This window comes from Nonomuraea sp. NPDC049684, assembly GCF_044465345.1.
Taxonomy (GTDB): Bacteria; Actinomycetota; Actinomycetes; order Streptosporangiales; family Streptosporangiaceae; genus Nonomuraea.
On sequence record NZ_JBITLO010000020.1, the window covers coordinates 57,441 to 168,933 of the forward strand.

The following is a 111,493-nucleotide window of genomic DNA, read 5'->3' on the forward strand; positions in this document are numbered from 1 at the left end:
ACTTCATGCGGGACCATCTATACATTCTCCGCATCGAACGCACCAGGCCCCCCGGTAAGCGCAGGGCGCCGTGCGACGTCAACCGAGGAGATCCCATGGGGAGCAGATTCCACCGGCGCGGGCTCCGCGGCACCGGCGCCCTGGCGGGCGTGCTGGCCCTCGGGCTGGCGCTGACCGCGTGCAGCGGGTCCGCCGGCGGCGCGCAGAAGGGCGCCCAGAGCGGGGGCCAGAGCAAGGACGGCGTGACCGTCGCCCTCAGGACCCCGAACTGGATCCTGCCGATCTCGGCACCCGGCTTCACCCAGGGCGAGAACGTCATCTTCGGCTCCGCCCAGTACCGTCACCTGTACGAGTACCTGCTGGACGGCTCGGCGAAGTACAACATCGACCCCGGGCGCTCGATGGCCGAACCGCCCGAGGTGAGCGACGGCGGCAAGACGCTGACGATCACGCTGAAGGACAACACGTGGTCCGACGGCAAGCCCGTCACCACCCGTGACATCCAGTTCTGGTGGAACCTCGTCACCGCGAACAAGGACAAGTGGGCGTCCTACCGGGAGGGCGGCTTCCCGGACAACATCGCCGAGTTCAAGGTGAAGGACGACAAGACCTTCTCCCTGACGACCACGAAGACGTACAACACCGGGTGGTTCGTCGGCAACCAGCTCAACCGCATCGTGCCGCTGCCCCAGCACGTCTGGGACAAGGACTCGGCCACCGGCAAGGTGGGCGACCTCGACACCACCCCCGAGGGCGCCAGGAAGGTCTTCGACTTCCTCACCGCCGCGTCGAAGGACCCCAAGACGTACGCGACCAACGAGCTGTGGCAGGTCAACAGCGGCCCGTGGAAGCTGGAGAAGTACGTGCCGAACGGCGAGGTCGTCCTCACCGCCCGCGCGAACTACTCAGGCAGCGACAAGCCGAAGCTCAAGTCGGTCACGCTGCGCCCCTTCACCAGCGACGACGCCGAGTTCAACGTGCTGCGCGCCGGCCAGATCGACTACGGCTACGTGCCGCCGGCCAACCTGTCGCAGCAGAAGTACCTGGAGTCGAAGGGCTACCAGATCGCCCCCTGGTACGGCTGGTCCATCACCTACCTCCAGCTCAACTTCAACAACCCCGACTCGGGCCCCCTGTTCAAGCAGCTCTACCTGCGCCAGGCCCTGCAGTCGCTCATCGACCAGCCGACCATCAGCAAGGCCATCTGGTCCGGCATGGCGGCCCCGACCTGCGGCCCCGTCCCGGCCAAGCCCGGCACGAACGGCTCCAGCGAAGGCTGCGCCTACCCCTTCGACCCGGCCAAGGCCAAGCAGCTCCTGGAGAGCCACGGCTGGCAGGTGACCCCCGACGGGCAGACGACCTGCCAGAAGCCGGGCACCGGGGCCGACCAGTGCGGCGAGGGCGTCAAGTCCGGCGCGAAGCTGGCCTTCACCGTCACCAGCCAGACCGGCTTCGCCGCGACGACCAAGATGTTCGCCGAGATCAAGTCGCAGATGTCCAAGCTGGGCATCCAGCTCACCATCAAGGAAGTGCCGGACTCGGTCGCGGTCACCCCGGCGTGCAAGCCGTCGGACTCCAACTGCTCGTGGGACATGTCGTTCTTCGGCTCGCAGGGCAGCTGGTACTACCCGGCCTTCCCCAGCGGCGAGCGGCTGTTCGCCACCGACGCCCCGGTCAACCTGGGCAGCTACAGCGACCCCGAGGCCGACAAGCTCATCGAGGCCACCCAGTTCGCCGACGACGAGGCGACGCTCAAGGCGTACAACGACCGGCTGGCCCAGGACCTGCCGGTGCTGTGGATGCCGAACCCCGTCTACCAGATCTCTGCGTACCGCGCCGGGCTCCAGGGCGTCACGCAGGACCCGATGAACAACATGTTCTTCCAGGACTGGTCCTGGAAGAGCTGAGACCGTCCCCGACTCCGGCGGCCCGTGCGGGGGTCGCCGGGGTCCCTGGAACAAGGAGGGGCCCCGCGTGGCCCGGTATCTGATCACCCGCTTGGGCCAGGCCCTGATCATCGTCGTGCTGGTCACGATGATCACGTTCGTCATCCTGCATCTCCTGCCGGGCGGCGCGGCGCGGGCCACCCTGGGCAAGGACGCGACGCTGGCCCAGCTCGCGGCGTTCGACCACGAAATGGGCTACGACCGCCCCTGGATCCAGCAGTACGTCATGTACATCGGCCGCCTCCTGCGCGGCGACCTCGGCTACTCCTTCCAGCTCAACCAGTCGGTGGCCGAGGCCATCGGCCAGCGGCTGCCCAAGACCATGGTGTTGTCGTTGTTCTCGACGATGCTGGCCGTCGTCGTCGCCATCCCGCTCGGCGTCGTCCAGGCGATGCGGCGCAACCGGTGGCCCGACTACACGATCACCACCCTGTCGCTGCTGGCCTACGCCACGCCGATCTTCTTCATGGGTCTCATGATGATCATTCTCTTCTCGCAGGTCTGGCCGATCCTGCCGCCGGAGGCCTCGCAGGGGTTCACCCTCGGCGAGGTGCTGGCCGACCCGGCCGGGCTCGTCCTGCCCACCGTCACGCTCGCCGTCGTGACCGTCGCCGTCTACTCGCGGTACGTGCGCTCCTCGATGGTCGACAACCTCAACGAGAACTACGTGCGCACCGCCCGCAGCAAGGGCCTGTCGGAGGCGCGCGTCGTCGCCCGGCACACGCTGCGCAACGGCCTGTTCCCGGTCATCACCCTGCTCGGGATGTACCTGCCCGCGCTGTTCAGCGGCGCGCTGGTCGTCGAGGCCCTGTTCAACTACCCCGGCATGGGCCAGCTGTTCTGGCAGGCGGCGCTGAAGCGGGACTTCCCGATCCTGTTCGGCGTCACGCTGATCATCGCGATCGCGACCGTGCTCGGCGCCCTGCTCGCCGACCTGCTGTACGCCGCCGTCGATCCGCGCGTCCGGCTCAGGACGGCGGCCCGCTCATGACCGCGCCCGCCGCGGCGACCGGCACGCCGGTCCCCGCCGAACAAGAGGCGCCCGTACGCGGCCAGTGGCGTCAGGCGCTGACCGTGTTCGCCGAGAACCGCCTCGCCCTGCTGGGCCTGATCATCTTCATCGTGCTGGGCGGCCTGTGCTTCCTCGGCCCGCTGTTCTACCGGACCGACCAGGTGCACACCGACCTCGCCTCGGTCTACCTGCCCCCCGGCACCCCGGGCCACCCGCTGGGCACCGACGGCGTCGGCTACGACCAGCTCGGCCGCCTGCTGCTCGGCGGGCAGACGTCCATCGTGGTCGGGCTGGCCGCCGGCGTGCTGGCCACGGTCGTGGGCACGATCTGGGGCGCCATCGCCGGCTTCACCAGCGGCTGGGTGGACGCCGCCATGATGCGGGTGGTCGACGCGATGATGTCGATCCCCTCGCTGTTCCTGTTCATGCTGATGGCGACCATCGTCACGCCGACCGTGCCGATGCTCATCCTCATCATCGGCGCCTTCGCCTGGCTGGGCCCGGCCCGGCTGGTCCGCGGCGAGGCGCTGACCCTGCGCTCGCGCGAGTACGTCCAGGCCATGCGGTCGATGGGCGGCACCGGCGGCCGGGCCGTACGGCGGCACATCATCCCCAACGCCATCGGCACCGTGATCGTCAACGCCACCTTCCAGGTCGCCGACGCCATCCTGTACGTCGCGTACCTGTCCTTCCTCGGCCTCGGCGTGCCGCCACCCGCGGCGAACTGGGGCGGGATGCTCTCCGACGGCCTGGCCAACACCTACAGCGGCTACTGGTGGCTGCTGTACCCGCCCGGGATCGCCATCATCCTCATCGTCCTCGCCTTCAACTTCATCGGCGACGGGCTGAGGGACGTCTTCGAGGTCCGCCTCCGGCGGCGCTAGGAGGAACGGAACATGAGCCCTTTGCTGCGCCTGCGCGACGTCAGCACCGACATCCCGCTGCGTCAGGGCGTCGTGCACGCCCTCGACCACGTCAACCTGGAGGTGCGGCAGGGCGAGACGCTCGGCATCGTCGGCGAGTCGGGCAGCGGCAAGACCATGACCGCCCTGTCGATCATGGGCCTGCTGCCGTCCGGCGGCCGCGTCGTCGGCGGCGAGATCCTGTTCGAGGGCCGCGACCTGCTGTCCCTGCCGCCCGCCGAGATGCGCAGGATCCGCGGCGTCGAGATGGGCATGGTGTTCCAGGACCCGCTCACCTCGCTCAACCCCACCATGCGCATCGGCGCCCAGGTCGCCGAGCCGCTCCGGGTCCACCAGGGCGTCGGCAAGGCCGAGGCGCGCGAGCGGGCCGTGGAGATCCTGCGCCGGGTCGGCATGCCGCGTCCCGACAAGATCGCCGATGCCTACCCCCACCAGCTCTCCGGCGGCATGCGCCAGCGCGTGGTCATCGCCATGGCCCTGGTCTGCTCGCCCCGGCTGCTCATCGCCGACGAGCCGACCACCGCCCTCGACGTCACCACCCAGCGCCAGATCCTGGAACTCATCGACGACCTGCGCGAGGAGTTCCAGATGGCGGTCGTCCTGGTCACCCACGACCTGGGCGTGATCGCCAGCCGCGCCGACCGGGTCGCCGTCATGTACGCCGGCCGCGTGGTGGAGTCCGCGACCACCGCCGAGCTGTTCCGGCAGCCGCGCCACCGCTACACCGAGGCCCTCATGGAGTCGCTGCCCGGCGCGGCCGAGCACGACGACGGCGCGCTCTACAGCATCCCCGGCCTGCCGCCGGACCTGTCCCGGCCGATGACCGGCTGCCGGTTCGCGCCCCGCTGCCGCTTCGCGACCGAGGAGTGCCGCACCACCGACGTGACCCTGACCGGCGGCGAGCACCAGCACGCCTGCCTGCACCCGGTGCTCCAGCCGCGGGCGCGCGCCGAGGCCGCCGGGCCGCGCCCCGACCGGGCCCGGCCGCAGGCCGAGGCCGGGCCGATCCTGTCCATCCGCGACCTGGTCAAGAACTACGACGGCACGGGCTCCCTGGGCCGTAAGGCGCCGCAGGTCAGCGCCGTGGCGGGGGTCGGCTTCGACGTGCGCCCCGGCGAGACGTTCGGGCTCGTGGGCGAGTCGGGCTGCGGCAAGTCGACCGTGGGCCGGCTGATCGTCGGCCTGGAGGAGCCCACCTCCGGCCAGATCGTGGTGGACGGCGCCGACATCGCCACGCTCGACCGGCGCGCCCGCCGCGCCATGCACCGGCGGGTCCAGCTCATGTTCCAGGACAGCTACGCGGCGATGAACCCGCGCATGCGCATCGACTCCATCCTGGCCGAACCCCTGGAGATCCAGCAGGCCGGCGACCGGGCCGGCCGCCGCTCCCGCATCGGCACCCTGCTGGACCAGGTGGGCCTGCCGCGACGGGTGCTCGACCGGTACCCGCACGAGTTCTCCGGCGGCCAGCTCCAGCGCATCGGGCTGGCCAGGTCGCTGGCCCTGGAGCCGCGGCTGATCGTGTGCGACGAGCCGGTGAGCGCGCTCGACGTCTCCATCCAGGCCCAGGTGCTCAACCTCATGCGCGACCTCCAGCGCGAGCTGGGCCTGTCGTACGTGTTCATCAGCCACGACCTGTCCGTCGTGGACTACATGTCGGACCGGATCGGCGTCATGTACCTGGGCAAGCTCGTCGAGGTCGGGCCGGCCCGCGACGTCGTCAGGAAGGCCCGGCACCCGTACACGCAGGCGCTGATCGAGGCCGTGCCCTCGGCCGAGCCGGGCGTGGCGCCGCGCACCAGCGTCGCCATCAAGGGCGAGCTGCCCAGCGCGCAGAACCCGCCCTCGGGGTGCCGGTTCAGGACGCGCTGCCCGCTCGCCCAGGAGATCTGCGAGACCGAGCCGCCGCTGGCCGGCGGCGAGCACCGGGTGGCCTGCCACTTCCCGCTGCGCGCGGCGGAGTGAGGCGGGCCGGCCGTCGATCGTCAGCGGAGGGGATGGGCGCCCGGGTGCTCGTCCCACCACTGGCGGAAGGTGGGGTTGTCGTCGATGTGGTCCTCGAAGGCGGCGGCGAGCCCGCGGTAGATGGCCGCCGCCGCGTCCGCGCCGATCAGGTCCCTGCGCCAGGCCATGACCAGGTGCCCGACCTGCGGCTCGCCCGCCAGCGGCCGTACGGCGGTGCCCTCCGGCACCGGCCAGGTCGGGTCCACCAGGCGCACGCCCAGCCCGGCGGCGACCAGCGGGCGGCCGGCGCCGCTGGGGGCGTCGTAGCGCACGTCCGGCTCGAAGCCGGCGGCCCGGCAGGAGGCGCGCAGGGCGGCCAGCGAGCCGTCGTCGGCGCCGGGCGGGCTGATCCAGCGCTCGTTCCTGAGGTCGGACAGGTGCACCTCGGGCTGCTCGGCCAGCGGGTGCCCGGCGGACATGGCCACGAAGATGGGATACCTGGGCACCAGCGTGCGGGTGACCACCGGCGGCGTGAGGGTGACGTCGAACCCCTCGATCATGCCCATGAGCGCGGCGTCGAGCTGGCCGTGGGTGAGCGCGTCGGCGAGCTGCACGCTGGACGGCTCGATGCGCAGGGAGATCGACCGGCCGGGTAACGCCTCGCCGACCCGGTCCACCACGCTGGCCACGCACGCCAGGTGGCTGCACCCGAGCCGCAGCCCGGTGACGGCCGGGTTCGCGTCGTGCAGGTCGCCGAACAGCGAGTCGATCTCCGACAGGACGATCCGGGCGCGGGCGATGACCTGACGTCCGAGCTGGGTGGGCTCGACGCCGTTCCGGCTGCGGGTGAACAGCTCGCCGCCCACCATCTCCTCGATCCTGCGGAGCTGGGTGGTGATCGCCGGTTGGGACAGCCCGAGGCGGGCGGCGGCTTTGGTCACGCTGCCGGCCTCGGCGATCGTACAGACCATTCGGAGATGCCGGAGATCCAGGTCCATAGCTCAGGATTATGTGACATGTGATGGCTCTTGGCGACGCCTTCGGAACGCCCATAGGCAACACTTATGCGGCGTCGTATGACCACGCCCTCCGGACGGCCCGCACACTCGTACCCGACCTCGCATCCATGCGGATACCCCCCGGAGGTTCTTGTGCGCAAGGTCCTGCACGGCTGGCGGATGATCGTCCCCCTGGCCGCATTAGCCCTACTCACGCCGTTCGCCGCGACACCGGCGAGCGCGGCGGCCGAACCGCCCCCGGCCGCCCGCCTCGCGGTCCCGGCCGACGACGCCCCGCACGTCGCCAAGTCCCGGCTCGACACCCGTGACCGGGCGCCCCGGCCCGCGGCCAAGGACGCCCTGCGCCGCGACTACGACGAACCCGCCACCCAGCCGGAGCACGCCAGGCCGTCGGCGCGCAAGAGCGTCGCCGCGGCCGCCGCCTGCAACGTCTCCGACTTCACCAGCCGCACCGGCAGCGCCCTGGTCCAGCAGATCAAGTCCAGCGCCACCGACTGCGTCAACACCCTGTTCAACCTGAGCGGCACGGACGCCTACAACGCCTTCCGCGAGGCGCAGATGACGACCGTCGCCTACGCCCTGCGCGACAACTCGGCGAACTACCCGGGCGACAACAGCACCGGCACCGCCCAGCTCGTCCTCTACCTGCGGGCCGGCTACTACGTCCACTGGTACAACTCCGGCGACGTCGGCTCGTACGGCCAGGCCCTCACCACCGCGATCCGCTCCGGCCTGGACGCCTTCTTCGCCAGCTCCCGGTCCTCGACCGTCAGCGACGCCAACGGCGAGGTGCTGGCCGAGGCCGTCACCCTCATCGACAGCGCCGAGCAGAACGACCGCTACCTGTACGTCGTCAAGCGCCTGCTCGACGGCTACAACAGCTCCTACGACGCGTCGTGGTGGATGCTCAACGCGGTCAACAACGTCTACACCGTGCTGTTCCGCGGCCACCAGGTGCCCGCGTTCGTCACCGCCGTGCAGGCCGACCGCAGCGTCCTGGACTCGCTGAACTCCTTCGCCGCCAACCACCTGAACCTGCTCGGCACCGACCGCGCCTACCTCGCCTCCAACGCCGGGCGCGAGCTGGGCCGCTTCCTGCAGCACACGACGTTGCAGGCGGTCGTCCGGCCGCTGGCCAAGAACCTGCTCGGCCGCAGCTCCATGACCGGCGCCACCGCGCCGCTGTGGGTGGGCGTGGCCGAGATGACCGACTCCTACGACAAGGCCAACTGCTCCTACTACGGCACCTGCGACCTGGCGAACCGCCTGACGGCCGCCGTGCTGCCGATCACCCACACCTGCAGCGCCAGCATCAGGATCCGGGCCCAGGAGGTCACCTCCAGCCAGCTCGCCGCCACCTGCGCCAGCCTGGCCAACCAGGACGCCTTCTTCCACAACCTGGTCAAGGACAACGGCCCGGTCGCCGGCGACAACAACACCACGCTGGAGGTGGTGGTCTTCGACTCCAGCACCGACTACCAGACCTACGCCGGCGCGATGTTCGGCATCGACACCAACAACGGCGGCATGTACCTGGAGGGCGACCCCGCCGCCGCGGGCAACCAGCCCAGGTTCATCGCCTACGAGGCCGAGTGGCTGCGCCCCGACTTCCAGATCTGGAACCTCAACCACGAGTACACCCACTACCTCGACGGCCGGTTCGACATGTACGGCGACTTCAACGCCGGGGTGAGCACGCCGACCATCTGGTGGATCGAGGGCTTCGCCGAGTACGTCTCCTACTCCTACCGCAAGGTCGTCTACGACGCGGCGATCACCGAGGCGGGCAAGCGCACGTACGCGCTGAGCACGCTGTGGAACACCACCTACGACCATGACACCACCCGCATCTACCGGTGGGGCTACCTGGCCGTCCGCTACATGTTCGACAAGCACCCGGCCGACATCGCGACGCTGCTCGGCTCGTACCGGACCGGCGCGTGGAGCACCGCCAGGTCGTTCCTCACCGGCACGATCGGCAGCCGCTACGACTCCGACTGGAACACCTGGCTCGCCGCCTGCGCGGCCGGGGCGTGCTCCGGGGGCGGCACCGGCAACCAGGCGCCCACCGCGAACTTCACCTCCACGGCCAGCGGGCTGACGGCCGCCTTCACCGACACCTCCACCGACTCCGACGGCACCATCGCCGCCCGCCGCTGGGACTTCGGCGACGGCGCCACCTCCACCGCGGCCAACCCGTCGCACGCCTACGCGGCGCAGGGCACGTACACCGTCACGCTGACCGTCACCGACAACGGCGGCGCCACCGCGACGACGTCGAAGCAGGTCACGGTGTCGACCGGCGGCGGCTCGACGCCTGAGTGCACCGCCTCCGACACCCGCACGCTCGACAGGAACTGCAAGCGCAGCAACCTGTCGGCCACCCAGGGCAACTACGCCTACCTCTACATCTACCTGCCCCCGGGCACGGCCAGGCTGACCATCACCGCCTCCGGCGGCACCGGGAACGCCGACCTCTACTACAACGCCGCCACCTGGGCCACCACCTCGGCCTACACCCAGCGCTCCACCGCGTCGGGCAACGCCGAGACCCTGGTGATCAACAACCCGCCCGCCGGTTACAACTACATCAGCCTCCACGCCGCGCAGACCTTCTCGGGCGCGAGCGTCAAGACCGAGTACTAGACCGCCCGGGCGCCGGGGCCGGCGAACCCTCTCCCACCGGTCCCGGCCCGGGCCCTCTCACCTCACTGGAGTGATCCGTGACTCTCCGTAACGTGCTGACCGCGGGGCTCCTGCTCGGCGTGGCGGCCTGCGGCGGCGGCGGCAAGGCCGCCGCGCCCGCGGCGGCCGGGGGCGGGACCCTGACGATCCTGTCCAACCAGGACTTCTCCCACCTGGACCCGGCCCGCAACTGGACGATGCCCCAGATGGACTTCGGCATCCGGCTGCTCTACCGCACCCTCACCACCTTCAAGGCGGGCAGCCACGAGATCGTCCCGGATCTGGCCACCGACCTGGGCACCGCCTCCGAGGGCGGCAAGGTGTGGACCTTCACCCTCAAGGACGGCGTCAAGTACGAGGACGGCACCCCCGTCACCGCGAAGGACATCAAGTACAACGTGGAGCGTTCCTTCGCCCCCGAGCTGCCCGGCGGCCCCAACTACGCCCAGCTCTACCTGGCCGGCGCCGACGGCTACAAGGGCCCGCTGAAGGGCAGGCACCTGGACTCGATCGAGACCCCCGACGACCGGACCATCGTCTTCCGCCTCAAGCGGCCGGTCGCCGAGTTCTCCTCCACGGTGACGCTGCCGACGTTCGCGCCGGTGCCGGCCGCCAAGGAGGCCGGCGCGCAGTACGACAACCGGCCCTTCTCCTCCGGGCCGTACAAGATCGAGCGCTACGACCGGGGCAAGGAGATGGTCCTGGTGCGCAACCCGCACTGGTCGGCGGCCACCGACCCGGTGCGCAAGGCCGCGCCCGACCGCATCGTGGTCAAGCAGGGCCTGCGGCAGGGCGTGATCGACGACCGGCTCATCGAGAGCAGGGGCGAGGACGCCACCTCGATCGCCTACACCGACGTCAGCGCCGCCAGCCTGGCCAAGATCCTGCCCCGGCCGGACGTGAAGTCCCGGCTGGTCAACGCCATGTCCGGGTGCACCGACATGATCGGCTTCAACACCTCCAAGCCGCCCTTCGACGACCCGAAGGCCCGGCAGGCGGTGCACTTCGCCCTGGACAAGCAGGCGCTCCAGACCGCCGCCGGCGGCCCGGCCATGACCTCGATCGCCACCGCCTACCTGCCGCCGGCCCTGTCGGGCGGCACGCCGCAGGACGTGTTCCACCTCCCGCCGACCGGGGACGTCGAGAAGGCCAAGGCCCTGCTGGGCGGCAGGACGCTGAACGTCCGGATGACGATCTCGACCGGCGACAAGGCGCTCGGCGAGGCCGTGCAGGCGTCGCTGAAGCGGGCGGGCGTCGAGGTCGTGCTCACGCCCGTCGATCCGTCGGTCTACTACGACACCGTCGGCGACACCGCCAAGACGCCCGACCTGTTCACCTACGGCTGGTGCCCCGACTACCCGTCCGGGGCGACGTTCCTGCCGCTGCTGTTCGACGGGCGCACGATCGTCGAGAAGGGCAACTCCGGCAACGTCTGGCAGTTCCGCGACGAGGCGGTGCAGAAGCGCATCGACGAGATCCAGGCCATGAGCGACCCGAAGGCCGCCGAAGCCGCCTGGGTCGAGCTCGACCGGCAGGTCATGCAGTCCTCGCCGGCGGTGCCGTACGCGTGGGACCGCAAGCCGATCCTGGTCGGCAAGGACGTCTCCGGCGCGGTTGGCCATCCCGTCTGGTCCGGGCAGCTCGACTTCGCCGTCCTGGGGGTGAGGCAGAAGTGAGGAACGGCTACCCCGGATACCGGCGGAGCCGGACATGACGGCGACGGTCGTCGCGGCGAGCCCGCCCGCCCGGCTGGTCAGGAAGCGCCTGCTGGGCGGCGCCGCCACCCGCTTCGCGCTGGCCGTGGTGACGGTCCTGGTGCTGGTCGCGCTCGCCGCGCCGCTGCTCACCAAGCTGAACGGCTGGCCGCCGGACGCCTTCGACCCATCCGCGATCGACCAGGAGCTGGCCGGCGTGCCCAAGGGGGCGCTGGGCGGCGTCAGCGGCGAGCACTGGCTCGGCGTCGAGCCCGTCAACGGCCGCGACGTGTTCAGCCGCATCGTCTACGGCGCCCGCGTCTCGCTCATGGTCTCCACCCTGGCCACGCTGGTGTCGGTGCTGCTCGGCACCGTGCTCGGGCTGCTGGCCGGCTACCTCGGCGGCTGGGCGGACGCGGTGATCAGCCGGACCATGGACCTGCTCATGTCGTTCCCGAGCCTGATCTTCATGATCGCCCTCATCTCGGTCATGCCCGACGGCGACCGGATGGTCCTGCTGGTGTGTGTGATGGGCGGGTTCGGCTGGCCGTACATCGGGCGGATCGTGCGGGGGCAGGCGATCTCCGTCAAGCACCGCGAGTACGTGGACGCCGCCCGGGTCGGCGGCGCGCTGAACGGCGTCATCGTCTTCCGCGAGATCATGCCCAACATCACCGCGCCGATCCTCGTGTACGCGACGCTCGCGGTGCCCGCCAACATCGGCACCGAGGCGGCGCTGTCCTTCCTCGGCGTCGGGGTGCGCCCGCCGACCGCGTCCTGGGGGCAGATGATCCAGGAGGCGATGCTCTGGTACGAGGTCGACCCGATGTACCTGCTCGTCCCCGGCACCTGCCTGTTCCTGACCGTGCTCGCCTTCACCCTCCTCGGTGACGCCCTGCGCGACGCCATCGACCCCAAGGGGGCGGCACAGTGACGTCGTACCTGGCCAGACGGGCCCTGGCGGTGGCCGGCGTGCTGCTGGTGATCTGCGCGGTGACCTTCGTGATCTTCTACGTGCTGCCGTCCGACCCGGCGGTCCAGGCGTGCGGCAAGACCTGCACGCCCGAGCGGGTCGCCGAGGTGCGCGCGCAGATGGGGCTGGACCGGCCGTTGTGGGAGCAGTTCGGCGGCTACGTCGCGGGCATCGTCGCCGGGCGTCCCGGCTGCCACGTGCCCTGCCTCGGGTTCTCCTACCAGAACGCCCTGCCGGTGTGGGACCTGCTGATCGACCGGCTCGGCGCCAGCGCGTCCCTGGCGGTCGGCGCGGCCCTGCTGTGGCTGGCCGTGGGCGTCACGGTCGGGGTGGTCTCGGCGCTGCGCCGGGGGAGCGCCCTGGACCGGACGCTGATGATCGCCACGCTGACCAGCGCGTCCCTGCCGGTCTACTTCGTGGCGATGGTGCTGCTCCTGCTGGCGGTACGGGTGACCGGGCTGCTGCCGTACCCGGCGTACGTGCCGCTCACCGACGACCCCGCCGCCTGGGCCGGCAACCTGATCCTGCCCTGGGTCACGCTGGCCGCCCTCTACGCCGCCATGTACGCCCGGCTCACCCGGGCGCAGATGATCGAGACGATGGCCGAGCCGTACATCAGGACGGCCCGCGCCAAGGGCCTGCACGAGCGGACGGTCGTCGCCAAGCACGGCATGCGCGCGGCCATGACCCCGGTCGTCACCGTCTTCGGCATGGACCTGGGCGGCCTGCTGGCCGGCGCGATGATCACCGAGACCGTGTACGGCCTGCCCGGCGTCGGCCGGCTCGCCTACGACGGCATCGTCAAGTCCGACCAGCCCGTGATCCTCGGCACGACGCTGCTCGCGGCCTTCTTCATCGTGCTGGCCAACCTGCTCGTGGACCTGGTCTACGCGGTCATCGACCCCAGGGTGAGGTACTCGTGATCCTTTCCGTGCGCGACCTGTCGGTGAGCTTCGGCGACGTCCGGATCGTGGACGGCGTGTCGTTCGGCGTCGAGCGGGGGCGGACCCTCGGCGTCGTCGGCGAGTCGGGGTCCGGCAAGTCCGTGACCGCGCTGTCGCTGCTGGGGCTGCACCGCCGGGCGACCGTCGCCGGGTCGATCGAGCTCGACGGGGAGGAGCTCGTCGGGGCCCCGGCCGAACGGCTGCGCCGGCTGCGCGGCAGCGCGGTGTCGATGATCTTCCAGGATCCGCTGTCGTCGCTGCATCCCTTCTTCACCGTGGGGGAGCAGATCGCCGAGGCGTACCGGCTGCACCGCGGGGCCGGCCGGCGGGCGGCCCGGGAGCGGGCGGTCGAGATGCTGGCCGAGGTGGGCATCCCGGAGCCGCGGCGGCGCGCCGGGGAGCATCCGCACCGCTTCTCGGGCGGCATGCGGCAGCGGGCCATGATCGCCATGGCGCTGGCCTGCGAGCCGGGCGTGCTGATCGCCGACGAGCCGACGACGGCGCTCGACGTGACCGTCCAGGCGCAGATCCTCGACCTGATCGCGCGCATCCAGCGGGAGCGGGGGCTCGCGGTCGTCCTGATCACCCACGACCTGGGCGTGGTGGCGCGCATGGCCGACGACGTCCTGGTCATGTACGGCGGCCGGACCGTGGAGCACGCGCCCGCCAGGGAGATCTTCAAACGGCCGCTGCACCCGTACACGCGGGCCCTGCTGGACTCGGTGCCGGGCGCGGCGCCGCCGGACCTGGCGGACATGACGGCGGCGCCCGGCCGGGCGCGGCTGCGGGCGATCGCGGGGGCGCCGCCCTCGCTGCTCGCGCCACCGCCCGGCTGCCGGTTCCACCCGCGCTGCCCGGCCGCCCTGGACGTCTGCGCGACCGCGCGCCCGCCGCTCACCGGCGACCCCCACCGGGTCGCCTGCCACCTGGAAGGAGCCGACCACTGATGCTCTCCGTGCGCGACCTGCGGATGACCTTCTCCGGACGCCGCGGGCAACGGGTCCGGGCGGTGGACGGCGTGAGCTTCGACGTGCCGGAGGGCCAGGCGCTCGGCCTGGTCGGCGAGTCGGGCTGCGGCAAGTCCACCACCGGGCGCATGATCGTGCGGCTGCTGGAGCCCACCGGCGGGACCATCACCTTCGACGGCCACGACATCACCCATCTGGGCCCCCGGGCCCTGCTGCCGATGCGCGGCCGGCTCCAGATGATCTTCCAGGACCCGTACGCGTCGCTCAACCCGCGCCACACCGTCCGGCAGATCGTCGCCGGGCCGCGCCGGACGGTGGACCGGGACGGCGTCGTCGAGCTGCTCCGGCTCGTCGGCCTGGACGCCGAGCACGCCGACCGCTACCCCCACGAGTTCTCCGGCGGCCAGGCGCAGCGGATCGGCATCGCCCGCGCGCTCGCCTCCCGGCCGCGTCTGGTGGTCTGCGACGAGCCGGTCTCGGCCCTGGACGTGTCCATCCAGGCCCAGATCGTCAACCTGCTCGCCGACCTGCGGGCCGACCTCGGGCTCGGCTACCTGTTCATCGCCCACGACCTGTCGGTGGTGCGGCACATGTGCGAGACGGTCGCCGTCATGTACCTGGGCCGGATCGTGGAGACCGGCTCGTCGGACACCGTCTACGCCGATCCCGCCCACCCCTACACGCGCACGCTCCTGTCGGCCGTGCCGGTGCCCGATCCGGAGGTGGAGGCCGCGCGGGAGCGCATCGTCCTGCAGGGCGACCCGCCCAGCCCGCTCGCGCCGCCGCCCGGCTGCACCTTCCATCCCCGCTGCCCGAAGGCGCAGCCGTTGTGCCGGACCGAGCCGCCCGTGCTCACGACGGTCAGGGGGCGGCAGGTGAGCTGCCACTTCCCGGAGGAGTGAGCAGGCTCGCGTAGAGATCCCGGAAGGCGGCGACGGCCAGAGCGGTCGTCGCCGCCAGTACTTTCCTCTCATCGTGAACCGCCGGAGCGGAGGGACGCGACAGAGAGGCATGACACCGATGAACGGGCTCCCGTGAGCGAGCACGAGACGTGGCAGGACGCCCGGCTGCTGGCCGCCGTGGCCGACGGCGACCGGCGTGCGCTGGAAGTCCTCTATGCCCGGCACGCGCCCTGGCTGCTCCTCCGGCTCACCCGCCGCTGCGCCGACCCGGCCGTGGTGGACGAGGCGGTCCAGGACACCTTCGTCGCGGTCTGGCGTACCGCGCGCAAATGGAACGGTCGGGGCGAGGTCGCGGCCTGGATCTGGGGGATCGGCGTGCGCCGCCTGCTCGACCAGCTGCGCCGCCGCCCCGCGGCGGCGCTGCCCGCCCACGAGCAGGTCATGGTCTCCGCCGAGGAGCAGGTGCTGCTCGGCATCGAGTACGGCGAGCTCGGCCGGGCGCTCAACCAGCTCTCCCCGGAGCTGCGCGCCGTGGTCCAGGCGACCGTCCTGGACGGCCTGACCACCCGCGAGGCCGGGCGCCTGCTCGGCATCCCGGCCGGGACGGTCAAGACCCGGATGATGCGCGCCCGCGCGCTGCTGAGGGAGGAACTGGCGTGAGCGCCTGGCACATGGACGACGGCATGGCCGCGGCGTACGCGGCGGGCGAGCTGGCCGCGACGCCCGCCGCCTCCGTCGAGGCCCACCTGCTGGCCTGCGAGCAGTGCCGGCTCCTGCTGGCCCCGCGGGTGCCGCGGGCCCGCCTGGACCGGGTCTGGGACGACATCGCCGACGCCGTGGACGCGCCCGCGCCCCGCCCGGTCGAACGGCTGCTGCGGGCCGCCGGGATGCGCGAGCACACCGCCCGCCTGCTGGGCGCCACGACCTCGCTGCGGCTGCCGTGGCTGGCCGCGAGCGCCGTGGCGCTGTTCTTCGCCGCGCTGGCCTCGGGGGAGACGACCCGGTGGGGGCTGCTGACGTTCCTCACGCTGGCGCCCGTCGTGCCGGTGGCCGGGGTCGCCGTGGCCTTCGGGCGGGACGGCGATCCGGCGTACGAGATCGGGCTGGCCGCGCCGTACTCGACGTTCCGGCTGATGCTGATGCGGGCCGCCGCCGTGGTGGCGACGTCGTCGGCGCTGGCGCTGGCGGCCGGGCTGACCCTGCCGGGCGGCGGCTGGGCGACGGCCGCGTGGCTGCTGCCCTCGCTCGCCCTGACCTCGCTGACCCTGGCGCTGTCCAGCCGGTACGACCCGCGCCGCTGCGCCGTCGCGGTGACCGTGCCCTGGGTGGCCGCGGTCGTCGCCACGAACGTGCGCGAGCCGGACCTGGCCATGTTCGGGGCCGCCGGGCAGGCCGGCTACCTGGCCGTCATCGTGCTGTCCGTCGTGCTGCTCGCCGTCCGCCGCAGGGAGTTCTCATGATCGAGGCAGTCGGCCTGGTGAAGACCTACGGCCGCCACCGGGCCCTGGACGGGCTCACCCTCAGCGCGGGCAAGGGCGTCACCGGCCTGCTCGGCCCGAACGGCGCGGGCAAGAGCACCCTCGTACGGGTCATGGCGACCGTCCTCGCGCCGGACGGCGGCGAGCTGCGGCTGCTCGGCCGCGACCCGGGCACGGGCCGGCTGGAGATCCGGCGGCGGCTCGGCTACCTGCCGCAGGAACTGGGCTTCCAGCGCGGACTCACCGCCTTCGAGTTCGTCGACTACGTGGCGGTGCTGAAGGAGATGACACACCGCCGGTCCAGGCACGACGAGGTGCGCCGGGTGATCGAGGAGGTCGGGCTCACGTCCGTGAGCGGCAGGCGCGTCCGTACGCTGTCGGGCGGCATGCGGCGGCGGCTCGGCATCGCGCAGGCCCTGCTCGGCGAGCCCGAGCTGATCCTCCTGGACGAGCCCGCCGCCGGCCTCGACCCGGAGCAGCGGCTGCTGTTCGGCGAGCTGGTCGCCCGGCTCGGCCAGGACCGCGCGGTCGTGCTGTCCACCCACCAGACGGAGGACGTCGCCGCCCTCTGCGACCGGGTGGTCGTGCTCAAGGGCGGCCGGTGCGCGTTCACCGGCACCCCCGCCGAGCTGCGGGCGCTGGCCGAGGGGCAGGTCTGGGTGTCGGCGGAGAAGGTCGGCGGCCGCACGCGGCGGACCGGCGACGGCCTGTACCGCGGCCTCGGCCCCGCCCCCGGGGACGCCCGCCCCGCCGACCCCACCCTGGAGGACGGCTACCTGCTGCTCCTCACCGGCGCGACCACGGAGACGACGGCATGACCCGCCACGTGAGCCCGGTCGCACCGGGCGGATCCGACGAGCTGGAGAACGGCGGGGGCGCCGCGCACCTGCTGCCCTCGCTCGCGCTGGCCGAGACCCGGCGGCTGATGCTGCACCCGCTCGCGATCACGGGCCTTGCCCTGTACCTGGTCGGCCTGGCCACCACGGAATGGGCGCCCCGGCCCGCCTACAGCGCGCTCACCAACGAACTCGTCCTCCCGCTGGGTGTGCCGGTGTTCTTCGCCGCGACGCTCACGGCCTCGGCGACCAGACGCGCGGGCACCGACGAGCTGCTGGCCGCCACCCCCGCCGGACGCGACCTGCGCACCGCGGCCTCCTGCCTGGCCGCGCTGGGGCCGTTCCTGCTGGCCTGCGCGATGCAGGCCGTCCTGGCGACGGTCTGCGCGGTCGCCGGCGTCGAGCTGGAGCGCTTCCCGAGCCCGTACGAGATCGCGGCCGGGCCGCTGTGCGTGCTCGGGGCCGGCACGCTGGGGGTCGCGGTGGCCCGGTGGCTGCCGTGGCCGGGGGCGTCCGTCCTGGTGATGCTGGCGCTGGTCGCCGTCAACGGGGTGGTGGAGCCGCTGCACTCGACGCTGACCATGCTGGGCTTCTACGTCGAGTTCGCGCGGTGGGGGCCGCCGCCGTACCTGGAGGCCGTGGGGTTCGTGTCCGGTTCGCCCGACTGGCACGCCCTCTACCTGCTGGCGCTGAGCCTGGGGGCCGGGGCGCTGGCGATGACCCGCGACTCCGCCCGGCGCGGGCTCTGGCTCGGCGTCGGGGCCGTCCTGCTCGCGACCGCGGCCGTCGCCGCCACCCGGCAACTCCCATGACCCTCGTGCGGGCGCCCGGCGCGCGGGGCCGGCCGCGTGCGCTGCTCGTGCGGGTGTCTGGTGTGCGGGGCCGGGCGCGTGCGCTGCTCGTGCGGGTGTCTGGTGTGCGGGGCCGGGCGCGTGCGCTGCTCGTGCGGGTGTCCGGTGTGCGGGGCCGGGTGTTCGCGTTGCTGGTCCGGGTGCCCGGGGTGCGTGGCTGGGCGGGGGCGTCGCTGGTCCGGCGGCTGCGGCGGGCCGTCGCCTCCACCGGGCCGCAGGCCGCGCTGGCCGCCGTGGTCGAGCTGGTACAGGACGGGCTGCCGGCCGCCGGGGTCGCCGTGGAGCTGCCCGGCGTCCGGATCGCGGCGGGCGAGCCAGGACCGGTGGCCTGCGACGTGCCGCTCGTATGGCACGGCCGGGCGGTGGGCCGCCTGCTGATCACCCCGTCCGCCGACCCGCGGGCGGTCGCCGCGATCACCCCGTACGTCGCCGGCGCCGCCCACAGCATGGCCGTCACCGCGGACCTGCGCCGGGCCGGGGAACGCGTGCTCGCCATCCGCGAGGAGGAACGTCGCCGCCTCCACCACGACCTGCGCGAAGGGCTCGGCCGGGCCCTGCGCGACCTGGCCGGGACGGTCGACGCCGCCGCCACCGGCCACCGCACCGACCCGGCGGCGGCCGACCGGCTCCTGCACGACCTGAGCGCCGCCATGAACACGATCAGCCAGGAGATCAGAGCCCTCCTCCAGGACCCGGGCCCGCGCCCCTGGGTGCCGTCGCCGCGGCCGGTGACCGTGGCCCGCGCGCCGAGCGCCGTACCGAGACGGCCAGGGCCCACCCGTCGCTGACCGCGATCAGCACGATCACCAGGTAGCGTCGGCCGCCCGCTCATGCCCGCCCGACCGGCCGGCCGGCGGTCATCGCTTCGGGGTCACCCGTACGACGGCGCGGCCGCGGTCGAAGGAGAGGAAGCGCAGGACGACGTCGTTCAGGGTGAGCGTGGTGACGCCCCGGATGTAGCCCGAGCAGCCCCCGCCCTCGTCGAACTTGCAGGTGGACGCGCCGCCCTGCTCGCCCTGGGAGCTCATGTCCCCGCCCCCGGTGAAGTCCGCCTCCCACGTGACCTTGTCGCCCTGGACGCTCCCGACGGCGAACCGCGAGACCCCGTGACGCTGCCCGAACTTCAGGACGTCGCCGGCCCGGAGGGTGACCTCGCACCGGGCGTCCGCGCACCCGCCGACCTCCCGCCCGCCATCGCCCGCGGCGGCACCGGGAGACGACCCGTCCGGCGCGGACCCGTCCGGCGCGGATTCGGACGCGGCGGATCCGGGCGGCGCGGACGCGGACGGCGACGTGCGCCCGGTCGTCCCGACGGGACCGGCGCATCCGGTCAGCGAGCAAGCCAGCAGGAGTACAAGCCACTTGACCATGGCAAACACCCTAGGCTCCGGGACGGACCTGGCCCCGGAGCCTCGCCCGGCGCGCCGCCGCACGACCTCAACGAGTGACGCGCAGGGCCCACTCGACCGAGTCCGGGGCCTGGACCCGTACCGTCATGGTCTTCCTGCGGCCCAGGTCGAGGCGGTTCATGACGGGGCTGATCAGGTCGTCGAGGCAGGTGAAGGGCATGTCGACGCCCGGCTCCAGGATGATCTCGGCCTTGCCCGCGCCCCGGCAGCGGAACAGCACCCACAGCTCGTCCCTGCCGGGCGGCACGTCCCCCACGACCATGCTGCCCTTCCTCGGCCCCGCCTTGAGCACGGTCGTGGTGCCGGCCTCCACCCCCGGCAGGCGCACGGCCTCGCGACGGGGTGAGGGCGTGCTCGACGGGGTGGTGTCCGGCCGCACCGCCGCAGGACCGGCCGGCGGCGCGGCCGTGCAGGCCGTCGCCAGCCACAGCAGGCAGCAGGAACCGACGAGAGAAGCCGTTTTGCGGACCGTCATGCCGAGCTCCCTCTTGTCTGGCGCACCGGCCGGCGCACGCGCGGGCCGGTCGCGGATGGAACTGGGGCGGAACGAGATGGAACGCCCTGATTTACGTGAGGCATTCGTCGAAGTACTCGATACCCGCCGGCCGCACCGGCCACGTCACCGGGCGGCGCCGTTCTCCGGTGTCGCCGCTGGCGTTGCTCATCGCCGGTCAGGGGTTCTCCGGCTTCGGCGACCAGTTCTTCGTCGTCGCCCTTCCCGGGATCGTGCTGCTGCGGCACGGCACCGCGACCCTCGGCACGGTGCTGACGGTCTACGGGGTCTTCCGGCTGGCCGGGCTCGTGCTCGGCGGCCCGCTCGCGGACCGCTGGACGCCCAGGCCGGTCATGCTGGCGGCCGACGTCGTGCGGGCCCCGGCCGCCGGGCTGCTGTGCGCCCTGGCCTGGGACGGCGCGGACCGGCTCTGGGCGCTGGCGGCGGCCACGGCGGTGCTCGGCCTGGCCGGGGGCGCCTTCCTGCCGGCGAACTTCGCCGTCATCCCCGACGTCGTCGAGGAGTCGCGGGTCCAGAGCGCCAACAGCCGCAACTACGCGACCGCGCAGGCCGTCGCGCTGACCGGGCCGGTGGTCGCGGGCGTGTTCGTCGCCCGTCTGGGCCCGGGGCCGGCGCTCGCCGTGGACGCGGTCTCGTTCGTCGTGTCGGTGGCCACCTTGTGGTTCGTCCGGCCGCGCCCTGACCGGGTGCGTCCGGAGCGGGGCCGCGGCGGGCCCGGCATGTGGGCCGTCGTGCGCGGGTTCCCGCTGTTCAGGGTCATCCTGACGCTGGCCGCCGTCGGCAATCTCGGGTTCGCCGGGATCCTGGAGGTCGGGCTGCCGGCGCTGCTGCACGAGAGCGCGCCGGCCACGTTCTCCACCGCGTACGGGATCGTGCTGGGCGCCTTCGGCCTCGGCGCGCTCGCGGGCAGCGTCGCGGCGGGCCTGCTGCGCGCCCCGCGCAACCCGGTACGGGCGGCGGTCCTGCTGATGCTCCCGCAGGCCGCGCTGCTCGGCGCGGTCGGCCTGGTCGAGGGCCGGGTCTGGCCCGCGGCGCTCTTCCTCGGCGCGGGCGCGGCGAACGCGGCGGGCAACGTGCTGCTGATCACCGTCGTGCACACCACGCTGCCCGCGGAGGTCCGCGGGCGCGTGTCCGGGGCGCTGCTGGTGGCCTCGTTCGGGCTCTTCCCCGTGGGCGCGCTGCTCGCGGGACTCCTGGCTTCCGCGGCCGGTCCGAGGACGGTGTTCCTCTTCGGCGCCGCCCTCGTGGCCGCGGCAGGTGTGGCCGGTCTCGTCTCCGGGCCGGTCCGGGCATTCGCGAGAGGGGGTGAATCGCATGACGTACGAGATGAACGACCTGGGCACTGAGGCGCCGGTCGAGGTGAGCTGGATCATTTTCTGATCCCGGCGACAGGCCGCGGCAAGCGGCAGTCAGCACGAGGGCATCCGGGGGGAACGGCCGGCCCCCGGATGCCCGTCCGGCCGTTTCCGGCCCCACAGCGCAGAAGGACGAAGGAAGATGCCCGTTTCGCTCGACAGACTCATCCGCGTCAAACCCATCTACCCGGTGTACCGCCTGGACGGCGCCCGCTTCCGGATCGGCGCCCAGGCGGGCGTCACCGTCGACTTCACCGACCCGTACGGACAACTCTGGACCCTCGTCGAAGCGCTCGACGGCACCCGGACGCTCGGCGAGGTCGCCGCGGCGGTGGGCCGGGCGCACCCCGGCATCGGCGTCGAGGACGTGCTCGACGCGGTACGCGACCTGGACGGCCGCGGCTTCCTGGAGGACGCCCGCCCCAGCCCGTACGACGGCGGCGACGCCCGCCGCTACCAGGGCAACGTCAACTACTTCAGCCACTACGCCGGCCTGTCCGCCGCCCGCGAGCAGCCGCAGGACCGGCTGCGCGGCGCCCACTGCGTGCTGCTCGGCCTGGGCGGCGGCGGCTCGTACATCCTGCCCATGCTGCTGGCGGCCGGGTTCGGCCGGATCACGGCCGTCGACTACGACCGGGTCGAGCTGAGCAACCTGAACCGGCAGTTCCTCTACCGGGAGAGCGATCTCGGCGCGTACAAGACCGCGGTGGCCGCGCGGATGGCCAAGGAGGTGAACCCCGACGTCGAGTTCGCCGCCGTGCAGCGCAGGATCGGGTCGGCCGCCGACGTCGCCCGGCTCGTCCGGGGCGCCGACGTCGCGATCTGCGCGATCGACGAGCCGCCGTTCGTGGCGCAGCGCCGGGTGAACGCGGGCTGCGTGCAGGAGGGGGTGCCGTACGTGTGCGGCGGCTCGTTCGTCACCCGCGGCCGGCTGTTCTCGGTGCGTCCGCACGAGACGGGCTGCATGGACTGCCTGCACCTGTACTACTCGCGCGCCGACCCCAGCTACCTCGCCCAGCTCGCCGGGGCGCTGCGGGCCGAGCACGGCCGGGTGACCCTCGCCTTCGCCCCGCACATCGCGCTGGTCGCGTCGCTGATCACCGGCGAGGCGATCCGGCTGGTCACCGGCCACGCCGAGCCGATCGCCCTGGGCCGCCAGCTCGACGTGCACTTCGAGACCGGCGAGCTGGAGGTCATGTCCCAGTGGCCGCGCGACCCGGACGGCTGCCCGGTCTGCGGCGACGGCGCCGACGCGGCCTCGTTCGCGGTGTGGGCGGAGGCGGAGAGCGGCTCGCCTATGCTTCGATAGATGGACGTCATCCATCCCCCCAAACTCAAAGCGGGCGACGTCGTCCGCGTGATCGCGCCGGCCTGCTCGCGCGCGATGGTCATGGAGCACGACCACACCGCGATCATCGACGCCCGCTTCGCCGAGCTCGGCCTGACCCTCACCTACGGCCGCCACGTCGACGAGCAGGACGCCTTCAACTCCAGCAGCGTCGCCTCCCGCGTCGCCGACCTGCACGACGCCTTCGCCGACCCGTCGGTGGCGGCGATCCTGACGGTCATCGGCGGCTACAACAGCAACGAGCTCCTGCCGCACCTCGACTGGGAGCTGATCCGGGCCAACCCCAAGATCCTGTGCGGCTACTCCGACATCACCGCCCTGCAGAACGCCGTCCTGGCCCGCGCCGGGCTGGTCACGTACTCGGGGCCCCACTGGTCGACGTTCGGGATGCGCGACCACTTCGAGCAGACCCTGGAGTGGTTCGCCGCCGTCCTGTTCGGTGACGCGCCGGTCGAGCTGGAGGCGTCGAAGTTCTGGACCGACGACCCGTGGTTCCTCGACCAGGACGGGCGCGAGCCGATGCCCAACGAGGGCTGGTGGCCGCTGCGGCCCGGCGCCGCCGAGGGCCGCGTCGTCGGCGGCAACCTCTGCACCCTGAACCTGCTGCAGGGCACGCCGTACATGCCGTCGCTCGACGGCGCGCTGCTGATCGTCGAGGACGACCTGGAGTCGCATCCGGCGATCTTCGCCCGCAACCTCACCTCGCTGCTCCAGGTCCCGGGCGCCGAGACCGTCCGCGGCCTGGTGATCGGGCGGTTCCAGCAGGCCAGCCGGATGACCCGGGCCCTGCTCGAGCAGATCGTCGAGACGCAGCCGGGGTTGCGGGACGTCCCCGTCCTGGCCAACGTCGACGTCGGCCACACCAACCCGCTGGCCACCTTCCCGGTCGGCGGCCGGGCCCGCCTGACGGTCGGCCCCGAACCGTCGCTGACCCTCACCAGCCACTGACCTCGACCGGCCACTGACCCTCGACCGGGCGGTGACCCTCGACCGGGCGGTGACCCTCGACCGGGCGGTGACCCGCCGCCGCTAGGACGCGGCGGCGGGCTCGCGGCGCGGGGCCGTGGCCTCGGCCAGGGCCTTGCGCTCGGCCTCGACCAGGGTGCGGCAGTGCGCCGCCTCGGCCTCCACCCGGGCCTCGTCCCAGCCGAGCAGCCCCGCCATCAGCCGGGCCACCACCGGGGCCGCGTCGAGCGCGGCGGGGATCGCCTCGATGAGCATCCTGGTCCGGCGCGACAGGACGTCCTCGGCGTGCAGCGCGCCCTCGTGCGTGACGGCGTACACCACCTCGGCCCTGATCCACGGGCAGCCCTCCACCAGCGGCTCGCCGAGCGAGCGGTCGTCGTCGACCAGGGCGAGCACCTCCATCGCGAGCGCGCCGTAGCGCTGGACGAGGTGCTCCACGACATCGGCGTCCACGTCATGGTCCTCGGCCAGCCGCCGTACGGACGCGCGCACCGCCGGCAGCCCGTCCGCGCCGATCAGCGGCAGCCGGTCGGTCACCGACCCCGGCACGTCGAAGCCCTCCAGCGCCGCGTCCACGACGTCCTTGGCCATGACCCGGTACGTGGTGAACTTGCCCCCGGCGATCGTGGCCAGGCCCGGCGCCGGCACGTCCACGACGTGCTCGCGGGACAGCTTCGTGGTCGCCGAGCTCTCGTCGGCCGCCACCAGCGGGCGCAGGCCGACGTAGACGCCCACCACGTCGTCGCGGGTCAGCGGCCGGGCCAGCACGGCGTTGGCGTGGTCGAGGATGTAGTCGATGTCCTCGCCGGTGGCGGCCGGCTCCTCGCGGTCGCCGTCGTACTCGGTGTCGGTGGTGCCGACGATCCAGCGCCGCCGGGTCCACGGGATGATGAACAGCACGCTCTTCTCGGTCGGGATGATCATGCCGGTGGACGAGGCGATGGCCTCGCCCGGCACCATGACGTGCACGCCCTTCGACATCCTGACCTTGAAACCGGCCGGCGCCGAGCCGGGCAGCCCGTTGATCGGGTCGGTCCACACGCCCGCGCACACCACCACGGCGTCGGCCCTGACGTCCAGGTCGCGGCCGGTCTCCTCGTCGTGCACGCGGGCCCCGACGACGCGCTCGCTGACCTGGTCGCGCAGCATCTCGACGACCCGCGTCCGGGTGGCGACCACGGCGCCGTGCGCGGCGGCCGTCCTGGCCAGGGTGAGGGTGAAGCGCGCGTCGTCCACCTGGGCGTCGAAGTAGATCATGCTGCCCGACACCGCGTCCGCGCGCAGGCCGGGCGCCATCCGGCGCGACTCCTTGACCGACAGGTACCGGTGCCGGGGCATCGGCCGGCGCATGCCCTCCAGCGTGTCGTACAGGGTCAGCCCGGCCCCCACGTACGGCCGCTCGATGATCCCGTGCTGCAGCGGGTACAGGAACGTGACCGGCTTGACCAGGTGCGGGGCCAGCCGCGAGACCAGCAGGTCGCGCTCCTTCAGCGCCTCGCGGACCAGCTTGAAGTCGAACTGCTCCAGGTAGCGCAGGCCGCCGTGGATGAGCTTGCTCGACCTGCTCGACGTGCCGGCGGCCAGGTCGCGGCTCTCCACCAGCGCGACCCGCAGCCCGCGGGAGGCGGCGTCCAGCGCGGCGCCCGCGCCGGTCACGCCGCCGCCGATCACCAGCACGTCGAAGGACTGCTCCGCCAGCCGGTCGATGGCTGCCTGACGGTTCCTGGCGTCCATCGCCCCGGTCATGTTCATTGATCCCCCGAACAACACCTTGTGCTCATATGCTCACGATCCGTATACCTTTCCCCGATCGGGGAATGGCACACAACGCCGACACCACGAAAGCGGGGGCAGCGGTGGTCGAACGTGTCAAACGACTGGAACTGGCCGGTGAGCTCATCGCCGAGTTCGCCGGCACGATGGTGCTCATCCTGTTCGGGGTGGGCGTCGTCGCCCAGGTGGTCGCGGCCGGCATCGGCAATCACGACAGCATCGCCTGGGCGTGGGGGATCGGCGTCGCGCTCGGCGTCTACGTCGCAGGCCGCGTCACCGGCGCCCATCTCAACCCGGCCGTCACGCTCGCGTTCGCGGCCTTCCGCGGGTTCCCGTGGGCCAAGGTGCTGCCGTACTCGCTGGCGCAGACCGCAGGGGCGTTCGCCGGGGCGCTGCTGGTGCGCTGGAACTACACCGAGGTGCTGAACAAGGTGGACCCCGGGCACACGCTGAAGACCCAGACCGTCTTCTCCACCCTGCCCGGCAACGGCTCGCTCCCGGTCGGCGCCTGGGGCGGGTTCCGCGACCAGGTCATCGGCACCGCCATCCTGATGTTCGTCCTGTACGCCCTGTCCGACTCGCACAACCTCGCGCCCGGCGCCAACCTCGGCCCGGTGGTCATCGGCCTGCTCATCGTCGGCATCGGCATGGCGTGGGGCGCCGACGCCGGCTACGCGATCAACCCGGCGCGCGACTTCGGGCCGCGCCTGGCCAGCTTCCTCACCGGCTACTCCGGCGCCTGGCGCGACCAGTACGGCGACCTGTACTTCTGGGTGCCCATCGTCGGCCCCCTGCTCGGCGGCCTGGCCGGCGCGGGGCTCTACCAGCTCATGATCGCCCGGTTCCTCCCCGAGCCCGAGCCCGACATCGAGGACGCGGGCCGCGTCTGACCCGAACGGAGGAGAACGACCATGCCCGATTTCGTGGGGGCCGTCGACCAGGGCACCACCAGCACCAGGTTCATGATCTTCAATCACAGCGGCCTGGAGGTGTGCAAGTTCCAGCTCGAACACGAGCAGATCCTCCCCAGGGCGGGCTGGGTGGAGCACAACCCGATCGAGATCTCGACCAGGACCTCCGCGGTGATCGAGACCGCCCTCCAGCGCACCGGGCTGCACGACACCGACCTGGCCGCCGTGGGCATCACCAACCAGCGCGAGACCACGGTCGTGTGGAACCCGCGCACCGGACGCCCGTACTGCAACGCCATCGTGTGGCAGGACACCCGCAGCGCCAGGATCGCCGCGCAGCTCGAACGGGACGGCCGCGGCGAGGTCATCCGCAGGAAGACGGGCCTGCGGCCGGACGCCTACTTCTCCGGCGGCAAGATCCAGTGGATCCTGGAGAACGTCGAGGGCGTGCGCCAGGCGGCCGGGCGGGGCGAGGCGGTCTTCGGCAACACCGACACCTGGACCCTGTGGAACCTGACCGGCGGCTCCCGCGGCGGCGTGCACGTCACCGACGTGACCAACGCCAGCCGCACCATGCTGATGGACCTGGAGACGCTGGAGTGGGACGACGAGCTGCTGTCCTTCTTCGGCATCCCGCGCGAGATGCTGCCGGAGATCCGCCCGTCCTCCGAGCCCGCATCCTACGGCACGACCAGCCGGTACGGCGCGTTCGGCGGCGAGGTGCCGATCACCGGCATCCTCGGCGACCAGCAGGCGGCCACCGTCGGCCAGGTGTGCTTCGCGCCGGGCGAGGCCAAGAACACCTACGGCACCGGCAACTTCATGCTCCTCAACACCGGCACCGACCTCGTACGCTCCGATCGCGGCCTGCTCACCACCGTCGCCTACAAGTTCGCCGGCCGGCCGGCCGTGTTCGCGCTGGAGGGCTCGATCGCCGTGACCGGGTCGGCCGTGCAGTGGCTGCGCGACCAGTTGCACATCATCCGCTCCTCCGCGCAGAGCGAGGACCTGGCCCGGCAGGTGGACGACAACGGCGGGATCTACTTCGTCCCGGCGTTCTCGGGGTTGTTCGCGCCGTACTGGCGGCCCGACGCGCGCGGCGCGATCGTCGGCCTGTCCCGCTACAACAGGGACGCCCACCTGGCGCGCGCCACGCTGGAGGCCATCTGCTACCAGAGCCGGGACGTCGTGGAGGCCATGCAGCAGGACTCCGGCGTGGTGCTGGACGTGCTCAAGGTCGACGGCGGCGTCACCGCGAACAATCTGTGCATGCAGCTCCAGTCCGACATCCTGGGCGTGCCGGTCAGCCGTCCCGTGGTGGCCGAGACGACCGCGCTGGGCGCCGCGTACGCCGCCGGGCTGGCCGTCGGCTACTGGAAGGACACCGACGAGCTGCGCGCCAACTGGGCCGAGGACCGGCGCTGGAACCCGGAGTGGAGCGACGAGCAGCGCGAGAAGGGGTACGAGGGCTGGAAACGCGCGGTGAGCCGCACCCTCGACTGGGAGTCCTGACCGCCCCCGAAGGCGCGTGACGCCCTTACCGTGCGCTTACCGGGGCCGCGCCCAGAATGGGGTCTCCAGCGGAAGGAGACAGCGTGCGATTACCGTCCCATGCCGGCCGGACCCCTGGTGGCCACGCTCCGCCCGGCAGGGCCGCGGCGCTGTTCGGAAAGCTGGGCATCCGCGCCCGCCTGACGTTCACCTACGGATCCATGCTGTTCGTCGGCGGGACGCTCCTCCTCACCGTCGCCTACCTGCTGCTGCGCGCGGTGCTCGACGGCGTGGAGTTCTCGCTGGACGTGCCGCCGGGCACCCCCGACGAGCTGGTGACGGTCTGGCGGCACCAGATCGAGATCCAGGCCGTCAAGCTGGACGAGCAGATCCTGCGCCGCATGGTCCAGCAGTCCGTGCTGATCCTGCTGGGCGTCGGCCTGTTCGCGCTCGTCTTCGGCTACCTGGTCGCCGACCGGGCGTTGCGGCCCGTCGCCAAGATGACCGCGACGGCCCGCAAACTGTCCGAGAGCACGCTGGCCCACCAGCGCATCGACCTCCAGGGCCCGGACGACGAGCTCAAGGAGCTGGCCGACACGTTCGACTCGATGCTGACCCGGCTCAACAGCGCCTTCAACTCCCAGCGCCGCTTCGTCGCCAACGCCTCACACCAGCTCCGCACGCCCCTGACCATCAACCGCACGGTCCTGGAGATCGCGCTCTCCGACCCGGCGGCCTCGCCCGACCTCAAGGCCCTCGCCCGCACCCTGCTGGAGGTCAACGCGCGCAACGAGAAGCTCATCGAAGGGCTGCTGCTCCTGGCCAGGAGCGAACGGGAGCTCGCCCGCAGGAAGCCGGTGGACATCGACGACGTGGCGCTGACGGCGGTGGAACAGCTCACGCCCGTCGCCGACCAGCGCGGCGTGACCGTCGTCTCCCGCCTCGGCGGCACCACCATGGCGGGCGACCCCGTCCTGCTGGAACACGCCGTGGGGAACCTGGTGGACAACGCCATCAAGTACAACCTCCCGCAGGACGGGCAGGTCTGGATCAGCACGGAGGAGACGCTGAGCGGCGAGGTCGTCGTCAGGGTGGCCAACACCGGGCAACCCGTGCCGGCGTACGAGGTGGGCAGCCTGTTCGAGCCGTTCCGGCGGCTCAACGCCGATCGGGTGGACTCGGCGAACGGCTCGGGGCTCGGGCTGTCGATCGTCCGCGCGGTCGTCCAGGCCCACGGCGGCGAGGTGACCGCGACCCCGCGCGAGGGCGGCGGCCTGACCGTGACGATCAGCCTTCCGGCCGCTGAGGCGGCCCCGCCCGGCCCCCGATCCGGGCGCGGGCCGCCCCGCGGGCGGGTCGATCACATGCCGGACGGCGGGTACGCCTCCGGGTGCTCCTTCGGGTCGGGCATCTGGTCCCAGGACGGGTCGTCGATCACCTTGCAGGGCTTGGCCGGCCCGTCGACCAGGAAGCCGCTGAACTGCCACAGCACCCTGGGCTTCTCGGGGCCGGAGGTCTGGTCGGCGTTCTCGGTGAACTCCAGAACGGCGGTCTGCCCCGCCTTGATCCGCTTGGGGTCGATCCGCACCCGGCCGTCGCCCATCCGGAACGTCTTCGCGTTGGGGCTGTTGTCGAACGCGTCCTTGATCTTCTTGCGGACCGCGGGGTCCTTGCTCTGGAGCTCTTCCTTGGTGAAGGACGGGCCGGCGTCGGCGGGGGCGCGGTCGGGGGCGCAGCGGGTGCCGGGCTTGAGGTAGGAGACGTCGGCGGGCACGCCGAGCGCCGCCAGGTCCTTCTCCACCTGGGCGGGGTCGCGGAACTCGTTGATCTGCAACGTGATCGTGCCGTCGGTGTTCTTGGTGAGCGCGTAGGCGGGGGCGTCCGAGCCGTTGAGGAACGGCGTCACGACCGCCGCGGCGGCCGCGACGGCGGCCACCGCCGCGCCGGTGAGCAGGCGCCCCCTGGTGCGCCGGCGCCGTACCCCGTTGCGGGCCTCGATCTCGGCTTTCAGTTCCATCAGTACGTGCTCCTTGAAGTTCATCGGATTCCTTCCATGACGAAGGGAGCCATCTCCGGCACGTCCATGAGCGCGTGGCGGGCGCGGTGCAACCTGGCCCGGGCGGCTCCCTGCCGGATGCCCAGGGCGGCGGCGGCCTCGCTGATCGTGAGCTGGTCGATGACGACCAGTTCGAGCATCGCGCGGTCACCGTCGGGCAGTCCGGCCATGGCCTGGAAGGCCCGTCTGGCCAGGTTCTCGGCGTCTATCCGCGCCACGAGCTCGGCCACGTCGTCGGAGTCGAGATGCCGTCGGCCGCCGACGCGATCGGCCAGCCTCAACTCCTTGTACGCCCGCCGCCGCTCGGCCGAGAGCGTGTTGCGCGCGACGCCGTACAGCCAGGCGATCTCACTGCCGCGGCCGGGCCGGTAGGTGTGGGCGGAGTCGAGCACCGCCATGAACACCTCCGCCACCAGGTCGGCGGCCGTGTGGGGATCATCGACCCGGCGGGCGAGGAACGAGGTGACCGCATCGACGTGGCGCCGGTAGAAGGCCTCGAAAGCGTCCGGATCTGTAGCGATATCCGGCTGTTTGCGACGCACCGGCCGTGCTCCCTTCGTCGATTACACCCCTTCTTGGTCAGTAGCCGAGAAAACGTTATGAGAGCCAACAGAACAGACGTCTCGCCCCGGCTCTGACGACGCCGGGCGCGGGCTTGCTACGTTGCCCGGCATGGGCCACGGAACGAGATCACTGAGCCGCGCGGACGTCACCACGGCGCTGGTCACCACCCTCGACGCCGCCCCCGCCTGGCTCCCGGGGAGCGACCAGTACTTCGTCAGGTTCGCGGTGAACGGGGTGGAGGTGGAGCTCAGCACCGTCGAGCGGCAGGCCGGCTCGGACGCCCTGGAATGCGTCGGCGAGGGGCCGTGGCGGCATCACGTCCTGGTCGCGTGCGGTCCGCACCAGGTGCCGGCGGTACGGCTGGAGATCCGGCTGGCCACCGAGCTCCTGCGCGAGCGCGCCGACCGGTACGGGCCGCTCGTCGGCCATCTGCGCACCCACGGCTTCGACCCCGCCCTGCTGCGCCGCGCGATGGACGCCGCCGGCGTCCCGGACGCGCGGCGGCGTCAGATCCTGGAGGGCCTCCGGGCTCAGGACCGCGAGAACTTCTTGAACAGGAAGAAATAGAGCTTGATGTACTGCCCGACGAGGATGCCGTTGATGATGGTGCCCTCGCGGATGAACTGCGGGCCGCCCAGGAAGATCAGCCCGATCGCCGCGGAGACCACCAGCAGCGTGCAGTCGAAGCCGGTCTTGAGGTTGCCCCACTTGAAGCCGGTGCGCTTGAAGACCGTGTTGACGAACATGTCGACCGGCATGAGCACCAGATTGGCGCGGATCATCAGGAACAGGCCGAACGCCAGCGTCGCGTCCGCGACCACCAGGAGCACGAACTTGGCGGCGTACGCGTCCAGCGCGATCCAGCTCGTCAGCATCAGGTTCAGATCGAGGAACGTGGCCAGCACCAGGGCCGGGATCAACGACAGGAAGTTCCTGAGCTTGAAGTCCTTCGGCAGGACGAGATAGGTCAGCAGCAGCATCAGCAGCTCAAGAGCGAAGTTGAACGTCCCCTGGCTGATCGAGGGAAAGACCAGGGTCATCGTCCGGGTGAGGCTGCTCTGCGGCGAGATGCCGATCCCCGCCCTGATGGCCAGGCTGACCCCCAGGGTCAGCAGGTAAATGCCGGCGCCGTAGGTGATCCAACGCCGCACCAGACTTCCGGTGTCGACGACTCCGGCCTCTTTTTCATGCTGTAGCACAGTTGCCTCCTTGACTGTTGGCTGTTCCGGCCGGAGCCTGCCGGACGACGTGGTGCCCGCTTCTCAGAGCACGGCTCAGACCATGAACCCGAAGCGGTCGAGTGAGATGAACAGGGTCAGGAGCTTGTTGACGACCGGCTCGCCCTCGTTGTGGTTGCCCAGCTTCTCCAGGGCGGCGTCGATCGACCGGGTCGCCTCCACCAGCTCGGCCAGGCTCATGTCGGCCATCACGCCGTAGATGTCGAGCGGCAGCGCGGCCCGCACCTGCCCGTCCTCGGTCACGAGGCAGCCGCCGACGAAGGCGTCGAGCTGCCGGAGGTTGTCGCACATCTCGGCGCTGTCGCTGCCGACCACCACGAAGTAGGCGAACGGCGCGGGCCAGAACGTCGACACGGCGCCCCGGTCGATCGAGACCCCCTTGAACAGCCCGTTGACGACGTGCCGGGTGCCGTCCGCGTAACGCTGGACGACGGAGATGCGGTTCAGCCTGACACCGTCCACCTCGGGCACGACGGCGCCGTCCGCGTACGGCACCCAGACCTCCTGGGAGAACTTCAGGTGGCCGCGTCCGTAGACGTCGAAGAGCAGGACCTTCGCCCTGGTCCCGTCCTCGGAGAGCTCGATGGGCGTGAGGTCGAGCTGGTCGGGGGCCAGGTCGGCGAGGCCGGGCCGGGGCTCCTGCACCATGACCGAATAGTCCAGATCGACCGGCTTGAGGAGCTTGCGGTCCTTGGCGACCAGCTCGCCGCCCTTGAACACGTACAGCGGGTTGATCTTCGACAGGCTGTCGGTCAGCACGATGTCGGCGAAGCGGCCCGGGGCGAGGGAGCCGAAGTCGTGATCCATGCAGAAGGAGCGCGCCGAGTACAGCGTGCCCATCTTGATCGCCTGGATCGGGTTGAGGCCCATCTCGACGGCCAGGGAGATCACCCAGTCGATGTGCCCCTTGGTCAGCACCCGGTCGACCGAGATGTTGTCGGCGCACATCTGGAAGTTCTCGGCCGGCCAGCGGCGCCTGACGATGGCCCGCAGCATGGTCCTGATCACCTCGGGGCTGCCGACGCCGAACTTGATCTGGGTCTGGAAGCCGTACCGGATGCTCTTCTCGATGTCGTCCTCGTTCCAGACATCGTGGTTGTTGTGCGCGCCGATCGCGGGCATGTAGTTCAGCAGCATGTCGGGCAGCGCCGTCACGCCCCAGTGGCTGTTGACGAAGCCGCCGTTGGCGCGGCCCAGTGCCGACTTGCGGAAGTCGTCCTCGTTGCCCGTCATGTAGGACAGGTGGGCGAGCTCGCCCAGCCCGATCACCGGGTCCATCTTCAGCATGGCGTCGGTGACCTCGACCGACGTCTTCTTGCCCGGCGCGAAGGCGTAGATCCGGTAGGGCAGCTTCTCGTAGTCCTTGAACAGCGCCGCGGCGGCCTCGACGGCCTCGTCCCCGGCCGCGCTGGCGAAGTCCAGGGTCTCGGCGAAGATGGTGGTCGTGCCGCTCGGGACGATCGCCTCCCCGAACGCCGCCGGATGGGCCAGCTGGGCGTCGAAGTGCAGGTGCGCGTCGATCAGCCCCGGGATCGCGTACAGGCCCTGGCCGTCGAACACCTCGCGGACCCGCACGATCGACTCGTCCGGGTTCAGCGCGATGATCCGCTCGTCGTAGACGAGGATCGAACCCTGGAAGACGCTCTCGCTGTGCACATCCAGCACGCTGAGGTTGCGCAGCAGCAGGTCCGCCTCCCTCTCCCCGCTCAGGATGTCGAAGACCGCCCGCACGTGGTCGTAGTGGACCGAGACCCGGTCCGTCCCACCGGCCTGGCCCGTCTTCTCCTGCTGGAGCATGATTTTTCCTCGCTTCATTGCTCGGCTGTTGGATTCCGCTCGCGGAACGAGACCCGAGGACGCGGCTCCGGGATGCCGGCGGCCGGTCGCGGAGTTTCATCAGAGGGCCGCCGTGGCCGTGTCGCTCGTACGCGCTGTGGCTATGAAATGGCACAGCACCGTTGCTGACAAGCAGCCGTTTTCGCACGGACTGTACTCTTTTCGCGCACGGTCCAGCCCAGGGAGGCCCCATGCTCCACTCACGCGTGCTGCACTACATCGACGAGGTCGCGCGGTACGGCTCCATCCGGGCCGCCGGGGCGCGGCTCCACGTCGCCCCGTCGGCCATCAACCGGCAGATCCTGATGCTTGAGGAGGAGCTCGGCGAGCCCCTGTTCGAACGCCTGCCGCGCGGCATGCGGCCCACCCCGGCGGGCGAGGTCCTCCTCGCCCACGTGCGCAGGACCCTCCAGGAGTACCGCGAGGCCGTGACGGAGATCCGCGACCTGCAGTCACTGCCGAGCGGCGAGGTGGTGATCGCCACGATGACCGGCCTGGCCAGCAGCATCGTCTCCACCGCCACCGTGAACTTCCACGCCCGCCACCCCGAGGTGCGCATCTCCATCCGCGCCCTGTCCACCCACGAGATCCTCCGCGCGGTGGCCGACAGCGAGGCCGACCTGGGCCTCGGATTCAACGTCCCGTCTTCGCCGCAGCTCGAACTGTGCTGGCAGATGGACACCCGGCTCGGCGCGGTCATCGCCCCCGCACACCCGCTGGCCCGCCTGGAGTCCATCCCCCTGGCCCAGTGCGCGGCCTACCCGCTCATCTTCGCCGACCGCTCGATGGTGATCCACGGCATCATCGCCGACACCTTCGCCGAGGCCGGCCTGAAGGTCGAGCCCGCCTTCCACACCAATTCGATCGAGACGATGAAACGGCTGGCCGCCGCCGGTGAGGCCATCGCCTTCCTGAGCAGGTTCGACATGGCCGAGGACCACCACAACGGAACCCTCGCCTTCCGGCCGGTCCGCGACCGCGCCTTCAGCAACAACATCCTCTCGCTCGTCCGCCGCGAGAAACACGGCCCCGGCCCCGCCGCCCTCCTTTTCGCCGAGGAAATCATCCAAACCCTGGAATCCGTGGCCCAACCCTCCGACGAACTCGTCAGGGACGTTCGGCGGGCGTGAACTCGTCCATGAAGCGGCCGAATTCGAGGTCGTAATACGCCCGGGCGATGGGCTCCTTTGTCTTCACGTCGGCCCGGCGGAGGTGCACGGTCCCGAAGGCGTTCAGCCGGCCCACGAGACTGCGGTACTCGCCGGCCATCAACCCGTCGATTCCGCGAAAAGGGTCAGCGTACGATCACGCCGGGATGTGCGGCCTCGAAGGCGGCGAGGCCGGCGGCGGTGAGCCGGAGGTGCAGGCCGCCGGCGACGTCCACCGTCAGGGGCTTGTCCTTGCCGTAGAACACCAGCGAGACATCCAGCTCCAGGTAGGTGTTGTCGTGCGTCTCCTCCATGAAGTTGCGCTCGACGATGTTGGCGTTCCGCGACGCGGCCTCGTCCGCCGTCTTCACGCTGCCGCCGACGCCGCCGAAGCCGAGACCACCGTCCTGCGCCCCGGCGGACCCGCCTGCCCGCGCCGCCACGCCCCGGCCCTGCTCCTGGCCGTGCCCGACCGTGCTCATGGTCTGGGCGTAGACACGCTGCTTGACCAGCGCGGTGGTGATCTCGCGGGCTCCGGTGACGTCGATGCCCACCCTGCCGATCCCCGGGATCTCGTACTCGTGCGCGAGCAACTGCTCCAGGTGGGCGCGCATGGTCCGTTCCTTGGTGGCCTCGGCGAGTGACATGCCGGCCGGGCGGGAGAGCTCGAACCCGTCGGGCCGGTCGGCCAGGGACGGGACCTCGCCCCGCAGCCTCGGCGGCACCGCGCTCACCGGCGCCCATTCCTCGACCAGCGAGGCGGCCGGGAACGCGACCTGGCTGACGTCCCCCCTGGGCACGCCGTCGCCCAGGGTGGCGGACATCCGGTTGGGTCCCGCCGCGTCCGTCCAGCGCGGATCCGCCGCGACGACCGGCGTACGCCCCGCGACCGGCGTGCCCTGCGGCACCTCGGTGGTGAGATGGCCCGGCACCAGGACGCCGACCTCGCCGTCCACGACCGCCCGGGACGTCGAGGTGACCCCGGCGTGCCGGTCGAACAGCCTCCCGGCGCCGTCGTGCCCGGTCACCTCGCCCACCTTGAGCAGCACGTTGCGGGCCACGTTCTGCACGGGCTCCAGGAGCGGGCGGACCGGGACGTGTTCGAGCGTGATCTCGTACCGGACCGGATGCCTGAACTCCTGCGGGGCCTCGCGCGTCTGGTAGCGGTTGATCTCCTTCGCGATCGTCCCCTGCCCGTCCACGGTGTGGGAGTCGCGGGAGTTGGCGAACCCCACCTCGCCTCCCCGGAGCTCGCCGTCGGAGGACTCCATGTAACGTCCTATCGCCTCCGCGCCACGGTCCGTCCCCGACTCGCGCACGCTCAGGTCGCCGCTCAGGCGCTCGTTGCGCAGCATGAGGCCGGCGTCCGGACGCTCGCCGACGTGCACGCCCTCGCCGACCTCGGCCGTGACCCGGATGCCCACGCGTTCGGTGACCCGGCCGTTCTCGTCCGTGACGAACAACCAGGAGGACACGCCGTTCCCGCGAAGCTCGCCCAGTTTGGTGCCGAGCGCGCCCTGGCCGTAGTTGCCGCGCAGGTGCTCGGCCACCGGGTGGTTTGTGAGCTCCTGGCCGGGCGGGAGGAGGCCGTCGCGGCGCAGCAGCTCCACGATCTGCGGCAGCACGCCGTCCGCGTCGAGGTGCTGGACGTAGGCGGTGTTCAACGCCGCCTCGGGCGCCGCGTAGGCCCGCGTCGTGTCCCCGGCCGGCCTGGGCTCCACGGTCTCCGGGCCGTCGAGCCCGTGCCGGCGGGCCACCTCGTCGGGCAGCACGAGGTCCATGATGTCCTCCACCCGGACGTACGTGGTCGGGCCCTGCTCGACCGTTCCTTCGCTGGTCCGGCTGGGGGTGACCTCCAGGACCAGGTCCGCGCGGTACCAGTGGGAGGTGCTGCCGTCGGAGTAAGTGACCCGGGCCACGTCGCTGCTGCCCAGGTAGGAGCTCTCCACGGCACTGCGCTTGGCGGCGCCGTGCACCCCCGCTCGCGCCACGACCTTGCGCTCGGTGCCGCCGGCTTCCCCGGCTCCGTGCGCGGCCCCCGCGGTCTCGCCGTCGCTCAGGGTGACGCGCAGGCCGGTCCTGGCGTGGCCGCCGACCGAACGCCTGCCGCGTTCGCCGTCCAGCGCCCTGGAGTTGCTGCTGGTGTAGCTCTCGTGCTCCACGCCGGTCTCCGACTTGACGTGCCGCACCCCGGCCACATGGGCCTTGACGTGCACGTCGTGCCGCGAGCCCGCACGGTCCGACACGGTGTAGTGCAGGCCGTCGGGATGAGACGTGATCATGGTCTCCAGGTTGATCACGTCCGTGGCGGTCTCGAACACCGGCGGCACGTCCAGCCGCTCCGCGGCCGCAGGCAGTCCCGCCCACCGGTTGTAGGCCCCGGCCAGCGTCGCGGGAAGGTCGGGCATGGCCCCCATCCGGACGATGGCCGACAACTCGTCCGCGCCGGGCCGCCACAGGTCGGCGGGCCGCTCGGCCGACGACTCGACCCGTCCCAGATGGGCGACGTCCTGCGCGAGCACCGGCCGCTGCGGCAGGTGGACGTCCGGCACCAGGACCTCCGCCCTGCTGCCGTGCACCTCCCACGAGCTGTTCATCGTCTCCGTGCCGTCCCGCGAGATCCTCATCCTGACGTCGAAGGACAGATCCCGCGTGATCGTGAAGCCGCCGCTGGTCTCCGTGCGGTCGTACCTCGTGTGACCCGAGGAGAAGCCGGTGCTCTCCGACTTCGTGCCGCTCCCGCTCAGTGACAGGTTCACGGGGTCGATCTTCAGCCGTTCCGTCACGTCGAGGCGCGCGACACCACGCACCTCCGCACGGCCCGTGCGGGAGCTCTCCCGCTGGCTGGTGTCGGTGCGCGAGGTGATCCGGCGTTCGTTGACCGTCAGGTCGGACGCGCCGACCTCGTGCCGCCGGCCCAGCGTGCCCTCGGCCAGGATCTCGAAGGTGTAGCCGCCGATCGTCTTGTCGTACCTGATGCCGTGCAGGGCGTGCGTCAGGTCGGCCTCCAGCGCCACGCCGCCGAAGCGGCTCTCGACGTCCCGCATGACCTGCCGCCGGATCTCCGGCGGGAGGTCGGGCAGCGCCTGGTCGACCGCCTGGCGGATCTGCGCGCTGAGCAGCGTCTCGTCATGGACCCGGACGCCGCTGCCGAGCCCCGTGCCCCGGCCGGCCGCCAGCGTCTCCGGCTCCAGGACGTGCGGGTCGTAGCCGCGGTTCGGATGCTCGCCCCTGGCCGGGTACTCGCCGACCGGTTCGGTCAGCGCGAACTCCGTCCGCACGTCGTCGATCTCCCGGTGGAGATCGGCGAGCTTGCGCTGGATGTCGTTGAACTCGCCCAGCGGGCGCAGATCGTGCCCGAAGACGTCCTGCTCCATCCGGGACGCGTCGCGGGTCGGGACGATCAGCTCGGCGTTCACCTCCACCTCGAAGGCGCCGAGCCTCTCGGTCTCGACCTGCAGCCGCATCCGGGCGTCGTACATGGTGACGTCACCGAGCCGGGTCAGGACGGTGTGGTTGCCGTGCGCCCGGTTGGTGGAGGTGACGTGGTCCGTCCCGTAGCCGACCCCGCCGACGGCCCGCGCGACGACCTCCGCGCGGTCTCCCAGCGGCAGCCCGATCTTGCCGCCCGCGTGGACGCCGACGCTCGCGCCCTGCCGGTGCGACGTGCCCTCGCTCTCGCGCCGGCCCATGTCGTCCCGGAACATCGTCTCGACCGGCGCGCGCCCGCTTCCGTCGATGGGCTCGACCCGCGTGATCTCGCCGCTGATCCGGACGGAGTCCTCCTCCGACCGCAGCAGCGAGGTCTTGTACCGGATCGCCTCGGAGGAGACCCCGCTCGACAGCATCGACTGGCTGCGGTTCTTCATCCCCTGCTCACTGAGCAGGCTGGAGGTGAGATGGTCGGTGATCTTGACCACCTCGCCCGCGGGCAGCCCCGCCGCCAGCCCCCGGCGCTGCACCTCCAGCACGAGAGGCGTGACGTCCAGCCCGGTGATCGCGATCCCGTGGTCACGGAACTTGTGCCCCGCTCCGTCCGGCACCTCGTGGCGGGGGAGCGGCGAGGGGTGGTCGGTGCTCAGCAGCGGCCCTTCCCGGGTGAACTGCTTCGGGAACGGGATGGTCAACGAGAGGTCGGGCACCGCCGCGGTCTGTGTGACCCTCTCGCCGTTGCGGTAGACGTCGAGGGCGATGTCCGTGGCGAAGTAGTCATGGGCGGGGGAGATGGCCTTGTGCCCGCTGATGACCTCCACGCCGTTCGTGTGGGTCGTCCGGGCCGTGCTGGTGACGCCCGAACGGGGCAGGGCGTTCGCCTCGGCCTCGTCCGGCGAGTGGTAGAGCCCCTTCATCAGCCCCGCGGTCCGATCCAGCGAGGAGCCCCGCGAGGACTTGCCCTCCACACCGTCCCCGCCGAAGGCGACCGGCTTCTCCGGGGCCAGAGCCGGCTGCTCCACGTGCGTGAACTCGCTCGGCCGGAGCTTGAGGTAGATCACCTTGTCGCCGACGCCGAGCGTCACGCCCCTCTGGAGGTGGTTGGTCCAGACCTCGCGGTCGCTGCTGGCCAGCGCCTCGGTCAGCCAGAGGCGGATCACGGCTCGTTCCCGCGGGACGATCCCCGTGATCCCGGCGGCCATGGCGTGCGCCGCCGCCCTCGGGTCCACCGGCACCCTGACGTCGTGCACGGCCGTCTCGCCCAGGGCCCCCATCTCGACGACGCGCGGCGGATGGATCTCCGGCTTCGGCAGCCCCGCGTCGGCGGACGCGAGCTGGGACGTCAGCCCTTGAAGCGCCTCGGCCGGCATGTCGGGGCTGTGCCAGCCGGGCGACTCGATGGTCCGCTGGTTGTGGTTCACCGCCGCCAGAAGCGTGTCGGCGCCGCTCTTGGGCCCGTGCCCGGCCCCACCGTCCGGTCCGGACGGCGCACCTCCGTCCGGCCCGGAAAGCGGATGCCCGGACGAAGAGGACGAGTGAGGCGCGGACGGGCCGTCGGCGCCGTGCGGCAGGGGCGAGGCCAGGTGCTGCCCGTCCGCGCCGAGCGCGCTGGACGTGATGCCCTTGGCCAGCAGGTCCCAGCTGAAGTTGCCCTGGGCCAGCATGGAGCCGGCCGTCGTGATCCCGCCGGTCACGGCGAACTGCGCGGCCTGGCCGTACAGCGACGAGTGCGCCGCCGCCAGCAGCTTCTCGGCCGTGGACATCTCGGCCCTGGTCAGACCGGCCCGCAGCGTCGGGGTGGCCAGGCGGCTCAGCCCGCCCGAGGCCAGCCCCATGAGCCCGCCCATGGCGCCGCCGCTCACCGCCGAGATCACGAGCTGCCGGACATCGATGTCGTCCCTGCGGCCCTGCAGCATCTGGGTGCCCTGGATGCCCAGGTCCATGCCGGCCACGATCCCGGCGAACAGCAGGATGTTGCGCCGGCACTGCCGGGCGATCTGCCCGACCGTCAGCCGGGCGAGCTGCAGCCGCGGTGGAACGAGCGCCAGACTCGCCCCGCCGGTGGCCAGGGCCGCGGCCAGCAGATACCCCAGTTGCACGATCAGCAGCCAGACGGTGACCTCGATCATGTACTTGGCGTACTGGATCTGCACGCCCACGCCGTTGAGCGCCACCGCGGCGTCCACGAGCCGCTTGACCGCGAGGGCGACCTGACCGCCCGCCACCTTGTCGACGTGGGCGGCGAAGGCGAGATGAGCCTCCCCGTCCCAGTCCTTGCCGATCCTGCGGGCGCTGCCCGGCAGGTCGGCGCGCGTGCCCTCGACGATCCGGTGCGCGGCGATCACGCACGCGTCGGCCAGCCGGAAGCAGCCGGTCTCGTCACCTTCCGGCCAGTCCATGCCGACCACCCAGCCGACGTACGGCTTGGCGAAGTCGGGCACCAGGAACCCGTCGAACCCCATGGACGATCAGTTCCGCGTGACGGCGGGAGTGGGCTCGGCCGCCTTGTAGTTACGGGCGCTCGCGTTCAGCCCCGAGGCGACGTTCTCCAGCTCGTCGATGAACGCCGTCAGGGCGTCGAAGATGCCGCGTTCCATCTCGGGCAGCTTCTTGGCCAGCTCCGCGCCGTACTCGTCGTCGCCGAGGGTGTTCCGGTCCCGGTTGAAGGCCGCGCGGAGGTCGGCGCGCACCTGCTCCACGTTCCCCGCGATCAGCTCGTACGTCCTGGCCTCCCGGTACAGCGCCTCCCGCTGCACGTAATAGCCGCTGTAGCCGCTGTGGTCGCTCACGGGGCCGGCTCCACGGGGCCGGGGAAGAACGCGTCGAGCGTGGCCCGCTCCCCGAAGACGTCCTCGTAGGGCAGGTTGTCCGGCATGAGGGGGTCGAGCAGCTGCCTGCTCTGCTCGGAGACCGCGGCGGTGGCCGCGTTGGCCTGCTGCATGATGGCGTCGGCCAGTTGGGTGGGGGACAGGTTGCGATAGGCCCTGGGGTTCAGCTCGATGCCGCGCAACTGGCCGTGGCGGCCGACGGTCACGGTCACCATCCCGTCCGCCGACCGTGCCGTGTGCTCCAGGGCGGAGAGCTCTCCGAACGCTTCGCGTACGCGGGCCACCTGCTGGTTGATCTCGCCCGCGAGCGCACTGACCTCCGCCTCGAACGCGTCCGCCACAGAAGCACCTTTCGCCCGCCTATTACCGCAACGCATCATACGACACCCTTTTTTACAGGATTGGGGGTGTCCGCATCGTTTACCTTCCGTTAACAAAAGTGTCACGAGGTGTCTGAGTAACGTCCGCCGTAGCGCACAAAGACCAGCCAATCCCCCAGGAGCCCGACGCAACCGGCCCCCGCCCCAGCCCCATGCCCCACACCCCACCCGCGCCGACGTGCCACCATCCCATCCGCCAGCGCTCCTCCCCGCCACCCACCACCCCGGCTGCTCCCACGACCGAGCCATTTCGAGACAGCGACAAACGCATAAATGCAGCAGCCGAGAAATAGGACCCCGGCGGCCCGACCCCCAAGAGTCAGTGCTGCGAATATGGGTCTCCGGCGAGTGCGCCCAATGCCTATGGCGTCAACCTCAAGGCGTCTCGTCGTCGTGCCTCGGATAGATCCGCACACAGCGGCCATCGGTGTTGTCGATGACAATTCTTCCGGCGAGAGATCGCTTCAGTCTGAACGTCACGGGATGCGAGTAGCCGATCAGGTTGGAGTACACGGGCTCCTCCCAGGGCCATGGCCGGGGGCAGTCCTTCTCCACCAGGATTCCGATCACCACTTGTGCGGAGGATTCGTCCAGCTCGGTGTCCGTCACTCTCTCGCAGAGTTGAGGGGACCCCTCGGGGGCCCCGAACGTCAAATCGACCGTCAAAGTACGCTCGTCCGCCGACAGGTACGCGATGCCGATCTCATGCCAGGAAGAGGTCGCGCAGCCGGACAGGGTTAACGCCGCGCACACCAGAATGAGGAAAGCCTTGCCAAGATGCATGGGCGCACCCTAGTTGATCATCCGTGACCCCACCACGCATGGCGGATCGTAGGACTGCATCTGGGTGGTCGATCGCCCCAGCCCCCTTCGTCGGCCGGTCAACGGCAGGCGGTTGTGAGGGCGGCATGTGGGCGACACCATGTGGCCCGCTTCATGCGGCAGGAAAGTCCCACTGTTGCCGTGCTTACCTTTCCGATATTTTCAATATTCACCACGAAACCATGGAGTCAAAGACGTATGAACGGTCTTGCGAGAGCTTGTGCAGTCTTCACGGCAGGCGTTGTCCTGGCCTCCTCGTTGGCCGGCTGTGGAGCAATGTGCGAGGCGCAAGCAAAGCAGGACATCGACGAACTCAAGCAGATCGTACTGGAGCTTCTCCCACCGACTGTCGCAGAAACTGTCATGGAAGACGATGACTGCGATTCCGCAAGTGGCGGTTTCCTTACCTTCAGAGCGGATCGCACGATGACTAGCGAGCAGATATTCGAGAAGTTTCTCACCAAAGGGTGGAGCCGAATCGATGATCCACAGGATGGGTGCTTCCGTTGCGTCGACGGGCTCGACGGCGTAAGCACCGAGTGGGATGGCGACGACGTCTATCTGAAGATCAGCAACTCGGAAGATGGCTCCATGGATATCTTGGCGGCGTTCGCATGATGCGCGGCTCGAGTGGCGCTCACTCTCGGTCTTCGGCAATGGAAAGCCCATGGCCTGCGCTGGAAGACGCGGACCTCAAACAAGGGGACATCCATGTCTCCCCGCCAGCAGGCGGGCATCCCGGGGAAGCCCAGCCCGTCCGCGCACACCCACGACAGGCCGGCGGCACAGGCGGGCAGTACCGCCCCCCGGTGGGCGCCCACAGTCTGCCGGGCGTCGCCGCAGCGACGTCCTTGTGTGCCCGGCCGCCTCTCCCTCAAAGGGACGTGACACACCTGCACCCTCGTCACCACCGAGGCCGGCCACCGCGTCCACAGCACTCGCCCGGCCGAGTTCCATTCCGCGATCGAGGAATTCCTCCGCGCCTGAGCCGGCCGGACAACGCCTGGCATGCTGCACTGGATCACACGGCCGAAGGCGACCGGACGCCGCGTCAAATGGCGCACCAGCACGCCGAAGAGCAACCAGCGGCGTGTCTGCGCCGCACAGAACAACGTCGAGAAGTACGGGTCAGACAGGGGGTGGAGTGGTAGGGCGCCCGGGGCTCGAACCCGGAACCTACGGATTAAAAGTCCGCAGCTCTGCCAATTGAGCTAACGCCCCTCGCACGAGCAAGGGTACAGAGATTACCGCCCCGCCCGCGACGCCTCCATCACCGATATGCGGGCAGCCCCGTCAGGGCCTCCCCCAGCACCAGTGTGTGAATCTCCTGGGTCCCCTCGTACGTCAGCACAGACTCCAGATTGTTCATGTGCCTGATCACAGGGTACTCCAGGGTGATCCCGTTTCCCCCCAGGACGGAACGGGCCTGCCGGGCGATGTCCAGGGCGGCCCGTACGTTGGCCAGCTTGCCGAAGCTGATCTGCCTGGGCTCCAGCCGTCCCTCGTCCTTCAGGGCGCCCAGGTGCAGGGCCGTGAGCTGGGCCTGGGCGGCGCCGACGTACATCCAGGCCAGTTTCTCCTGGGTGAGCTGGAACGCGCCGATCGGCTTGTCGAACTGGACGCGGGTCTTCGCGTAGTCGACCGCCGACTCCAGGCAGGCGCGGGCGGCCCCGACGACCCCCCACAGGATGCCGAAGCGGGCCTCGGACAGGCACGACAGCGGCCCCTTGAGGCCGGTGACGCCGGGAAGCACGGCGGAGGCGGGCAGGCGGACGTCGTCGAAGTACAGGGACGAGGTGACCGAGGCCCTCAGGGACAGCTTCTTGTGGATCTCAGGGGCGGAGAAGCCGGGGGTGGAGGTGGGGACGACGAAGCCGCGGACGCCCTCGTCCGTCTGCGCCCACACCACGGCGACGTCGGCGATCGAGCCGTTGGTGATCCACATCTTGGAGCCGTTGAGCACCCAGTCGGAGCCGTCCCGCTTGGCGTACGTGCGCATGTTGGCGGGGTCGGACCCGTGGTCCGGCTCGGTCAGGCCGAAGCAGCCGATCGCCGTGCCGGCCGCCATGCGCGGGAGCCATTCCTCCTTCTGCTCGTCGGAGCCGTACCGCCAGATGGGGAACATGGCCAGCGAGCCCTGCACCGACACGAACGAGCGCAGGCCCGAGTCGCCCGCCTCCAGCTCGCGGCAGGCCACGCCGTAGGAGGTCGCGTCGGTGCCGGCGCACCCGTACCCCTCCAGGTGCATCCCGAGCAGGCCGAGCGAGCCGAGCTCCGGCGCGAGCTCGCGCGCCGGGAAGACGGCCTCCTCGAACCAGTCGCCGACGTGCGGAAGGACGCGGTCGGAGACGAAGGACCTGACCGTGTCGCGGATCAGCCGCTGGTCGCCGTTGAGGCGGTCGTCGAGGCGCAGCAGATCGTCCATGGCGGGTCCTCTCCTCGCGTAAGGGGTTACCAGGGTTCTACCAGGGACAATCCTGATGTGCTAACACCGGCCCCAGGGGCAGTCTTGAGACATGAACGAATACAGCGAGCACAACGTCAAGAAGCTTCGTCGCACCAACAAGGGCCGGGTCGTCGCGGGCGTCTGCTCGGGCATCGGTGAGTACGTCGGCATCGACGCGAACCTGATCAGGGTCGCCCTCGCCATCGCCACCCTGTTCGGCGGGGTCGGCGTCGGCGTGTACGCGATCGGCTGGCTCCTGCTGCCGGACGAGGAGCGGGACACCTCGATCGTCCAGGACCTGATCAGCAAGCAGCAGCAGCGCAACGCCACCGACTGGACCGGCGAGCACAAGCCGCAGCAGTGATCAGGCCGGCGCCTGGGCGGGCAGCTCCTGGGCATCACGGTCGTCCCGGGACTCGGTCCACATCAGGGCGAGCACGGCCGCCGCGATCACTCCGGTGATGCCGGAGAGCGCGACCACCAGCTCAGGACCGAGTCTCTCCGCCGCGAACCCGCCGACCAGGATCCCGATCCCCTGCACGGCCATCAACCCCGACTGCACCAGCCCGAACGCCTGGCCGCGCCGCTCCGGCGGCACGTTCTGGACGAACGCCGCGTTCGCCGCGAGCTGGTACGCCCCGCCGATCCCCGACAGAACCCACGCGGCCAGCACCACCGCGAGCGGCGGCCGGAGCGCCGTCACGGCCAGGGGCGCGCAGCTCAGCATGGCCATCCACCCCATCAGCCGCAGCCGCCGCGCCGGGGTCACGAACCTGCTGAACAGGAACGCGCCCACCACCGTGCCCGTCGGCATCGCGGCCATCAGCAGACCGGTGATCACGGGCACCGGCAGCGACCCCGTGGCGAGTTCGGCGGCATAGGGCACGGCGATGCCCTCAGGAAGGATGTAGAAGCCGCACAACCACGCGAACAGGACAAGCGTTCGCAACCTGCGCGAGCCGAAGACGAGCTGCGCACCCGCCCTGGTCATCGCCCACATCGACGGCTTCGCCCCGTCCTGGCCGGCGGCCGGCCGCGGACGCACCCCGGAGACCAGGATCAGGGCCGAGGCGAGGAACGTGGCCGCGTCGAGCGCGAGCGCCCGGTAGGGGCCCAGGGTGGCGATCATCGCTCCGCCCGCGGCGAAACCCAGCATCTGCACGGCCTGGTTCGTCATGTTCTGCAACGCCGAGCCGACGACGTACCGGTCGCCTTCGAGCACCTCGGGCAGCAGCGCCGCGCGCGCCGCCGAGAACGGGGCGCTGAGCAGCACCACGAAGAACACCAGCACGCACAACGCCCAGAACGGCATGAACGGCAGCGCCATCACGCCGACCAGCACCGCCCGGACGACGTCGCACGTCATCATGACGCCCCGGCGCGCGAACCGGTCGGCCAGCCCCGCCAGCAGCGGCCCGCCGACGATCGACGGAAGGTACGTCAGTGCGTAGACGGCCGCGGTGGCCAGGGGCGACCCGGTGCGGGAGTAGACGAGGACGGCGAGCGCCACCTGGGCGAGCTGGTCACCGAGGAGGGAAAGGCCCTGGCCGTACCAGAGTGCCCGGAACTCCCGGATGGCGATGACCTCGCCGTAGGTGGCCTGGTCTGTCTCGGCACGGCGATGCCGTCCCGGCGGCCTACCTGACTGCATGGCCCCCATTGGACTCCGCTGTGCCTGACTCACCGTGTTCGCTATGTGACCTAAGGTGCCCGATCATGAGGCAAGGCGCAACCCAAAGAAGTCAACGAGCTGCAAAGGGTCACCAGCCCAGTTCGTGAAGTCTGTCATCACTGATCCCGAAATGGTGTCCCACCTCATGGACAACGGTGATGCGCACCTCGTTAACGACTTCATCTTCTGTCTTGCATATCTGACATATGGGATTGCGGTAGATCTCGATCCGGTCGGGCAGGACACCTGAGTACCAGTCGCCGCGCTCCGTGAGGGGGACACCGGTGTACAGGCCGAGCAGGTGGGGCTCTGGCGGATCATCGACGACCGTGACGACGACGTTGCTCATGACGCGGGTGAGCTGGGCGGGGATCGTGTCCAAAGCCTCGGCCACGAGTTCCTCGAACTTCTCCCGCGAAACCTCGATCACGCATGCCATTCTGCCCCGTCAGTCAGGTATGCAAGAAACTGTATGAAGTTCGTTGACAGGTCGAAAGCAGTCATTCGGTCACGTGCAACGAGGGCCGTGGCGGTGCTTCTGGTGGCCGCCGCCGGCGCCTGGCTGGGCATCTTCCTGAGCGGCACCGTGCACGCCCAGGTCGGCCCGGTCGAGACGGGCATGTCGCTCAGGCCCGCCTGGAACGGCGAGACCGTCGTCGACGCCAGCCCTCTCGGCACGCTGACCTTCCGAACCCACGACGCCCCGCTCAGGCTCCGCATCACCCTGGAGAACATCGACCAGGAGCGCGCCAAGGCGCTCATCGAGGACCCCAAGCTGGCCGACCGCCTGCCGGGCCTCATCGAGAGCGACCTCCTGGACGGCGTGCGCGCCCTGGCGATCCGCAGCATGCTCTGTGCCGGGGCGGGGGCCCTGATCGCCGTCCTGATGGTCTACAGGCGCCCCAGGACGGCTCTGGTGGGGCTTCTGGCGGCCTCTGTGGGCCTGGCGGCCACCGGGGCGCTGGCCGCCCTCACGTTCCGTCCCAGCTCGCTCGTGGAGCCGCGCTACTCGGGTCTGGTCGCCGCGGCGCCGTCGCTGGTGGGCAGCGCGGAGTCGATCGTGACGAAGTTCGAGTCGTACCGGTCGCAGCTCACCAAGCTCGTCACGAACGTCTCCAAGCTGTACGACACCGTCTCGACCCTGCCGCTGTACGACGCCGACCCCAATTCCATCCGGGTCCTGCACGTCTCGGACATCCACATCAACCCCATCGCCTGGAACGTCATCCGCTCGCTCAAGGACCAGTTCGCCGTCGACATGATCATCGACACCGGCGACATCTCGGACCACGGGACCAAACCGGAGAACAAGTTCGTCGACGAGATCAGCCGCCTCGGCGTGCCGTACGTGTACGTACGGGGCAACCACGACTCGATGATCACCCAGAGGGCGGTCGAGAGGCAGAAGAACGCCGTGGTCCTGGACGACCGGGTGGAGAAGGTCGCCGGCCTGCGCATCTACGGCCTGGGCGACCCCCGGTTCACCCCCGACAAGTCGGTGGCCGTCGACTCCGACCCGGACGCGCTCGACCAGTTCGCCCGCTCACACCTGTCCAAGGTGGACAAGGCGGACCTGGTGGCCGTCCACGACCCCGTCGTCGGCCGCGGCTTCAGCGGGGCCGCGCCCATGATCCTGGCCGGTCACACGCATGACCGTTCGACGTCCATGCTGCCGTCCGGCACCCGCATGCTCGTCCAGGGCTCGACCGGCGGCGCCGGCCTGCGGGCGCTCGAACACGCCCAGCCCACGCCCGTACAGGCCTCGGTCCTGTACTTCGACCGGGAGACGCGCCGCCTGCGTGCCTGGGACGACATCACGCTGGGCGGCCTGGGGGAGCAGTCGGTGTACATCCAGCGTCACGTGGAGGCCGACCCACAACGTATGATTTCTCCGGAGCCAACGAACGCCCCGTCTCCAACGGGAACGATCACTGGCACCGCGTCACCGACCGCCGGTCAGCCACTTTGGCATCAAGGGCAATCGTCCCCTATGCTTCAGAGGTCTCCGACGGAAGGCGACAGGGAATCCTGAGCCCCCATCGTCTAGCGGCCTAGGACACCGCCCTTTCAAGGCGGCGGCACGGGTTCGAATCCCGTTGGGGGCACTTGCGAGTGTTTGGCGCACCGCGAACCGGCTGGTCGAAAGGCCACCGGAGAGCTGGTAAGCTAAGCAAGCGCAAACAGAAAGAAACGCAAGAAACGCAAGGTCCTGTAGAGCAGTTTGGAGTGCTCGCCACCCTGTCAAGGTGGAGGTCGCGGGTTCAAGTCCCGTCAGGACCGCTCTGGGTCAGGTAGCTCAGTTGGTACGAGCGTCCGCCTGAAAAGCGGAAGGTCGGCAGTTCGACCCTGCCCCTGACCACCAGCCTTTGAATAGCAAGGAAGCCTCGAACGGATTATCGTTCGAGGCTTTTTTGATGTCCGCTGACAGCAACGTCGCCTCCCGGTTTCGGACGGAAGGCCAGGTAGCGGTTGGCCGAATACGGCAACGGGCTGCCTGTGGGGGATCGAATACTGCTCGGGCTTTCCCGCCCAACCTCTCCCCGCGGGCAAGGTCGATCTCGGCAGGCGGCCGCCGCGGAAAGTGAGCACGTACGACTTCGTGTGGGAGGGGGGCGGCGATCCACACGCCGCCGGCCCCGTCCGCGCCGACGGCAGGCAGCCAGGTCTTGTACAACGGCAGGTTCAGCCACCTCCACGCGGTGCCGTCCCAGCGCACGATCATGCCGCGGTTGGGCAGCTCGCAGGACTTGGACCGCTCGAAGGCGGCCTGTGTCATCAGCCAAATGTCGTCGTGGGCGCGGGCCGCCATGCCGTGGAGGCCGCAGGTGGGGAAGGAGGGCAGCCCGGCGCGGGAGGGAGGGGAGCGGTGACCCATGCGGAGCCGTGTTCGTAGAGGGGCTTCGTCGGTGTGTGTGTCAGGGGTGGAAGAGGGTGTTGAGGTCGGTGAAGTCCAGGGAGTTGGCCAGGGTTTCGTAGGTGCCGGTGGTGAGGAGTTCTTCGGCGGCTCTGCGGGCGGCGGTGTAGGCGGTCTGGGCCAGGGCGGTGCCCACGCTGATCCGGCGTACGCCTGCCTGGGTGAGCTCGGCGATCGTGGGTCCGCCGGCGACGGCCATCGCGTTGACCGGGAGCGGGGACTCGGCGCAGAGGGTGGCCAGCGCGTCGAGGTCGAGGAGGCCGGGGACGAAGATGCCGTCGGCGCCGGCCTCGGCGTACGCCGCCGTGCGCTTGAGGACTTCGTCCAGGCGGTCGGCGGAAGGGCCGATGGCGAAGAGGAAGACGTCGGTGCGGGCGTTGACGAAGAGTTCGGGGAGGCCCGCTGCGGACGCCGCTTCCCGGGCGGCGTGCAGCCTGGCGATCTGGTCGGCGAGGTCGAACAGCGGGCCGCCGACGGCCTGGGAGTCCTCCAGGTTGACGCCCACCGCGCCGACTCCGGCCACGGCTCGGATGGTGTGCGCGACGTCCTCGGGGGCGGGGCCGTAGCCGCCTTCGATGTCGACCGTCACGGGGAGGTCCACGGTGTTCACGATGCGCCGGGCGGCGTGCAGCATCTCGTCGCGGGTGAGGTGCTGGCCGTCGCCGTGGCCGAGGGACCAGGAGACGCCGCCGCTGGTCGTGGCGATGGCTGTGGCGCCGGCTGCGGCGATCACGGCGGCGCTGGCGGCGTCCCAGGCGTTGGGGAGGATCAGTACGGAGTCGGCGTTGAGCTTTCTGAACAGATCAGCCTTTTTCGTCGTCGTCGCATCGGTGGAGGGGAAGTTATCCACAGACATGTGGGTGACCGCCTTCGGGGTGTTCGGAATCCGGCACCATGGCTCGGTGGGCGCCTGGTCCGGGATGTTGCCGGGCCGCGAGGTAGGCGTCCATTGATTAAGCTCTGACCGAATCGTGGACCCGCGGGAGGCGGCATGAAGGCGCGGCTGGCCTTTTCGGTGAACGATCTGGCCGAGACCCGGTTCGCCGTCTCGGCCATGTGGGAGGTCGTCACGAGTTGCCGGGCGCTGGCCGGGGCCACGGTGCCCGATCCGCATCGCGGGTGGGCCGGGCAGGTGCGTCCCCGGCTCGCGGCGGCGGGGCTCGATCGTGGCTGGCTGGCCGACATGGTGGCGCCCGTCGGCCATTTCCCGGACTTCCTCAATCCGACGACGGCGTCCCATGAACTGCCCGACGAGCTGGCGGCCATCGAGGCCACCGACCCCGAGCAGGTGCGGCGCGACCTCGACCTGTTGTCCGCCGAGCGGGACGGCCGGCTGCCGCCCCGGTTACGGAACCTGCACCGCAAGCCCCGGGCGTACCTGCCCAAGGTCGTCGCGGAGATCGAGACGTACTGGGAGCTCGCGATCGCGCCCTACTGGGCGCGCATCCGGTCGGTGCTGGACGCGGACGTCTTCCACCGGGGGCGGCAGGTGGCCGAGCACGGCACGGCGCGCACGCTCGACCAGCTCCACCACACCGTGCGCTGGGAGAGTGGCGGCCTCCAACTGGCGCAGCGGCACTGTGCGATCACCAGGATCGAGACCGGCGCGGGGCTGCTTCTCGTGCCGTCGGTCTTCGCGTGGCCGCGGGTGCTGACGCGGTCCGTCGCGTCCGAGCCGCCTCAGCTCGCCTACCCGGCGCGTGGCATCGGCGCGTTGTGGGAGTCGCGGAGGCATGCGCCCATGGACGCGCTCGCCGCCGTGATCGGGCGTTCCCGGGCGTTGATCCTGGCCGAACTCGACTCACCGGCCTCTACCACGGAGCTCGCCGAGCGGTCGGGGATGTCCGCGGCGGGGGTGTCGCAGCATCTCACCGCGCTGCGGGCTGCTGGGTTGACCAGCACTCATCGGGCGGGGCGCACGGTGTTCTACGCCCGTACGGGGCTCGCGGACGCCCTGCTCACGGCTCAGGTGTGACTCAGGGGCACGCTGGTCGTTGCATTTGCGGGGTTGCGGGGTTGCGGGTGATCGTTGGGTGGTTTGGGTGACAGGCCGGACGGGCGGCTGTTCGGGCCGTATGCTCGCTGCTGCGCTGTGGGGGCGGTTCTGGTCCTGTGCTGCTGGGGCTGGTCGGGCGCGTCCACGCGGTCGGTTGGTCGGGCGAGTTCGTGCGGCTGGCTGTCGGGTGGGTTCGCGCCCCCCGGTAACGGAGCCTGGTCAGCCGAAGGCGGAGCCTGGTCAGCCTGAGGTTGGGTCTGGTAGCTCGAGGTGGGGTCTGGTCCGCCTTAGGTGGGCTGTGCGGCGGCGGTGATCTTTTTTGTCTCGATCATCCTGACTATTGTGATCCCCACTGTTCGGGGGGAAGGCGGGCGATGGACGAGGGTCGGGCCGAGGCGTTCCTGGGCAGCCGGTACGTGCTGCTCGACGAGATCGGCGCCGGGGCGATGGGGACCGTCTGGCGGGCGCGGCACCGGGAGACCGGCGAGATCGTGGCGGTCAAGCTGTTGCGCAGCAACCTCGCCGGCGACCAGGACCTGGTGCTGCGGTTCGTGCAGGAACGCAATGTGCTGCGCACCCTTCGCCATCCCCACATCGTCACGATGCGCGATTTCGTCATCGAGGGGGAGCGGCTCGCGCTGGTGATGGACCTCGTCGAGGGCGGGGATCTGCGCGGCCTGCTCCAGCAGCACGGCACGCTGCCGCCGGCCATGGCCGCCGAGCTGATGGCCCAGGTCGCCGAGGCGCTGGCGGCGGCGCACGCGACGGGCGTCGTCCACCGGGACGTCAAGCCGGGGAACGTGCTGATCGACGGGCCTTCGGGGCAGGTGCGGCTGACGGACTTCGGGGTCGCCCGGATCGTTCTCGGGCCGGGGCTGACGCAGACCACCTCGATCATCGGCACGCCCACGTACCTGTCGCCCGAGGTGGCCGACGGTGGTGCACCCACGCCGGCGGTGGACGTCTATGCGGCCGGGTTGATCCTCTACGAGCTGCTGGCCGGGCGTCCGCCGTTCGTGGGCGAGCATCCGATGGCCCTGCTCCGGCAGCATGCGATGGCCATGCCGCGGCGGTTGCCCGGGATGCCCGACGCCCTGTGGTCGGTGATCGCGGCCTGCACGGCGAAGGATCCGGGGGCGCGTCCGGCGGCAGGGCAGGTGGCGGTGGCGCTGCGGGAGGCGGCGCCGGTGGTGGCGGGGCTGGCCGCCTTGCCGCGGGTCGGCAGGGCCGACGCCCCGTCTGCGACGTCAGAGCCACTCCCGGGGCCGCCGGAGTCGGTGCCGGGCCTGCCGTCAGGTCCGCTGGTGGGTCCGCCGCTGGGGTTGCTCCCGGGGGCGGTGCCGGGGCTGCCGCCAGGGTCGTTCCCAGGGGCGGTGCCGCCGCCTGGTTCCTCGTCGGCCGCCGTCGCTGGGGCGCCCGGTGAGCCCGTTCGGGCCCCTGAGCCGCGCGCGGCCTCTGGGGATGTCGCAGGGGCTGGGGCGGCCTCGGGCGTCGCTGGTGGGGACGGCACGGTTCCTTCCGCAGGGCACGCCCAGTTCGGCACTGCTTCTTCTGCAGGGCAGGGTTCCGCCCAGTTCGGCACTGCTCCTTCTGCAGGGCAGGGTTCCGCCCAGATCGGCGCGAATTCTCCCGCAGGGCGGGGTGCTGCTCAGTCCGGGGTGGTTCCTTCCGCAGGGCAGGTCGGCGCCGTGCAGGCGGGTACGGGGGCTGGGGGGTCGCCTAAGCGATCCCGTCGGCGGCTGGTGGTCATCGCGAGCACCACGACGGCGGTGGCGTTGACCGCGGTGGCCGTGGCCGTCATGGCCCCATGGCGGACGCCGGGGGCGGGGGCCGTGAACGACGCGTCCGGGCTCTCGGTGTCCAGGTCGGCTGAGGCGGTAGGCACGCCGACGCCCGTCGGGTCCGGGACGGCGAAGGAGAGCCCCGTCCCGTTGGAGGCGGACGAGGAGACGTCCGGCACCGCGGACGAACCGCTCAAGTCGTCAGCGAAGAAGACGCCGAAGGAGCCGGTCCGCACGCCGGGCACGGCCGTCCAGGAACGGACGCCGAGCACGACGACGGACCCTACGGCGACCCGTACCGCAGACCCCCGCCGGACGTCGGCCGGCCGGAAGACGGAGGCCCCGCACACTGTGGACCCCGGGACAGAGGGTGACGGCGCCCCGCCGCGCAGCTCCCAGCCCGACTGGAAATGCCGTTCGTGGATCACCGTGGGCGGCGGTAGCGGCGTGGAGATGTCGCCCTGCATGGCCATGGTGGGCGACGTCTTCTACCTGATGGGACGCGTCCGGGGGGCGAGCTCGGTCCGCTCGGACGTGCACGTCCAGCTCTACAACACCGACGCGGACCGCAACGTCTCCCAGCCCTTCACGTGCTCGGGGGTGTCCCCGCGGAACGACGGCGAGGTCGCCACCTGCGGCCCGTTCACCACCACCGCGCCGGCCATCCAGGCCAAGCACGACGTGCGGCAACGGTGGCGGCGGACGGGGACGGCGGCGTTCGGCGGCGGCGCGGAGAGCCCCTGGATGTTGTGGTGACGACCAGGGCGAACCGGAAGGCCCGCCGCCGCGCACCCGGCCCCGCTCACGCGTCCCTGGTCAGGGGCGGGGAGAGGGCCGGGTCAGGGGCGGGGGGAGAGGGCCACGGTAGGGGCCGGGCTGGGACAGGGCAGAGGTAGGGGCGTAGGCCGGCGCGCCGCACATCGAGGTCGCGGTGGACCGGGAGAAGGCGGCGGCCGAGGGGCTGTCGGAGGGGGAGGTCGGCCAGGCGGTGGGGTCCGTGGTCAGGGGCGGAGAGAGGGGCGGGGGTGGGAGGGCGGGTTACGGTTTGGTGGTGCAGGTGGTTCCGTTGAGGGTGAAGACGGCGGGCAGGAGGTTCGGGCCGGCGTAGTTGCCGACGAATCCGATCGTGGTCGAGGCCCCCGTGGCCAGGGAGGCGTTGCCGGGCTCGCTGACGGCCTTGACGTTCGAGCCCGTCTGGGTCCAGGTGGCGCTCCAGCCGCTGCCGAGGCTCTGCCAGGCCCTCGGCCAGGTGAAGCTCAGGGTCCAGCCGTTGACCGGGGCGCCGTTGTTGGTGATCTCGACGGCGCCGACGTAGCCGCTGCCCCAGTCGGTCTGGTCGGTGAGCCGTACGGCGCAGGAGCTGGTCGCCGGCGTGCCGGTGGTGAAGGTCAGGGGCGGTGAGGCCCAGGAGACGCCGCCGCCGCTGTCGCGGGCGATCACGTTGACCGTGTAGGTCGTGCCGGGTTTGAGGTTGCCCACCGTGTAGGAGGTGCCGGCGGTCTCGCCGAGCTGCTCGCTGACGGCGCCGTTCTGGCGGTGGAGCTCGTACTTGATGATCGGGCGGGCGCCGGGGGCGGCGGCGGGCCAGGAGATGACGGCGGTCCGGTCGGTGACGTTCGAGGCCGCCGGACGTCCCGGCGCGCCGGGAAGGCCGGCCTGAAGTGCGGCGGGACGCACGACGACGGTGGTCAGCGAGAGCGGCGGCAGGGTCTGGCTGGTGGCGGTGCCGGTGGTCGCGGTGGTGATGGCGGTCGCGCCGTTGACGTGGGTCAGCACGGTGGGCGCGCCCGCGGCCGGCGTGAAGCCCGCGTAGTCCACGGCGACCGGGTACGACGTGTCCGGCGAGGTGTTGATCAGCATGACCGCCAGGTCGCCGTTCGGCCGCCGGACGGCGTGCGCGCTGACCTTGGGCTGGTCGGTCGCCGCCGTGACGAACTGGTCACCGGCCCGGGCGAACGCGCTGACCATGCGCAACGCGTGGTACGGCGCGAACGGCGTGTTCAGCGGCGGCTCGCAGACCCCGGAGGAGTTGCAGACCCCGCTGGACAGCAGCCCGAAGTTCCCGTAGTCGGTGTGCCCTTCGACCTCGGTGACGTTGCCGATGCCGTTGTGCACGTTCCACCAGTCGACGGTGAACACGCCGTTCGCCAGCAGGGTCGCGTAGGCGTCGGCGGCGGCCAGGGCGCCGGGCTGGGTGTTGGTGCCGTTGCTGCTGGAGCCGGTGTTGAACTCGGTCATCGCGATGCCGATCCGGTCCGAGCCGGGCCCGGCGTACGCGGCGAGCTGCTGCCGGGTGAGCCGGATCATGTCGGGGGCCTGTCCGGCCTTGTCCAGGGCGCCGGGGTACCAGTGCAGGATCACGAAGTCGATCTTCGGCCCGGCGAGGGACAGGACGACCTTGTTCCAGCTCCCGTCGTCGCCTTCGGCGGTGATGGCGTCGGGCCAGTTGGCTGGGGTGGTCAGCACCGCACCGATCTTGATCGTCGGGTCGGCCGCCTTCATGGCGTCGGCGTAGGCGACGACGTGGCGGGCGTACTCGGCCGGGCTCTTGTCGGCGTGGTCGTCGGCCTCCCAGGCGCTGCCGTAGTGGCCGTTGCCGTAGTTCTCGTTGCCGATCTCCCAGTACTTGACGCCGTAGCCCTTGGTGACGTTGGCGTGCCGGACCCAGGCGGCGGCCTCCTCGGCGGTGCCGGTGCCGTAGTTGGCGGTCACCATGGCCTGCGCGCCGGTACGCCGTACGCCGCGCATGAAGGTGTCGAAGTCGGTGTTCGGGGCGACGTACCCGCCGGGGGCGGTGTGGTCGGCCCAGTGGTAGATGTCGGAGTAGGAGCCGCCGGGGTAGCGCAGCAGCTTGACGCCGGCGTCCTTGAGGAGGTCGGCGGTCTGGTCGGTGCCCAGGTTCGCGTCCCAGATCGCATGGTTGGAACCGATGCCGGTCTCGGGGGCGGTGGCCAGGGCGGCGCGGGCGTTGACGGTCACCGTGACGGGGGTGACGTCGTCGGCGCGCGCCGGGGGAGCGATCAGCGTGGTGAGGGTCAGGAGGGCCGCGGTCGCGGCCCTGGGCAGGATCTTGCCAGGCATCGGGGTACCTCGCCGTGGGTAGCGGTATGGCTCGACGCCCCCTCCTGACCAGGAGGCAAGCATGATCATGCGACGTGGGGTCCGGCCCGTCAATCGGCGCTGAAACTTTCACGGCGGCCAGGCGGGCCTGAGCGGGCCCCGGCCGGTCAGGCGGGCTTGAGCAGGCCCCTGTCGTAGGCCGCCGCGACGGCCGCCGCCCGGTCCTTGACCTCCAGCTTGGCGAAGACGTGCAGCAGGTGTGTCTTCACGGTGGCCTCGGTGACGAACAGCTTCCTGGCCACCTCGCGGTTGGTCGCGCCGCGGGCGATGAGGCCGAGCACTTCGAGCTCCCGCGGGCTGAGCGCGCGCTGCTCCGGGGGGTGCGCGTGCCGCGTCAGCACCCCGGCCACGGCCGGCGACAGCACGCTCTCGCCGCGGGCCGCGGCCAGCACGGCCCGGCGCAGCTCGGCGCGCGGCGTGTCCTTGAGCAGGTAGCCGGTGGCGCCCTGCTCGATCGCGGGCACCACGTCGGCGTCGTCGCCGAAGGTGGTCAGCACCAGCACGTGCGTGCCGGGGCACTGCTCGCGCAGCCGGCGGATGAGCTCGGCGCCGCTCGGCCCCGGCATGCGCAGGTCGAGGAGCACGACGTCGGGGGCGGTGCGCAGGGCCACCGCGAGCGCCTCGGCGCCGTCGGCCGCCTCGCCGACCACCTCGAAGCCGTCGGTCTCGAAGATGCCGCGCAGCCCGTCGCGGACCACGGGGTGGTCGTCGACGATGATCAGGCGTACCGGCATGGGCTCACGTTCCCGGGTCGGCGGGGATGGCCGGAACGGTAGCGGAGATCCCCGTGCCCTGGCCAGGGGCGCTCTCGACGGCGAGGGTGCCGGCCAGGCGGGTGACCCGCTGCCGCATCGCCACCAGCCCGAACCCGCCGTCCGGGCCGCCGGCGGAGCCCGGGGTGAAGCCGGTCCCGTCGTCGCGGACGTCGAGCGCCACCACGTCCTCCATGTACGACAGCGTGATCCCCACCCGGGAGGCCCGCGCGTGCTTGCCCACGTTGGCCAGCGCCTCCTGCGCCACCCGCAGCAACGTGCTCTCCACCTCGGTGTGCAGCGGCCGGGCGTCGCCCGTGACCGACACCGAGGCCGGCACCTCGCAGGTTCGCGACCAGACCGCCGCCACCTCCGACAGGGCGGTCCCGAGCTGCGCCGCCGTCGCCAGCGGCGCCGGGCGCAGCGCCTGGACCGAGCGGCGCGCCTCGGTCAGGCTCTCCCTGGCCAGCTCCCGTACGGTCGCCAGCCGCGCACGCACCGCGGGCACCGCCATGGCGTTCCCGGGAACGGCCCGGGCGACGGCCTCGTCGGCGGCCTCCAGCTGGGTGAGGATGCCGGTCAGCCCCTGGGCCACGGTGTCGTGGATCTCCCGGGCCAGCCGTTGCCGCTCGCCCAGCACGCCCGCCTCCCGGGCCTGGACCAGCAGCCGGGCCTGGAGGTCGGCGTTCTCCTCGGCGAGCGCGGCCAGCCTGGCGCTCTTCTCCTTGAGCTGCGCGTTCTGCTCGGAGACGGTCTGGAAGACCAGCCCGGTCATGGACGCCACCAGCACCCCGACCACGAACGAGGCCAGCAGTTCGACCGGCGTGCGACCGGTCGGCGGACGGGCGGCGACCAGCGTCCCGACCGTCACCGCGATCCCGGCGTACGCCCACAACCCCGGCAGCAGCGCGAAGCACTGGACGAACACCCCCACCCCGGTCACGGTGAAGACCGGGTCGATCCGCACCAGCGCCGCGACCACCGCCAGCAGCACCACGAAGTACCCGGCCGCCACCCACGCCCGCGCCGTCCAGCCGGGACGGAAGGCCACCACGAACCAGTGCCAGGCCGCCGCGAACAGCGCGAGGGCCAGCACCTCGACCCGCCACGTCCGCAGCAGCGAGAACAGCGCGGGAAGCAGCACCAGCAGGTACGGCAGCGCCGCGGTGGCCCGCTCCCACCGGCTCACCACCGCAGGGCCTTCACCGCGAGGCCGCCCGCGACGGCGCTGACCGCCACCATGATCCCGAGAGCGAGCGGCGGGAGCACGCCGGCCGACCAGCCGTCGCGGATCGCCTGGACGGCGGGCGCCATGGGCGTCAGGTCCCCGATCGCCCGCATCGAGGCCGACATGGTCTCGCGCGGGATCACCGCGCCGGACAGGAACACCATCGGGAAGAACAGGGCGAGCCCGATCACCGTCGCCGCCCGCCCGCTGGGGGCCAGCGCGCCCAGGAGCAGCCCGACCGCGCCCAGGCTGAGCGCGCCGAGCAGCCAGGCCAGCAGCACGCCGGGCAGGCTGGCGGGCGCGCCCAACCCGTAGCCGGCCACGCCCAGGACGACCAGCAGCACGCTGCCGAGCACCGCCAGCAGCATGTGCGCGGCCCACTGGGCGCCGCACAGCATGAACGGCGTGGCGGGCGTGGCCCGCAGCCGCTTGAGCACCCGGCGCTCCCGGTACTGGGCCAGCGTGGCGGGCAGGACGACCAGCGCGGCCAGCCCCACGACGAAGACGGTCAGCATCGGCACGGTGGCGTCGACCAGCCGCTCGCCGCCGGGCAGCGGCCGGTCGCCGCCGCGCAGCTTGACCCAGAGCATGACCAGCGGGAAGCCCAGCGCGAAGTACGCCGACATCGGGTCGCGCAGCCCCAGCCTGAGCTCGACGGCGACGACCCTCGTGAAGCCCTTCATGCCTCGGCCCTCCCGGTCAGCGTGAAGTAGGCGTCCTCCAGGGAGGCGGCCCGCGCCCGGCCGATCAGCTCGCGCGGGCTGCCCTCGGCCACGACCCGGCCGCGGTCGACGACGGCGATCCGGTCGCACAGCGCCTCGGCCTCGTCCATGAAGTGGGTGACCAGGACGACGGTGATCCCGCGGTCGCGCATGGCCCGGATCAGCCCCCAGGTGGTGCGGCGGGCGTCGGGGTCGAGGCCGGTGGTCAGCTCGTCGAGCAGGACCACCTCGGGGTCGCCGACCAGGGCCAGCGCGATGAACAGGCGCTGCTTCCAGCCGCCGGACAGGCCACCGAAGCGGGCGTCCTTCCTGTCGGTGAGGCCCCATTCGTCCATGATGGCCCGCCAGTCGGCCGGGTGGTCGTACAGGGAGGCGTAGAGCCGCAGGGCCTCGCCGACCTTGATGCCGTCGGGGAGCGCGGCCTCCTGCAACTGGGCGCCGACGCGCTGGAGCAGCGCGCGCCGGTCGCCCTGCGGGTCGAGGCCCAGCACCCGTATGCGGCCGCCGTCGGGACGCCGCAGCCCGGACACGCACTCCACGACCGTCGTCTTCCCGGCGCCGTTGGGCCCGGCGAGCCCGAAGATCTCGCCGCGTCCCACGCTCAGGGAGAGGCCGTCGAGGGCCCGGGTGTGCCGGTAGCTCTTGCGCAGGTCGTCGATCTCGATAACTGTCATGAGCCGAGCATCACGCGGGAGCGGCGTCCCGCCCATCCACCGATCGGGGGATGGGCGGGACGCCGCCTCGGGTCGTCACTTCGACAGGTAGAGGGTCTTCCAGGTGCCGGCGTACAGGCAGTTCAGGGACGGCTTGGAGCCCTTGCCCTCGGCGCAGACCTTCAGCTCGACCTGGTAGACGTCGTGGTACTCGAAGGAGAACGGCTTGGCGGAGCTGTAGGAGCAGTTGCGGACGCTGCGCTCCTTGTTGGGCAGGTTGCTCCCGTCGCGGTAGGTGATGCGGAAGACCGCCCAGCCGCAGGAGGAGTCCTTGCGGGTGCGGTCGGTCAGCTTGCCGGAGATCCGCACCACGTCGGCGGTCGGCAGGTCGGCGTGGTCCTCGCCGGTCGCGCTCAGCGAGCCGGTCGCCTTGGCGGCGTGACCGGGGGCGTAGTAGGGGCCCCATGGAGCGGCCGAGGCGGCCTGGGCGGGGGAGGAGGCGAGCGTGACCAGGGCCGCGGCGGCGACACCGGTCAGGACGGCGGCGGTACGGGAGGCGGTCATCGAGGGGTTCCTTCCTCTCTGGGATGACCACACAGTGCATTGGCCCGATTTCAACCGGCTTGCGGGGCCGCTTGCAAACTAGTTGTATTTGTACTGCCGGGTCGCGACCCGGTGGGAGCCGTTGTAGACCGACGCGCGGTACATGCTGATCGACTGGTCGCCGTGCTCGGCCTTGCCGCAGGTGTTGAGGCCGGCGAGCTGGTGGATCTCGTAGCGGGCGGTCGGGTCGCCGGCCACGAAGTACTCGGCCCGCGCCTGGTACTCGTCGGCTCTGGTGTCGCAGGCGAAGACGTACGTGTCGCGCTCGTGGAAGCACACGCTCGCTCCGCCCTTGGTGTACGAGCACAGCTCCGCACGGCCCCGCGCGGCGGCCGGGGTGACGCCGGTGTCGCGCTTGACCGGGTATTTGGTGAGGTTGCGGACGGTCTTCCAGCGGCCCACCCGGACGCGGTGGTTGCCCTCGTAGACGGCGGCCCGGAACGTCACGGTCCTGCCGATCTCGCGGTTGCCCCGGATCTCGCCCTTGCCGCCCAGGTTGTGGATGACGTACTTGGTGCCCAGGTACTCGTTCAGGTGGTACTCGACGGCGGCGTGCAGCTTGTCGTTGCGGGTGTCCTCGACCCAGATGCCGGGCCGGTCGCTGCCGTCCGGGCCCACGCACACCTCGGCGCCCTTGATCCGCATGCAGGCGGGCTCTGCCGCGGCGGGGGTGCTGGTCAGCGGGGTGGTGGTCAGAGAGGTGGTGGTCACCGGGGCCGGCTCCCGGACCGTGGCGGCGGCCGGGCGGGACTCACCCCGGGCCACGGCCCCTCCCGTGGTGAGCGCGGCGGCCGTCATCACGGCCATGGCTACGAGTTTGCGACCTGACGCCACTTCGGTCTCTCCAGTCTCGTGGATCACACACCGGGCTGTGCATGAGTGTGACGCGAGAAATGCCGGAGTGGTTCGTAAATATGCGATTTGGGCCTTCGGTAGGTTGGACGGATGGCGGACCGGCATGCGTGACGAACGGCTGCGGGAGATCGCGGCGAAGCTGACCGAGGTGCCCGGCGTGGTGGCGGTCGCGCTCGGCGGAAGCCGGGCGCGCGGCACCCACCGGCCGGACTCCGACATCGATCTGGGCCTGTACTACCGGGGGCCGCTCGCCGTCGGCGACCTGCGCGCCCTCGCCCTGGAGACCACCGGCGAGCCGACCGAGGTGACCGAGCCCGGCGGCTGGGGCCCGTGGGTCGACGGCGGCGGCTGGCTCACCGTCGAGGGGTGGCGGGTGGACTGGATCTACCGCGACCTCGACCGGGTGCGCCGCGTCTGGGACGACTGCCGCGCCGGACGGTACGAGATCGGCGTCCAGGCGGGCCACCCGCTGGGCTTCTACTCCCACGCCTACGCGGGCGAGGTGGCGCTGTGCAAGGTGCTGGCCGACCCGTCCGGCGAGCTGGCGGCCCTGCGCGCCGAGACGGCCGCGTACCCGCCCGCGCTGCGCGAGGCGCTGGTCCAGGGGTTGTGGGAGGCCGGCTTCTCGCTGACGATCGCCGAGTACGGCGCCGCCGGACGCGACCCGGTGTACGCCGCCGGGGCGCTGTTCCGCGCGATCGGCGTCGCCTGCCACGCGCTGCACGCGGCCGACGGCGCCTGGCTGATCAACGAGAAGGGCATGGTCGCCGCCGCCGGCCGGCTGCCCTCGGCGCCGGCCGGGTTCGGCGAGCGGGCCCAGGCGCTGCTCGCCGGGGTCGGCGGCACGCCGGAGGAGATCACCCGTACGGTGGCCGCCGCCGAACGGCTCGTCGCCGACGTGCGGGCCGCCTGCGGGGTGTGATCAGGCGTTCTCCCTGGCCCTGGCGGGGGCCAGCGTGGTCAGCAGCAGCAGGAGCGCGCTCTGGGCGAGCATGCCGGGCGCGAGCGGCGGGGCCGGGCCGACGGACTTGGTCAGCGCGTACCACCATTGGGTGAGGGGGGAGAGGGTCTGCCAGGTGTCGGCGTAGCGCGGGTCGAAGGCGCCCATGTCATGGTTGGCCGAGATGTGCGCGTACACGCCGTAGGCGGAGGCGAGCAGCACCACCAGCGCGATCCCGCGGACGACCTTGAGGGTGAGGCGCGAGGCGTCCAGGGCCAGCAGCACGAGCGCGGACCCGAGCGCCAGCAGCGCCACCCAGGGAACCAGCTGCTGCCAGGACTGCCAGTGGCGTTCGAAGGCCAGCTCCAGGCCGGCGCCCAGGATGCCCAGCGCGACCAGTCCGAAGAGCCCCAGACGTACGGTGACGGCGCCGAGCCGTCCGATCTGTGTTTGCGCGTTCGTTGGAGGCACGGGCACCACGTTGTGCCTCCGGTCTCAGAGACATCTCAGGAATAAATGAACGTTCAATGAGAATCGCGATGGGCGTCCCGTTTCCGGACAAGTGTGACTTAAGGGATCATGGGGACGTGAGCGTACTCGCGGTCGTCTCCTCGGTCCTCGCCCTCGTCCTGAACGGGCTGATGGCGGGCGTGTTCTTCGCCTTCTCCACCTCCGTCATGCCCGGCCTGGACGCCGTGGGGGAGGAGGGCGCGGCGGCCGCCATGCGCAGCATGAACAGGAAGATCCTCAACCCGGGGTTCCTGTCGACGTTCACGCTCGCGCCGGTGGCCTCGCTGCTGGCCGGGGTGTTCCTGCTGATCGGCGGGGACGGCGGGCCGGCGATGCTCGCGTTCGCGGCGGCCGTCGTCTGTTTCCTGGGCTCGATCGCCGTCACGGCCGCGATCAACGTGCCGATGAACAACGCCCTGGAGGCGGGCGACCTGGCCTGGCGGGCGTACGCGCCGCGCTGGACCCGGTGGAACACGCTGCGCGGCTGGGCCTCGGCGCTGGCCGTGGCGCTGCTCGGCGTCGCCCTGTACGTCTGGGCCTGACCCCGGCCGGATGCATCCCGATGGACGAGCACCGGGATGCGCATCCGCGCGACGGGATCACATGTTGATCATGTGGCCCGCGAGGCCGTGGATCGCCTCCTTGACCGCTTCGCCGAGCGTCGGGTGCGCGTGCACGTTGCGCGCGACCTCGTGCACGGTCAGGTCCCACTGCTGGGCCAGCGTCAGCTCGGGCAGCAGCTCGGTGACCTCGGGGCCGATCAGGTGGGCGCCGAGGAGCTCGCCGTGGGTGTTGTCACTGATGATCTTGACGAACCCGGCGGTGTCGCCCAGGCCGTGGGCCTTGCCGTTGGCCGTGAAGGGGAACTTGGCCACCTTGACGTCGTAGCCCAGGTCGCGGGCCTGCGCCTCGGTGTAGCCGAAGCTGGCCACCTGCGGCTGGCAGTACGTGGCCCGCGGGATCATCACGTAGTCGAGCTCCATGGTCTCGGCCTCGCCGATGGTCTCGGCGGCGATGATGCCCATCGACTCGGCGGCGTGGGCCAGCATGAGCTTGGCGGTGACGTCGCCGATGGCGAAGATGTGCGGCACGTTCGTGCGGCAGCGGCCGTCGACGGCGATGGCGCCGCGCTCGGTGAGCTGCACGCCGGTCTTCTCCAGGCCGTAGCCGTCGACGCGCGGCTGGAAGCCGATGGCCTGCATGACCTTGTCGGCCTCGAGAACCTGGGTCTGGCCGTCGCGGGTGACGGTGACCTTGACCGAGCCGCCGGTGTCCTCGATGCCGTCGACGCGGGTCGAGGTCAGCACCTCGATGCCGAGCCGCTTGTAGCGCTTGGCCAGCTCGGCCGAGACCTCTTCGTCCTCCAGCGGCACGACCCGGTCGAGGAACTCCACGATCGTCACCTTGACGCCGTAGTTGTGCAGCACGTACGCGAACTCCACGCCGATCGCGCCCGCGCCCGCGATGATGATGCTGCGCGGCAGGTCCTCGGTGAGGATCTGCTCCTCGTACGTCACCACCCGCTCCGACAACTGCGTGCCCGGGATCAGCCTGGTGGTGGCCCCGGCCGCGATGATGCAGTGGTCGAACGTGATCGTCTCATCGTTGACCTGCAGGGTGTTGGCGTCGAGGAAGGTGCCGCGCCCGTCGTACTCGGTGATGGCGTTCTTCTTCATCAGGTAGTGAACGCCCTTGACCCGGCCGTCGGCCACCTTGCGGCTGCGCTGGAAGGCCGCGCCGTAGTCGAAGCTCACCTCGCCGCTGATGCCGAACGTCTTGGCCTCGTTGTGGAAGATGTGGGCCAGCTCGGCGTTGCGCAGCAGCGCCTTGGACGGGATGCAGCCCACGTTCAGGCAGACGCCACCCCAGTACTTCTCCTCGACGACCGCGGTACGCAGCCCGAGCTGGGCGGCGCGGACGGCGGCCGTGTATCCTCCCGGACCCGCGCCGAGAACGACGACGTCATAGTGAGTGCTCATGACTCGGACCATACCGCCCGCCCCAGGCCACCCTTGACGCTAGACCTCCACCTTGTACGACAGCGTCAGCTCGTCGGCCGGAACGCCCCGGATCCCCCAGTTCACCTTGGGCATCTCGATGATCGTGATCTCCACATCCTCAGGGTCGTATCCCGACTTTTCGTAGATCGACCGGATCAGCGCGCGCTTGGCGTCGTCGCTGCGTCCCGTGAAGCACACGACCTCGATGATCAAATAGTTCGCGCTGCGCCCGGGGCAGACGAAGTCGTCGGCGTCCAGCAGCAGGAACCGGTGGAACCGCTTCTCCTCGGGCACGCCCCAGGCGCTCACCAGGCACGACTGCAGCAGATCGGAGATCTCCCGCTGCCGTCCGCCCCACACGTCACGACGCCCGTAAACCTTCACCTGTGCCATGTCGGCAATATAGAGGGCGTGATCCGCGTACTCCTCGCCGACGACGAGGCCATGATCCGGGCCGGGGTCAGGGCGATCCTCGACTCCGACCCGTCCCTGGAGGTGGTCGCCGAGGCAGGCGACGGCAGACAGGCCGTCGACCTGGCCATCGGCCACCGTCCCGACGTCGCGCTGCTCGACATCCGCATGCCGCGCCTCGACGGCCTGGCCGCCGCGGCCGAGCTGCGCCGCGTCGCGCCCGCCACAGCCGTGGTGATGTTGACCACGTTCGGCGAGGACGACTACATCGCCAGGGCGCTGGAGGTGGGGGCCGCCGGGTTCCTGCTCAAGTCCGGCGACCCGCGCGAGCTGATCGCCGGCATCCACGCGGTCGCCGACGGCGCGGCGTACCTGTCGCCCAAGGTGGCCCAGCGAGTGATCGCCCAGCTCGGCGGCGGCCGGATGGCCCGCGAAGCGCAGGCCCGCGACCGCGTCGGCCTGCTCACCGACCGCGAGCGGGAGGTCCTCGCCCTGCTCGGCGCGGGCCTGTCGAACGCCGAGATCGCCAAGCGGCTGCACATCGTGGAGGGCACCGTGAAGGCGTACGTGAGCACGATCTTGACCCGGCTCGACGTGCGCAACCGCGTCCAGGCCGCGATCATCGCCCACGAGGCGGGATTGGTAGCCTGACCCGTGATGTATCGCCTCGTGTTCTCGCAGGTCTTGCGGCGTTTCGACGCCGAGGCCGTGCACCGTCTCACCGTCAAGGGCCTGGCCGTGCTCGCCCGGCTGCCCCTGCTCAAGCGACTGCTCCACCGAGCGTTCGCCCCGCACGACCCGGTCCTGCGGGTGACCGCGTTCGGCGTGCACTTCCCCGGCCCGTTCGGCCTGGCCGCCGGGTTCGACAAGGACGCGGCCTGCGCCGAGGCGATCGCCGCGCTCGGCTTCGGCCACGTCGAGGTCGGCACCATCACCGCGCACGCCCAGCCCGGCAACCCGCGGCCGCGCCTGTTCCGGCTGGTGGGGGAGCGGGCGGTGATCAACCGGATGGGCTTCAACAACTCCGGCGCCCGCGCCGCCGCCCGGCGGCTGCGCCGTACGCGCGGGGTGCCGGTCGTGGTCGGGGTGAACATCGGCAAGACCAAGGTGGTGCCGGAGTCCGAGGCGGTGGCCGACTACGTGACCGGCGCCAGGGAGCTGGCCCCGCTGGCCGACTACCTGGTGGTCAACGTCAGCTCGCCCAACACGCCCGGCCTGCGCAACCTCCAGGCGGTCGAGCTGCTGCGCCCGCTGCTGGCCGCGGTCAAGGAGGTCGCCGACGCGACGCCGCGCCGTACGCCGCTGCTGGTGAAGATCGCCCCCGACCTGGCCGACGAAGACGTCGACGCGGTCGCCGACCTGGCCGTGGAGCTGGGCCTCGACGGCATCATCGCGACCAACACCACCATCAGGCACGGTGGCGAGACCGGCGGCCTGTCCGGGCGTCCGCTCAAGGGGCGCTCGCTGGAGGTGCTGCGCCGGCTGCGCGCCAAGGTCGGCGACCGGCTCACGCTGGTCTCCGTGGGCGGCGTCGAGGACGTCGACGACGTCTGGGAGCGCCTGCTGGCCGGGGCCACCCTGGTCCAGGGCTACACCGGCTGGATCTACGGCGGCCCGCTGTGGGCCGCCCGCATCCACCGGCAGCTCGCCCGCCGGGTCCGCCGCCACGGCCTGTCCTCCGTCACCGAGGCGATCGGCCGCACCGCCTAGGGCGCTCTATCGTGGAATCGTGATCAATGCCGAGGTGAAGCTCACCGACGACGTCGTCATGCGCGCCGTCGCCAGGTCCGACGCACAGGCGCTGGCCGACGCCTACCGCCGCAACCGCGACTTCCTGCGCCCCTGGGAGCCCCGCAGGCCGGCCGACTTCTTCACCACCGCGGGCCAGGCCGCACGCCTCGAACGACTGGCCGAGGACCGTGCGGCCGGCTTCGTGATGCCGTGGGTGCTCACGGACGGCGACCGCGTCGTGGGCCGGATGAACCTGAACAGCATCATCCGCGGCGCCGCCCAGAGCGCGTCGCTGGGCTACTGGGTGGACGCCGCCTACAACGGGCGCGGGCTGGCCACCAAGGCGGTGCTGGAGGCGTGCCGGGCCGCCGACGAGGACCTGAGCCTGCACCGGGTGGAGGCCGGCACGCTCGTGCACAACAAGGCCTCGCAGGCGGTCCTGCGCAAGGCGGGCTTCGAGGAGTACGGCCTGGCACCCCGCGCCGTCAGCATCGACGGCGAGTGGCAGGACCACGTGCTGTTCCAGCGCATACTCAACGACCGCCCCGCGCCCATGTGACCGCCGCTCAGACGCTCGGCCTGGTCGACTCCGCGTCGTGCGTCATGGCGTCGATGCGCTCCATCACCTCGTTCACCTTCACGCCGCTCGGCCGGTGCGGACGCCGCCGCTGCCACGGGTGCGGGCCCGCCGCCGGCCGGTACTCCACGCCGATCGCGTCGAGCCGCGGCAGGTGCTCCGCCAGCCGCCCGGCGAACCCCTCGCCGCCCGAGCCGGCCCAGGCCACCTCCGCCAGCGCGCACGACCGCGGCCAGAGCCGGTAGTCGACGGTCCGCGGGTCGGGCACCCGCTCGGTCCAGAGCTGGGCCTGCACGCCCATGACGCGCGCCCGCTCCTCGTCCGTCCAGTCGGCGGGGGCCGGGTCGAACGCGGCGACGTCGGCCACCGTGGTGGTGTCGCCGATGGCCATCGGCTCGTCGGCGGAGGCGGCCTCGGCGTAGTCGAAGTAGAGCGGGAAGACCGGGGTGGCGACCACGTCGTGGCCCACCGCGGCGGCGCGCCGCCCGACGCCCATGCCGCGCCACGGCATGACGACGGTGTCCTGGCGCAGCCTGCCGCTGACGAACGCCTCGTCCCAGACCACGGCCCGCGCGCCGCGCTCGGCGAGGGCGTCGGCCAGCTCGCGCAGGAAATACGCCTGCAGGTCGGGCACCGTGGACAGCCCCAGCGACTCGCGGTAGGCGGTGATCTGCGCCGACTGCGCCCAGTGGTCGAGCACGACCTCGTCCCCGCCGATGTGGAAGAAGGGCACCTCGCCCAGCGCGCCGATGATCTCGTCGAAGATCGTGATCAGGAACTCGACGGTCGGCGGCAGCGGCGACAGGATCGCCGGCGAGATGCCCCACCGGTCGAGCACGTCGTAGGGCTCGCCGGTGGCGCCGAGCGCCGGGTAGGCGGCCAGGATCGCCGAGGCGTGCCCCGGCACGTCGATCTCGGGCACCACCGTGACGAACCTGGACCGCGCGTACGCGCCGATCTCGGCCAGGTCCTCCAGCGTGTAGTAGCCACCGTGCGGGATGTCGTCGTACGCCTCCGGCTCCCGGTAGTAGTTGACGGCCGTGCGCGGCCGGTGCGAGGAGACCTCGTGAAGCAGCGGGTACGCCCGGCTCTCCACCCGCCAGCCCTGGTCGTCGACCAGGTGGAGGTGCAGCCGGTTCAGCTTGTGCACGGCCATCAGGTCGATCAGCCGGAGCACCTCCCGCTTGGGGGAGAAATGCCGGGCCACGTCGAGGTGCAGCCCTCGCCAGGCGAACCGCGGCGCGTCCTCGATCCGCACCCCGGGCACGGGCCACGACGCGCCCTCGGCGAACCGGTAGGAGGCGTCCGGCAGCAACTGGTGCAACGACTGCGCGGCGTAGAACGCGCCCGCCGCCCCGCCGGCGACGATCTCGATCCCCCGCGACCCGGTGATCAGCCGGTAGGCCTCCGCGCCGAGCGCGGGGTCCTGGCGTACCTCGATCTCGCCCGAGTCACCCGGGCGCAGGTCGAGGAGGGGCAGCGCGCGACGTACCGCGTCCGCGTACGGACCGGCGACGGTCGCGCCCGAGGTCAGCTCGAAGGAGCCGGAAAGATCACTGAGCAGCTCTGGGCGAGGAATCATGCTTCGAGATAGTGCTGCATCCCGTTCGCGAGCGCCAATGCGATCCGCTGCCTGAACTTCGGATCCTGGAACTTGGCCGCGTCGACGGCGTTGCGCATGTTGCCGCACTCGACGAGCACCTTCGGCACGGTCGAGAGGTTGAGCCCGCCGATGTCGTTGCGGAAGTCCAGTGCCTTGCTGCCGATGTAGTTGGAGTAGGGGATGCCCGTGCCCTTGAGGTAGGCGTCGCGTACGTCGATCCCCAGCTTGGTCGAGGCGCCCACGACCTTGTCGACCGGCCCGTTGATCTTCTTCGGCAGGATCACGTGGAATCCCCGGTGCGAGGGGTTGTCCGAGCCGTCGCCGTGGACCGAGATCGCGGCGTCGGCCCCGGCCTTGTTGCCGATCGCGGCCCGCTGGGTGATGCACGGCCCGACGCTGTCGTTGTCGGACCTGGTCAGCTTGACGGTCGCGCCGCGCTGCTTGAGGATCTTCGCCATGCGGTTGGAGACGTCCCAGGTGAAGGCGGCCTCGGTGTAGCCGCTCTTCGTGGCCGTGCCGGTCGTGTCGCAGGCCTTCTTCTTGGTCAGCACGTCGACTTGGCGGTTGATCTCGGCCGGATGGCGGTAGTTGCCGCCGTTGTGCCCGGGGTCGATGACGATGACCTTGCCGGCGAGCGGTTTGGCGCCGGGCGGCGCCTGCTTCGCCGTGGCCGTCTCCTTCGGCCCGTCCTGGACGGCCGCCGTGCCGGGCTCCTGGGCGGTGGAGGGGGCCTGACCTGCCGCGGCGCCACCAGGCTCGGTGCCGCCGCACGCGGAGGCGATCAGGCCGCAGACGGCGAGGACGGTGGCTGGTAGAGCACGCATGAGCTCCAACTTACGTGAAGCCACGCGTTCAGGCCCGTATCAACAGCAATCCTGCGAGTCGGGCCGCGACCCTGCCGAAGTGCCGGACCGGGACCGCTGCGACGGTCCGCCTGGCGGTTTCGCCGTCCGCTTCACCACACGTGCTCGCCAACCTCCTGCCGTTCGAGCAGGGCGGCCAGCTCCCGCGCGTCCTCGGCGTCCAGGCCGAGGACGACGCGGGGGCGGCCCCACGGATGGTCGAGGGAATGCGCCACGTAGCTGGCGACGGACTCGGCGCCGACGTCGGTGCCCCGCCCCCTGCCCGCGCGCCAGTGCCCCCAGGCGCGTTCGAGCTCGGCCGCCGCGCGCTGGGCGCAGGACACCAGTTCTGGATCACGCATGACTGTCCCCCGGATCAGATCGTGACCGAACCAGATTCGGCCACAATTAGCATGACCCTGACGAGTAAACCGCCGTCCGGCGACGCTGCCGTACGGCTTGACCCAGGCTTTGGGCGGGCTTGCTGACGAGAGACCTGCGCATTGGCCCGCCGTGCCATTGCGGCGCCGGTAAAGGCCCGCAACGGCAGCGCAACCGGCAGATATCCCCTCAGGCGGGTCCCGTGCTGCGGCGCACGATCAGCTCGGGTTGGATCTCGCGCAGCCGGGCGCCCTTGGCCGGCTCGCCTATCCTGTCGCTCAGCAGCGCGGCCGCCGACCGGCCCATGGCGCGGCGCGGCTGGTCGACCGAGGTGAGCGAGATGTGCCGCGAGGCCGACAGGTGGGTGTTGTCGTAGCCGACCACGGACAGGTCGTCCGGCACCCGCAGCCCCAGCTCGGCCGCGGCGGCCAGCACGCCCAGCGCCACCACGTCGTTGGCCGCGAACACGGCCGTCGGCCGCGGGTCGCGGGTCAGCAGGGCGATCGCCGCCTCGCGGCCGCCCTCCTCGGTCGCGTCCGCCGCCTCGACCATGATGTACGGGGCCAGCGAATGCCTGCGCATCGCCACGAGGTAGCCCTCGCAGCGCGAGGACCGGGGGCCCTCGATGTGCGCGATCCGCTTGTGCCCCAGGTTCACCAGGTGGTCGATGGCCAGCCTGGCGCCGAGCTGGTCGTCGTCGACCACGATGTCGACGCCGTCGAGCTCGATGTCACGTTCCCCCACGACGACGGTCGGGGTGTAGGCGGTCGCCTCGATCAGCGTCTCGCTGGTCGGCGCGATGCCTAAGAGCACCAGCCCGTCGACCCGGAGCTCCAGGAAGGCCTCGACGGCCTCGTCCTCGAACGCCGGGTCCCACTGGCTGTTCCCGATCAGCATGCGCAGCCCGTCGCCGTGCAGGCTCTCCTGCAGGCCGTCGAGGAACTCGGCGTAGAACGGGTTGTGCAGGTCGGCGACGAGCGCCCCGACCAGATGTGTACGTCCTTCCACCAGGCTGCGCGCGACCGCGTTCGGCCGGTAGCCGAGCTCGCGCGCCGCCTGGAGCACTGCCTGCCGCCGATGCTCGCTCACGTGCGGGGATCCGCGCAGCACGAGTGAGACCAGCGACTTCGAGACGCCGGCTCGCTCGGCGACGTTGCGGATGGTGGGTCGTGGCCGAGGCAATGGGTCTACCTCGCGGAGCTCGGCGATGGTTGAAGTGTTGACGGGCGGTCCTGACATGTGTCTCCCCCGCGATGCGGATATGGGCACCTGTCTCACCAAACGATCGAGTAAGCCGCAGGGTACGGCTTCGGGTTAGGGAAGCCTGATATTGACCCATTCGCCACACGTCCGCTATTGGGCATGCCGTCGGATACTGTGCAGGTGTGACACCCGGGAAGTCAGCCGAGACGGCACGCCCCGCACGCCGAAGGCTGAGCGTGGACCGCCGTCGCGAGGAGCTCATGGCGGCCGCGCTGGAGCTGTTCAGCACCCGTGACGCCGAGGACGTCTCGATCGACGACGTCGCCTCCGCGGCAGGCGCCTCGCGGGCGCTCGTCTACCACTACTTCGGCGGCAAGCAGGAGCTCTACGTGGCCGCGCTGAGGAGCGCGGCCGAGCAGCTGGAGTCGCGGCTGCGCCCGGCCGAGGGCGGCAGGCCGCTCGACGAGCTGGCCGCGGGCCTCGGGCGTTACTTCGACTTCGTCGAGGAGCACGCCGCCGGCTTCGCCGCGCTGCTGCGCGGGGGGCCCGCCAACCGGGCGGGCGAGGTGGGGGAGATCGTCGACGGCGTGCGCCGGAGGCTGTTCCGCCTCATCCAGAAGCAGATGCGCGTCGAGGAGCCGAGCCCGGTGCTGCGCACCACGCTGCGCTCGTGGATCGCCTCGGTGGAGACGGCCGGCCTCGACTGGCTGGAACACCGTGACGTCGAGCGGCCGATCCTGGAGAAGATGCTGGTCGACCACATGGTGGCCCTGCTGGGCGTGGCCGCCTCCTACGACGGCGAGGTCGGCGAGCTGCTCGACGTGCTCACCGGCGAGCAACTGGCGTAGCGGGGGAAGAGTGGCGCCGGGCGGGCGACGCCAACTTCCCCGTGCGACGTCACGTCGGTGGACCGGGCAAGCGTACCTGGTCCACCCTCAACCCCCCTGAGGTTCGTGACGACCCTTGCGACTACTCGGAACGCTGCTGCGGAATGCCCGCCAGCAGTGCGCGAACCTCGGTCTCCCGGTAACGCCGATGACCGCCGAGGGTACGAATCGACGTCAACTTGCCCGCCTTGGCCCACCGCGTAACGGTCTTGGGGTCGACCCTGAACATGGTCGCGACCTCAGCGGGCGTGAGCAGTGGCTCGGCCTCGGGTGTACGAGCTGACATTTGTGCGGCCTCTCCTCCGTGTGGACCGGCTTAGCGATCCTGTGACTGCCTTTGCGCGTGTCACGGATGTCCCCCTATGGCGCAGAGCGTGCGGCTTTTCTGAGCCATATGCGGCATCACCCGATGTGACCATACCGCCACGCAGAGCGATTGGCGAGCCCTTCTTTGACCCAACTGCCCGCCCCCATGGCGATGTCACGCTCGGTGATTCTAGCGACACGGTTCGTGGTATCGCAGTGAAAACGGCAAACTACTCAGTTCGCAGAAGAGAGCAGCCGCGAGACGTGACCTACTCATGCAGGTCAGACGGTTGTTTTGGGGGTCAGTTGGCAGATTCCAGCTGTTGCATTGACTTCCACCGAAGGATGACGCGCTGGTACATGGCATAGGCAAGTTCTTCTTGACCCGTGTCCAGACCGGTCAAAGCGGCCGAAAGCTCAGCAACCGACTGGTCTGCCTGGAGGGCGTCGTCGTTCATCAGGTGGACCAGGCCGCCGTAGTCGAGCTCGACCAGCGAGTGCGGGTGGAACTCCTCCAGCCAGCGCGCGATGTCCTCCACGTCGAAGTTGGAGGACGCGTCGCCGAGGTGCCGGCGCATCACGTTGAGGGCGCGGGCCGCCCGCCTCCTGGCCTGCGCCATGGAGGTGACGTAGATGAGGTTACGGCCCGTAGTGGTCGTCACGTCCTGTCCCGGGGTGGAGGAGCCGAGCACCAGCCAGCGCTCGTTCCCATCAAACGGCACGAACCACGATGGCGGCACATGCCACGCCGTGGTGCGAATGTGCGTACGCAAGGCGGACGAACCGGCCCGGCGCTTGAACCGGTCGAAGTCGTCGGCGGTCTGCTCGGCGATGGCCTTGGGCACGAGCCGGTCCATCAGCTTCACGGGAGTGGCGCCACGAAGCCGTGAGAAGGCCAGCCACGACCGCAGACGGGTCTGCCAGGGACATACGTACAAACGGTCCTCAACGCGCCGCAGATAGGCATTGGGGCTCTCCTGGGCGGGAACGGGCTGAGGGGGCATGCCGAGCAGGCGCATGACCGACTCGCTGTGCTCCGCGTTGAGCGCGTTCGCCCGGCGCGGACGGTCGCGTGAGTCGGCGTAGTCGGCCCACAGCTTGCGCTCGGACTCGGCGAACGCGGTCAGTGGCTCATAGACGCGGAGGTAGGCGGCATAGGGCAGCACGGAGGCATCGTGTCACGAAGAGCACCTGCGCGCACCGTCGGGCTCACTAGTCTGAGAGTGACCTCCGCCGCGAAGGAGCGGTGGACCGGACAGGGAGTCACTACCGTGACCGACGTCTTCGGCACGTCCCACAAGGACGTCCACGAGCAGGTCGTCTTCTGCGCCGACGAGCAGAGCGGCCTGCGTGCGATCATCGCCGTCCACAGCACGGCCCTCGGGCCCGCGCTCGGCGGCACCAGGTTCTATCCGTACGAGAACGAGCAGGCGGCCCTGGCCGACGTGCTCAATCTGGCCAAGGGCATGTCCTACAAGAACGCCCTGGCCGGCCTCGACCTCGGCGGCGGCAAGGCCGTGATCATCGGCGACCCGGCCAAGGTCAAGAGCGAGGCGCTGCTGCGCGCCTACGGCAGGTTCGTCGAGTCGCTCGGCGGGCGCTACATCACCGCCTGCGACGTCGGCACCTTCAGCGAGGACATGGACGTCGTCGCCCGCGAGTCCCGCCACGTCACCGGCCGCACGCTGGCCCACGGCGGCGCCGGCGACTCCTCCGTCCTGACCTCGTTCGGCGTCTTCCAGGGCATGCGCGCCTCGGCCGAGCGGGTCTTCGGCACGCCGTCGCTGCACGGCAGGCGGGTCGGCGTCGAGGGGGTCGGGAAGGTGGGCCACCGCCTGGTCGACCTCCTGCGCGAGGACGGCGCCGAGGTGGTGATCTGCGACGTCGACCCGCGGGCCGTCGAGCGGGTGCGCCAGCGGCATCCGGAGGTCGAGGTGGTCGCCGACGCCCAGGCGCTCACCACGTCCGACATCGACGTCTTCGCGCCCTGCGCGCTGGGCGGCGCGCTCGACGACGCCACGGTGGCCGGGCTGCGGGCGAAGATCGTCTGCGGCGCGGCCAACAACCAGCTCGCGCATCCCGGCGTGGAGAAGCAGCTGGCCGACCGCGGCATCCTGTACGCGCCCGACTACGTGGTCAACTCCGGCGGCGTCATCCAGGTCGCCGACGAGATCGAGGGCTTCAGCATGGACCGGGCCAGGGCGAAGGCGGCCCAGATCTACGACACGACTCTGAAGATCTTCGGGATCGCGGCGGACGAGGGCGTTCCTCCGGCTGTGGCAGCGGATAGGCTAGCTGAGCGCAGAATGTCGGAAGTCGGGCGTATTAGGGCCATTTGGCTGGGCCACTGACGCCCCACGCCCATACGACGTACCGAGCTGGGCACAAAACAGGTACGGTAATAGGCGAACGATAGGCTGACGTCCAAAGTCAGGCGGCGTCAGTGTGTGGTGCGTTAGCGACGAGGGGTCGGGGACGACCCCACACGAGGGGGTCGAGCCAATGGGGCGCGGCCGAGCAAAGGCCAAGCAGGTCAAGGTTGCTCGCCAGCTGAAGTACAACAGCGGTGGCACGGATCTTGACCGTCTGCGCGACGAACTCGGGGTCGGAGACTCCAGCAATGACGACGCCGACGACCTCAACGATGAGCTGGCGGATCGCTATGCCGATTACGCCGATGACTACGGCTCCGGGGACGACGAAGACGGCCGTCCTTCTGGTCGCCGATAGCCGTTCTTCAGAGTGACGTGGCCGAGGATCCGGCTGATGCCGGATCCTCGTTCATGAGCGTCGGGCCCCACGGGCAACCGTGGGGCTTTCGTCACGCTTGCGTGCGGTCGAGGAAGTCCGCGACCAGCGGCGCGATCTCGGGGAGCTTGTCCTCCAGCGCGAAGTGCCCGGTGTCGAGCACGTGCAGCTCGGCGTCCGGCAGGTCCCGCAGGTAGGCGTGCGCGCCCGGCTCCGGGAAGAAGGCGTCGTTGCGGCCCCACACGATCAGCGTGGGCGGCCGGTGGCGGCGCAGCCATGCCTGCCAGTCGGCGTAGAGCGCGAGGTTGGAGCGGTAGTCGAGCGCGAGCGCGAGCTGGGCTTCCCGGCGTCCTGGCAGGTCCAGGAAGTGCTGGTCGAGGGTCCATCCGTCGGGGGCGACGGCTGAGACGTCCGACGCGCCGCCCTCGTACTGGCCGCGGGTGACGGGCAGGGTGAACAGGTCGCCCAGGCTCTCCGCGGGCGCGTGGATCGTGGTGCGCGCCAGGTCCGACAGGCCCTCGTCGTAGGCGTTGGCGTTCTGGACGATCAGGCCGGCGATCCATTCGGGGTGCCGGGTGGCCAGGCGGAAGCCGACGGGGCCGCCGAAGTCGAAGGCGTACCAGACGAAGCGGTCGAGCCCGATCTTCTGCACGAAACCCTCGACCACGTCGGCCAGGTGGTCGAAGGAGTAGACGAAGTCGCCGGGGGCCTCGGTGTGGCCGAACCCGGGATAGTCCGGCGCGATCAGGCGGTAGCGGGCGCCCAGCGCGTCCATCAGGCGCCTGTACTGGTGGGAGGCCGAGGGGAAGCCGTGCAGCAGGAGCACGGGGATGCCGTCGCGCGGGCCCGCCTCCCGGTAGAACACCTGCACGCCTGCCACGTCCACGAAACCGTGGCGGATCTGCGGGATCTCCATGCCTAATGCCTTTCTCGCGCAATGATGCGTTAGTTATAGCGAGCATGCTTCTAACGCGTCAAGGGGGAGATGTAGCATTAGGACTCATGGAGTTCCTGATCGGTGAGCCGCTCGCGCTGGACCTGGTGAACACCCGGGCCCAGGACTTCGACGTCCTCGACACGCCCGAGGTGTTCGGGAACTGGCTCGATCGTCAGGCGGGCCGGCTGAGCGCCGTCCGGGGGCCGTACACGGCGGACGACCTGGGCGCGGTCCGGGCGTTGCGGGCGCACGTGGCGGCGGCGGTCGACGCCGTTCGCCGGGGGGAGAGCCCGTCGGGCGAGGCGGTCGGGGCGATCAACGACGCGATGCGCGCCGCGCCCGCGTACGGGCATCTGGACGTCGCGGACGGCGGGCTCACCAAGGGCGCGCGCAGGGACGGCGACCGGCTCGCCCGCCTGCTCGCGCAGCTCGCCGAGGCCGCGGCCGACCTGCTCACCGATCCGGCGGCGAGCCGGATCCGGGCCTGCGAGGGGCCCCGGTGCCGAATGATCTTCCTGCCCGCCCACCCCCGGCGGCGCTGGTGCTCACCGGAGCTGTGCGGCAACCGGGTGCGCGTCGCCCGCCACTACCGGCGGCACAAGGGCGACTGAACGGAGGGCCGGACCGGGCCGGCCCTCCCGGGTCAGCGGTAGCGGGCCTGGCCCGAGCCCTGGACGATCTCGCCCAGCACCCACGCGTGCAGACCGCGCTCGGCGAGCAGCCGGATCGCCTCGTCGGCCGAGCCGGGCGCCACGACGGCCGCCATGCCCACGCCGAGGTTGAACGTACGGTCCATGTCCTTCTGGGCGATCTGCCCGTGCCCGGCCAGCACCTCGAAGATCGCCGGCGGGGTCCAGGACGACCGGTCGAGCAGCGCGTCGAGGTGGCCGGGCAGCGACCGCGACAGGTTGGCCTCCAGGCCGCCGCCCGTGATGTGCGCGAAGGCGTGCACCTCGGTCGTGCGGGCCAGGTGGAGGCAGTCGAGCGAGTAGACGCGGGTCGGCTCCAGCAGCTCCTCGCCCAGCGGACGGCCCAGCTCGGGCAGCACCGCGTCGAGCGACAGCGACGCCTCGCGCAGCACGTGCCGCACCAGCGAGTAGCCGTTGGAGTGGATGCCGGAGGAGGCCAGCCCGAGGACCACGTCGCCCTCGCGGATCCGGTCGGCGCCCAGCATGGCGTCGGCCTCGACCACGCCGGTGCCGGCTCCGGCCAGGTCGTACTCGTCGGGGCCCATGGCGCCCGGGTGCTCGGCGGTCTCGCCGCCGACCAGCGCCGCGCCGGCCAGCCGGCAGCCCTCGGCCACGCCGCCGACGATCTCGGCGACGCGCTCGGGGACGACCTTGCCGACGGCGATGTAGTCGGTCATGAACAGCGGCTCGGCCCCGCAGACCACCAGGTCGTCGAGGACCATGCCGACCAGGTCGATGCCGATCGTGTCGTGCTTGCCGTAGCGCTGGGCGATCATGACCTTGGTGCCCACGCCGTCGGTGGAGGAGGCGAGCAGCGGACGCCGGTAACGCAGCAGCGCCGAGGCGTCGAAGAGCCCGGCGAAGCCGCTGGCGTCGTCGACCACCTCCGGCCGGCGGGCCCGCGCCACCTTGTCCTTCATCAGGGTGACGGCGCGCTCGCCCGCCTCGATGTCGACGCCGGCGGCCTCGTAGGTACTCACGCTTTGCTCTCCAACACGAACTTGCCCACGTTGTCCTGGTCGATGGGGATCGGGTACGAGCCGTCGAAACAGGCCCGGCAGAGCCGCTCGGCGGGGATGGTGGTGGCCTTGGTCAGGCCCTCCAGGGAGATGTACCCCAGCGAGTCGGCGCCCAGCGAGGCCCGGATCTCCTCGACCGACAGCGAGCCGGCGATCAGCTCGGCGCGGGTGGCGAAGTCGATGCCGTAGAAGCACGGCCAGGCCACGGGCGGCGAGGAGATGCGGACGTGCACCTCGCGCGCCCCCGCCTCGCGCAGCATCTTCACGATGGCGCGCTGGGTGTTGCCGCGCACGATCGAGTCGTCGACGACCACCAGGCGCTTGCCCGCGACGACCTCGCGCAGCGGGTTGAGCTTGAGCCGGATGCCGAGCTGGCGGATGGTCTGCGAGGGCTGGATGAACGTGCGGCCCACGTAGGAGTTCTTCACCAGGCCCTGGCCGTAGGGGATGCCGCTCTCCTCGGCGTAGCCGACGGCGGCCGGGGTGCCGGACTCGGGCGTGGGGATGACCAGGTCGGCCTCGACCGGGTGCTCGCGGGCCAGCACGCGGCCGACCTCGACCCGGGTGACCTGCACGCCGCGGCCCGCGATCGTGGTGTCGGGACGGGCGAGGTAGACGTACTCGAACAGGCAGCCCTTGGGGTCGGGCAGGGCGAACCGGCGGGACCGGACGCCGTCCTCGTCGATGGTGAGCAGCTCGCCGGGCTCGATCTCGCGGACGAACGTGGCGCCCACGATGTCGAGGGCCGCCGTCTCGGAGGCCACCACCCAGCCGCGCTCCAGGCGGCCCAGGACCAGCGGGCGGATGCCCTGCGGGTCGCGGGCCGCGTAGAGGGTCTTCTCGTCCATGAACACCAGCGAGTACGCGCCCTTGACCTGCGGCAGCAGCTCGGCCGCCGAGTCTTCGATGGAACGCGTGCGGTCCTGGGCCAGCAGCGAGGCCAGGACCTCTGTGTCGGTGGTCGCCCGGGTGGAGCCGGGAGCCAGGCGCTCGGCCAGCTCCGGCGTGTTGATCAGGTTGCCGTTGTGCGCGAGCGCGAGCCCGCCGACCTCGGTGGAGCTGAGGGTCGGCTGCGCGTTCTCCCACACGCTCGAACCCGTGGTGGAGTAACGGCAGTGGCCGATGGCCAGGTGGCCGCGGAGGGTGCCCAGCACCGACTCGTCGAAGACCTGGGCCACCAGGCCCATGTCCTTGTAGACGAGGATGCGGCTGCCCTCGCTGACCGCGATGCCCGCGGACTCCTGGCCGCGGTGCTGCAACGCGTACAGCCCGTAGTAGGTGAGTTTGGAAACTTCCTCGCCTGGTGCCCAGACGCCGAAGACACCACAAGCGTCTTTGGGTGCGCGGTCGTGGGGGTCCAGGTCATGGCCGAGCCGGCCGTCGCCCTTCAGCACATGCCTCAGTTTAGGTTGCGGGCTTCCGTGCTCGCACACCCGGGTGCTTCATCAGCCCGCGTGGGAGGATCTGCCGGCGTTGGATCCGTCGCGGACGAACTCTCCGGTGACGTTGCGGTTCGCCGCCGATCCGAGGAAATGGATCAGCGCCGCCATGTCGTCGGCGGTCGAGAGCCGGCGGCTCGGCGTGCGGGCCGCGACGCGGTCCAGGGCCTCCTGGGTGACGGGGCGCTCGACCTCGGTGATCGTGAGCCCGGCCACGGCCACGTTGACCAGCACGCCGTCCCTGCCGGCCTCCCAGGCCAGGGCGCGGGCCATGCCGTGCAGGGCCATCTTGGCGGTGCCGTACGGGCCGGGGCCCGGCTGGCCCTCCTCGGCGGCGCCCGAGGAGACGAAGACGATCCGGCCGAAGCCGTTCCTCCGCATCCCGGGCAGGAGGGCCTGGACGAGCAGGGCGTTGCCGACGACGTTGGCGTGCAGGGCGGCCGTCCATTCGGCGGCGGGCACGTCCTCAAAGCTCATGCTGTTGGGCATGATCGTGCCCCAGCGGACGGCGTTGAGCACGAGGGCGTCCACCGGGCCCGCCTGGGCGGCGGCGGGCGCGATGGTGGCGTGGTCCTCCAGGTCCAGATGGACGGCCGCCGCCTGGCCGCCCGCCTCCTCGATGCGCTTGACGACCTCGGCGGCGCGGCCGGGCCCGGTGTTGTAGGTGATGGTGACCCGCGCGCCGGCCCTGGCGTAGGCGAGCGCGGTGGCGGCGCCGATGCCGGAGGAGCCGCCGGTGATGAACGCGTGCATGGGGATGCCTCTCTTCGATTAGCCGACTAATTAGCCAGCTAAGTCGGTTGTGGGTGTCGGAGGCAAGAGGGTTTCGCTCTTGGTGAAGAGGGTTACCGGGGGGCCGTGCGGAAGAGGCGGGACAGCAGGGCGCGTTCGGCGTCGTCCAGGCCGTGCTGGAGTTCCTCGTCGGTCCTGGCCCAGATCTCCTCGACCGGCCCGCGCAGCGCCTTGCCCGCCTCCGTCAGGTGGACGCGGGCCACCCGCGGGCGGTCGGGGTCGGGGGAGCGGTGGACGAAGCCCGCGCGTTCCAGGCGCTGGAGGGTCTTGGTGACGGTCGGCGGCTCCACGCCCAGCCGGGCGATCAGCTCGCCCTGGGTGAGGCCGTCCTGCCGCCACAGCTGGTTGAGCAGCAGCTCCTGGCCCGTGTGCAGGCCCAGTGGCGCCAGGGCGGCGGCCATCCGGTTGCGGTGGGTCTTCATGACCATGATCAGGGCGTACGTCAGGGTCTCGTCCAGCATGCACTCATCTTGCCCGCCGCCTGCCGCTTTGGCGCATGGTGACCCAAGGATGGCGCCCGTCTTACCGTGTCGTGCGCTTTAGCCGATGCCCTCCGCGAAAAGGTGAAGTATCCGGCATGCAGACCCGTCGGGAGACGCAGACGTGACCACACCTGGGGACCCCAACGAACCCCGCGAGGGGCAGGACCCGCAGCACCCCGAAGGCCACCCCCGCGAGGGCCGGCCCGAATCCGCGCCGCCGCCGGGGCACACGCCCGAATGGTGGCGGGAGGGGGCGGCCGAGGAGGATCGACCGGCGCCCGAGGAGGAGCCGCCGGAGATCGGGCCGTACGAGGGCGGGCCGACGAGCAGCGAGTGGCGCCCGAGCGAGTGGGCCGTCGGCGGCCCGCCCGGCGCGGGCCCGACCGGCGGCGCAGGCACCCCAGAGGGCTGGACCACCCCGGACCACGAACACCCGCCCGGACACGAGCACGCGGCGGGACACGAGCACCCGCCCGGCCACGAGCCCGCCGCGGGACACGAGCACGCGGGACACGAGCACGCGGGACACGAGCAGGGCTCTGGACGCGAGCATGATGCGGGACACGAGCAGCGGCCCGAGGGTGGGCTGCCTGCGGGTGAAGGAGCTGGGGGGCGGCCCGGAGGCGGGCGGTGGGCGGATGAGTGGCCGTTCGAGGAGGAGCGGCAGGGTGAGGAGGAGCGGGAGGGCGAGGAGCCGATCGCGCCCGTGCCGCCCGTGGTGCCACCGCCGCCGCCTGACGTGCCGCCGTCGCACGAGCCCAGGCCCGGAGGGCGTCCGGACCATCCCGACTTCCCCACCTCGCCCGAGACGCCGGGACCGGCGGAGGGCGGCACCGGCAGGACGCGGTGGTCCGGCGGTGACGCCGAGGAGACGCAGGTCTATCCGGTGCCCGGCGGCACCCCGGCCTATCCGGGCTGGGGCACGCAACCGGACGAGGAGCCGAGCCGTCCCGCGCCCTCCCGGTACGAGTACGGCGACGTACCCACCTTCGAGCCCCCGCCCACCGGCACCCACGCGGCCAGAGGCCCCGACGAGCCAGCCGCCCGGCCGGGCGGCGCAGAGCGCGGCGCGGCGGGCGGCACGGTGGGCGCTGAGGGCGGCGCTGAACGCGGCGCGGCCCGCGCGGAGGGCGGCGCGGTGGGGGCAGAGGGCGCAGAGGGCGCAGGAGGTGTCGAAGGCCACGGAGGCGCCGTAGGCACGGGTGCCACCGCGGGCGCGGGCGGCGTGCCGGCGCCCCCGGGAGGCGCGGCCGTCCCCCCAGGAGGACCAGGCGCGCCTTACGGCGGCGAAGGAGCTCACGGCCGGCCAGGGGCACCCTACGGCGGCGAAGGAGCCTACGGCGGACCGTCGGCGCCCGGCGGCGGTGCCGGCCCCACGACCCCCGGCGGGGCCTACGGCGGTCCCTCGGAGACCGGCGGGACCCGTGGCGGTCCCACGGCGTCCGGCGGGAGCGGCGAGGGTCCTTACGGCGGGCCGGGGGCCGGTGGTCCGGGTGAGGGGGCCTATGGGGGAGCGGGGGCTTATGAGGGGGCTCCGGGGGCGTACGAGGCTGGGGGGCGGGATGCGTCCGTGCCTGGCACCACGCCCTCCAGCCCCTACGGCGGGCCGCCCGGGTACGGGCCGCCGCCGGGAGCACCCCCCTACGGTCAGTACGGCCCCTACGGCGCCCAGCCGCCCGCGCCGCCCGGCAGCGGCCTGGCCACCGCCTCGCTGGTGCTGGGCGTGGCGAGCCCGTTCCTGGTGTTCGTCTGCTTCACCGGCGTGCTCACGGCGATCCTGTCGATCGTCTTCGGCTGTGTGGCGCTCGCCAAGCGCGTGGGCCGGGGCCGGGCCATCGCCGGGATCGTGATCAGCGCCTTGTCGCTGGTGTTGTTCGCGATCGTCGCGATCTGGTTCTGGAAGGTGGTCCAGGAGTGCGGCCAGCTTCCCGGCCAGCTCGCCGACCAGTGCTTCGAGAGCAAGTTCCCCTGGATGGGCAAGGGCCGCTAGAGCGGCAGGTGGGCTGAGAGGTCGGCGCGGGAGCCGCTGGCCGCGACCGAGCCTCTGGCCACGGCCTCGTCCCAGGTCAGGCGGCCGAGCGCGAGCTCCAGCCAGGTGCGGGCGTCGGTCTCCACCACGTTCGGCGGCGTGCCCCGGGTGTGGCGGGGGCCGGGGACGGCCTGGACGGCCGCGTACGGCGGCACGCGCACCTCGACCGTGCGGCCGGGAGCCGCGGCGGCCAGCTTCTCCAGCAGGTGGCGCACCGCCTGCCTGGCCGCGTCGCGCTCGGGGGCGAGCCCGCGGTCGTAGGCGGTGAGCACCGCGGCGACCAGGGCGTCGGGCAGGGCCGAGGCGGGGCCGTCGTAGGGCGGTTCGTCGAGGGCGACGAGCTGGCCGTCGAGGGCCGCGCGCAGCTTGTCGGGGTCCATCTTGCGTGGTGGCACGGGTCCATTCTCTCGCGGCAAGCGTTCATCGGGACGGAGGTCGTCGTTCACCCCGGGTTTCGTTGACGACCGTAACGTCCCCGCCGTACAACCGCGCACATATCTGGAGGACCTGTGGCGAACCCTGAGGCGGGGCGGCTGCTGCCGCTGCTTTCCACCCCGCACAAAGGTGGCCGATCCGCTCTGACCTGTCAGTTCCGTTGCGGGAACGCGTGCGCGCACGAGGTCGCCAACACGACGGGCAACGCCTACTTCGGCGACGTGGTGAAGGAGGCGATGTCGCGCCGCGGCGTCCTGCGCGCGGGCGCGCTCGGCGCGCTGGTGGCGGGCGTGGGCGTGGCGGGCGCGGTCCCGGCGCTCGCCGACGAGCCGGCGGCCGAGACCGCCGCCGCGCCGGTCGCGGCGGGCGGGCGCCGCCCGGGTGAGATCGCCTTCACCCCGGTGCCGCCGAACAAGGACGACGCGCTGCGCATCCCCGACGGCTACAACTCCTCCGTGGTCGTGCGCTGGGGCGACCCGGTGCTGCCCGACGCGCCGGCCTTCGACTTCGCCAACCAGACGGCCGACGCCCAGAACAAGCAGTTCGGCTACAACTGCGACTACGTGACGTTCTTCCCGATGGGCCACAACCGCGGCCTGCTGTGGGTGAACCACGAGTACACCGACGAGAACCTGATGTTCCGCGGCTACACGGGCGGCGCCGCCGCGACCGAGGAGCAGATCAAGATCGCGCTGGCCGCGCACGGCGGCTCGGTCGTGGAGATCGAGCGGGCGCACGGCACCGGCGAGTGGAAGCTCACCACCAAGGGCCGCCGCCGCTACAACCGGCGCGTCACCGCGCAGACGCCGATGCGCTTCTCCGGCCCCGCCGCCGGTCACGCCCTGCTCAGGACGGCCGCCGACCCCAAGGGCCTGGCGCCGGTGGGCATGCTGAACAACTGCTCGGGCGGTTCCACGCCGTGGGGCACGGTCCTGACCGCCGAGGAGAACTTCGACCAGTACTTCGTCAACGGCGACAAGGTGCCCGAGGCGCAGCGGCCGTACATCTCGCGGTACACGATCACGACGGGCACCCCGGCGAGCAGCCGCCGCTTCGACCGGGTCGAGGAGCGCTTCGACCTGGCCAAGCACCCGAACGAGGCCAACAGGTTCGGGTGGATCGTGGAGATCGACCCGTTCGACCCCGACTCCACGCCGATCAAGCGCACCGCGCTCGGCAGGTTCAAGCACGAGGCCGCCAACACCACCCTGGCCAGGGACGGCCGTCTGGTCGTCTACATGGGTGACGACTCGCGCTTCGAGTACATCTACAAGTTCGTCTCCAAGAACCGGTACATCCCGGGCTTCGACCGTCACAACCGCACCCTGCTGGACGAGGGCACCCTGTACGTCGCCAAGTTCACCGGCGACAGCCCGGCCGCCGAGATCGACGGCTCCGGCAAGCTGCCCTCCGACGGGCTGTTCGACGGCTCCGGCCAGTGGATCCCGCTGGTGTCGGGCGACAAGTCGTACGTGGACGGCATGACCGCCGCCGAGGTGCTGGTCTACACCCGTACGGCGGCCGACAAGGTCGGCGCGACCAAGATGGACCGTCCGGAGGACATGGAGCGCAACCCGGTCACCGGCGGCGTCTACGTGGCCCTGACCAACAACTCCAACCGCACCGCCGCCCAGGTGGACGAGGCCAACCCGCGCCCGTCCAACAAGCACGGTCACGTCCTGGAGGTGGCCGAGCGGCGCAACGACGCGGGCGAGACCACCTTCGCCTGGTCGCTCCCGCTCGTCTGCGGCGACCCGAACGACCCCACGACGTACTTCGCCGGGTTCGACAAGACCAAGGTCTCGCCGATCTCGTGCCCGGACAACGTGACGTTCGACGCCGACGGCAACCTGTGGATCTCCACCGACGGCAACCAGCTCGGCAGCAACGACGGCCTGTTCGTCATGCCGGTGCGCGGCTCCGACCGCGGCCACCTGCGCCAGTTCCTGACGGTCCCGGTCGGCGCCGAGACCTGCGGCCCGCTGGTCACCGAGGACCAGAAGAGCGTGTTCGTGGCCGTGCAGCACCCGGGCGAGATCGACGGCGCGACCCCGGACAACCCGGCCAGCCGCTGGCCCGACGGCGACCAGCCGCGCCCGTCGGTCGCGGTGGTCTGGCACGGCAGGGGCAGGAAGATCGGCAGCTGATCCCGGCGAAAACCAGTTGACCTCAAGTTAACTTGAGGAAATAGTCTCCCATGCATGAGCATGGAAGTGACCGCCTGGCATCAGCTTTACTCGATGAACAACCGGCCGGAGCGTCGCCCGCTGAACAGGGCGACGCTCCGGCGTATCGGCGGGTTCGCCCGTCCCCACCGCCGCAGGATCGTGCTGTTCCTGGTGCTCAGCGTGGTGCTGGCGGGTTTGGCCGTGGTGTCGCCGCTGCTCGCGGGGCGGGTGGTCGACGCGATCTTCAACGGTGAGCCGCTCGGCGTGGTGGTCGTGGTCGCGCTGCTGATCGCCGGCCTGGCGCTCGCCGAGGCCGGGCTCGGCCTGCTGAACCGCTGGCAGTCGGCCACCATCGGCGAAGGGCTGATCCTCGACCTGCGCACGGCGGTCTTCGACCATGTACAGCGGATGCCGGTCGCGTTCTTCATGCGGACGCGCACCGGGGCGCTGGTGAGCCGGTTGAACAACGACGTGATCGGCGCGCAGCGCGCCTTCACCGACACCTTGTCCAGCGTGGCGGGCAACCTGGTGCAGCTCGTGCTGACGCTCACCGTGATGATCGGCATCTCCTGGCAGATCACGCTGCTCGCGCTGCTGCTCCTGCCCGTGTTCGTGCTGCCCGCGCGGCGGATGGGCGTCCGGATCGCGCGGCTGCGGCGCGAGGCCGCCGACCACAACGCCGCCATGGGCACCCAGATGACCGAGCGGTTCTCCGCGCCGGGCGCGACGCTGGTGAAGCTGTTCGGCCGTCCGGCGCGCGAGTCGGCCGAGTTCGCCGCGCGGGCGCGGCGGGTGCGCGACATCGGCGTGCGCTCGGCCATGAACCAGTCGGTGTTCGTCACGGCCCTGACCCTGGTCTCGGCGCTGGCGCTGGCCCTCGTCTACGGCCTCGGCGGCTTCTACGCCCTGCGCGACCAGCTCGAACCCGGCGCCGTGGTGTCGCTGGCCCTGCTGCTGACCCGCCTTTACGCGCCCCTCACCGCCCTGGCCAGCGCCCGGGTGGACGTGATGAGCGCTCTGGTCAGCTTCGAGCGGGTCTTCGAGGTCCTCGACCTCAAGCCGCTGATCCAGGAGCGCGCCGGCGCCCGCGACGTCCCCGAGGGCCCGGTCGCGGTCGAGTTCGACGACGTGCGCTTCGCCTACCCCGCCGCCGACAAGGTGTCGCTGGCCTCGCTGGAGGAGGTCGCCACGCTGGACTCGCGGGGCGGCGAGGAGGTGCTGCACGGCATCTCGTTCACGGCCCTGCCGGGCCAGATGGTGGCGCTGGTGGGCTCGTCCGGGGCCGGCAAGTCCACGATCGCCCAGCTCCTGCCCAGGCTGTACGACGTCGACTCCGGCGCGGTCCGCCTCGGCGGCGTGGACGTACGGGACCTGACCTTCGACGCCATCCGCGACACCCTCGGCATGGTCACCCAGGACGGCCACCTCTTCCACGAAACGATCAGGGAGAACCTGCTGCTGGCCAGGCCGGCGGCGAGCGAGGAGGAGATCTGGGACGCCCTGTCCAGGGCCCGGCTGCGCACGCTGATCGAGTCGCTGCCCGACGGCCTGGACACGGTGGTCGGCGAGCGCGGCTACCGGCTGTCCGGCGGCGAGCGCCAGCGGCTGACGATCGCCCGGCTCCTGCTGGCCAGGCCGCGCGTGGTAATCCTGGACGAGGCCACCGCCGCGCTCGACTCCACCTCCGAGGCGGCCGTCCAGGAGGCTCTGGGGGAGGCGCTGGCGGGCCGGACCGCCGTGGTGATCGCGCACCGGCTGTCCACCGTGCGGGCGGCCGACCAGATCCTGGTGATCGAGGACGGCCGCGTGGCCGAGCGGGGCACGCACGCCGAACTGCTGGCCATGGGCGGCCGCTACGAGGAGCTGTACCGCACTCAGTTCGACGAGCCGACGGTCGCGGGGGCGGTGGCCTGAGGCTCGTCCATAACCGGCGGGCGGCGGGACGGGCGCAGCGCGTACAGGCCGAGGGGGACGGCGGCCAGCACGATCACCGCCGCGATGACGAGCGTGAACTGGTAGGCGTCGAGGAAGGCGGCCAGCGGCGGCTGGTCGCTCCCGCTCTGGCGGGAGCCGAGGATCGCGCCCAGCACGGTGATGCCGAGCAGGCCGAACACCTCGCGCGAGACGTTCAGCACGCCTGAGGCCACGCCCGCCCTGTCCTTGGGCAGGCCGCCGAGGATCGCCGAGGTCAGCGGCACCAGCAGGCCGCCGCCGAGGCCGTAGAGCAGGAACCAGGGGGCCACGTCGGCGTAGTCGCCGTCGGCGCCGACGCCGGAGATCAGGTAGATCGCCGCGCCCATGAGCGCCATGCCGAGCGCCACCGTGCGCCCGGTGCCGAGCCGCGCGGAGATCCGCTGGGACGTGATGACGACGACCGCCATGACCAGGGCCATCGGCACGAACGCCAGGCCGGCCTGCGTGGGGGAGAAGCCGAGCACGTTCTGCAGCCACAGGGCGCTGAAGAAGTAGATGCCGAACACGCCGAACGACCAGATGCCCATGGTCAGCGCGCCGCCGCTGAACACCCGCGAGCGGAAGAGCGACAGGTCGATCATCGGGCGCTCGGAGCGCGTCTCGACCAGCGCGAACGCCAGGGCGGCCGCCGCCGCGAGCCCGAACGCCGCCAGGATCTCGGCCGACGTCCATCCGGCGCGGTCGCCCTCGATGAGCGCGTAGGTGAGGGAGACCAGCGCGAGCGCCGAGGTGGCCAGGCCGGGCAGGTCGAGCCGGTGCCGACGGCGGGTGAAGGCCGGCCGGACCGCCCACAGGGCCAGGCCGAGGGTGGCGATCCCGATCGGCACGTTGATCAGGTAGATCCAGCCCCAGTGCAGGTGCTCGCTGATGAAACCGCCGGCCGCCGGGCCGAGCGCCATGGACAGCGCCCCGGACGCGCTCCAGACGCCCACGGCCCTGCCGCGCTCGCCGGGCTGGGGGAAGATCTGGCTGATCAGGGTGAGCGACGTGGGCGTGAGCAGCGCCGCCCCCACGCCCTGGACGGCCCGCGCCGCGATCAGCGCGCCGCCCGAGGTGGCCAGCCCGGCGCCCAGCGAGGCCGCGGTGAAGACCGAGAGCCCGGCCAGGAACACCACGCGGGCCCCGAACAGGTCCGCGAGCCGGCCGCCGACCAGCATGAGCCCGGCGAAGACCAGGATGTACGAGCTCACGATCCACTCCAGCCCGGAGATCGTCAGCCCGAGCTCCCGCTGGATCGTCGGCAGCGCGACGTTCCCCACGTTGTTGTCGAGATAGGTCATGAAGGTGCCCAATGTCACGGCACCCAGCGCCCACCATCGCATGTCGCAACCCCCTATACGCCGTACTTGTACGCCGTACAGTTCAACTTGTACGGCGTATAGTTGTCAACCGTGATGGGAAAACTGGGCGCACGGGCCATCGCCGAGCGGGCGCTGGAGATCGGCGACACCGAGGGGCTCGACGCCGTGACGATCCGCCGGCTGGCGACCGACCTGGGCGTGACGCCGATGGCCCTCTACTGGCACTTCAAGAACAAGGACCAGCTCCTGGTCGGCATGGCCGACCACCTGATCGGCGGCTTCGTGCCGGAGCCGGCCGACGAGCGGCCCTGGCAGGACCAGCTCCGCGACCTGACGCAGGGGCTCATCAGGGTTCTGCGCACCCATCCCTGCGCCAAGAACGTCATCGAGCAGATCGACCCGATCTCCGTCCCGAACTTCCTGGTCGTCTGGGACAAGGCGCTGGGCCTGGCCCGTACGGCCGGGTTCGACGTGGAGGAGAGCTGCCTGATCACCAAGTACCTGCTGCAGAGCGCCCTGGCGATCGCCGACGCGCCCGTGCACCTCAAGGCGGGCCGGACCGGCGAGGAGATCGCCGAGATGGTCAGGGTCAAGCGGGCCGGCCTCCAGTCGCTGCCGCCCGAGAAGTATCCGCACCTGGTCGAGATGGCCTCACCGCTGGTCGCGAGCGCCGACCCGGCCTTCTACGACTCCTTCGGCGTCGATCTCGTGCTGCGCGGCATCGAGGCGCTGGCCGCCGGGCGTTAGGGTCGGGATCATGCCTTTCGAGCTGGTCTGCGAGATCGAACCGCCCACCAAGCCCGATCTGAAGCGCGTACGCCACCAGATCGGCACGCTCAGCCAGGTCGCCCACTCGTTCCTGATCCCCGACAACCACATCGGCCGGGCCACCGTGTCCAGCGTGGCCGTGGCCCACGAGGTGGAGGCGATGGGCGGGCGCAGCATCGCCTGTCTCAACTCCCGCGACCGCAACCTGCTCGGCTTCCACCGCGACCTGCTGACGGCCGCGGCGTACGGCGTCGACCAGTTCCTGTTCGTCCACGGCGACAAGCCCGCCAGCGGCAGCCGGACCAGCGACCTGACGGTCCGCTCGATGATCGAGGAGGCCAGGGGCTTCTCGCCGGCCTTCCGCGTCGGCGCGGCGGCCGGGCTGCGCCCGCTGCCCGCATGGAAGCGCGCGGCCGACTTCCTGTTCGCCCAGGTCAGCTTCTCGGTCGAGGCGCAGGTCCGGTGGCGCGAGGCCAATCAGGTCGACGTGCCGGTCTACGCGGGCGTCATGGTGCTGGCCAGCGAGCGCCACGCCCGTACGCTGGCCGCCGCCATCCCCGACATCGCCCTGCCCGGCGAGCTGGTCGAGCGGGTGGCCGCCGACCGCATGGCGGGCGTCGAGGCGGCCTGCGAGCAGGTGTTCGCGCTGCGCGACTCGGGCGCGTTCGACGGCGTGCACCTCATCCCGGTCTCGCGCTACCGCGACGTGGAGTCCAGGCTCGCCGGAGCCCTCTGAGACCTGGCGAGCGCGGCCAGCACCGCGCCGGCCAGCGCCACGGCGAACAGCACCGCGTACGCCCGCTGGAAGCCGTCCATGAGCTGCCCGACGGCCACCGGGGAGAGCGTGGACAGCGTGCCGGCGTACACCTGGGCGCGCAGCGCCGGGCCCACCGAGCTGGTCACGACGCTGAGCGACAGGCCCACGCTGATCACGATGCCGACGTTCATGATCATGACGCGGAAGCCGTTGACCACGCCCAGGCTGCCGCTCGGCAGGGCGGCCATGACCTGGGTGGTGTTGCCGGTCAGGAACGTCCCGCTGCCGCAGCCGGCCACGAACAGGGCGATCCCCGTCACCCAGTACGGCGTCGCCGGGTCGGCCGTCAGCATGAGCGCGCCGAGCCCGAGCGCGCTCATCGCCGCGCCGCCGATCGACAGCCCGTACGGCGAGACCCGCGGCCCGAGCAGCCCCGCGATCGGCGAGGCCAGCCCGATGCCCACCGGCACCGGCAGCACGCTCAGCCCGGCCGAGAACGCGTCGAGCCCGCGCGCCGCCTGGAAGTAGAGCGCGACCACCAGGATCAGCGCGGACCGCGCGAGCGCGTTGCAGAAGGAGGCCAGGTTCGCGTAGGCCAGCAGCCGGCCGCCGAACAGCCGCAGGTCCAGCACCGGGTTCGATGAGCGCCGCTCGGCCAGCACGATCAGCGGCACCAGCAGCACGAACAGCGCCGCCCCCGTCAGGACGACCGGGCTGGTCAGGCCGCCCGACCCGGCCTCGTTGACCGCCAGCAGCACGGCCGACAGCGCGGCGAACACCAGCACGTTGCCGAGCGCGTCCACCGGCTGCCTGGGCCTCTTCGGCATCTTGCGCAGGATCACCGCGCCCCAGCCGAGCGCGACCAGCCCGGCGGGCACGTTCACCCAGAAGATCCACTGCCAGCCGGCGGTCTCGGCGATCAGGCCGCCGAGCGTCGGGCCGGCGAGCTGGGCCACCGACAGCGTGCCGATGTAGACGCCCATGCTCTGGCTGAGCCGTTCGGGCGGGAACGCGTCGGTGATGATCACCGTGCCGTTGGCCAGGATCATGGCCGAGCCGATCGCCTGGAGCACGCGCATGCCGACCAGGAACCAGACGTCCGGCGACAGCCCGGCCAGCAGCGAGGCCACGGTGAACAGGGCGAAGCCCGCCAGGTACACCTCGCGCCTGCCGAGCAGGTCGGCGACCCGGCCGAAGAACACCAGGCTCGCGGTGTTGACCAGCAGGAACGCCAGCAGGATCCATCCCGACTGCGTCGCGTCGGCGTGGAAGTGCCGCACGACGGTCGGCAGCGCGACGTTGAGCGTGCTGCCGGCGATGCCGATGAGGACGAGGCCCAGGCTGGTGACCGAGCACACGCGCCAGGCGTAGCGCATGCGGGTGCCGGCTTCGGGGGTGACCGCGACCATGCCTCCCACTATGACGTACGACGTACGTCCGTTTTGTACCAGGGGTCACCTGGCTCGCTTGCGTAACCCCTCGACGTCGTGGATGACCACCCGGCGCCGGCCGGTCTCGATCAGCCCGCGGTCGCGCAGGCTCCGCAGCGCCTTGCTGACCGCCTCCCGCGAGGAACCCGTCCAGCCGGCCAGCTCGTCCTGGCTGAGCGGCAGGGCCACGCGCACGCCGGTGCTGGTGCGCTCGCCGTACCGGTCGGCCAGTTCGAGCAGCCGGGTCGCCACCCGGCCGGTGGTGTCGAACGCGCCGTACTCGACCCGCTTGCGGTCGGCGTCGCGCAGCCGGCCGACGAGGAGCTGCAGGAGCAGGACGGCGATGCGGCCGTGCGCGGCCAGGAAGCCGCTGAAGTCGCGGACCACGATGCCCTGGATCGGCTCCAGCGCGGTCACGGTGGCCGAGCGGGGCGAGCCGTCCACGGCCGACATGTCGCCCAGCAGCGCCCCTGGACCGCGTACCGCGAGGACCACCTCGGTGCCGCTGCTGGTGTGCGAGGACACCTTGACGCGGCCCTCCGTCAGCACGAGCACCCAGTCGGCCGTGTCGCCCTCGGTGATCACCGTCGTGCCGCGGTCCCACCGGCGCGGGCGCCCGGCGGCGCGCAGCGCCTCGATCTCCTCGGCGGTGAGCATGGAGAGGAACTCGCCGGGCTCTGGATCCATGCGCCGATTATGTACGCACGGCTATTGCCGTTCTATGGCATTCCAGTCAGAACGTACGCGGCCACGAGTTCCTCCCTGCCCTTGAGGCTGAGCCGTCCGAGGGCGTTCACCGAGGCGTCGCGGCCGAGCTGCCTGAGGGTCGTCTCGCCGATCACCACCGTCCCCGGCTCGGCCAGGGCCTGGAGCCTGGCGGCCACGTTGACGCAGTCGCCCATCGCGTTGAAGCCGCGTAACTCGGGGCTGCCGATGTTGCCGACCAGCGCGGGGCCGGTGTTGACGCCCACCCGGAAGGTCGGCCACTCCACCTCGTCCACGCGTCTCCAGGCCATCTCCTCGGCCACCTCGGCGGCGGCCCGCTGCATCTCCAGCGCGGCCCGGCAGGCCGCCCTGGCGTGACCGGCCTGCGGGGCGGGCGCGTTGAACAGGGCCAGCATCGCGTCGCCGACGAACTGCACGATCGTGCCGCCGTTGTTCAGCACGCACGGGACGGCGGCCGTGTGGTAGCGGTTGAGCATCTCGACGATCTCGCCGGGCGCGACCTGCTCGGAGAACGAGGTGAACCCCTTGAGGTCGGCGAAGAGCGCGGTCAGCTCCCGCAGCTCGCCGCCGAGCGCCGCCCGCGCCGGGTCGGCGAGCAGGGCGTTGGCCACGTCGGGCGACATGTACTGGCGGAAGAGGGTGTCCAGCTCCTGGTAGAGGCGGGCGTTCTCCAGCGAGATGGACAACTGGCCGGCGAGCGTGGCGGCCAGCGCCTCGTCGTGGCCGCCGCGGCCCACCGGCACCTCCAGCACGCCGGCGAGATGGCCCCTGACCGTGAGCGGGTAGGCCAGCCGGTGGTCGCGGCGGATCGGGGCGTCGCCCTCGAACTCGTACGCGCGGGAGCCGATCTGGGTCTTCCCCTCCGACACCAGTGCGATCTTGACGTCTCCGTACGCCTGCCTGACCCGGTCGAGCGCGGTGGTCAGCAGCTCGCCCTCCGGCAGGCCCACGCGGGTCTGCGCGCTCACCGCCACCAGCGCGGCCAGCCGCTCCGACAGCTCACGCTCGTGGGCCAGCGCCGTCCCGGCCCGGTCGAGCACGGCGGCCTGGCTCTCGTTGAGCCGGAACTTGCCCGACAACCGGGCCGCGGCCAGCGGCTCGCCCCGGCGTACGTGCTCGACCAGCTCCTCCAGGGCCTGGTCGTAGTCCTGCTGGAGGCGGGCGACGGTCGCCGCCAGCGTCACCGAGTCGAACAGCCCCGCGCTCGACCCCTCGCGCCGGAACTGCAGGTAGGCGCTGTAGGCCACGAACACGAAGGCGAGGGTGAGCAGCGCGTGCCACTCCCACCACGTCAGGTGCCAGTTGAGCTGCGACATCCCGGCGACCATCGCCTCGGCCAGCAGCGCGTACGCGGTGATCAGGCTGACCAGCATGGCCGACGGACGGCGGCGATGCAGCAGGAACATCAGCACGCCGGCCGCGCCGTACAGCAGGACGCCGGGGATCGAGGCAGGGCCCAGCCAGCTCATCGGCGCGACCGGCGGCGGCCGGCTGAGCTCGGTCAGCTCGGGCACCAGCGAGACCAGCGCCCACAGCAGCATGAACCCGAACAGCACCGCCCGGAGGAAGTGCTGCCCCGCCAGGACGCTCCTGGCGGCCCGCTCGCCCAGCGGCAGGGCCGAGGCGAACGCGAACATCGAGGCGATGGTGAGCCCCACCTGCTGGCCGAGGTCGAAGCCCAGCGAGCCGGTCGGCAGGATGATCCCGGGGGTGGCCAGGCCGTGCAGGAGGAAGAAGCCCGCGCTGCTGAGGAACACCATGGAGACCAGGAAGAGCCGGGCGTCCTGACGGCGGCGCGCGGCCTCGGTGATCAGCCCGCCGAGCGCCACGTTGATCCCGGCCACCGCGAGGATCATCCAGAAGTGCCCCGCGTTGTGCTGCCAGACGACGTTGAGGTGCGGCTGGGCGAGCAGCAACCAGAGCCCCAGCAGGGGAAGGGCGAGGTGGATGACCCAGACCACGCCTCGGACGGGCTGCGTGGCCGGCGGCAGGTAGGTGCTGGGCACAGACCCGATTATGCACGCGGGATCGCCGCCGCCAATGCGTCCTTTTACCCACTGCGACGACGACAGTCGGTCAATCCGGTCAGTAACCCTCCGTTTCGTGACAAATACGTTATGTAGTTTCTGTCAACCTTTGGAACGGTTGAAACGTGAATCTCATGCATCACCTGAGCATCACTCGTTCCCTGGAAGGAAAGCCGTGGCTATCAAGGTTCGCGGTGGGCGTACGCTCACCCTCGCCACTGTCGGAGCGCTCGCCGCCTCGCTCCTCGCCGTCGGTGGCGTGGCCACCGCCTCGTCGGCGGCGAGCGAGGTGTACGCCTGCGTGCACAAGAAGACGCGGTACGTCCGCATCGTCAACCCGACCACGCCGTGCCGCAAGACCGAAGAGCGGATCGTGATCGGCGGCAGCACGACGCAGCTGAACGGCGGCACCTCCGGCCCCAAGGGCGACCAGGGCCCCCAGGGCAAGCAGGGCCTCAAGGGCGACACCGGCGCGCAGGGCCCGCAGGGCCCGAAGGGCGACACGGGCCCGGTGGGCCCCCAGGGCAAGCAGGGTCTCCCCGGCAAGGACGGCCAGGACGGCAAGCAGGGCCTCCCCGGCAAGGACGGCAAGGACGGCCTCCCGGGCAAGGACGGCCAGGACGGCAAGCAGGGCCTTCCCGGCAAGGACGGCAAGGACGGTCTTCCCGGCAAGAACGGCCAGGACGGCAAGAACGGCCTCCCGGGCAAGGACGGCGAGCGCGGCCCGGCGGGCCCCCAGGGTCCCCAGGGCCCCAAGGGTGAGCCCGGCAAGGACGGCGCCGGCGCCACGTACGCCACCTACACCAACGACGCCTCCATCAACGGCCTCGGCTCGGTGACCGCCTCCTGCGACAAGGGCGGCACCCCCACCGGCGGCGGCTTCTCCTTCGGCACCCTGAAGAACGCCGAAGTCATGGGCAGCTACCCCGGCGCCTCCGGCTGGACGGTCACCGTCGCCAAGGACGACAACGGCGGCGGCAACAACCTCACCGCCGACACGCAGAGCACCCAGAGCCACGGTGGCGGCAACAACGGCACCAGCGTCTCCGGCAAGGTGTTCGTCGTCTGCATCAAGAAGGTCTGACGACCAGAGAAGGTCTGACGACCAGAGAAGGTCGAATGACCAAGAAGGTCTGACAACGCTGAAAGGGCCGGTGCGGGGTCATCCCGCACCGGCCCTTCTCGTTGCGAACGTCAGCCGAACAGCGCCGGAAGCGTCGCCGAGTGGGTCTCGCGGAGCTCCTCGACCCCCACCTCGAACACGCCCTCGACCACCAGCGACGCCCCGCCGGTGACCCCGAGCCCGTAGCACGGCACCTCGTGCCGCCCGCACAGCGCCGCGAACTCCTCGAACGCCTCCGGCCGCACCACGACCAGGGCCCGCGCGGCCGACTCGCTGAACAGGTCGGTGAACGGCTCGCCGCTCAGCGCCACCGTGGCCCCGATGCCGCGGGCCAGGCACGACTCGGCCAGAGCCACGGCCAGCCCGCCGTCGGACAGGTCGTGCGACCCCTCCAGCAGCCCGCGGGCGGCGGCCTCGACCAGCACGGTCGCCAGCGCCTGCTCGGCCTCCAGGTCGGCGTGCGGCGGCAGGCCGCCCAGGTGGCGGTGGGCCACGTGCGCCCACTCCGAGCCGCCGAACTCCTCGGCGGTGTCGCCGAGCAGCACCACCCGCAGACCCTCGGCGGTGAACCCGGACGGCACCCGCTTGGCCACGTCGTCGATGACGCCGAGCACGCCCACGACCGGCGTGGGGTTGATGGCCGTCGAGCCCGTCTGGTTGTAGAAGGAGACGTTCCCGCCGGTCACCGGCACGCCGAGGGTGCGGCAGGCGTCGGCGAGCCCGCGTACGGCCTCGGCGAACTGCCACATGACCTCGGGGTCCTCCGGCGAGCCGAAGTTGAGGCAGTTGGTGACGGCGAGCGGCTTGGCGCCGGTCACGGCCACGTTCCGGTACGCCTCGGCCAGCGCGAGCTGCGCCCCCGCGTAGGGGTCGAGCTTGGCGTAACGGCCGTTGCCGTCGGTGGACAGCGCGATGCCCCGCGTCGTCGGCTCGGCCCCGGCGATGACCTCGGAGATGCGCAGCATCCCGGCGTCGGCGGGCTGGGCCAGCACGGTGTTGGAGCGGACGTAGCGGTCGTACTGGGAGGTCACCCACTCCTTGGAGGCCAGGTTGGGCGAGCCGAGGAGCTGCAGCAGGGTGGCCCGCAGGTCGTCGGGGCGCGCCAGCCGGTCGGGGGTGTCGGCGTTGAGCGCGCCCTGCCCGGCCGGCTCGTGGTAGGGACGCTCGTAGACCGGGCCCTCGTCGGCGGCGGTGCCCGGCGGGATGTCCACGATGATCTCGCCGTCCCAGGTCATCACCAGGCGGCCGGTGTCGGTGACCTCGCCGATGACGGTGGCCGGGACGTCCCACTTGGCGCAGATCGCCATGAACGCGGGGATGTCGTCGGGCCGGACCACGGCCATCATCCGCTCCTGGGACTCGCTCATCAGGATCTCCTCGGGCTTGAGCGAGGAGTCGCGGAGCGGGACCAGGTTGAGGTCGACCTTCATGCCGCCGGTGCCCTTGGCGGCCAGCTCGGTCGTGGCGCAGGAGACGCCGGCCGCGCCGAGGTCCTGGATGCCGACGACCACGTCGGCCGCGTAGAGCTCCAGGCAGCACTCGATGAGCAGCTTCTCCATGAACGGGTCGCCCACCTGCACGGCGGGCCGCTTGGCCTGCGACTCGTCCTCGAACGTCGCCGAGGCCAGCACGGACGCGCCGCCGATGCCGTCGGGACCCGTGGACGCGCCGAACAGCACGACCTGGTTGCCCGGCCCCGGCGCGGTGGCCAGCTTGATCTGGTCTTTGCGCAGCAGGCCGACGCACAGCGCGTTGACCAGCGGGTTGCCGATGTAGCAGGGGTCGAAGACGACCTCGCCGCCGATGTTGGGCAGGCCCAGGCAGTTGCCGTAGTGGCTGATGCCCTCGACCACGCCGGGCAGCACCCGCCGGGTGTCCACGGCGTCGGCGCCGCCGAAGCGCAGCGCGTCCATGACGGCGATCGGGCGGGCGCCCATCGACATGATGTCGCGCACGATCCCGCCGACGCCGGTGGCCGCGCCCTGGTGCGGCTCGACGTAGGACGGGTGGTTGTGCGACTCGATCTTGAACGTGGCCGCCCAGCCGTCGCCGATGTCGACGACGCCCGCGTTCTCGCCCATGCCCACGAGCAGCGCCTCGGACTTGGGCGCCTTGGTGGCGAACTGCCGCAGATGCACCTTGGACGACTTGTACGAGCAGTGCTCGGACCACATGACGCTGTAGATGGCCAGCTCCGAGCCGGTGGGACGGCGACCCAGGATCGCCTTGACCCGGTCGTACTCGTCCTGCTTCATCCCCAGCTCGGCGAAGGGCATCGGCTCGTCGGGGGTCTCGGCGGCCCGCTTGACGTTGTCGGTGCTCATGCGTTCACCAGATTCTTCAGGATGGACGTGAAGAAGCCGAGCCCGTCGGTGCTCGGCGCGCCGACCAGCTCCTCCACGGCGTGCTCGGGGTGCGGCATGAGGCCGACCACGTTGCCCGCCTCGTTGCGGATGCCGGCGATGTCGTTGAGCGAGCCGTTGGGGTTGCCCCCGGCGTAGCGCACGACGACGTGGCCGCCGGACTCCAGCTCGGCCAGCGTCTCCTCGGAGGCGACGTAACGGCCCTCGCCGTGCTTGACCGGCAGCACGATCTCCTGGCCGCGCTCGAAGGAGCCGGTCCAGGCGGTGGCGGTCTGCTCCACCGTGAGCCGCTGGTCGCGGCAGACGTAGTGGAGCGAGGCGTTGCGGGTGAGCGCGCCGGGCAGCAGGTGGGCCTCGCAGAGGATCTGGAAGCCGTTGCAGGTGCCGATGACCGGCAGACCGGCCTTGGCGGCCGGGACGAGCTCGTCCATCAGCGGGGCGAACTTGGAGATCGCGCCGCAACGCAGGTAGTCGCCGTAGGAGAAGCCGCCGGGCAGGAAGACGGCGTCGACTCCCTTCAGGTCGTGGTCGGCGTGCCACAGCGGGACCGCCTGCGCGCCCACGAGGCGCACGGCTCTGGCGGCGTCCTGGTCGTCGAGAGTTCCTGGAAACGTGACTACGCCCACACGGGCAGCGCTCATGACAGTCGTCCCCTCCGAGGAATGCGCACGCGCGTGCCACCGTCTCTTTGGGGGCGGACGGCGGTCTACGGCGGTGTACTCAGATTATCGGGTGCGCGGCTGTGTTCCGGGCAGCGGGTCGGCCCCGGGTCGGACAGCGGTCAGACGGCGGCCAGCTCGCGGTGACGGGCGCCTTCGGCCTCGTCGTCCCAGGCGAGCGTCTTGCGCAGGTGGACCGTCGTGCCGCGGCCGGGCGTGGTGCCGAAGGAGATCTCGTCCACGACGGACCGCATGATGAGCAGGCCGCGGCCGTTCTCGGTGTCGGGTGGAGGGAAGTGCAGCGGCATCGACGGGAGGCCGTCGCCGCTGTCGGCGACGCGCACGTCGCAGCGGCCGTAGCCGATCGACGCCGAGACCTCGTAACGGTTGGCGGGGCCGCCGTGTCGCACCGCGTTGGAGCACGCCTCGGAGACGGCGAGCAGCATGTCGGCGATGCAGGTCTCACTCACGTTGAGTGATCGCATCGCGTCGCCAAGCACTCGCCTGACCATCGGTATGCCGATCGCATCCCGAGGCAGCGCCAACGAGAACTCAATATCCACCGGACTCCTCCGGGCTCCGGAATGTCACCTGGAGTAGGTTTCCCTGTGAAATCGGGGCTAACCGCAAAATCACGTTGTTGTTATTTAGTGTTGGCACGCCCGTGGCATTGTGGCATGCCCGAACGCGACTTTAACTCACCAGGGGTAAAACCAGGCATCAAATGTGCCTTCTACCCCTCAACCCGGACGCTGTAGTCCTCGATCACGGTGTTGGCCAGGAGTGTCTCGGCCATCTTCCGTACCTCGTCGAGGGCCGCCTCGTCGGCCGGGCCCTCCAGCTCGACCTCGAACCGCTTGCCCTGACGGACCGCCGAGACGCCGGAGAAACCGAGCCTCGGCAGCGCCCTGGCGATGGCCTGGCCCTGCGGGTCGAGGATCTCGGGCTTGAGCATGACGTCGACGATGACGCGCGCCACTACGTTCCTCCTGGGTGGAGTGGGTGCTTGGGAAAGCAAGCCTACCGGCGCGCATGGCCGTCAACACAACGGGAACGGGGAGGACATGGGGCTTGCGCGGAGGGCTGTGACGTCTGCCACGATGTCCCCAAACGCGTATGAACCACCACCACATGGTTCGCACGCACACACGGCTGGCCTCAGGTGGCGACCCCATCGACACCGGCCCCGATCGCACAGGAGCGGCACGTGACAGTCGACGCCTCTCGTGGTGCCGAAGCACCCCCTGAGCTCGTGCAGTTGCTCACCCCCGAGGGAGTGAGGGTCGAGCATCCCGACTACGACATAGACCTGACGGCCGAAGAGGTCAGGTCGCTCTACCGCGACCTGGTGCTCGTCCGGCGCATCGACCTGGAGGCCGTGGCGTTGCAGCGTCAGGGCGAGCTGGGCATCTGGGCCTCGCTGCTCGGCCAGGAGGCCGCCCAGATCGGCTCGGGCCGCGCGCTCACCGACTCCGACATGGCCTTCCCCACCTACCGCGAGCACGGCGTCGCCTGGTGCCGCGACGTCGACCCGGTCAAGCTGCTCGGCCTGTTCAGGGGCGTCAACCACGGGGGCTGGGACCCCGAGGAGCACAACTTCCACCTGTACACGATCGTGATCGGCAGCCAGACCCTGCACGCGGTCGGCTACGCCATGGGCATCCAGCGCGACGACGCCTCCGCCGCCACGATCGTCTACTTCGGCGACGGCGCCACCAGCCAGGGCGACGTGAACGAGTCGTTCATCTGGGCCAGCGTGTTCAACGCGCCCGTCGTCTTCTTCTGCCAGAACAACCAGTGGGCCATCTCCGAGCCGCTGGAGAAGCAGAGCCGCATCCCCCTCTACCGCCGGGCCTCCGGCTTCGGCTTCCCGGGCATCAGGGTCGACGGCAACGACGTGTTCGCCTGCCTCGCGGTGACCAGGAAGGCGCTCGAAGCCGCCCGTACGGGACAGGGGCCGACGCTGATCGAGGCGTTCACGTACCGGATGGGCGCCCACACCACGACCGACGACCCGACCCGCTACCGGGTGGCCAGCGAGCTGGAGGCGTGGAAGCTGAAGGACCCGATCGAGCGGGTCAAGTCGTACCTGTTCCGCAACGAGCTGGCCGACCAGGGCTTCTTCGACGCCGTGACGGCCGAGGCCGACCAGCTCGGCGCCGACCTGCGCAGGCGGTGCCTGGCGATGCCCGACCCCGAGCCGCTCGATATCTTCGACCACGTCTATCGCGAGCCCCACGCGCTCATCGACGGGGAGCGCGCTCAGTTCGCCGCCTACTTGGAGGGCTTCGAGAAATGACGGTGTTGAGCCTGTCCAAGGCGCTTAACGAGGGCATGCGCCGCGCCATGGAGGACGACCCCAAGGTCCTCATCATGGGCGAGGACGTCGGCAAGCTCGGCGGCGTCTTCCGCGTCACCGACGGCCTGCAGAAGGACTTCGGCGAAGACCGGGTCATCGACACGCCGCTCGCCGAGTCCGGCATCATCGGCACCGCGATCGGCCTGGCGCTGCGCGGCTACCGGCCGGTGTGCGAGATCCAGTTCGACGGGTTCGTGTTCCCGGCGGCCGACCAGATCATCACGCAGCTCGCCAAGATGCCGATGCGCTCGCTCGGCGCGATCAAGCTGCCCGTCGTCGTGCGCATCCCGTGCGGCGGCGGCATCGGCGCGGTCGAGCACCACAGCGAGTCGCCCGAGGCGTACTTCGCGCACACGGCCGGCCTGCGCGTGGTGGCCTGCTCCAACCCGGCCGACGCCTACACCATGATCCAGCAGGCCATCCGGAGCGACGACCCGGTCATCTTCTTCGAGCCCAAGCGCCGCTACTGGGAGAAGGCCGACATCGACACGGCCTCGACCGACTGGTGGACGCCGTTCGACAAGGCCACGGTCGTCCGGCCCGGCTCCGACGTCACGCTGCTGGCCTACGGCCCGATGGTCAAGACCTGCCTGGAGGCCGCCGCGGCCGCCGAGGACGACGGCCGCTCGCTGGAGGTGATCGACCTGCGCTCGCTCAACCCGCTGGACGAGCCGCTGGTCATGGAGTCGGTACGCCGCACCGGCCGGGTGGTCGTGGTGCACGAGGCGCCCGTCTACAGCGGCTTCGGCGCCGAGCTGGCGGCCCGGATCACCGAGCAGTGCTTCTACCACCTGGAGTCGCCCGTCCTGCGGGTCGGCGGCTTCTCCACCCCCTACCCGCCGTCGAAGCTCGAAGAGCACTACCTGCCCGACCTGGACCGGGTGCTGCACGCCGTCGACCGCGCCTTCGGGTTCTGAAAGGGGGACGCGCTTCCATGCGACGCGAGTTCAAGCTTCCCGACGTCGGGGAGGGGCTGACCGAGGCCGAGATCGTCCGCTGGCACGTGCGGCCGGGCGACGAGGTCAAGGTCAACCAGATAGTGGTGGAGATCGAGACCGCCAAGTCCATCGTCGAGCTGCCGATCCCCTGGGACGGCGTGGTCGCGGGCGTGCTGGTCGAGGAGGGCCGCACGGTCGACGTCGGCACGCCGATCGTCGCCGTGGACACCGGCGGCGAGACGGGCGGCGCCGGCCAGGGCCCCACCGGCCAGACTCTGGCCGATCAGGGCCCCGCCGATCAGGGCCCTGCCGATCAGGGCCCTGCCGATCAGGGTCTGAAGGCGCTGGCCGACGACATGGTCCCCAAGCCGCCGGAGGAGGGCGCGGTCGAGCCAGGCGCCCACGGCAGCCCCGCCCCCAAGGAGGAGCGGCAGGCGGTCCTGGTGGGCTACGGGGTCAAGACCGGCGCCTCCAAGCGCCGTCCCCGCAAGCAGCCGGCGGAGCCGATCCCGGCCGCGCCCGTGGCCAACCCGGCCCGCGTGGAGGTGCCCGGCCCGGCTCCGACGGCCCGCCCGGCCGAGGCCGTCCCCGCCGCCGCGCCCGCCGGGGCCGCGCCGGCCGGTCCCGGCCGCGTGGCCGTGCTGGCCAAGCCGCCGGTCCGCAAGCTGGCCAAGGACCTGGGCGTCGACCTCGCCACGCTCACCGGCACCGGCCCCCAGGGCTCCATCACCCGCGACGACGTGCACGCCGCCGCGCAGGGCGGTCTCCAGGCGGCGCCCGAGCCCGTCCGGCAGGCCGAGCCCCAGCGGCGGGAGGAGCGCGTGCCCGTCAAGGGCGTGCGCAAGATGACCGCCCAGGCGATGGTGGCCAGCGCCTTCACGGCCCCGCACGTCACCGAGTTCCTCCAGGTGGACGTGACGGAGACCATGGAGGCGGTCCGGCGGCTGCGGGCGCTGCCCGACTTCGCCGAGGTCAAGGTCTCCCCGCTGCTCCTGGTCTGCCGGGCCCTGCTCACCGGGGTCAGGCGGTACCCGATGATCAACTCGTCCTGGGACGAGGCGGCCCAGGAGATCGTGGTCAAGCACTACGTGAACCTGGGCATCGCCGCGGCCACCCCGCGCGGCCTCGTGGTGCCCAACATCAAGGACGCCCACGCCCTCCCGCTCCCCGAGCTGGCCAGGCAACTGGGCGCGCTGGCGGAGACGGCCAGGGCGGGCCGCACCCAGCCGGCCGAGATGGCGGGCGGGACGATCACCATCACCAACGTGGGCGTGTTCGGCGTCGACGCCGGCACCCCCATCCTCAACCCGGGCGAGTCGGCCATCCTGGCCTTCGGCCAGGTCAGGGACATGCCGTGGGTGGTCGACGGCGAGCTGGCGGTGCGCAAGGTGACCACCCTCGCGCTCAGCTTCGACCACCGGATCGTCGACGGCGAGCTGGGCTCGATGTTCCTGCGCGACGTCGGCGCGATGCTGGAGGACCCGCTCCGCATGCTGGCCTGGGGCTGAAGCCGGGCGGCGACCGCCGGGAGGGCCCCTCTCCCCGGCGGTCACCGCAGGCTCGGCCAGGGCGCCTTCTTGTCCCGCGCGCGGGGGCCGTACGACTCCAGCCACACGGGCGCGCCCACGACATGAGAGACCGCCGCGGGCCAGTCTGATACACCGTCCTCGTAGACCGGCGCGGCCCGCAGCAGCCGGGCCGTACGGTCCGGCTCGGCGAACGTGACGGGCCGGTCGTAGCGCACGCACATGCGGGAGACGTCCGCGTCGAGGTGGGTGAGCGCGAGACCGTCCACGCCGCCGGCCGCCTCGGCCGCGTACCGGTGGGCGACCGCGTCGAAGTGCCCGCGGCGGAAGGCTCCCTGCCACGGCCCCGTCACGTTGTGCGGCTCGGGCAGCTCCAGGGCCGGGTCCTCGGTCACCAGCGGGCCAGGGCCGTGCCGGGTGGTGTAGGTCCGCAACACGCCGAGCCGGGCCGCGCCGGCCCCGTCCAGCAGTTCCAGCGCGTTGGCGAAGGTGGCCGTGCTCCACGTCGTGTACGGGTCGAACCCCCACTGCTCGTCCAGCAGCACGCCCTGCGCGCCCTCGAACACCACCGGCCCCCGCCGGACCAGCCCGGCGGTGTACGACGAGTCCACCAGCCGCACCCGCTCGGCGAACGCCCGGTAGACGGCCACGCAGTCGGCCACCGGCGGCCCCTCGACCCCCAGCGCCTCCCGCAGCGTCTCCCGCAGCACGGTCAGTTTCCGCGTCAGCTCGCGCGGCGGGTCGCCCGCCCGGGGCGCGAGCGCGCCGTGCTCCAGGTGGTACGCCATCGTCTCCCCGACGCCCATCCCGCACGACCCGTGCCGCGCCCGCCCGCGCGCCAGCTCCCGCCTGCGCCCGGCCTCGACGTGGTACGGCGTCGCCAGCAGGCAGTCCCGGTCCACCGTGAGCAGCCCGAAGGGGTCGGGCACGCCGAGCCGGGCCAGGTGCTCCGCCTCGGCCGACAACGCCAGCGGATCGACCACCACGAACCGCGAGAGATGCGTGCGAACCCCCCGGAACGTCCCGGCGCCGAACTGCGCGAACGTGTGGTGCCGCCCGTCGTCCAGGACGACGTTGTGCCCCGCCTGGGCGCCCCCGTTGAACCGGACCACGGCGTGGACGGGCAGCGTGGCGCACGCCCAGTCCACGACCGTGCCCTTGCCGGCGTCGCCGTACCCGAGGTCGACGACGACCAGGTGCTCGTTCACGACCGGAGCCCGCCGAGCCCGCGCCCGCCGCCGCTGTCGAGGCCGTCGAGCGGCTCGGCGGTGACCACCGTGCCGCGGTCGAGCCTGGCCAGGGCCCGCGACACCGACGCGCCGGCCGTCGAGCCCAGGTCGGCCAGGTCCGCCAGGCCCTCGTCCAGGCCGATAGCGTCCTCGCCGAGCCCGACGGTGAGCGCGATCGTCTCGCACACGGCGTCGAGGTCGTCCAGCTCAAGCACGTTCTGGCCGAGCAGGCGGCGCCAGGAGTCGAGCACCTCGGGGTCGCCGGCGTAGCTGGCCCCCTGCGGGAGGATGAAGTAGACGTCGTACTTGCGGGTCAGCTCGGCCACGACGTCGTCCACCCCGAGCGGCGCGGTCAGCCGGTCGCCGACGAGGTCCTTGACGTGGTTCCTGGACACCCGCTGGTAGGGCATCTCGTCGCCGATGACGAACAGGTAGCCGCGCTTGCCGCGCTTCTCGTGGCAGTCGATCGAGGTGTGCCTGGCCATGAAGTACAGGGCCAGCTCGTAGGACTCGCGCTTCTGCCCGCCGCCGCCGCCCTCCAGCAGGATCAGGCCGAGCTGGTCGTCCATGCGGTTGTCGGACTCGAACTGGCCGATCTGCAGCGGCGCCCGGTCGCAGGTGGCGTCGCCGATCGCGCCGAACATGATCTGCGGGTCGGTGGCGTACCCCTTGCGCAGCAGCAGCCCGAGCAGGTCGGGCAGGCGGGTCTGCAGCGCGCGGGGGACCGCGCGCATCGAGCCGGTCACGTCGAAGAGCACGGCGATGGCCAGCGAGTCGGGGTGCTCGGCCGAGTCGCGGCTCTCCCGCGTCACGCCGAAGGGGTCGAGGTCGGGGTGGACGCGCCGGGCCCCGCCGTCGCTGTAGGCGAAGGCGCTGGAGCCGGTGGCCGCGCGGTAGCGCGCGGCGGAGTCGTAGACGTTCGTGGACCAGATTCCGCTGCCCATGGCAGCCTCCCTCAAAGGTGGAGCGGACGGTACGTACGGGGCCCGTAGAGGTCGTCGAGCAGGTCGTCGAGCTCGCGCAGCAGCTCCCACGCGTCCGACGGCGGGCGCAGCAGGCAGCCGCGGACGAAGGCGCGCATCCGGCGCGGGCACTCGCCCATCAGTCGGTCGACGCACCGGGTCAGGGCGGCGATGTCGGCGCGCTCGTCGAGCCGGTCGCCGTGGCACCAGTCGACCAGCACGAGCCCGTGGTCGAGCGGATGGACGAGGACGTGGCGCGGGAGCACGGCGCCGTGCGCGACGCCGGCCCGGTGGGCGAGCCCGGCGGCCACGAGCAGCCGCCGCCAGATCCAGGCCACGTCGCGCGGGTCGAGGCCGGTGCCGGCGCGTTCGAGGGTGACGAACCCGGCGGGCGCCCGGCTGATCACGTTGGCCTGCCGGACCACGTCGCCGCCGCGGTAGCGGAAGCTCGCGACGAGACGGGGGACGTACGGCAGGAAGCGCGGGTCGCCGTCGGCCGCGATCTTCCGCAGCGCGGCGGCCTCGCGGACCAGCAGCCGGTCGGCGGCCGGGGCGCGGGCGACCTTGAGCAGCGAGTCGCGCGGGGAGGCCGACTCCGTGCCGCGCCCGGCCGGGTACAGCACGGCCGTGCCGCCCTTGTGCAGCGGCGGCCCGACCAGGAAGTCGCCGACCCGCTGACCCCGGTGGTAGGTCTCCCAGAGCGCGACCAGCCGCTTGAACGCCTCCTCGCCGCCCGGCGCGAGGTCGGGATGCAGCGCCCTGGCCAGCCGCCGGTAGACGCGGGCCGCGGACCCGCCGGCGAAGAGCTCCTGGGCCGATCGCGCCCCCATGACGATCGCCGCCGCCCGCTCGGTGTTCATCGCACCTCCTCCTCCCGGGCGGGCCGCAGCAGCGCGGGGTGGAGCAGCCGGGCGTCGCCCGCGCGGTAGAGCTTGGCCCGCGGCCCGCCCCTGGGGCCGCCGGTCTCGGTGGTCTGGCCGGTGCTCTCGACGAACCCGGGCACGGACAGGACCTTGCGGTGGAAGTTGCCCGCGTGCAGCGGCGTGCCCCACACGGTCTCGTAGATCAGCCGCAGCTCGGAGACGGTGAACTCGGCGCCGGCGAAGGCCGTGGCCAGCGGCGTGTACTCCAGCTTCGACCGGGCCCGCTCGACGCCGTCGGCCAGGATGCGGGCGTGGTCGAAGGCCAGCGGCGGCACGTCGTCGACCGGGTGCCAGACGGCCGCGGCGGCGTCCGTGCCGGGCCGGGGGTCGGGCAGGTCGGGGGCGAAGGCGAGGTAGGAGATCGACACCACCCGCATGCGGGGGTCGCGGCCGGGGCCGCCGTAGCTGGCGAGCTGCTCGATGTGCGCCGGGCGGGTGGCCACGCCGGTCTCCTCGGCCAGCTCGCGCACCGCCGCCTCGGCCAGGTCCTCGTCCGGCTTGATGAAGCCGCCGGGCAGGGCCCAGCGGCCCGCGTACGGCTCCACGCCGCGCTCGACGATCAGGACGTGCAGCCGCCGGTCGCGGATGGTCAGCGCCACCACGTCGACGGTGACCGCGACCGGCGCGTAGAGCCGGGGGTTGTAGCCGGCCAGGAACTCTTCCATCCCCAAGTCCTTCTCAGTTCGAGTCAATCTCAACATGAGAATAACCAGGCCGACGGGGATGTGTCGATAGGGTTGGCGCATGATCCGTCACATTGTGCTGTTCACCTGGGCCGACGACGCCACCGACGAGCAGAAGGCCGCGGTCGCGACCGAGCTGCGCAAGCTGCCGGGCGAGATCCCGCAGCTACGGGCGTACACGGTGGGGCCCGACGCCGGCATCACGCCGGGCAACCACGAGTTCGCCGTGGTCGCCGACCTCGACAGCGTGGACGACTTCGTGATCTACCGCGACCATCCCCGGCACCAGGCCGTGATCGCGGAGTACATCAAGCCGATCCTGGCCACGCGCGCCGCGGTGCAGCTCAGCCTCTAGAACTCGGGCGGGTGGTTCTCGCGGTGCATCAGCCGGTCGTCGGAGGTGCGCCCGCGCCGGGGCGCGAGCACGATGCTGAGCACGACGCCGACGCCTCCGACGATCATGAAGATGACGCCGATGATGTCCATGTGCACGCTCTGGCCGAACACGTCGGGTTCGATGGCGAACCGCAGGATGGCGCCGAGCGTGAGGAAGAAGATGCTGACCCCGACACCCATGACGACCTCCAGGCAAAGGCGAGATGTGCCCACGGTCATACCCGGGTATCGGTGACCACACCCCCGCCGCGTCAGGCGAGACAGGACAGTGGCCGCCCGCCGTTGCAGGCGATCATGTCCTGGACGGCCGCGCCGACGTCGATCGGCGCGCCCGGCGGGCGGCCGTCCAGCTCGGCGTAGGCCCGGTGCAGGTTGCCCACCAGGCGTTCGGGGTCGAGCAGCGCGCCCCACTCGCCGAGGTCGGTCTCCCGCGCCGTCTCCAGGGGCGTCCGGCCCGCCGCGTGCCCCCGCCGGGCGGTCTCCTGGACGAACCGCAGGTATCCCTCGACCCGGTCGTAGACCTCCGGCCCGCACACCTCGCCGTGCCCGGGGACGATCGTCTCCGCGCCCAGCCCCCTGAGCGTGCCGAGGGCGGCGATCGCCCCGGCCACCGACCCCATCAGGACGAACGGCGTGCCGCCGTTGAAGACCAGGTCGCCGGAGAACAGCACCCGCCGCTCCGGGATCCAGACGATCGAGTCGTTGGTCGTGTGCGCGGCCGGCCCGACGTGCCGCACCTCGCAGCGCAGGTCGTCGGACCAGAGGGTGACCCCCTCGGTGTACGTCAGGAACGGCGGCGCGACCTCCATCGCCCCCCACACCACCTCCGGCGACCAGGCCCCCCGGTACGCCGGGACCCCGTCGGCCAGGATCTGGGCGCGCACGCCCTCGTGCCCGACGATCGTGGCCTCGGGGAACAGCCAGTTGCCGAAGGTGTGGTCGCCGTGGTGGTGGGTGTTGACCAGCGTGGTGATCGGCCTGCCGCTCACCTTGCCGACGGCCGCCCGCAGGTCGCGGGTGCGGCGCTCGGTCGAGCAGGCGTCCACGCAGATCACGCCGCGCCGCCCGGCCAGGAAGCCGGTGTTGTTGATCCACCAGCTCCCGTCGGGCTGGACGTAGGCGTAGACGCCCTCGGAGACCTCTTCGACGCGCGGCGGGGGCAGGGGGTGGTCATGAGGTGAGGAGCTCATGACCGGAACCTAACAGCGACGCCCGCCCCCGGACGGGAGGCGGGCGTCACGGACTTCGCGGATCAGGCTCAGAAGGCCTCTTCGGGCAGCTCCATGAGCTCCTGGCCGGTGGCGGCGAGCACCCGCCGCTCGGCCGCCAGCCTGGGCAGCACGGTCGTGGCGAAGAACGACGCCGCGGCCACCTTGCCCTGGTAGAACGGGTCCTCCGACTCCGCCAGCCGGGCCAGGGCCACCTCGGCCTGGCGCAGCAGCAGCCAGCCGATCACCAGGTCGCCCAGCGAGAGCAGGAACCGGGTGCTGTTCAGGCCGACCTTGTAGACCTCCGCCGGCTTCTCCAGCGAGCCGAGCGCCCAGCCGGCCATGGTGTCGCCCATGACCTTGACCTCGGCGGCGGCCTCGGCGAGCAGCTTGCGCTCCTCCTTGAGCCGGCCGTTGCCCGCCTCGGAGGCGGCGAACTCGTTGATCTCGGCGAGCAGCGCGCCGACCGCGGCGCCCTGGTTGCGCAGGATCTTCCGGAAGAACAGGTCGAGGCCCTGGATCGCGGTGGTGCCCTCGTACAGGGAGTCGATCTTGGCGTCGCGGATGTACTGCTCGATCGGGTAGTCCTGCAGGTAGCCCGAGCCGCCCAGGGTCTGCAGCGAGCGGGCCAGCAGCTCGTACGAGCGCTCCGAGCCGACGCCCTTGACCAGGGGCAGCAGCAGGTCGTTCATGGCCTCCGCGTGCCGGTCGGCCGGGTCGATGAGGAGGGCGTCCTGGAAGGTGGCCGTGTAGAGGACCAGGGCGCGCATGCCCTCGGCGTACGCCTTCTGCAGCATCAGCTCGCGGCGCACGTCCGGGTGGTGGGTGATGGTCACCCGGGGGGCGGACTTGTCGGCCATCTTGGTCAGGTCCGCGCCCTGGTAGCGGGACTTGGCGTAGTCGAGGGCGTTCAGGTAGCCGGTGGAGAGCGTGGCGATGGCCTTGGTGCCGACCATCATGCGGGCGTGCTCGATCACCATGAACATCTGCTTGATGCCCTCGTGCACGTCGCCGACCAGCCAGCCGATCGCCGGGTGCTTGTCGCCGAAGGTGAGCTCGCAGGTCGTGGAGACCTTCAGGCCCATCTTCTTCTCGACGTTGGTGACGTAGGCGCCGTTGCGCTCGCCCAGCTCGCCGGTCTCCAGGTCCACGTGGAACTTGGGCACCAGGAACATCGACAGGCCCTTGGTGCCGGGACCGTGGCCCTCGGGACGGGCCAGGACCAGGTGGAAGATGTTGTCGGCCATGTCGTGCTCGGCGCTGGTGATGAACCGCTTGACGCCCTCGATGTGCCAGGTGCCGTCGGGCTGCTGGACGGCCCTGGCCCGGCCGGCGCCGACGTCCGAGCCCGCGTCCGGCTCGGTGAGCACCATGGTGGCGCCCCAGTTCTTCTCGATGGCCAGCTCGGCGAAGCGCTTCTGCTCCGGCGTGCCCAGCTTCCACAGGGTGTAGGCGAAGTTGGGGCCGGCGGCGTACATGTACAGGGCCGGGTTGGAGCCGAGCACCATCTCGGCCGTCGCCCAGGCGAGGCTGCGCGGGATGCCGGGGCCGCCCAGCTCGGCGGGCAGGTCGAGGTGCGCCCAGCCGCCGTCCACCAGCGCCTTGTACGACTTCTTGACGCCGGCCGGGACGGTCACCGTGCTCGTCGCGGGGTCGAACACCGGCGGGGTGCGGTCGCCCTCCTCGAAGGAGTCGGCGAGCACGCCGGTCGCCAGCCTGTTGACCTCGTCCAGGATGCTCCGCGCGACGTCCTCGTCCACTTCGCCGAAGGGCCCGGTGCCGAGGATCTCGCGTCGACCGAACACCTCGAAGAGGTTGAATTCCAGGTCACGCACGTTGCTCTTGTAGTGGCCCATGGGTGCAGATCTCCTTGAACCGAGGTCTTCATGTACTGGCCAGTAACCTTACCTGCAATGCTACCCGCGGGTAACCCCGCCCATGCGTGGCATGCTCGACTCCATGGACGCCGAAGAACTCGCCACAAGATGGCGGGAGCGACTGGAATCCTGGGCCATCCCCGAGGAGATCCTGGCCAAGGCTCCGGCCGATCCGTGGAGCCACTCGCCGGCCCGGTTCGCCACGCGGACCGACCGGGCGCTGGCCGAGCCCGACGACGGCCCGACCATGACCCGGCTGGCCGAGGCGCTGCCCGACAAGGGCACGCTGCTCGACGTCGGCTCGGGCCCGGGCGCCGCGTCGCTGCCGCTGCGCGAGCGCATCGGCCACCTCTACGCGGTCGACACGTCCGCACCCATGCTGGAGGGCCTGAAGGTGCGGGCGATGAACCTCGGCGTGCCCGCCACCACCGTCGAGGGGCGGTGGCCGGACGTGGCCGACCAGGTGCCGGTGGCCGACGTGTCCGTCGCCGCGCACGTGGTCTACAACGTGCCCGACCTGGCGGAGTTCCTCCAGGCGCTCGACCGCCGCACCCGCGGACGGGTGGTGCTCGAACTGCCCCACCGCCATCCCATGAGCTGGATGACGCCGCTCTGGCGGCACTTCCACGGCGTCGACCGCCCGGTCCGGCCCATCGCCGAAGACTGCGTGGCGCTGGCCGCGGCGCTGGGCTTCCCCGTGCGCGTGGAGGAGCGGGAGGCGCCCCTGGAACGTTTCACGACCGTCGAGGAGCTGGCCGAGAGCGCCTGCCGCCGGGTGTGCCTCGACCCGTCCAGGGTGGAGGAGGTGGCCGAGACCGCCGTCGAGCTGGGCATGTGGCCGGTGCCACGTGACCGGTGGGTCACCGTCTGGTGGGAATGATCCGTTTCGTTCGGCCGTTGTAGGCATTGAGCTGACCGCTCCCGGACGAGACGCGCCGTACCCGGACACGCCAAGACGACGCACGTACCCGTACGTCTCGTCCCAGGAGTACTGATCATGGCGTGGATCCTCATCGTGCTGGCCGGCCTGTTCGAGGTGGTCATGGCACTGTCGCTCAAGCTCAGCAACGGCCTCAGCAACCTGTGGTGGACCCTGTCCTTCCTGGCCACGGCCGCCCTGAGCTTCGGGCTGCTCTCCTACGCGCTC

Annotated in this window: 102 protein-coding genes, 4 tRNA genes and 1 riboswitch (1 of these 107 running past the window's edge); of the genes, 52 read left to right on the plus strand and 54 right to left on the minus strand. The window is 71.4% G+C overall.

The window, feature by feature from the left end; all coding sequences use genetic code 11:
* Positions 1–95: 95 nt before the first annotated feature.
* The 4 genes from ACIBST_RS42480 (at position 96) to ACIBST_RS42495 (ending at position 5,846) form a co-directional block, all read left to right on the plus strand.
* Positions 96–1,907: a peptide ABC transporter substrate-binding protein gene (locus ACIBST_RS42480; RefSeq protein WP_397179180.1), complete on the plus strand. Its 1,812-nt coding sequence runs from the start codon at positions 96–98 to the stop codon at positions 1,905–1,907.
* 67 nt (positions 1,908–1,974) lie between these two features.
* A complete protein-coding gene (locus ACIBST_RS42485; RefSeq protein ID WP_397179181.1) occupies positions 1,975–2,937 on the plus strand; it encodes an ABC transporter permease in 963 nt (320 codons plus the stop codon).
* A complete protein-coding gene (locus tag ACIBST_RS42490; protein ID WP_397179182.1) occupies positions 2,934–3,842 on the plus strand; it encodes an ABC transporter permease in 909 nt (302 codons plus the stop codon). The genes ACIBST_RS42485 and ACIBST_RS42490 overlap by 4 nt, the downstream gene beginning before the upstream one ends.
* 12 nt (positions 3,843–3,854) lie before the next feature.
* Positions 3,855–5,846, plus strand: coding sequence for a dipeptide ABC transporter ATP-binding protein (locus ACIBST_RS42495; RefSeq protein WP_397179183.1), 1,992 nt, complete (start codon positions 3,855–3,857; stop codon positions 5,844–5,846).
* A 20-nt stretch (positions 5,847–5,866) separates the two neighbouring features.
* Here the strand turns inward: ACIBST_RS42495 and ACIBST_RS42500 are convergent, their stop codons facing one another.
* Positions 5,867–6,823, minus strand: coding sequence for a LysR family transcriptional regulator (locus ACIBST_RS42500; protein WP_397179184.1), 957 nt, complete (start codon positions 6,821–6,823; stop codon positions 5,867–5,869).
* Between the two features lie 153 nt (positions 6,824–6,976).
* Here ACIBST_RS42500 and ACIBST_RS42505 point away from each other — a divergent pair, with 153 nt between their 5' ends.
* From ACIBST_RS42505 to ACIBST_RS42555, 11 genes are all read left to right on the plus strand, one after another.
* Entirely contained in the window at positions 6,977–9,490 is a 2,514-nt protein-coding gene (locus ACIBST_RS42505) for a collagenase (RefSeq protein WP_397179185.1), read from the plus strand.
* 77 nt (positions 9,491–9,567) lie between these two features.
* Positions 9,568–11,205, plus strand: coding sequence for an ABC transporter substrate-binding protein (locus ACIBST_RS42510; protein WP_397179186.1), 1,638 nt, complete (start codon positions 9,568–9,570; stop codon positions 11,203–11,205).
* Positions 11,206–11,239: 34 nt separating this feature from the next.
* The gene (locus ACIBST_RS42515) at positions 11,240–12,157 is read left to right on the plus strand and encodes an ABC transporter permease (RefSeq protein WP_397179187.1); all 918 of its coding nucleotides are present in this window, start codon (positions 11,240–11,242) and stop codon (positions 12,155–12,157) included.
* On the plus strand, positions 12,154–13,119 hold the full coding sequence (locus tag ACIBST_RS42520) for an ABC transporter permease (RefSeq protein WP_358296429.1): 966 nt from the start codon (positions 12,154–12,156) through the stop codon (positions 13,117–13,119). Before ACIBST_RS42515 ends, ACIBST_RS42520 begins: the two co-directional genes overlap by 4 nt.
* A complete protein-coding gene (locus ACIBST_RS42525; protein ID WP_397179188.1) occupies positions 13,116–14,087 on the plus strand; it encodes an ABC transporter ATP-binding protein in 972 nt (323 codons plus the stop codon). The genes ACIBST_RS42520 and ACIBST_RS42525 overlap by 4 nt, the downstream gene beginning before the upstream one ends.
* Complete coding sequence (locus ACIBST_RS42530) at positions 14,087–15,010, plus strand: ABC transporter ATP-binding protein (protein ID WP_397179189.1); 924 nt, start codon at positions 14,087–14,089, stop codon at positions 15,008–15,010. Before ACIBST_RS42525 ends, ACIBST_RS42530 begins: the two co-directional genes overlap by 1 nt.
* Before the next feature lie 132 nt (positions 15,011–15,142).
* Complete coding sequence (locus ACIBST_RS42535) at positions 15,143–15,670, plus strand: RNA polymerase sigma factor (protein ID WP_397179190.1); 528 nt, start codon at positions 15,143–15,145, stop codon at positions 15,668–15,670.
* Entirely contained in the window at positions 15,667–16,470 is an 804-nt protein-coding gene (locus ACIBST_RS42540; protein ID WP_397179191.1) for a zf-HC2 domain-containing protein, read from the plus strand. The genes ACIBST_RS42535 and ACIBST_RS42540 overlap by 4 nt, the downstream gene beginning before the upstream one ends.
* A complete protein-coding gene (locus ACIBST_RS42545; protein ID WP_397179192.1) occupies positions 16,467–17,306 on the plus strand; it encodes an ATP-binding cassette domain-containing protein in 840 nt (279 codons plus the stop codon). Before ACIBST_RS42540 ends, ACIBST_RS42545 begins: the two co-directional genes overlap by 4 nt.
* Positions 17,303–18,136, plus strand: a complete 834-nt coding sequence (locus ACIBST_RS42550) for a hypothetical protein (protein WP_397179193.1) — start codon at positions 17,303–17,305, stop codon at positions 18,134–18,136. The genes ACIBST_RS42545 and ACIBST_RS42550 overlap by 4 nt, the downstream gene beginning before the upstream one ends.
* A gap of 95 nt (positions 18,137–18,231) precedes the next feature.
* The gene (locus ACIBST_RS42555) at positions 18,232–18,963 is read left to right on the plus strand and encodes a hypothetical protein (RefSeq protein WP_397179194.1); all 732 of its coding nucleotides are present in this window, start codon (positions 18,232–18,234) and stop codon (positions 18,961–18,963) included.
* Positions 18,964–19,032: 69 nt separating this feature from the next.
* Here ACIBST_RS42555 and ACIBST_RS42560 read toward each other — a convergent pair whose 3' ends face one another.
* Together ACIBST_RS42560 and ACIBST_RS42565 are read right to left on the minus strand one after the other, a co-directional pair.
* Positions 19,033–19,545, minus strand: a complete 513-nt coding sequence (locus ACIBST_RS42560) for a hypothetical protein (protein ID WP_397179195.1) — start codon at positions 19,543–19,545, stop codon at positions 19,033–19,035.
* 67 nt (positions 19,546–19,612) lie between these two features.
* Complete coding sequence (locus ACIBST_RS42565) at positions 19,613–20,059, minus strand: hypothetical protein (protein WP_397179196.1); 447 nt, start codon at positions 20,057–20,059, stop codon at positions 19,613–19,615.
* Positions 20,060–20,154: 95 nt separating this feature from the next.
* Here ACIBST_RS42565 and ACIBST_RS42570 point away from each other — a divergent pair, with 95 nt between their 5' ends.
* From ACIBST_RS42570 to ACIBST_RS42580, 3 genes are all read left to right on the plus strand, one after another.
* On the plus strand, positions 20,155–21,444 hold the full coding sequence (locus ACIBST_RS42570) for an MFS transporter (protein WP_397179197.1): 1,290 nt from the start codon (positions 20,155–20,157) through the stop codon (positions 21,442–21,444).
* 151 nt (positions 21,445–21,595) lie between these two features.
* A complete protein-coding gene (locus ACIBST_RS42575; protein WP_397179198.1) occupies positions 21,596–22,762 on the plus strand; it encodes a HesA/MoeB/ThiF family protein in 1,167 nt (388 codons plus the stop codon).
* Positions 22,763–23,749: a S66 peptidase family protein gene (locus ACIBST_RS42580; protein ID WP_397179199.1), complete on the plus strand. Its 987-nt coding sequence runs from the start codon at positions 22,763–22,765 to the stop codon at positions 23,747–23,749.
* Between the two features lie 81 nt (positions 23,750–23,830).
* On the opposite strand, the gene glpD is transcribed toward ACIBST_RS42580, so the two are convergent.
* A complete protein-coding gene (gene glpD / locus ACIBST_RS42585; RefSeq protein ID WP_397179200.1) occupies positions 23,831–25,513 on the minus strand; it encodes a glycerol-3-phosphate dehydrogenase in 1,683 nt (560 codons plus the stop codon).
* 110 nt (positions 25,514–25,623) lie between these two features.
* Here glpD and ACIBST_RS42590 point away from each other — a divergent pair, with 110 nt between their 5' ends.
* From ACIBST_RS42590 to ACIBST_RS42600, 3 genes are all read left to right on the plus strand, one after another.
* On the plus strand, positions 25,624–26,430 hold the full coding sequence (locus ACIBST_RS42590) for an MIP/aquaporin family protein (protein ID WP_397179201.1): 807 nt from the start codon (positions 25,624–25,626) through the stop codon (positions 26,428–26,430).
* A gap of 21 nt (positions 26,431–26,451) precedes the next feature.
* A complete protein-coding gene (glpK, locus tag ACIBST_RS42595) occupies positions 26,452–27,963 on the plus strand; it encodes a glycerol kinase GlpK (protein WP_397179202.1) in 1,512 nt (503 codons plus the stop codon).
* Positions 27,964–28,046: 83 nt separating this feature from the next.
* A complete protein-coding gene (locus ACIBST_RS42600) occupies positions 28,047–29,699 on the plus strand; it encodes a sensor histidine kinase (protein WP_397179203.1) in 1,653 nt (550 codons plus the stop codon).
* Between the two features lie 280 nt (positions 29,700–29,979).
* On the opposite strand, the gene ACIBST_RS42605 is transcribed toward ACIBST_RS42600, so the two are convergent.
* Complete coding sequence (locus ACIBST_RS42605) at positions 29,980–30,540, minus strand: RNA polymerase sigma factor (protein WP_397179204.1); 561 nt, start codon at positions 30,538–30,540, stop codon at positions 29,980–29,982.
* Positions 30,541–30,670: 130 nt separating this feature from the next.
* On the opposite strand from ACIBST_RS42605, the gene ACIBST_RS42610 reads away from it, so the two are divergent.
* Complete coding sequence (locus ACIBST_RS42610; protein ID WP_397179205.1) at positions 30,671–31,129, plus strand: hypothetical protein; 459 nt, start codon at positions 30,671–30,673, stop codon at positions 31,127–31,129.
* Here ACIBST_RS42610 and ACIBST_RS42615 read toward each other — a convergent pair.
* On the minus strand, positions 31,093–31,761 hold the full coding sequence (locus ACIBST_RS42615) for a DUF6198 family protein (protein ID WP_358296484.1): 669 nt from the start codon (positions 31,759–31,761) through the stop codon (positions 31,093–31,095). The genes ACIBST_RS42610 and ACIBST_RS42615 overlap by 37 nt on opposite strands.
* A 75-nt stretch (positions 31,762–31,836) precedes the next feature.
* Positions 31,837–33,597, minus strand: coding sequence for an adenine deaminase C-terminal domain-containing protein (locus tag ACIBST_RS42620; protein WP_397179206.1), 1,761 nt, complete (start codon positions 33,595–33,597; stop codon positions 31,837–31,839).
* Between the two features lie 230 nt (positions 33,598–33,827).
* On the opposite strand from ACIBST_RS42620, the gene ACIBST_RS42625 reads away from it, so the two are divergent.
* The gene (locus ACIBST_RS42625) at positions 33,828–34,766 is read left to right on the plus strand and encodes a LysR family transcriptional regulator (protein WP_397179207.1); all 939 of its coding nucleotides are present in this window, start codon (positions 33,828–33,830) and stop codon (positions 34,764–34,766) included.
* Here the strand turns inward: ACIBST_RS42625 and ACIBST_RS42630 are convergent.
* The 5 genes from ACIBST_RS42630 to ACIBST_RS42650 form a co-directional block, all read right to left on the minus strand.
* A complete protein-coding gene (locus ACIBST_RS42630) occupies positions 34,744–34,905 on the minus strand; it encodes a hypothetical protein (RefSeq protein WP_397179208.1) in 162 nt (53 codons plus the stop codon). The genes ACIBST_RS42625 and ACIBST_RS42630 overlap by 23 nt on opposite strands.
* A 25-nt stretch (positions 34,906–34,930) precedes the next feature.
* Complete coding sequence (locus ACIBST_RS42635) at positions 34,931–40,678, minus strand: hypothetical protein (RefSeq protein WP_397179209.1); 5,748 nt, start codon at positions 40,676–40,678, stop codon at positions 34,931–34,933.
* 6 nt (positions 40,679–40,684) lie between these two features.
* Positions 40,685–41,005 (minus strand): hypothetical protein, encoded by a 321-nt coding sequence (locus ACIBST_RS42640; RefSeq protein WP_397179210.1) that lies wholly within the window; start codon positions 41,003–41,005, stop codon positions 40,685–40,687.
* Positions 41,002–41,385, minus strand: coding sequence for a YbaB/EbfC family nucleoid-associated protein (locus tag ACIBST_RS42645; RefSeq protein ID WP_397179211.1), 384 nt, complete (start codon positions 41,383–41,385; stop codon positions 41,002–41,004). Before ACIBST_RS42645 ends, ACIBST_RS42640 begins: the two co-directional genes overlap by 4 nt.
* Positions 41,386–41,799: 414 nt before the next feature.
* Positions 41,800–42,207, minus strand: a complete 408-nt coding sequence (locus tag ACIBST_RS42650; RefSeq protein WP_397179212.1) for a hypothetical protein — start codon at positions 42,205–42,207, stop codon at positions 41,800–41,802.
* A 237-nt stretch (positions 42,208–42,444) separates the two neighbouring features.
* On the opposite strand from ACIBST_RS42650, the gene ACIBST_RS42655 reads away from it, so the two are divergent.
* Positions 42,445–42,864 (plus strand): hypothetical protein, encoded by a 420-nt coding sequence (locus tag ACIBST_RS42655; protein WP_397179213.1) that lies wholly within the window; start codon positions 42,445–42,447, stop codon positions 42,862–42,864.
* A gap of 527 nt (positions 42,865–43,391) precedes the next feature.
* Here the strand turns inward: ACIBST_RS42655 and ACIBST_RS42660 are convergent.
* Together ACIBST_RS42660 and ACIBST_RS42665 are read right to left on the minus strand one after the other, a co-directional pair.
* Positions 43,392–43,467, minus strand: a tRNA-Lys gene (locus ACIBST_RS42660).
* A 49-nt stretch (positions 43,468–43,516) separates the two neighbouring features.
* Positions 43,517–44,671 (minus strand): acyl-CoA dehydrogenase family protein, encoded by a 1,155-nt coding sequence (locus ACIBST_RS42665; RefSeq protein ID WP_352360961.1) that lies wholly within the window; start codon positions 44,669–44,671, stop codon positions 43,517–43,519.
* Between the two features lie 91 nt (positions 44,672–44,762).
* Here ACIBST_RS42665 and ACIBST_RS42670 point away from each other — a divergent pair, with 91 nt between their 5' ends.
* Positions 44,763–45,056, plus strand: coding sequence for a PspC domain-containing protein (locus tag ACIBST_RS42670; RefSeq protein WP_397179214.1), 294 nt, complete (start codon positions 44,763–44,765; stop codon positions 45,054–45,056).
* Here ACIBST_RS42670 and ACIBST_RS42675 read toward each other — a convergent pair whose 3' ends face one another.
* Positions 45,057–46,343 (minus strand): MFS transporter, encoded by a 1,287-nt coding sequence (locus ACIBST_RS42675; RefSeq protein ID WP_397179215.1) that lies wholly within the window; start codon positions 46,341–46,343, stop codon positions 45,057–45,059.
* 109 nt (positions 46,344–46,452) lie between these two features.
* Entirely contained in the window at positions 46,453–46,803 is a 351-nt protein-coding gene (locus ACIBST_RS42680; protein WP_397179216.1) for a metallopeptidase family protein, read from the minus strand.
* Positions 46,804–46,890: 87 nt separating this feature from the next.
* Here ACIBST_RS42680 and ACIBST_RS42685 point away from each other — a divergent pair, with 87 nt between their 5' ends.
* The 4 genes from ACIBST_RS42685 to ACIBST_RS42700 all read left to right on the plus strand — a co-directional run bounded on the left by ACIBST_RS42685 (position 46,891) and on the right by ACIBST_RS42700 (position 48,726).
* Positions 46,891–48,396, plus strand: coding sequence for a metallophosphoesterase (locus ACIBST_RS42685; protein WP_397179217.1), 1,506 nt, complete (start codon positions 46,891–46,893; stop codon positions 48,394–48,396).
* A tRNA-Glu gene (locus tag ACIBST_RS42690) sits at positions 48,397–48,469 on the plus strand.
* Positions 48,470–48,569: 100 nt separating this feature from the next.
* A tRNA-Asp gene (locus ACIBST_RS42695) sits at positions 48,570–48,644 on the plus strand.
* Positions 48,645–48,649: 5 nt separating this feature from the next.
* Positions 48,650–48,726, plus strand: a tRNA-Phe gene (locus tag ACIBST_RS42700).
* A gap of 553 nt (positions 48,727–49,279) precedes the next feature.
* Here the strand turns inward: ACIBST_RS42700 and ACIBST_RS42705 are convergent.
* Positions 49,280–50,134, minus strand: a complete 855-nt coding sequence (locus tag ACIBST_RS42705) for an isocitrate lyase/phosphoenolpyruvate mutase family protein (protein ID WP_397179218.1) — start codon at positions 50,132–50,134, stop codon at positions 49,280–49,282.
* 135 nt (positions 50,135–50,269) lie between these two features.
* On the opposite strand from ACIBST_RS42705, the gene ACIBST_RS42710 reads away from it, so the two are divergent.
* Both ACIBST_RS42710 and ACIBST_RS42715 read left to right on the plus strand, forming a co-directional pair.
* Complete coding sequence (locus ACIBST_RS42710; RefSeq protein ID WP_397179219.1) at positions 50,270–51,253, plus strand: DUF5937 family protein; 984 nt, start codon at positions 50,270–50,272, stop codon at positions 51,251–51,253.
* A 395-nt stretch (positions 51,254–51,648) separates the two neighbouring features.
* Positions 51,649–53,811, plus strand: a complete 2,163-nt coding sequence (locus ACIBST_RS42715) for a protein kinase (RefSeq protein ID WP_397179220.1) — start codon at positions 51,649–51,651, stop codon at positions 53,809–53,811.
* Between the two features lie 282 nt (positions 53,812–54,093).
* Here ACIBST_RS42715 and ACIBST_RS42720 read toward each other — a convergent pair whose 3' ends face one another.
* From ACIBST_RS42720 to ACIBST_RS42750, 7 genes are all read right to left on the minus strand, one after another.
* The gene (locus ACIBST_RS42720; protein WP_397179221.1) at positions 54,094–56,136 is read right to left on the minus strand and encodes a cellulose binding domain-containing protein; all 2,043 of its coding nucleotides are present in this window, start codon (positions 56,134–56,136) and stop codon (positions 54,094–54,096) included.
* Positions 56,137–56,282: 146 nt separating this feature from the next.
* Positions 56,283–56,909 carry a response regulator transcription factor gene (locus ACIBST_RS42725; RefSeq protein ID WP_352360982.1) on the minus strand — a complete coding sequence of 209 codons (627 nt, stop codon included), beginning with the start codon at positions 56,907–56,909 and terminating at the stop codon, positions 56,283–56,285.
* Between the two features lie 4 nt (positions 56,910–56,913).
* Positions 56,914–58,116 (minus strand): sensor histidine kinase, encoded by a 1,203-nt coding sequence (locus ACIBST_RS42730; RefSeq protein ID WP_397179222.1) that lies wholly within the window; start codon positions 58,114–58,116, stop codon positions 56,914–56,916.
* Positions 58,113–58,838: an ABC transporter permease gene (locus ACIBST_RS42735; RefSeq protein ID WP_397179223.1), complete on the minus strand. Its 726-nt coding sequence runs from the start codon at positions 58,836–58,838 to the stop codon at positions 58,113–58,115. Before ACIBST_RS42735 ends, ACIBST_RS42730 begins: the two co-directional genes overlap by 4 nt.
* Positions 58,835–59,551 (minus strand): ABC transporter ATP-binding protein, encoded by a 717-nt coding sequence (locus ACIBST_RS42740; protein WP_397179224.1) that lies wholly within the window; start codon positions 59,549–59,551, stop codon positions 58,835–58,837. Before ACIBST_RS42740 ends, ACIBST_RS42735 begins: the two co-directional genes overlap by 4 nt.
* Positions 59,552–59,626: 75 nt before the next feature.
* Positions 59,627–60,094 carry a hypothetical protein gene (locus tag ACIBST_RS42745; RefSeq protein WP_397179225.1) on the minus strand — a complete coding sequence of 156 codons (468 nt, stop codon included), beginning with the start codon at positions 60,092–60,094 and terminating at the stop codon, positions 59,627–59,629.
* A 78-nt stretch (positions 60,095–60,172) separates the two neighbouring features.
* Positions 60,173–60,940, minus strand: coding sequence for a hypothetical protein (locus ACIBST_RS42750; RefSeq protein WP_397179226.1), 768 nt, complete (start codon positions 60,938–60,940; stop codon positions 60,173–60,175).
* Between the two features lie 151 nt (positions 60,941–61,091).
* On the opposite strand from ACIBST_RS42750, the gene ACIBST_RS42755 reads away from it, so the two are divergent.
* Entirely contained in the window at positions 61,092–61,910 is an 819-nt protein-coding gene (locus ACIBST_RS42755; protein WP_397179227.1) for a nucleotidyltransferase domain-containing protein, read from the plus strand.
* Here ACIBST_RS42755 and ACIBST_RS42760 read toward each other — a convergent pair whose 3' ends face one another.
* Positions 61,911–62,399: a hypothetical protein gene (locus ACIBST_RS42760; RefSeq protein WP_397179228.1), complete on the minus strand. Its 489-nt coding sequence runs from the start codon at positions 62,397–62,399 to the stop codon at positions 61,911–61,913. It lies immediately after the preceding gene.
* A 116-nt stretch (positions 62,400–62,515) separates the two neighbouring features.
* Between ACIBST_RS42760 and ACIBST_RS42765 the strand changes: the two genes are divergently transcribed.
* Positions 62,516–62,980 (plus strand): DUF1772 domain-containing protein, encoded by a 465-nt coding sequence (locus ACIBST_RS42765; RefSeq protein ID WP_397179229.1) that lies wholly within the window; start codon positions 62,516–62,518, stop codon positions 62,978–62,980.
* A gap of 57 nt (positions 62,981–63,037) precedes the next feature.
* Here the strand turns inward: ACIBST_RS42765 and lpdA are convergent, their stop codons facing one another.
* Both lpdA and ACIBST_RS42775 read right to left on the minus strand, forming a co-directional pair.
* Positions 63,038–64,417 (minus strand): dihydrolipoyl dehydrogenase, encoded by a 1,380-nt coding sequence (lpdA, locus tag ACIBST_RS42770; RefSeq protein WP_397179230.1) that lies wholly within the window; start codon positions 64,415–64,417, stop codon positions 63,038–63,040.
* Between the two features lie 39 nt (positions 64,418–64,456).
* Entirely contained in the window at positions 64,457–64,831 is a 375-nt protein-coding gene (locus ACIBST_RS42775; RefSeq protein ID WP_352361002.1) for a tautomerase family protein, read from the minus strand.
* Between the two features lie 18 nt (positions 64,832–64,849).
* Between ACIBST_RS42775 and ACIBST_RS42780 the strand changes: the two genes are divergently transcribed.
* Genes ACIBST_RS42780 through ACIBST_RS42790 form a run of 3 tightly spaced genes read left to right on the plus strand, consistent with a single transcriptional unit; the run spans position 64,850 to position 67,139 of the window.
* Entirely contained in the window at positions 64,850–65,500 is a 651-nt protein-coding gene (locus ACIBST_RS42780; RefSeq protein ID WP_397179231.1) for a response regulator, read from the plus strand.
* A gap of 6 nt (positions 65,501–65,506) precedes the next feature.
* Positions 65,507–66,559, plus strand: a complete 1,053-nt coding sequence (locus ACIBST_RS42785) for a quinone-dependent dihydroorotate dehydrogenase (protein WP_397179232.1) — start codon at positions 65,507–65,509, stop codon at positions 66,557–66,559.
* Between the two features lie 19 nt (positions 66,560–66,578).
* On the plus strand, positions 66,579–67,139 hold the full coding sequence (locus tag ACIBST_RS42790) for a GNAT family N-acetyltransferase (RefSeq protein WP_397179233.1): 561 nt from the start codon (positions 66,579–66,581) through the stop codon (positions 67,137–67,139).
* A 7-nt stretch (positions 67,140–67,146) separates the two neighbouring features.
* Here the strand turns inward: ACIBST_RS42790 and ACIBST_RS42795 are convergent, their stop codons facing one another.
* The 4 genes from ACIBST_RS42795 to ACIBST_RS42810 form a co-directional block, all read right to left on the minus strand.
* Positions 67,147–68,739, minus strand: coding sequence for a beta-N-acetylhexosaminidase (locus ACIBST_RS42795; protein ID WP_397179234.1), 1,593 nt, complete (start codon positions 68,737–68,739; stop codon positions 67,147–67,149).
* Positions 68,736–69,584: an N-acetylmuramoyl-L-alanine amidase gene (locus ACIBST_RS42800; RefSeq protein WP_397179235.1), complete on the minus strand. Its 849-nt coding sequence runs from the start codon at positions 69,582–69,584 to the stop codon at positions 68,736–68,738. Before ACIBST_RS42800 ends, ACIBST_RS42795 begins: the two co-directional genes overlap by 4 nt.
* A 131-nt stretch (positions 69,585–69,715) precedes the next feature.
* Positions 69,716–69,964 (minus strand): hypothetical protein, encoded by a 249-nt coding sequence (locus ACIBST_RS42805; protein WP_125645653.1) that lies wholly within the window; start codon positions 69,962–69,964, stop codon positions 69,716–69,718.
* Positions 69,965–70,172: 208 nt separating this feature from the next.
* On the minus strand, positions 70,173–71,165 hold the full coding sequence (locus tag ACIBST_RS42810) for a LacI family DNA-binding transcriptional regulator (protein ID WP_397179236.1): 993 nt from the start codon (positions 71,163–71,165) through the stop codon (positions 70,173–70,175).
* A gap of 257 nt (positions 71,166–71,422) precedes the next feature.
* Between ACIBST_RS42810 and ACIBST_RS42815 the strand changes: the two genes are divergently transcribed.
* The gene (locus ACIBST_RS42815) at positions 71,423–72,034 is read left to right on the plus strand and encodes a TetR/AcrR family transcriptional regulator (RefSeq protein ID WP_397179237.1); all 612 of its coding nucleotides are present in this window, start codon (positions 71,423–71,425) and stop codon (positions 72,032–72,034) included.
* Positions 72,035–72,155: 121 nt separating this feature from the next.
* On the opposite strand, the gene bldC is transcribed toward ACIBST_RS42815, so the two are convergent.
* Together bldC and ACIBST_RS42825 are read right to left on the minus strand one after the other, a co-directional pair.
* On the minus strand, positions 72,156–72,359 hold the full coding sequence (gene bldC, locus ACIBST_RS42820) for a developmental transcriptional regulator BldC (protein WP_013133571.1): 204 nt from the start codon (positions 72,357–72,359) through the stop codon (positions 72,156–72,158).
* Positions 72,360–72,681: 322 nt separating this feature from the next.
* Entirely contained in the window at positions 72,682–73,545 is an 864-nt protein-coding gene (locus tag ACIBST_RS42825) for a hypothetical protein (RefSeq protein ID WP_352320456.1), read from the minus strand.
* A 105-nt stretch (positions 73,546–73,650) separates the two neighbouring features.
* On the opposite strand from ACIBST_RS42825, the gene ACIBST_RS42830 reads away from it, so the two are divergent.
* Complete coding sequence (locus ACIBST_RS42830) at positions 73,651–74,730, plus strand: Glu/Leu/Phe/Val dehydrogenase dimerization domain-containing protein (RefSeq protein WP_352320458.1); 1,080 nt, start codon at positions 73,651–73,653, stop codon at positions 74,728–74,730.
* A gap of 151 nt (positions 74,731–74,881) precedes the next feature.
* The gene (locus tag ACIBST_RS42835; RefSeq protein WP_352320460.1) at positions 74,882–75,109 is read left to right on the plus strand and encodes a DUF3073 domain-containing protein; all 228 of its coding nucleotides are present in this window, start codon (positions 74,882–74,884) and stop codon (positions 75,107–75,109) included.
* 91 nt (positions 75,110–75,200) lie between these two features.
* Here the strand turns inward: ACIBST_RS42835 and ACIBST_RS42840 are convergent, their stop codons facing one another.
* The gene (locus ACIBST_RS42840; protein ID WP_397179238.1) at positions 75,201–76,043 is read right to left on the minus strand and encodes an alpha/beta fold hydrolase; all 843 of its coding nucleotides are present in this window, start codon (positions 76,041–76,043) and stop codon (positions 75,201–75,203) included.
* Positions 76,044–76,129: 86 nt separating this feature from the next.
* Here ACIBST_RS42840 and ACIBST_RS42845 point away from each other — a divergent pair, with 86 nt between their 5' ends.
* Positions 76,130–76,675 carry a CGNR zinc finger domain-containing protein gene (locus ACIBST_RS42845; protein ID WP_397179239.1) on the plus strand — a complete coding sequence of 182 codons (546 nt, stop codon included), beginning with the start codon at positions 76,130–76,132 and terminating at the stop codon, positions 76,673–76,675.
* Between the two features lie 32 nt (positions 76,676–76,707).
* Here the strand turns inward: ACIBST_RS42845 and purM are convergent, their stop codons facing one another.
* The 4 genes from purM to ACIBST_RS42865 form a co-directional block, all read right to left on the minus strand.
* A complete protein-coding gene (purM, locus tag ACIBST_RS42850; protein ID WP_397179240.1) occupies positions 76,708–77,733 on the minus strand; it encodes a phosphoribosylformylglycinamidine cyclo-ligase in 1,026 nt (341 codons plus the stop codon).
* Positions 77,730–79,166, minus strand: a complete 1,437-nt coding sequence (purF, locus tag ACIBST_RS42855) for an amidophosphoribosyltransferase (RefSeq protein WP_352361025.1) — start codon at positions 79,164–79,166, stop codon at positions 77,730–77,732. The genes purM and purF overlap by 4 nt, the downstream gene beginning before the upstream one ends.
* Before the next feature lie 51 nt (positions 79,167–79,217).
* The gene (locus ACIBST_RS42860) at positions 79,218–79,964 is read right to left on the minus strand and encodes an SDR family NAD(P)-dependent oxidoreductase (protein WP_397179241.1); all 747 of its coding nucleotides are present in this window, start codon (positions 79,962–79,964) and stop codon (positions 79,218–79,220) included.
* A gap of 92 nt (positions 79,965–80,056) precedes the next feature.
* Positions 80,057–80,464 carry a MarR family winged helix-turn-helix transcriptional regulator gene (locus ACIBST_RS42865; protein WP_397179242.1) on the minus strand — a complete coding sequence of 136 codons (408 nt, stop codon included), beginning with the start codon at positions 80,462–80,464 and terminating at the stop codon, positions 80,057–80,059.
* 142 nt (positions 80,465–80,606) lie between these two features.
* On the opposite strand from ACIBST_RS42865, the gene ACIBST_RS42870 reads away from it, so the two are divergent.
* Entirely contained in the window at positions 80,607–82,475 is a 1,869-nt protein-coding gene (locus ACIBST_RS42870) for a hypothetical protein (RefSeq protein WP_397179243.1), read from the plus strand.
* On the opposite strand, the gene ACIBST_RS42875 is transcribed toward ACIBST_RS42870, so the two are convergent.
* Positions 82,472–82,894, minus strand: a complete 423-nt coding sequence (locus tag ACIBST_RS42875) for a sterol carrier family protein (RefSeq protein ID WP_397179271.1) — start codon at positions 82,892–82,894, stop codon at positions 82,472–82,474. The genes ACIBST_RS42870 and ACIBST_RS42875 overlap by 4 nt on opposite strands.
* Before the next feature lie 129 nt (positions 82,895–83,023).
* Here ACIBST_RS42875 and ACIBST_RS42880 point away from each other — a divergent pair, with 129 nt between their 5' ends.
* Positions 83,024–85,096, plus strand: a complete 2,073-nt coding sequence (locus ACIBST_RS42880; RefSeq protein WP_397179244.1) for a PhoX family protein — start codon at positions 83,024–83,026, stop codon at positions 85,094–85,096.
* A 54-nt stretch (positions 85,097–85,150) separates the two neighbouring features.
* The gene (locus ACIBST_RS42885) at positions 85,151–87,031 is read left to right on the plus strand and encodes an ABC transporter ATP-binding protein (RefSeq protein WP_397179245.1); all 1,881 of its coding nucleotides are present in this window, start codon (positions 85,151–85,153) and stop codon (positions 87,029–87,031) included.
* Here ACIBST_RS42885 and ACIBST_RS42890 read toward each other — a convergent pair.
* A complete protein-coding gene (locus ACIBST_RS42890; protein ID WP_397179246.1) occupies positions 86,992–88,413 on the minus strand; it encodes an MFS transporter in 1,422 nt (473 codons plus the stop codon). The genes ACIBST_RS42885 and ACIBST_RS42890 overlap by 40 nt on opposite strands.
* Before the next feature lie 72 nt (positions 88,414–88,485).
* Here ACIBST_RS42890 and ACIBST_RS42895 point away from each other — a divergent pair, with 72 nt between their 5' ends.
* Together ACIBST_RS42895 and ACIBST_RS42900 are read left to right on the plus strand one after the other, a co-directional pair.
* Entirely contained in the window at positions 88,486–89,139 is a 654-nt protein-coding gene (locus ACIBST_RS42895) for a TetR/AcrR family transcriptional regulator (RefSeq protein WP_397179272.1), read from the plus strand.
* A 10-nt stretch (positions 89,140–89,149) separates the two neighbouring features.
* The gene (locus tag ACIBST_RS42900) at positions 89,150–89,896 is read left to right on the plus strand and encodes a methylenetetrahydrofolate reductase (RefSeq protein ID WP_352320480.1); all 747 of its coding nucleotides are present in this window, start codon (positions 89,150–89,152) and stop codon (positions 89,894–89,896) included.
* On the opposite strand, the gene ACIBST_RS42905 is transcribed toward ACIBST_RS42900, so the two are convergent.
* Genes ACIBST_RS42905 through ACIBST_RS42915 form a run of 3 tightly spaced genes read right to left on the minus strand, consistent with a single transcriptional unit; the run spans position 89,857 to position 94,079 of the window.
* Entirely contained in the window at positions 89,857–91,326 is a 1,470-nt protein-coding gene (locus ACIBST_RS42905; RefSeq protein WP_397179247.1) for an MFS transporter, read from the minus strand. The genes ACIBST_RS42900 and ACIBST_RS42905 overlap by 40 nt on opposite strands.
* Positions 91,327–91,371: 45 nt before the next feature.
* Entirely contained in the window at positions 91,372–92,034 is a 663-nt protein-coding gene (locus ACIBST_RS42910; RefSeq protein ID WP_397179248.1) for a Crp/Fnr family transcriptional regulator, read from the minus strand.
* Positions 92,035–92,066: 32 nt separating this feature from the next.
* A complete protein-coding gene (locus ACIBST_RS42915; RefSeq protein WP_397179249.1) occupies positions 92,067–94,079 on the minus strand; it encodes an adenylate/guanylate cyclase domain-containing protein in 2,013 nt (670 codons plus the stop codon).
* A 196-nt stretch (positions 94,080–94,275) separates the two neighbouring features.
* On the opposite strand from ACIBST_RS42915, the gene ACIBST_RS42920 reads away from it, so the two are divergent.
* The gene (locus ACIBST_RS42920) at positions 94,276–95,184 is read left to right on the plus strand and encodes a hypothetical protein (protein ID WP_397179250.1); all 909 of its coding nucleotides are present in this window, start codon (positions 94,276–94,278) and stop codon (positions 95,182–95,184) included.
* Between the two features lie 110 nt (positions 95,185–95,294).
* On the opposite strand, the gene purL is transcribed toward ACIBST_RS42920, so the two are convergent.
* The 4 genes from purL to purS form a co-directional block, all read right to left on the minus strand.
* On the minus strand, positions 95,295–97,547 hold the full coding sequence (gene purL / locus ACIBST_RS42925) for a phosphoribosylformylglycinamidine synthase subunit PurL (protein ID WP_397179251.1): 2,253 nt from the start codon (positions 97,545–97,547) through the stop codon (positions 95,295–95,297).
* On the minus strand, positions 97,544–98,227 hold the full coding sequence (gene purQ, locus ACIBST_RS42930; RefSeq protein ID WP_352361051.1) for a phosphoribosylformylglycinamidine synthase subunit PurQ: 684 nt from the start codon (positions 98,225–98,227) through the stop codon (positions 97,544–97,546). The genes purL and purQ overlap by 4 nt, the downstream gene beginning before the upstream one ends.
* A 140-nt stretch (positions 98,228–98,367) precedes the next feature.
* Positions 98,368–98,757, minus strand: coding sequence for an ATP-binding protein (locus ACIBST_RS42935; protein ID WP_397179252.1), 390 nt, complete (start codon positions 98,755–98,757; stop codon positions 98,368–98,370).
* A 221-nt stretch (positions 98,758–98,978) separates the two neighbouring features.
* The gene (purS, locus tag ACIBST_RS42940) at positions 98,979–99,224 is read right to left on the minus strand and encodes a phosphoribosylformylglycinamidine synthase subunit PurS (protein ID WP_352320496.1); all 246 of its coding nucleotides are present in this window, start codon (positions 99,222–99,224) and stop codon (positions 98,979–98,981) included.
* Between the two features lie 228 nt (positions 99,225–99,452).
* Here purS and pdhA point away from each other — a divergent pair, with 228 nt between their 5' ends.
* From pdhA to ACIBST_RS42955, 3 genes are read left to right on the plus strand one after another with little or no spacing between them, the layout of a single operon-like run.
* Positions 99,453–100,544, plus strand: a complete 1,092-nt coding sequence (gene pdhA, locus ACIBST_RS42945; RefSeq protein ID WP_352320498.1) for a pyruvate dehydrogenase (acetyl-transferring) E1 component subunit alpha — start codon at positions 99,453–99,455, stop codon at positions 100,542–100,544.
* Positions 100,541–101,521 carry an alpha-ketoacid dehydrogenase subunit beta gene (locus tag ACIBST_RS42950; protein ID WP_352320500.1) on the plus strand — a complete coding sequence of 327 codons (981 nt, stop codon included), beginning with the start codon at positions 100,541–100,543 and terminating at the stop codon, positions 101,519–101,521. Before pdhA ends, ACIBST_RS42950 begins: the two co-directional genes overlap by 4 nt.
* A 17-nt stretch (positions 101,522–101,538) precedes the next feature.
* Entirely contained in the window at positions 101,539–103,050 is a 1,512-nt protein-coding gene (locus tag ACIBST_RS42955) for a dihydrolipoamide acetyltransferase family protein (protein WP_397179253.1), read from the plus strand.
* Positions 103,051–103,091: 41 nt separating this feature from the next.
* On the opposite strand, the gene ACIBST_RS42960 is transcribed toward ACIBST_RS42955, so the two are convergent.
* From ACIBST_RS42960 to ACIBST_RS42975, 4 genes are read right to left on the minus strand one after another with little or no spacing between them, the layout of a single operon-like run.
* Positions 103,092–104,276 carry an adenylosuccinate synthetase gene (locus ACIBST_RS42960; protein ID WP_397179254.1) on the minus strand — a complete coding sequence of 395 codons (1,185 nt, stop codon included), beginning with the start codon at positions 104,274–104,276 and terminating at the stop codon, positions 103,092–103,094.
* On the minus strand, positions 104,273–105,241 hold the full coding sequence (locus ACIBST_RS42965) for a hypothetical protein (RefSeq protein ID WP_397179255.1): 969 nt from the start codon (positions 105,239–105,241) through the stop codon (positions 104,273–104,275). The genes ACIBST_RS42960 and ACIBST_RS42965 overlap by 4 nt, the downstream gene beginning before the upstream one ends.
* An 11-nt stretch (positions 105,242–105,252) precedes the next feature.
* Positions 105,253–106,119, minus strand: a complete 867-nt coding sequence (locus ACIBST_RS42970; RefSeq protein WP_397179256.1) for a molecular chaperone DnaJ — start codon at positions 106,117–106,119, stop codon at positions 105,253–105,255.
* On the minus strand, positions 106,116–106,847 hold the full coding sequence (locus ACIBST_RS42975) for an NUDIX hydrolase (protein WP_358302027.1): 732 nt from the start codon (positions 106,845–106,847) through the stop codon (positions 106,116–106,118). The genes ACIBST_RS42970 and ACIBST_RS42975 overlap by 4 nt, the downstream gene beginning before the upstream one ends.
* 79 nt (positions 106,848–106,926) lie before the next feature.
* Here ACIBST_RS42975 and ACIBST_RS42980 point away from each other — a divergent pair, with 79 nt between their 5' ends.
* Positions 106,927–107,220, plus strand: a complete 294-nt coding sequence (locus ACIBST_RS42980) for a Dabb family protein (protein WP_358302030.1) — start codon at positions 106,927–106,929, stop codon at positions 107,218–107,220.
* Here ACIBST_RS42980 and ACIBST_RS42985 read toward each other — a convergent pair.
* From ACIBST_RS42985 to ACIBST_RS42995, 3 genes are all read right to left on the minus strand, one after another.
* Positions 107,217–107,441 carry a hypothetical protein gene (locus ACIBST_RS42985; RefSeq protein WP_397179257.1) on the minus strand — a complete coding sequence of 75 codons (225 nt, stop codon included), beginning with the start codon at positions 107,439–107,441 and terminating at the stop codon, positions 107,217–107,219. The genes ACIBST_RS42980 and ACIBST_RS42985 overlap by 4 nt on opposite strands.
* A gap of 71 nt (positions 107,442–107,512) precedes the next feature.
* Positions 107,513–108,451, minus strand: a complete 939-nt coding sequence (locus ACIBST_RS42990; protein WP_397179258.1) for an MBL fold metallo-hydrolase — start codon at positions 108,449–108,451, stop codon at positions 107,513–107,515.
* A gap of 68 nt (positions 108,452–108,519) precedes the next feature.
* A complete protein-coding gene (locus ACIBST_RS42995) occupies positions 108,520–110,325 on the minus strand; it encodes an acyl-CoA dehydrogenase (RefSeq protein WP_397179259.1) in 1,806 nt (601 codons plus the stop codon).
* Positions 110,326–110,428: 103 nt separating this feature from the next.
* On the opposite strand from ACIBST_RS42995, the gene ACIBST_RS43000 reads away from it, so the two are divergent.
* Together ACIBST_RS43000 and ACIBST_RS43005 are read left to right on the plus strand one after the other, a co-directional pair.
* The gene (locus ACIBST_RS43000) at positions 110,429–111,226 is read left to right on the plus strand and encodes a class I SAM-dependent methyltransferase (RefSeq protein ID WP_397179260.1); all 798 of its coding nucleotides are present in this window, start codon (positions 110,429–110,431) and stop codon (positions 111,224–111,226) included.
* Between the two features lie 23 nt (positions 111,227–111,249).
* A riboswitch (guanidine-III (ykkC-III) riboswitch) is annotated at positions 111,250–111,311 on the plus strand.
* Between the two features lie 32 nt (positions 111,312–111,343).
* Positions 111,344–111,493, plus strand: the 5' portion of a protein-coding gene (locus ACIBST_RS43005) for a DMT family transporter (protein ID WP_397179261.1). The gene runs 171 nt beyond the window's last position; the window shows 150 of its 321 coding nt (coding positions 1–150); it begins with the start codon at positions 111,344–111,346; its stop codon lies off the right edge, out of view.

Bases quoted from the DNA above. Each gene is read 5' to 3' on its own strand.
- ACIBST_RS42480 (WP_397179180.1), top strand. From the start codon at position 96: ATGGGGAGCAGATTCCACCGGCGCGGGCTCCGCGGCACCGGCGCCCTG.
- ACIBST_RS42490 (WP_397179182.1), top strand. From the start codon at position 2,934: ATGACCGCGCCCGCCGCGGCGACCGGCACGCCGGTCCCCGCCGAACAA.
- ACIBST_RS42495 (WP_397179183.1), top strand. From the start codon at position 3,855: ATGAGCCCTTTGCTGCGCCTGCGCGACGTCAGCACCGACATCCCGCTG.
- ACIBST_RS42500 (WP_397179184.1), bottom strand. From the start codon at position 6,823: ATGGACCTGGATCTCCGGCATCTCCGAATGGTCTGTACGATCGCCGAG.
- ACIBST_RS42515 (WP_397179187.1), top strand. From the start codon at position 11,240: ATGACGGCGACGGTCGTCGCGGCGAGCCCGCCCGCCCGGCTGGTCAGG.
- ACIBST_RS42530 (WP_397179189.1), top strand. From the start codon at position 14,087: ATGCTCTCCGTGCGCGACCTGCGGATGACCTTCTCCGGACGCCGCGGG.
- ACIBST_RS42545 (WP_397179192.1), top strand. From the start codon at position 16,467: ATGATCGAGGCAGTCGGCCTGGTGAAGACCTACGGCCGCCACCGGGCC.
- ACIBST_RS42550 (WP_397179193.1), top strand. From the start codon at position 17,303: ATGACCCGCCACGTGAGCCCGGTCGCACCGGGCGGATCCGACGAGCTG.
- ACIBST_RS42560 (WP_397179195.1), bottom strand. From the start codon at position 19,545: ATGGTCAAGTGGCTTGTACTCCTGCTGGCTTGCTCGCTGACCGGATGC.
- ACIBST_RS42565 (WP_397179196.1), bottom strand. From the start codon at position 20,059: ATGACGGTCCGCAAAACGGCTTCTCTCGTCGGTTCCTGCTGCCTGCTG.
- ACIBST_RS42575 (WP_397179198.1), top strand. From the start codon at position 21,596: ATGCCCGTTTCGCTCGACAGACTCATCCGCGTCAAACCCATCTACCCG.
- ACIBST_RS42580 (WP_397179199.1), top strand. From the start codon at position 22,763: ATGGACGTCATCCATCCCCCCAAACTCAAAGCGGGCGACGTCGTCCGC.
- glpD (WP_397179200.1), bottom strand. From the start codon at position 25,513: ATGACCGGGGCGATGGACGCCAGGAACCGTCAGGCAGCCATCGACCGG.
- glpK (WP_397179202.1), top strand. From the start codon at position 26,452: ATGCCCGATTTCGTGGGGGCCGTCGACCAGGGCACCACCAGCACCAGG.
- ACIBST_RS42610 (WP_397179205.1), top strand. From the start codon at position 30,671: ATGGGCCACGGAACGAGATCACTGAGCCGCGCGGACGTCACCACGGCG.
- ACIBST_RS42620 (WP_397179206.1), bottom strand. From the start codon at position 33,597: ATGCTCCAGCAGGAGAAGACGGGCCAGGCCGGTGGGACGGACCGGGTC.
- ACIBST_RS42625 (WP_397179207.1), top strand. From the start codon at position 33,828: ATGCTCCACTCACGCGTGCTGCACTACATCGACGAGGTCGCGCGGTAC.
- ACIBST_RS42630 (WP_397179208.1), bottom strand. From the start codon at position 34,905: ATGGCCGGCGAGTACCGCAGTCTCGTGGGCCGGCTGAACGCCTTCGGG.
- ACIBST_RS42635 (WP_397179209.1), bottom strand. From the start codon at position 40,678: ATGGGGTTCGACGGGTTCCTGGTGCCCGACTTCGCCAAGCCGTACGTC.
- ACIBST_RS42650 (WP_397179212.1), bottom strand. From the start codon at position 42,207: ATGCATCTTGGCAAGGCTTTCCTCATTCTGGTGTGCGCGGCGTTAACC.
- ACIBST_RS42655 (WP_397179213.1), top strand. From the start codon at position 42,445: ATGAACGGTCTTGCGAGAGCTTGTGCAGTCTTCACGGCAGGCGTTGTC.
- ACIBST_RS42665 (WP_352360961.1), bottom strand. From the start codon at position 44,671: ATGGACGATCTGCTGCGCCTCGACGACCGCCTCAACGGCGACCAGCGG.
- ACIBST_RS42670 (WP_397179214.1), top strand. From the start codon at position 44,763: ATGAACGAATACAGCGAGCACAACGTCAAGAAGCTTCGTCGCACCAAC.
- ACIBST_RS42675 (WP_397179215.1), bottom strand. From the start codon at position 46,343: ATGCAGTCAGGTAGGCCGCCGGGACGGCATCGCCGTGCCGAGACAGAC.
- ACIBST_RS42680 (WP_397179216.1), bottom strand. From the start codon at position 46,803: ATGGCATGCGTGATCGAGGTTTCGCGGGAGAAGTTCGAGGAACTCGTG.
- ACIBST_RS42705 (WP_397179218.1), bottom strand. From the start codon at position 50,134: ATGTCTGTGGATAACTTCCCCTCCACCGATGCGACGACGACGAAAAAG.
- ACIBST_RS42710 (WP_397179219.1), top strand. From the start codon at position 50,270: ATGAAGGCGCGGCTGGCCTTTTCGGTGAACGATCTGGCCGAGACCCGG.
- ACIBST_RS42715 (WP_397179220.1), top strand. From the start codon at position 51,649: ATGGACGAGGGTCGGGCCGAGGCGTTCCTGGGCAGCCGGTACGTGCTG.
- ACIBST_RS42720 (WP_397179221.1), bottom strand. From the start codon at position 56,136: ATGCCTGGCAAGATCCTGCCCAGGGCCGCGACCGCGGCCCTCCTGACC.
- ACIBST_RS42725 (WP_352360982.1), bottom strand. From the start codon at position 56,909: ATGCCGGTACGCCTGATCATCGTCGACGACCACCCCGTGGTCCGCGAC.
- ACIBST_RS42735 (WP_397179223.1), bottom strand. From the start codon at position 58,838: ATGAAGGGCTTCACGAGGGTCGTCGCCGTCGAGCTCAGGCTGGGGCTG.
- ACIBST_RS42740 (WP_397179224.1), bottom strand. From the start codon at position 59,551: ATGACAGTTATCGAGATCGACGACCTGCGCAAGAGCTACCGGCACACC.
- ACIBST_RS42745 (WP_397179225.1), bottom strand. From the start codon at position 60,094: ATGACCGCCTCCCGTACCGCCGCCGTCCTGACCGGTGTCGCCGCCGCG.
- ACIBST_RS42750 (WP_397179226.1), bottom strand. From the start codon at position 60,940: ATGGCCGTGATGACGGCCGCCGCGCTCACCACGGGAGGGGCCGTGGCC.
- ACIBST_RS42755 (WP_397179227.1), top strand. From the start codon at position 61,092: ATGCGTGACGAACGGCTGCGGGAGATCGCGGCGAAGCTGACCGAGGTG.
- lpdA (WP_397179230.1), bottom strand. From the start codon at position 64,417: ATGAGCACTCACTATGACGTCGTCGTTCTCGGCGCGGGTCCGGGAGGA.
- ACIBST_RS42775 (WP_352361002.1), bottom strand. From the start codon at position 64,831: ATGGCACAGGTGAAGGTTTACGGGCGTCGTGACGTGTGGGGCGGACGG.
- ACIBST_RS42785 (WP_397179232.1), top strand. From the start codon at position 65,507: ATGTATCGCCTCGTGTTCTCGCAGGTCTTGCGGCGTTTCGACGCCGAG.
- ACIBST_RS42795 (WP_397179234.1), bottom strand. From the start codon at position 68,739: ATGATTCCTCGCCCAGAGCTGCTCAGTGATCTTTCCGGCTCCTTCGAG.
- ACIBST_RS42800 (WP_397179235.1), bottom strand. From the start codon at position 69,584: ATGCGTGCTCTACCAGCCACCGTCCTCGCCGTCTGCGGCCTGATCGCC.
- ACIBST_RS42805 (WP_125645653.1), bottom strand. From the start codon at position 69,964: ATGCGTGATCCAGAACTGGTGTCCTGCGCCCAGCGCGCGGCGGCCGAG.
- bldC (WP_013133571.1), bottom strand. From the start codon at position 72,359: ATGTCAGCTCGTACACCCGAGGCCGAGCCACTGCTCACGCCCGCTGAG.
- ACIBST_RS42835 (WP_352320460.1), top strand. From the start codon at position 74,882: ATGGGGCGCGGCCGAGCAAAGGCCAAGCAGGTCAAGGTTGCTCGCCAG.
- ACIBST_RS42840 (WP_397179238.1), bottom strand. From the start codon at position 76,043: ATGGAGATCCCGCAGATCCGCCACGGTTTCGTGGACGTGGCAGGCGTG.
- ACIBST_RS42845 (WP_397179239.1), top strand. From the start codon at position 76,130: ATGGAGTTCCTGATCGGTGAGCCGCTCGCGCTGGACCTGGTGAACACC.
- ACIBST_RS42860 (WP_397179241.1), bottom strand. From the start codon at position 79,964: ATGCACGCGTTCATCACCGGCGGCTCCTCCGGCATCGGCGCCGCCACC.
- ACIBST_RS42865 (WP_397179242.1), bottom strand. From the start codon at position 80,464: ATGCTGGACGAGACCCTGACGTACGCCCTGATCATGGTCATGAAGACC.
- ACIBST_RS42875 (WP_397179271.1), bottom strand. From the start codon at position 82,894: ATGGACCCCGACAAGCTGCGCGCGGCCCTCGACGGCCAGCTCGTCGCC.
- ACIBST_RS42885 (WP_397179245.1), top strand. From the start codon at position 85,151: ATGAGCATGGAAGTGACCGCCTGGCATCAGCTTTACTCGATGAACAAC.
- ACIBST_RS42890 (WP_397179246.1), bottom strand. From the start codon at position 88,413: ATGCGATGGTGGGCGCTGGGTGCCGTGACATTGGGCACCTTCATGACC.
- ACIBST_RS42895 (WP_397179272.1), top strand. From the start codon at position 88,486: ATGGGAAAACTGGGCGCACGGGCCATCGCCGAGCGGGCGCTGGAGATC.
- ACIBST_RS42900 (WP_352320480.1), top strand. From the start codon at position 89,150: ATGCCTTTCGAGCTGGTCTGCGAGATCGAACCGCCCACCAAGCCCGAT.
- ACIBST_RS42905 (WP_397179247.1), bottom strand. From the start codon at position 91,326: ATGGTCGCGGTCACCCCCGAAGCCGGCACCCGCATGCGCTACGCCTGG.
- ACIBST_RS42910 (WP_397179248.1), bottom strand. From the start codon at position 92,034: ATGGATCCAGAGCCCGGCGAGTTCCTCTCCATGCTCACCGCCGAGGAG.
- purL (WP_397179251.1), bottom strand. From the start codon at position 97,547: ATGAGCACCGACAACGTCAAGCGGGCCGCCGAGACCCCCGACGAGCCG.
- purQ (WP_352361051.1), bottom strand. From the start codon at position 98,227: ATGAGCGCTGCCCGTGTGGGCGTAGTCACGTTTCCAGGAACTCTCGAC.
- ACIBST_RS42935 (WP_397179252.1), bottom strand. From the start codon at position 98,757: ATGGTCAGGCGAGTGCTTGGCGACGCGATGCGATCACTCAACGTGAGT.
- ACIBST_RS42950 (WP_352320500.1), top strand. From the start codon at position 100,541: ATGACGGTGTTGAGCCTGTCCAAGGCGCTTAACGAGGGCATGCGCCGC.
- ACIBST_RS42955 (WP_397179253.1), top strand. From the start codon at position 101,539: ATGCGACGCGAGTTCAAGCTTCCCGACGTCGGGGAGGGGCTGACCGAG.
- ACIBST_RS42965 (WP_397179255.1), bottom strand. From the start codon at position 105,241: ATGGGCAGCGGAATCTGGTCCACGAACGTCTACGACTCCGCCGCGCGC.
- ACIBST_RS42970 (WP_397179256.1), bottom strand. From the start codon at position 106,119: ATGAACACCGAGCGGGCGGCGGCGATCGTCATGGGGGCGCGATCGGCC.
- ACIBST_RS42975 (WP_358302027.1), bottom strand. From the start codon at position 106,847: ATGGAAGAGTTCCTGGCCGGCTACAACCCCCGGCTCTACGCGCCGGTC.
- ACIBST_RS42980 (WP_358302030.1), top strand. From the start codon at position 106,927: ATGATCCGTCACATTGTGCTGTTCACCTGGGCCGACGACGCCACCGAC.
- ACIBST_RS42985 (WP_397179257.1), bottom strand. From the start codon at position 107,441: ATGGGTGTCGGGGTCAGCATCTTCTTCCTCACGCTCGGCGCCATCCTG.
- ACIBST_RS42990 (WP_397179258.1), bottom strand. From the start codon at position 108,451: ATGAGCTCCTCACCTCATGACCACCCCCTGCCCCCGCCGCGCGTCGAA.
- ACIBST_RS42995 (WP_397179259.1), bottom strand. From the start codon at position 110,325: ATGGGCCACTACAAGAGCAACGTGCGTGACCTGGAATTCAACCTCTTC.
- ACIBST_RS43000 (WP_397179260.1), top strand. From the start codon at position 110,429: ATGGACGCCGAAGAACTCGCCACAAGATGGCGGGAGCGACTGGAATCC.